The organism is Pseudomonas sp. GB2N2, from assembly GCF_054897705.1.
This window is the reverse complement of sequence record NZ_CM142701.1, coordinates 3211986-3325836: the sequence shown is the minus strand read 5'-3', so window position 1 is coordinate 3325836 and position 113851 is coordinate 3211986. Positions and strand designations below refer to the sequence as shown.

Genomic DNA, 113851 nt, shown 5'->3' with positions numbered 1-113851 from the left:
GACCGGGCAAGTGCGCATGGTCCGCGACCTCGGGCGCAGCCTCGGCAAACAGGTACGGCTGGAGATCGAGGGCGAGAAAACCCAGGTCGACCGCGACGTACTGGAGAAGCTCGAAGCACCGCTGACGCATCTGCTGCGCAACGCCGTCGATCACGGCATCGAATCCCCGGAGCAACGACTGCTGGCGGGCAAACCGGAAGAGGGCTTGATCCGCCTGCGCGCCTCCCATCAGGCCGGCCTGCTGGTACTGGAACTGAGCGATGACGGCCACGGCGTCGATCTGGAAAAGGTCCGCCGCAGCATCATCGAACGGCAGTTATCCCCCGCCGACACTGCCGCGCAGCTCAGCGAAGAAGAACTGTTGACGTTCCTGTTCCTGCCAGGTTTCAGCCTGCGGGACAAGGTCACCGAAGTGTCCGGACGCGGCGTCGGCCTGGATGCGGTCCAGCACATGGTTCGCCAATTACGCGGCGCAGTGGTGCTGGAGCAGGCGGCGGGCGAGGGCAGTCGCTTTCACCTCGAAGTGCCGCTGACGCTGTCGGTGGTGCGCAGTCTGGTGGTGGAAGTCGGCGACGAGGCGTATGCGTTTCCGCTGGCCCACATCGAACGCATGTGCGATCTGGAGCCGACGGACATCGTGCAGGTCGAAGGTCGTCAACACTTTTGGCACGAAGGCCAGCACGTCGGGCTGGTGGCGGCCAGCCAGTTGCTCCAGCGTCCGGCGAGCCAGAACAGCCAGCAAACCCTCAAGGTCGTGGTGATCCGCGAGCGCGAGGCCGTCTACGGCGTGGCGGTCGAGCGGTTTATCGGCGAGCGCACGCTGGTGGTCTTGCCGCTGGACGAGCGACTGGGCAAAGTGCAGGACATTTCCGCCGGCGCATTGCTCGATGACGGCTCGGTGGTGTTGATCGTCGACGTCGAAGACATGCTGCGTTCGGTGGACAAGTTGCTCAACACAGGGCGGCTGGAGCGGATCGCCCGTCAAGGCAATCAGGTTGTTGAAGCTGCACGCAAGCGGATTCTGGTGGTCGACGATTCGCTGACCGTGCGCGAGTTGCAGCGCAAGTTGCTGCTCAATCGTGGCTACGACGTCGCCGTGGCGGTCGATGGAATGGATGGCTGGAACGCCCTGCGTTCGGAGGATTTTGATCTGTTGATTACCGACATTGATATGCCACGCATGGACGGCATCGAACTGGTGTCGCTGTTGCGTCAGGACAGTCGATTGCAATCGCTGCCGGTGATGGTGGTGTCCTACAAGGACCGCGAAGAGGACCGTCGTCGTGGACTGGACGCCGGAGCCGACTATTATCTAGCCAAAGCCAGTTTTCATGACGACGCCCTGCTTGATGCAGTGGTCGAGCTCATCGGAGGAGCGCGGGCATGAAGATCGCAATCGTCAACGACATGCCCATGGCCGTGGAGGCGCTGCGCCGAGCCATCGCGTTCGATCCGGCGCACGAAGTGGTCTGGGTCGCCGCCAATGGGGCCGAAGCGGTGCAGCGCTGTGCGGAATATACCCCGGACCTGATCCTGATGGACCTGATCATGCCGGTGATGGATGGCGTCGAGGCAACCCGGCGAATCATGGCCGAGACGCCGTGCGCCATCGTGATCGTCACGGTCGACCGCCAGCAGAACGTGCACCGGGTATTCGAGGCCATGGGCCACGGCGCGCTGGATGTGGTGGACACGCCGGCAGTCGGTGGCGGCAATCCTCAGGAAGCGGCGGCGCCGTTACTGCGCAAGATCACGAACATCGGCTGGCTGATCGGTGACCGTGGCAATCGGGCGCGCCCGGCCCTGAGCCCGCTGCGCAGTTCCGCCTCGCGTCAGCGCCTGATCGCCATCGGTTCTTCCGCTGGCGGCCCGGCGGCGCTGGAAATATTGCTTAAAGGACTGCCCCGGGATTTCTCGGCGGCCATCGTTCTTGTTCAGCATGTGGATCAGGTGTTCGCCGCCGGCATGGCCGAATGGCTCAGCAGCGTCAGCGGCCTGAACGTGCGCCTGGCCCAGGAAGGCGAGCCGCCGCAACCGGGCACCGTGCTGCTGGCCGGCACCAACCACCATATCCGCTTGTTGAAAAACGGCACGCTGGCCTACACCGCCGAGCCGGTCAACGAAATTTATCGTCCCTCGATCGATGTGTTTTTCGAGAGCGTCGCCAGTTACTGGACCGGCGATGCCGTCGGTGTTTTGTTGACCGGTATGGGGCGCGATGGTGCGCAGGGGCTTAAACTCATGCGCCAACAGGGTTACCTGACCATTGCTCAGGACCAACAAAGCAGCGCGGTGTACGGCATGCCAAAGGCGGCCGCGGCCATCGACGCGGCCGTGGAAATTCGCCCGCTGGACAAGATCGCGCCGCGATTGCTGGAGATTCTCGCCAAATGACTACGCTTAGCAGCAATCCTGGCCCAGGCAGCACTCAGGTGACCGCACATGAATGAACTACAACTCGATGACTTCAAGACCGACGAAAACGCCGCCATGGTGTTATTGGTAGACGATCAGGCAATGATCGGCGAGGCCGTGCGCCGAGGCTTGGCGAATGAAGAAAACATCGACTTCCACTTCTGCGCCGACCCGCACCAGGCGATTGCCCAGGCGATCCGGATCAAGCCGACCGTGATCCTGCAGGATCTGGTCATGCCCGGCCTCGACGGTTTGAGCCTGGTGCGTGAATACCGCAATCACCCGGCGACCAAGGACATTCCGATCATTGTCCTGTCGACCAAGGAAGACCCGCTGATCAAAAGCGCGGCGTTTGCGGCCGGGGCCAACGATTACTTGGTCAAGCTGCCGGACAACATCGAACTGGTGGCGCGCATCCGCTATCACTCGCGCTCCTACATGACGCTGCTGCAGCGTGACGCGGCGTACCGCGCATTGCGCGTCAGTCAGCAGCAATTGCTCGACACCAACCTGGTGCTGCAACGCCTGATGAACTCGGACGGCCTGACTGGCCTGTCGAACCGTCGTCATTTCGACGAATACCTGGAGCTGGAGTGGCGACGTTCCTTGCGTGACCAGAGTCAACTGTCATTGCTGATGATCGACGTGGACTACTTCAAGTCCTACAACGACAGCTTCGGCCATCTTGAAGGCGATGAAGCTTTGCGCAAGGTCGCCACGGCCATCCGTGAAGCCAGCGCCCGACCTTCCGACCTGCCGGCCCGATATGGCGGCGAAGAATTCGCCCTGGTCCTGCCCAACACCTCGCCGGGCGGTGCGCGACTGGTCGCGGAAAAACTGCGCCAGACCGTGGCCGGTCTGAATATCCCGCACATTTCCCCGACCGAAGGCTCCCACCTGACCATCAGCATCGGCTTGTCGACCTTGACCCCGCAAGCGGGCAGTGATTGCCGGCAATTGATACTGGCGGCGGACAAGGGGCTGTATCTGGCGAAGAACAATGGGCGCAATCAGGTGGGCATCGAATAACCGGTAATGCGCACCTATGTATCATTCGGCCCTAAAGCCGCCAGGCGGGCTGCCGTGACAGCCCGATTACGTTATACTCGCCGGCTTTCAAAAGTTCGCCAACGAGTGCTGCCCGCCATGGAAATCAACCCGATCCTTAACAGTATCAAGGACCTGTCCGAGCGCTCCGAAACTATTCGGGGGTATCTTTGACTACGATCAAAAGCATGAGCGTCTGACTGAAGTCAATCGCGAGCTTGAAGATCCGAGTGTCTGGAACAACCCGTCGTACGCCCAGGAACTGGGCCGCGAGCGTTCGCTGCTGGCGCAGATCGTCGAAACCCTCGACGAAATGCATTCCGGCCTGGCTGACGCCAAAGACTTGCTGCTGATGTCCGCCGAAGAAGAAGACCAGGCCGCCGTCGATGACGTTGCCGCCGAAGTCGAGCGCCTGCGCGAGTCGCTGGAAAAACTCGAATTCCGTCGCATGTTCAGCGGTGAGATGGACGCCAACAACGCCTACCTGGACATCCAGGCCGGCTCCGGCGGCACCGAGGCCCAGGACTGGGCCAACATCCTGCTGCGCATGTACCTGCGCTGGGCTGACAAACGCGGTTTCGACGCGACCATCATGGAGCTGTCGGCCGGTGAAGTCGCCGGGATCAAGGGCGCCACCGTGCACATCAAGGGCGAATACGCCTTTGGCTGGCTGCGTACCGAAATCGGCGTGCACCGTCTGGTGCGTAAAAGCCCGTTCGACTCCGGCAACCGCCGCCACACCTCGTTCTCGGCTGTGTTCGTGTCGCCGGAAATCGATGACAACATCGAAATCGACATCAACCCGTCGGACCTGCGCATCGACACCTACCGCTCCTCCGGTGCCGGTGGTCAGCACGTAAACACCACCGACTCGGCCGTACGTATCACCCACGTACCGTCCAACACCGTGGTCAGCTGCCAGAACGAACGCTCCCAGCACGCCAACAAAGACACCGCGATGAAAATGTTGCGGGCGCGCTTGTACGAGCAGGAAGTGCAGAAACGCAACGCTGCGTCCCAGGCGCTGGAAGACACCAAGTCGGACATCGGCTGGGGTCACCAGATCCGCTCGTATGTACTCGATGCGTCGCGAATCAAGGATTTGCGCACTAACATCGAACGCAGCGATTGCGACAAGGTGCTCGACGGCGACATCGACGAATACCTGGTGGCCAGCCTGAAACAAGGCCTGTAACACCGCATCCCCCTGTAGGAGCCGGCTTGCCGGCGATCCCCGGCCCACGGCCGGGGGCAACGAACCTGATGGAATATCTAAAGACATGAGCGACCAAGAACTCGACCCGCAAGCCCTGCAACAGGAAGAAAACTCCCTGATCGCCCTGCGCAAGGAAAAGCTGGCTGCCGAGCGCGCCAAGGGCAATGCCTTCCCGAACGACTTCCGCCGTGACAACTACTGCGAAGACTTGCAGAAACAGTACGCGGACAAGACCAAGGAAGAGCTGGCAGAGGCTGCAATCCCGGTCAAGGTTGCCGGTCGCATCATGCTCAACCGTGGCTCGTTCATGGTGATCCAGGACATGTCCGGGCGCATCCAGGTTTACGTCAACCGTAAAACCCTGTCGGAAGAAACCCTGGCCTCGGTGAAAACCTGGGACCTGGGCGACATCATTGCTGCCGAAGGCACCCTGGCCCGTTCCGGCAAGGGCGACCTCTACGTTGAAATGACCCGCGTGCGCCTGCTGACCAAATCCCTGCGCCCGCTGCCGGACAAGCACCACGGCCTGTCCGACACCGAACAGCGCTATCGCCAGCGCTACGTTGACCTGATCGTCAACGAAGACGTGCGCCAGACATTCCGCGTCCGTTCGCAAGTGATTGCGCACATTCGCAGCTTCCTGATGCAGCGCGACTTCCTCGAAGTCGAAACGCCGATGCTGCAAACCATCCCGGGTGGCGCAGCGGCCAAGCCGTTCGAAACGCACCACAATGCGCTGGACATGGGCATGTTCCTGCGCATCGCACCGGAGCTGTACCTCAAGCGCCTGGTGGTCGGCGGTTTCGAGAAGGTGTTCGAGATCAACCGCAACTTCCGTAACGAAGGCGTTTCGACGCGTCACAACCCAGAATTCACCATGTTGGAGTTCTACCAGGCGTACGCCGACTACGAAGACAACATGGACCTGACCGAAGAACTGTTCCGTGAACTGGCGCAGCTGGTTCTGGGCAGCACTGACGTGCCGTACGGCGAAAAAGTGTTCCACTTCGGCGAACCGTTCGTACGTCTGTCAGTGTTCGACTCGATCCTCAAGTACAACCCTGAGCTGACCGCAGACGACCTGACCGACATCGACAAGGCCCGTGCCATCGCCAAGAAGGCCGGCGCCAAGGTGCTGGGCTTCGAAGGTTTGGGCAAATTGCAGGTGATGATTTTCGAAGAGCTGGTTGAGCACAAGCTGGAGCAGCCGCACTTCATTACCCAGTACCCGTTCGAAGTGTCGCCGCTGGCCCGTCGCAACGATGACAACCCGAACGTCACTGACCGTTTCGAGCTGTTCATCGGCGGTCGCGAAATCGCCAACGCCTATTCCGAGTTGAACGACGCGGAAGACCAGGCCGAGCGCTTCATGGCGCAGGTGGCCGACAAGGACGCCGGCGACGACGAAGCCATGCACTACGACGCCGACTTCGTTCGTGCGCTGGAGTACGGCATGCCGCCAACGGCCGGTGAAGGCATCGGCATTGACCGTCTGGTGATGCTGCTGACCAACTCCCCGTCGATCCGCGACGTGATCCTGTTCCCGCACATGCGGCCGCAAGCGTAAGTGGAAGCCGCCTCTCAGTCAGGCGGCTTTTTTTTGAATCTGGAGAGGCGGCAGTTGTAAGTTGCAAGCCGCAAGCTGCAAGCCAACTCCGTCCGCTTTTACTTGCAGCTTGGAGCTCAAAACTTGCCGCTTCTTTCCTCCAGTATTGCCACTGCAGTCGCTGAAAGTGTTCAGTACCAGGGCCGCAAGGCCAGCCGCCAAGGCAGCGAGCAGCGTCGACAGGACATTCTCGATGCGGCCATGCGCATTGTCGTGCGCGATGGCGTGCGGGCCGTGCGCCACCGTGCGGTCGCGGCTGAAGCCAATGTGCCGCTGTCGGCCACTACTTATTATTTCAAGGACATCGATGACCTGCTCACCGATACCTTCGCCCAATACGTGGAGCGCAGCGCGGCGTTCATGGGCAAGTTGTGGGTGAACAACGAAGGCCTGCTGCGCGAGATGGTGGTCAGCGGCGACGGCAGTCCCGAGTCGCGCTCGCACCTGGCGGACGATATTGCGCGGTTGATGGCGGACTATGTCCATCGGCAATTGATCAACCGCCGCGAACATTTGATGGCCGAACAAGCGTTCCGTCAGGAAGCACTGCTCAACCCGCGCCTGGCAATATTAGTGCGCTCGCATCAGCAAATTCTCCTTCAAGGCTCGTGTCAGCTTTTCCAGGTGCTGGGTTCCCGCGAACCGCAACAGGATGCCAAAGTGTTGACGGCGATTATCGGACGGATGGAATATCAGGGCCTGCTCAACGACGCCAAGCCTGACGCCGAAGCCGAAATGCTCGGTATCCTGACCCGCTACATGCATCTGGTATTGGCGTCGGTGTAGGAAACTGATCGTGTGTCCAAAGGGAGTGTTGAATGAAAGCCTGGCGCGTCGCTGTGATCGCCTTGTCGTTCCTGCTGCTCAGTGGCTGTCTGGTGACCTTCAAGGAGCCGCTGGCCACAAGCGACCCCGCACCCAAGGGATTGCTCGGCAAATGGACCAGCACCAACGCCTGGGGCGAGCCGATGAACCTGGAACTGACGCGCATCGGCGACGATCGCTATCAGGCGGTCAGCTATTTCAAGGCGAGGCCCAAGGAACGTGAAGCCTATCGTTTCACCGTCTCGCACCACGGCAGCCGCTGGTACCTCTCGGCAAAAGTCCCGGCGCAGTTTGGCGGGCATTTCACCATTGCCGGTTTCGAACTCACCGACAAGCATGAACTGGTGGTCTATAACCTCGACCTCGAGCAGATCCACCAGGCCCTGGGGCAGAACGTCCTCAGCGGCGAAGGTTTCCAGACCGACGACGGTGACGGTGTGTTGATCAACACTCGCATGGACCAAGTCTTCGCCTACCTCGACGATCCGGCCAATTCCGATGTCTTCATCGAGGCCGTGCGTTATCAGCGCCCGGCCACAGCCAAATAAACCCCACACATAACGGTTTTTCTACAGGAGTTTCGGGTGGACGATTACCAGCAGACGATACGCATGTTGTCCGATCGCATTGTGCTGGCACAGACGCCGATTCGGGTCCTGGATGCGGTGAAGTGGGACGAGAATATCCGTAAGGGTTTCCTCAAGGCCAAGGGCAAGGAAATGCCGGCGGTGGACCGCGATTATTACTTGAACCGGCCGCTGTCCTTCGATTCCAGCAAAGTGAAACTGGAATTCCAGAACATCGAGCGTGACATCACCCGCCAGCTCGGCCAGTTCAACCCGGTCGGCCAGATCATGCGGCGCATGTGCAAGGAATACCGGATGGTGGTGCGCATGCTCGAAGCGCGCGGCACCGAGGATTTCGGCCTGATTTCCCAGGAGTTGTACGGTGCGGCGTCCGACGCGTTTCACGCCGGCGACCCGACCCTCTCCGACCTCGGCCTGATGCTCTCCGATTACCTCAACAACATTGATGGCCGTGGCGACCTGAAGGACGAGCCGAAAATCCTCACCGCCAAGGACGCGGTGAATCTGTTGCAAACGCGCTTGAGCAAAGTGTTTGGCGAGGCTGAAGAAACCATTCGGGTGTTCGAGTCCGACGGGATCGTCGCCGATGCGGCCGCCGGTGCCGACTACATCAAGATCCGCACCGATGCGATGTTCAACGAGCGTGATGTGCGTGCCCTCGAAGTTCACGAAGGGCTGGTGCATGTCGGCACCACGCTCAACGGTTTGAACCAGCCGATCTGCACCTTCCTGTCCAAAGGCCCGCCGTCGTCAACGGTGACCCAGGAAGGCTTGGCGATCCTGATGGAGATCATCACGTTTGCCTCCTACCCAAGTCGCCTGCGCAAGCTGACCAACCGCACCCGCGCCATTCACATGGTTGAGGAGGGCGCGGATTTCCTTCAGGTGTTCGAGTTTTTCCGCGAGCAGGGCTTCGAGATGGCGGAAAGCTACGGCAACGCCAGTCGGGTTTTCCGTGGCTCGGTGCCGAACGGTCTGCCATTTACCAAAGACTTGTCCTACCTCAAGGGCTTTATCATGGTTTACAACTACATTCAGTTGGCCGTGCGTAAAGGCAAACTTGAGCAAGTGCCGTTGCTGTTTTGTGGCAAGACCACGCTGGAAGACATGCGGACCTTGCGCCAATTGGTCGATGAAGGGTTGGTGGTGCCGCCGAAATATCTGCCGGAACAGTTTCGCGACATGAACGCACTGTCGGCGTGGATGTGCTTCTCCAACTTCTTGAACCACCTGAGCCTGGACCGGATCGAAGCGGATTACTCGAACATTTTGTAAACGACAAATTCCCCTGTGGGAGCGAGCCTGCTCGCGAAAGCGGCTTAACATTCGCCAGTGATGTTGCCTGAAACACCGCTTTCGCGAGCAGGCTCGCTCCCACATTGGGTTCGTGTTCCAACCCTGTTTCGCGAGGTTTCAACGGATGAGAATCCTCGGCATCCTCTGCCTTCTCCTGACCCTGAGCGGTTGCAGCTCGCTGCTGTTCTACCCCGAACCGGGTCAGCTATTCACCCCGGCAAAAGCCAAGCTCGAATTCCGCGACGTCACCCTCGTCACCGCCGACGGCCTCAAGCTGCATGGCTGGTGGCTGCCGGCGAAACATGGTGTCGAGGTCAAAGGCACGGTGCTGCACCTGCACGGCAACGGCGGCAATCTGCCGATGCATCTCGGTGGCAGTTGGTGGTTGCCGGAAGAGGGTTATCAGGTCCTGCTGATCGACTATCGCGGTTACGGTCTGTCCGAGGGCGAGCCGAGTTTGCCGGCGATCTATCAGGACATCGACGCGGCGTTCAAATGGCTGGATGAGGCACCCGAGGTCAAGGGCAAACCGCTGATCCTTCTCGGTCAAAGCCTCGGCGGTTCCATGGCTGTGCACTATCTGGTTCAGCATCCCGAACGCCAGAAGCAACTCAAGGCCTTCGTCCTCGACGGCGTGCCCGCCAGTTACCGCAGCGTCGGCCAGTTTGCGCTGAGTCATTCGTGGCTGTTATGGGCGTTCCAGGTGCCGCTGTCGTGGCTGGTGCCGGACGGTGATAGCGCGATCAACTCCATGGCGCAGCTCAACGGCGTGCCGAAACTGATCTACCACAGCATCGACGATCCGATCGTGCCCCTTTCCAACGGCATCCAGCTGTATCAAGCTGCGCCGCCGCCGCGCGTGCTGCAACTGACCCGAGGCGGTCATGTGCAGACCTTCGCCGATCCGGTGTGGCGCAAAGTGATGCTGCGTTATCTCGAAGACCCGCAGCATTTCAACGGCCTGCGCCGACTGGGTGAAATCCCCAATTACCCGGCCCCCCCGAATTCAGAAGATGAACCACCAGAGAGTCCGCAATGAGTGAAGAACGTAACGCCATCCCGCTGATCATCACCGGTATCTGCACCATCCTCGGCACCGTCGGGGCCCTGTGGTTCTACGGTTACCTGCACTTCGCCAAACCTGAAGATGCGCTGTTGCTCAGTGAGTTCACCCTGCTCAAAACCGTGCCGGGCGAAGACTACAAAGTCTCCCTGGAGCCGGCGGCCCAAGTGGCGCAGTGCATCGATGGCGTGCTGGTGATGTTTGATACCGAACAGAAAGGTTTGACCGGGGTGCTAGTCAACAACAAGAAGCAGGCGGTGCGTTGCATGGGGCAGGAAACACCGAAATTAGAGCAATGAATTAAGCCGAGTATTCCCCTTTTTCTTTTAACCTGGCTGCAGAAAAAAGGAAGGGGAATCGTTAGCGAGAATGACATTATCTTGTTTTGCTAATCGCAGGACGGCATTGGTTCATTGTTAAGGGCGATCGCTAATTCTGCATACTCTTCGGAGACGCGACAAACCTTGACGTCAGTTTTGCTTTGCGAATCTCTCAGAGTTTGTCCTGGCTGTAATGTTGGGTCATCAGTCGAAGGGGTACCGGGAGAGGCGTCGAGTTGGTAGTTACTTAAGGTCCCCGTCATGTCGGTAAATCTCACCCATACACCCCTTACGCGATTATCAGAGGGTGGAAACTGCCCGTACATATGATTGGCTTGCCTAAGTTCCAGTGCTATTTGCTTAGGCGAAGTGCTACGGTTAATTAAAATGAGTTTTGGCATGAGGGTAGATAATGAACCCGACCTAGCAAGCACATACCGACCGGTTCTTTCAGCTATGTTCATTTGCGAACTGCTCAGCCAGCCCGAGTACCAAAGATTATTGGCGGGATAGACTGCTGAGCCCCCAGATAAAGGGTCCCCCGAGTCGCCATTGGCTATTGCTGTGCAAGACACGGGGGCCCACACAGTATTTTGGTATGACTGACATTTTGTGTAAGTTTGTACATGGTTGTAACCCAGATTGTGCCCGAATTCGTGTTTGAATACATGGGCGCTACCAGGCTGCCCAAAAACTACGATTATATTTCCAGGCGTGTGTGCGATCGCGCCACCACCACAACTGATCACACTAATCAGGTAGTCAAAATTATTCGGATTGATTCCTTGCGCAATTGCTATTTTTTTTCCTTCCTCAAGTGCAAATGTTACCGGTTTATCTGGCCCGCCTTTGCATGAATCCGGTCGAGGAATTGATGTGCCTTCAATTACCTGGCCGGTCAGGTTGAGTTTTCCTTGGGAAGCTACGCTGATGTAGGTTTGTAAGGAGTCTTGGTCCGTGGAGAGTGTTTGCTTCTTGATTAATTGGTGGTTCAGTTCGTCTCCATCAGACCAGTGCACCACCATTACCAGAACAGTTTTAGTCCCCACCACTGGGCGCTCATTTATTCCTGGTATGGGCAGTGGAATGTCCGTGGGTAAGGCATCTCCCTGGTCGGAGGACCAATAAGAGTGTAACGAGGGTTTTTTGGTTGGGGCGCAACCTGCCAAAATTACCGCCGCACACAGTGTCGTGAAAATGATCCGCGCTCGCATGGTTATGCTCCTTGTGCCCGCGATTTGGGGTGGAGCTTGAGTGTTACCTGCCATGCATCAAGCTGCCCACTGTCAGAAATGACAGTAGCGACAGACGGTTGACGAGCGACTTCAGTTAAAAAGCCCCGCCTGATCAAATCAGGCAGGGCTTTTTTCGTTGCGTGAAGCTCTTAGTTCGAGCTAACCGCCGAACGCGGAATCACCGGCTGGTTGTCATTGGAAATAGTCACTTCCACCCGACGGTTCATCGCCCGGCCGGAAACGCTGCCGTTTTCAGCCACCGGGTATTCCTTGCCATAACCCTGGGCCACGATGCGAGCAGGATCGACGCCCATCTTCACCAGCGCGGTGCGCACGGAATCGGCGCGACGCTCGGAGAGCGACTGGTTGTGCGAAGCCGTACCGGTGGCGTCGGTGTAGCCTTCGACGATCACTTTCCGGTCCGGGTTTTCCTGAAGGAACTGCGCCAGTTTGTTGATGTTGACCAGGCCGCTGGATTTCAGGTCGGCACGGTCGGTAGCGAACAACACATCACCAAAGGTTACCAGCGTACCGCGATCGGTCTGCTTGGCGTTTAAACTGTCCTGAAGCTGCTTGATCTGCGCATCGCGGGCATCCAGTCGCGCTTGGGCACGTTGGGCTGCAGCGTTTTTCAGGTTGGCTTCAGCGGTGCGCAGGGCGATGGTTTGCTTCGCCACTTCAACCCGCTGATTGGTCAGGTAGGCCAGCTGATCAACCTCGTTCGCGTCGCGTTTGTCCTGATAAGCCTTGTCGGCCTTGTCCAGGTAATCGCTGGCGTCTTTGGTTTCCAGCGCCGCGACTTTGCTCGCTTGCGGGTTGGCTTGCAGGCCGCTGTAGTTGGTGCGGGCCTGTTCCAGGTTCTGGTTAGGCGGCGTCGAGCAGGCGGCCAATGCAACGCTTGCGGCCAGCAGGGCAGGGATCATCAATTGATTGCGCATGTGGGTATCGTCCTTTTAAGTCGAGTAAGTCGAGAAGAAATGCGTCGCAGCGGCGCTTATTGCACGGTGCGCTGGCTTTCCTGACGCAGTTCCTGAACCCCTTTCTGAGAGTCCTTCACCGCTTGTTCGGCTTTGATCGCCTGGGCTTTGCGTTCGGCTACGCGCGCGTCCCATTCAGCTTGCTCGGCGAGCACTTTGGCTTCGGCATACTGTTTATCGTGCATGGCAATTTCGGCTTGTTTGAGCTTGTCTTGGGCCGACTTCATCTCTACCGCTGCGAACTCGGTGCCGCCAGCGCTCACGGCGCTGTTCACGGCCGATTGAGTCACGGCGTATTGCTCGGTCGGCGGATTGCCGGCGCAACCGGCCAGCACGAAGCTGCTGCCGATGGCCAGGGCGGCCAGTTTCAGGCTGCGAAAGTGACTGGACGAGGACGTGAACGAGGACTTGGCAGTGCTGATCTTCATGGTCTTCAACTCCATTGGAATAACTCCTGAAAAACTAAAAAATCCATCCTGGGCAAGGAGCCGCAACCATTAATTTTCGAGGCGTTTTTGCAACGGCCGTCCCAGGCGTGGTTACTGGGTACGACCCGAGGCATTTTTTAAAAGTTCAGAGAAGATGGCCTGGCGCCGAAAAAACTTTGACCGAATGGACAAGGCTCTAAAGCGGGAACTTTGGCGGTGGGAGGCGGTATTTCAGCAGCGGAAACACCCGATATCGGAAGAGTACGCAAGCCAAATGTTGGAGCGAGCAGGCTCACTCCTACAAGTGCGATGCCAAATTCAGTGTTTCTGCTTGTCATCGACCGACGATAAATCATGCAAATGCCGACGTGACAATGCCAGGAAACGTGGGGTCGGGCCGACGTCTTCGTACAGCGGATCACCTTCTTCGTCGGTGGCCACCACGGTCGAGCCCTTCACGTACGGGAAGCTTTTTTCCAGCTCTTCCAGCGCCGCGCCGATCAACTCGCCGAGCAACTCTTCCGGATGCCGTTTCGGGTACATGTCGATGATCGCCGCCAGTCGCGCGGCTGCTTCGACATCCAGATGAATCTTGTAGCCGGTGTCCGTCAGGCGCCCCTTGGCGTTTTCTTCCCAATGCTGGGCCAGTTCGCGGATTTTCATAAAAACCTCGTAACGCTCCTGCTTGTAGCAGGCAAGTGAGTGTCCGGTCAGCGCCGGAGAAAGCCGTTGTACGGCTCACTCTTCAGACTAGCTCGAACGCACAAGGTTTAAAGTCCCTTCGTCGTCTGCTTGTAAGAAGCGCTTCACAGCGGCACTCTCTATGGAAAAAGCACCCCCGGATTTTTCGCTGGAGAACGGCTGATGACCGATATTGATGCACGCTTGCGCGAGGACGTTCACCTGTTGGGTGAGCTGTTGGGCAACACCATTCGTGAACAGTACGGGGACGGTTTTCTCGACAAGATCGAGCAGATCCGCAAAGGCGCGAAAGCCGACCGGCGCGGTTCGATGGACGCCGAGCTGAGCGCCAGCCTCAACCAGTTGACCGAAGACGAGTTGCTGCCGGTCGCGCGGGCGTTCAACCAGTTTCTCAACCTGGCGAATATCGCCGAGCAATATCAGCTGATTCATCGCCGCGAAGAATCGCAACCTGCGCCGTTTGAAACGCGAGTGTTGCCGGAGTTGCTGGCGCGTCTTCTCGCCGCCGGCCATGGCGCTGAAGCGTTGGCCCGGCAGTTGGGACGGCTGGAAATTGACCTGGTTCTGACCGCGCACCCGACCGAAGTCGCGCGCCGCACCCTGATTCAGAAATACGATGCCATCGCTGCACAACTGGCCGCCCAGGATCACCGCGACCTGACCAGCGCCGAGCGCGAACAGATTCAAGCGAAGTTGCAGCGCCTGATCGCCGAAGCCTGGCACACCGAGGAAATCCGCCGCACCCGCCCGACGCCGGTGGACGAAGCCAAGTGGGGTTTCGCGGTGATCGAGCATTCGCTGTGGCAGGCGATCCCGAATTATTTGCGCAAGGCCGACAAAGCCCTGCACGACGCCACTGGCCTGCACTTGGCGCTGGAGGCCGCGCCGATTCGCTTTGCCTCGTGGATGGGCGGCGACCGTGACGGCAATCCCAACGTCACTGCTGCCGTGACCCGTGAGGTGTTACTGCTGGCGCGCTGGATGGCGGCGGATTTGTTCGTGCGTGATGTCGATCACCTCGCCGCCGAGCTGTCGATGCAGCAAGCCAGCGACGCGCTGAAAGCCAAGGCCGGCGACAGCGCCGAACCTTATCGCGCGGTCCTCAAACAATTGCGTGAACGTCTGCGCGCCACCCGTAGCTGGGCGCAGGCCGCCTTGACGAGCACGACCCCGGCGCCCGCCGAGGTCTTGCAAAACAACCGCGACCTGCTCGATCCGCTGGAGCTGTGCTACCAGTCGCTGCATGAATGCGGCATGGGCGTGATCGCCGATGGCCCGTTGCTCGATTGCCTGCGTCGGGCGGTGACGTTCGGCCTGTTCCTGGTGCGTCTCGACGTGCGGCAGGATTCGTCGCGCCACTCGGCGGCGATGACCGAAATCACCGATTACCTGGGCCTCGGTCGCTACGAAGACTGGAGCGAAGAGGAGCGCATCGCGTTCCTGATGCGTGAACTGAACAACCGTCGGCCGTTGCTGCCGGCGTACTTCAAACCCTCCGCCGACACCGCCGAAGTGTTGGCGACGTGCCGGGAAATCGCGGCCGCGCCGGGCGCCTCGCTTGGCTCTTACGTGATCTCCATGGCCGGCGCCGCGTCCGACGTGCTCGCCGTGCAACTACTGCTCAAAGAGTCTGGCGTGTTGCGGCCAATGCGCGTGGTGCCGCTGTTCGAAACCCTTGCCGACCTCGACAACGCTGGTCCGGTGATCGAGAAATTGCTGTTGCTGCCGGGTTATCGCGCGCGCCTGCAAGGCCCGCAGGAAGTGATGATCGGCTACTCCGACTCGGCCAAGGATGCCGGCACCACGGCGGCAGCCTGGGCGCAGTATCGGGCGCAGGAACGCCTGGTCGATATTTGCCGAGAGCAGCAAGTGGAACTGCTGTTGTTCCACGGTCGCGGTGGCACCGTTGGCCGTGGCGGCGGACCGGCGCACGCGGCGATTCTGTCGCAGCCGCCGGGTTCGGTGGCGGGGCGCTTCCGCACCACCGAACAAGGCGAAATGATTCGTTTCAAATTCGGCCTGCCAGACATCGCCGAGCAAAACCTCAATCTTTATCTAGCCGCGGTGCTGGAAGCGACCTTGCTGCCCCCGCCACCACCGGAACCCGCCTGGCGCCATTTGATGGACGAATTGGCAGCAGACGGTGTCAGCGCTTACCGCGCCGTGGTGCGCGAGAATCCGCAATTCGTCGAGTACTTCCGCCAGTCCACCCCGGAACAGGAACTTGGACGCCTGCCGCTGGGCAGCCGTCCGGCCAAGCGTCGCGCCGGCGGGATCGAGAGCTTGCGGGCAATTCCATGGATTTTCGGCTGGACCCAGACACGCTTGATGCTGCCGGCCTGGCTTGGCTGGGAAGCGGCACTGAGCAAGGCGCTGGAGCGTGGCGAGGGCGAGTTGCTGGGACAGATGCGCGAACAGTGGCCATTCTTCCGCACGCGCATCGACATGCTGGAAATGGTATTGGCCAAGGCCGATGCCGACATCGCCCTTTCCTACGATGAGCGGCTGGTCGAGCCGGATTTGTTGCCTTTGGGTGCGCATTTACGCGACCTATTGTCGCAGGCCTGTGCGGTGGTCCTGGGGTTGACTGGTCAGTCGCAGCTACTGGCACATAGCCCAGACACCCTCGAATTCATCCGCCTGCGCAACACCTACCTCGATCCGCTTCATCTATTGCAGGCCGAGTTGCTCGCACGTTCCCGGCAACAGGAAGTGGCACAGGGCAGCCCGGTAGAACAGGCGTTGCTGGTGTCTGTGGCGGGGATTGCCGCCGGTTTGCGAAATACCGGCTAAGGTTTTCGCTGTGGGGTCAGGCACCTGGCGAGTCCGTCCGGTGCCTGTTGGGGCGAGCGTCAGATGTCTGTCAGGCGGCAGTTAATGACGGGGTTAATGACGGGGTTGCGACTTGGTGTACCCCGTCGAAAGGTCACACACGTTGCGGGTTTCTCCGACTTTCGGCGGCTTGTGCGCGTAGGAGCTGCTGTGTATCTTGATCAGCCTTTGGCCGTTTGGGCGGTCACGACCCTGTTTTGAGATTGGCCCCACGAGGCGAATCCGTTGTTATCTATATAAAAATTGAGGAGCACATCGATGCGCGTCATTCTGCTGGGAGCTCCCGGGGCCGGTAAAGGTACTCAGGCAAAGTTCATCACCGAAAAGTTCGGCATCCCGCAAATCTCCACCGGCGACATGCTGCGTGCTGCGGTCAAGGCCGGCACCGAGCTGGGCCTGGTTGCCAAGAGCGTCATGGACAGCGGTGGTCTGGTATCCGATGACCTGATCATTAATCTGGTCAAGGAACGCATCAGCCAAGCGGATTGTGCCAACGGTTTCCTGTTCGACGGTTTCCCGCGCACCATTCCTCAGGCCGAAGCGCTGGTGAAGGCCGGCGTCCAGCTAGATCACGTGGTCGAAATCGACGTCAAGGACGAAGACATCGTCCAGCGTATCGCCGGTCGTCGCGTGCATGAGGCTTCCGGTCGTGTGTACCACATCGTCTACAACCCGCCGAAAGTTGCCGGCAAAGACGACATCACCGGTGAAGAGCTGGTGCAGCGCAAAGACGACACCGAAGAAACCGTGCGTCACCGTCTCTCGGTCTACCACGCTCAAACCGAGCCACTGGTGAAGTTCTACCAGGAGCTGTCCGCCGCTGAGGGCAAACCGAAGTACGCCCACATTGAAGGTGTCGGCTCGGTTGAAGCGATCACCGGCAAGGTGCTCGAAGCGCTGAAATGACAGACGCTTGATCGTCTACGGCCCGCTTGCGGGCCGTAGTTGTTTATACTGGCGCACTTTTTCTGACCCTCTCTTACGGACACATCGATGAGCACCTTGCTGGCCCTGGACACCGCGACTGAAGCTTGCTCCGTTGCCTTGCTGCATGAAGGCAAAGTCACGAGCCATTACGAGGTGATTCCGCGCCTGCATGCGCAGAAACTGTTGCCGATGATCCAGCAATTGCTCGCCGATGCCGGGACCACCCTGCAAGCGGTGGATGCCATCGCGTTTGGTCGTGGGCCGGGCGCGTTCACTGGCGTGCGCATTGCCATTGGCGTGGTGCAGGGCCTGGCGTTTGCGCTGGAACGCCCGGTGCTGCCGGTGTCGAACCTCGCGGTGCTGGCGCAACGGGCGTATCGCGAGCATGGCGTCAGTCAGGTCGCGGCGGCTATCGATGCGCGCATGGATGAGGTGTATTGGGGTTGCTATCGCGAAACGGCGGGGGAGATGCGCCTGGTCGGCAACGAAGCTGTGTTGCCACCGGAAGCCGTCGCGTTGCCGGCCGATGCCCGCGGTGATTGGTTTGGAGCGGGCACCGGTTGGGGGTATGGCGAGCGCATTGCCGTCAAACTGAGCGGTCAGGATGCGGGCATGCTGCCTCATGCCGAGGACCTGCTGACGCTGGCGCGGTTTGCCTGGGAGCGCGGTGAAGGCATTGTCGCGGATGAGGCGCAGCCGGTTTATTTGCGGGATAAAGTGGCGACGCCTAAGGCGCGCTAACTCACTCGACCGAGTTGGTCCCATCGCTGGCTTGCCAGCGATGGCGTCCTCCCAGCCACCGCCAATCGTCGTTTTATACCCGGCGCTTTTAAACCTTTTCGCTTTTCTGTGTTCTAGTTATCACTCGGCGGTTTGCGAAGTGGCTCAGGTGCCACTAGACTGCCATCATCGATACCGAGCATGAACTTATGCGTATAGACGGCCTTTCCTCACAGTCCTACCCCATCAAGCGCAAGCCTCGCAAAGAGTCTGTGGTTGAGGACGACTACGTCGATATCGACGGCGAACTTGAATTCCCTACCGAAGAGCAAATGGCTGCCCGCGCTGCCAAAGCCTCGGCGCAACGTCTGAGCAATCTGCCAGCGCGCCAACAAGACATGATTTACCACCGCGCCATGAGCAAAAGCGTGGCGATGGCTTTGGCCAGCTATCTCAGCACCGCCGGTTTTGTCGATTGGGATGCGGACGTATTGGGCCTAGACCTGTACATCTGATGCGGCTGCCTTACTACCTTGGCTGCCCGTCCTGGAGTGAAAACGCCTGGCGCGATTACCTCTATCCGCAAGACGCAAAAACTTCCGATTTTCTGAAACTCTATTCACACGTATTCAACGCCGTGGAGGGCAACACGACCTTCTACGCGAGCCCTGCTGCCAGCACCGTGCAGCGTTGGGCCGAAACCATGCCCGCCGATTTTCGCTTCACTGCCAAGTTCCCCGGCGACATCAGCCACGGTGGCGACCTGCGCGAACAATTGACCGCCACCGACACTTTCCTGCAATTGCTCAGCCCGTTAGGCGAGCGGGTGTCGCCGCTGTGGCTGCAATTGTCGAAGAGTTTCACGCCGCAACGCTTGCACGAACTGGCGGGTTTTATTGACGCTGTGGACCGGCCCATGGCGATTGAAGTGCGGCATGATGCTTTCTTCGCCAAGGGTGAAGCCGAGCGTTCGCTCAATCGACTGCTGCGGGATCGCGGCGTCGAACGCATCTGCCTTGATCCGCGTGCGTTGTTCAGTTGCACGTCCACTGAACCTTCGGTGCTTCACGCCCAAGCCAAGAAGCCCAGAGTCCCGCCCCGCCCGACGGCCTTCACGCAATGCCCGCAAGTGCGCTTCATTGGCCATCCGCAACTGCAAGCCAACGACCCGTTTCTTGTGCCTTGGGTCGAGAAAATCGCCGTGTGGATCGAAGAAGGCCGCACGCCCTATATCTTTCTGCACACCGCCGACAACTTGCTGGCGGCAAAACTCGCGCAACGTTTTCACGCACAACTGATGCTGCGTTTGCCTGGCCTGCCGCCGCTGCCTGAGCTATACAGAGAACCCGCCGCGGAGCAACTTGGTTTGCTCTGAGGCGGATTCCCTGCCTTTTTCAGGAGCCTGCCAATGGATGCGCAAACCCTTCGAGCCCAAGCGTTCAAAGCGTTGCACGAACGCGACGGGGCTTTTGTCATTCCCAACCCGTGGGACGCCGGCTCGGCGAAAATGCTCGCCAGCCTGGGCTTCGAGGCGCTGGCGACCACCAGTGCCGGTTATGCCTTCTCCCAAGGCCGTCCCGATGGCGGGCTGACGCTGGACGATACCCTGGAGAATATTCGGGCGATTGTCGCGGCCACTGACCTGCCGGTCGCGGTCGATCTGGAAAACGGTTTTGCCGACGACCCAGCCGAATGCGCCCAAAGCATTTTGCGCGCCGCTGCTGCGGGCGCTGTCGGCGGTTCGATCGAAGATGCGACCGGCCGTGCCGACGCGCCGATCTACTGTTTCGAGCATGCCGTAGCGCGGATTGAAGCCGCCGTCGCCGCCGCCCGCAGTTTGGCGTTTCCGTTCACGCTGACGGCGCGGGCGGAGAATTTCCTGCACGGTAACCTCGATCTGGACGACACCATTCGCCGCTTGCAAGCGTTCGCCGCAGCGGGCGCCGACGTACTGTATGCGCCAGGTTTGCGCAGTGCCGAGGACGTGTTGGCGGTGGTGCGCGCCGTGGCGCCGAAACCGGTCAATGTGCTGATGTCCGGCGGTTTGAAACTGACGGTCGAGCAATTGAGCGACATGGGCGTCAAGCGCATCAGTGTCGGTTCGGCGCTGGCGTTGGCGGCGCTTGGCGAGTTTTACCGTGCGGCGGAGGAGATCAAGACCTCGGGCACGTTTGGCTTCACGTCGCGGTCCATGGCGTATGCGCAGGCCAATAAGCTGTTCAAGGGCTGACGATGCGGTTTTTGCGGGTGCTGTTGTTTTTGGTGCTGATCTTCGGCGTGGCGGCGGTGAGCGTCTGGCGCGGCTGGATCTCGTTGCCGACGCAGTGGAACCCGTGGGCGCCGCTGGACGTGAAGGCCGAGCCGAATCTGTTGACCCGCTACAAGTTGATGCGGCTGCGCGATGATCCGCAATTGTGCGAACAGGCGTTGAGCAGTTCCGGATTACGGTTCGCCCCTCAGGCCGACAGCCCCGACGGCAAATGTCCCTTGACCGACATCTTGCGTGTGCAGGGTGGCGACGTGGCCCTGAGCAGCAGTTTCCTCGCCAGTTGTCGACTGGCCGTGTCGTTTGCCCTGTTCGAGCGTCACGCCCTGCAACCGGCTGCGCAGGCGGTCTACGGCCAAGCGGTCACGCGCGTCGATCATCTGGGCAGTTTTGCCTGCCGCAACGTCTATGGCCGTGAGACTGGCCGGGTCAGCCAGCATGCGACGGCGAACGCACTGGACATCGCCGGGTTTCGCCTCGCCGATGGCCGCTCGATCAGCGTGCTCAAGGACTGGCCTAAGGATAATCAGGACGCAGGGTTTTTACGCCAGGTCCGCGACGGCGCCTGCGAGATGTTCAGTGTGGTGTTGAGCCCGGACTACAACGCCGCCCATCGCAATCATTTCCACGTGGATGTCGGGCCGTGGTGGGTGTGTCGCTGAGGGCTTGTTATCGCGGATCAGGCGGCGATGCGCAGGTTCTGCAGGACGATCGGGCGAGCCCAGCCGATATCGAAATCGAAGTTCTTTTGTTGTTCCGCGAGCTCTGTGGCCGGGAACGGCGGGAAAGGCTTGTCCAGCAGGTCCAGTTCGAATTCGGCGATCGGCAGGTGCAGTGGGCGCGGTTGTGGCGCCGGGCCGGCTTCTGGCACGGGTTGGCCTGCCGTCAGCACAATCGGGCGAACCCAGCCGCTTTCGAAATTCTGCTGCTTTTGTTGAGCCGCGATTTCTGCTGGCGGGAATGGTGGGAATGGTTTGTCCGCCAGCGCCATGTCGAACTCCGCAATCGGCAGGAACAACGGCTCGGGTGGCTTGACCTGGGTTTCCTGCACGTCGCATTCGCGCTGGGAAACAATGTGCGCCAACAGCTCGCTGCCAATCGTAGGTTCGACCGGGCTGTCGAGATCGACGGGCGGGAAATCCAGAGAAGCCGGCACGACATCGCCCGACTGATCGGCTACTGCCTGGGCAAAAAAATCCTGCCACAGGTGACTGACGCCGCTCAGTGCTTGGGAGTTTCGCAGGCCAAAATCGCCGTAGGGCGAGATGTAACCTATCGATGTGCGTTGAATGTCTGACATTTCTCTCGGTCGACGCTCAGCTCTGGCAAAATGCCCGTTAGTTTTGTTATCGGCAGTTTCTGCCGATCATTAATTTTTTTGAGCGTGTTTTCCCATGATTGAGCAACCGGCGGCTTGCCGCATCCATGTCGAGGCCTTGAGCGCGGCTTTTCAGCCACAGGCCGAGCAATGGGCCGAGCGCCTGGGCCTGCCTTTGCAGGTGACTGACGGTGAGTTTGCCTTGCAGGTCGGCGAGCAGGGTTTGCAGTTGCAACAGCTGGGGCCGGACGCACCCGGCCCGGTGCGCGTGGACTTCGTCGAAGGCGGCGCGGCCCATCGTCGGTTGTTCGGCGGCGGCACCGGGCAGATGATCGCCAAAGCCGTTGGCATTGCGCAGGGCGTACGTCCGCGCGTGCTGGACGCTACGGCGGGGCTGGGCAAGGACGCGTTCGTGCTGGCGAGCCTGGGCTGCGAAATGAGCCTGATCGAACGCCAGCCGCTGATCGGAGCGTTGCTGGAGGACGGTTTGGCGCGGGGCGCAGAAGACTTCGACGTGGCGTCGATTGTGGCGCGCATGCGTTTGCTCAAGGGCAACTCGATCGAGGTCATGCGCAACTGGGAGGGCGAACCGCCGCAGGTGATCTACCTCGACCCGATGTTTCCGCACCGCGAGAAAACCGCGCTGGTGAAAAAGGAAATGCGCTTGTTCCGGCCGTTGGTGGGGGATGACGCGGATGCGCCGGCGTTGCTCGAAGCGGCATTGGCGCTGGCCAGCCATCGGGTGGTGGTCAAGCGTCCGCGCAAGGCGCCGTGTATTGCGGGGCCGAAGCCGAGTCATGCGCTAGACGGGAAATCCAGTCGGTATGACATTTATCCGAAGAAGGCGCTCAAGCCTTGAGCTTCAAGCTTCAAGCTTCAAGCGGTGCTCTAACTGGCAGCTTGAAGCTAACAACTTGAGGCTGCCCCTCTCCCATAAGCCCGCATAAACAATCCCACCACTTCCCGCACATGGTCCTCCGCCGCATCCCCGGTCAACGGCTCGCCGCAGCCATACAACAATCGAAAATTCCCCGCGCCCTTCAGCAGGCAAAAAAAGTGCTCCGCTGCGTTGCGTGGTTTTTCAATGCTCAATGCACCGCTCTGGTCCACCTTGCTCAGCAAGCGTTCCATGCCATGCAGCATGCGCTCCGGTCCTGCCTCGAAGAAGATTTGCGAGAGTCTCGGGTCCTGGCTGCCCAGCGTCATCATCAACCGGTGCAGGTTCACCGATTCATCGCTGTTGATCAGGTGATGAAAGCCGCGTGCGATGTTCAGCAGCACCGTCTCTACCGAAATTCCGTCAGGCAATTCGAAAAACAGCGTAGGCAATTGCTCTTCGCACTTGGCGACCACGGCAGCGGAGAACAGCGTCTCCTTGTCGTTGAAGTGGCTGTAGACGGTCAGCTTCGACACACCAGCCTCGGCGGCGACGGCGTCCATGCTGGTGCTCGCGTAGCCGTTACTCAGGAACAGGGTTTTCGCCGCATCAAGGATTGCCTGGCGCTTGGCCAGATCCTTGGGGCGGCCCGGACCATTGGGTGCTGAAAGATTGTTCGGCATTATTCGCTTTTAATACTGGACTGGTGAGTTTGCTATTAATAACATACTGGCCAGTATAATTATTCCAAGCACCATTAGCGAAAGGTCCTTCACCATGTTCCGCTATGCCTTGCCCCTCGCGTTGCCAGTCAGTCTGGCGTTTTTATTGTCTGCGTGTGGTCACGAGGAGGCGCCGCAAGTCACCGTTCGACCGGCCATGGTGGTTCAGCCAGAGCCTTCGGCCCAAGCGATGGAAAGCTATCCGGGTGAAGTCCGCGCCCGCTACGAACCCGAGCTGGCGTTTCGCATTGGCGGCAAAGTCAGCCGACGACTGGTCGAAGAGGGGCAGCGGGTCAAGGCCGATCAGCCGCTGGCGGAACTCGATCCCCAGGATGTACGCCTGCAACTGGAAGCCACGCGTGCCCAGGTGGCGGCTGCCGAAGCCAACCTGAGTCTGGTACGCGCCGAGCGTGACCGCTACAAAACCTTGATGGACCGTCAGATGGTCAGTCGCTCGCAGTACGACAATTCCGAAAATCTCTACAGATCCGGTGAAGCACGCCTGAAGCAAATCAAGGCCGAGTTCAACGTCTCGACCAACCAGGCCAGCTATGCGGTGCTGCGCGCACCGCAGGACGGCGTCGTCGCCAAGCGTGCGGTGGAAGTCGGGCAAGTGGTTGCCGCCGGGCAAACCGTATTCACCCTCGCCACCGAGGGCGAGCGGGAAGTGCTGATCAGCCTGCCGGAGCAGAACTTCGGCCGTTTCAAGGTCGGTCAGGCAGTTTCCGTCGAACTCTGGACGCAACCCGATCAACGTTTCGCCGGGCGCATTCGTGAGCTGTCGCCTGCCGCCGATCCGAAGTCCCGCACCTTCGCCGCGCGCATCGCCTTCACCGCCGGCAAAGTCCCGGCCGAACTCGGTCAGAGCGCCCGGGTGTTTATCCAGACTGCCAACGTGGTGGCGCTGTCCGTGCCGTTGTCGGCGCTCACCGCAGAAAACGGCGCCACTTATGTCTGGGTGCTCGGCGCCAACAACACCTTGAAGAAAGCGCCGGTCCGGGTCGGTGCATTCGGCGAGAAAAGCGTGCCGGTGCTCGAAGGGCTGAACGCCAGTGACTGGGTGGTGGCGGCCGGTGTGCACGTGCTGCACGACGGGCAGCAGGTGCGCCCGGTGGATCGCTCCAACCGCGTGGTCAATCTGGCGGACAAGGAGTAATTCCGATGGGCTTCAATCTTTCTGAATGGGCGCTGCGTAATCGTCAGATCGTACTGTTCTTGATGCTGTTGCTGGCGATTGTCGGTGCGCTTTCCTACACCAAGCTCGGGCAAAGCGAAGACCCGCCGTTCACGTTCAAGGCCATGGTCATTCGCACCAACTGGCCGGGCGCGACCGCCGAGGAAGTGTCGCGCCAGGTCAGCGAGCGCATTGAAAAGAAACTGATGGAAACCGGCGAGTACGAGCGCATCGTCTCGTTCTCGCGTCCGGGTGAATCCCAGGTGACGTTCGTCGCTCGCGACTCCATGCACTCGGCGGACATCCCCGACCTCTGGTACCAGGTCCGCAAGAAGATCAGCGATATTCGCCAGACTCTGCCACCCGGCATCCAGGGCCCTTTTTTCAACGATGAATTCGGCACCACCTTCGGCAACATCTACGCCCTGACCGGCGACGGCTTCGATTACGCGGTGCTCAAGGACTACGCCGACCGCATCCAGATCCAGCTGCAACGAGTCAAGGATGTGGGCAAGGTCGACCTGCTCGGGTTGCAGGACGAGAAGATCTGGATCGAACTCTCCAACGTCAAGCTCGCCACCCTCGGCTTGCCGTTGGCCGCTGTGCAGCAAGCGCTTGAAGAGCAGAACGCGGTGTCCACGGCCGGCTTCTTCGAAACCACCAGCGAGCGATTGCAGCTACGGGTCTCGGGGAATTTTCAGACAGTTGAAGAGATTAAAAACTTCCCGATCCGCGTTGGAGATCGCACGTTCCGGATTTCCGATGTCGCCAACGTTCGTCGCGGTTTCAACGATCCGCCGGCGCCACGCATGCGCTTCATGGCCGAAGACGCCATCGGTCTGGCGGTGGCAATGAAGGACGGCGGCGACATTCTGGTGCTGGGGAAGGCGCTGGAAATCGAGTTCGACAGAATCCAGAAAAACCTGCCGGCCGGCCTGCAACTGCGCAAGGTGTCCGATCAGCCGGCGGCGGTGAAAACCGGGGTCGGCGAGTTCGTTCAGGTGCTGGTGGAAGCGCTGGCGATTGTGTTGCTAGTGAGTTTTTTCTCCCTCGGCGTGCGCACCGGCATGGTGGTCGCCCTGGCGATTCCGCTGGTGCTGGCGATGACCTTCGCCTGCATGTATTACCTCGGCATCGGCCTGCACAAGATTTCCCTCGGCGCGCTGGTCCTGGCGCTGGGTCTGCTGGTGGACGACGCGATCATCGCCGTAGAAATGATGGCGATCAAAATGGAGCAAGGCTTCGACCGGATCAAAGCCGCGAGCTACGCCTGGACCAGCACTGCGTTCCCGATGCTTACCGGTACACTGATCACTGCCGCCGGGTTCCTGCCGATTGCCACCGCGCAATCGGGCACCGGCGAGTACACCCGGTCGATCTTTCAGGTGGTGACTATTGCGCTGCTGGCGTCGTGGATTGCCGCCGTGGTGTTCGTACCGTACCTGGGGGAAAAACTCCTGCCGGACCTGGCGAAAATTCACGCAGCCAAACATGGCACGGATCAGCCCGATCCCTACGCCACGCCGTTCTATGCGCGCGTCCGACGCCTGGTCGAGTGGTGTGTACGTTGGCGCAAAACGGTGATCACTCTGACGGTGGTGTTGTTCATTGCCTCCATCGTGTTGTTCCGTTTCGTGCCGCAGCAATTTTTCCCGGCGTCGGGACGCCTGGAATTGATGGTCGATCTGAAGCTGGCCGAAGGCGCTTCACTGAGCAACACCGCCGACGAGGTCAAACGGCTTGAAGGCCTGTTGAAGGATCACGCCGGCATCGACAATTACGTGGCCTACGTCGGCACCGGTTCCCCGCGTTTCTACCTGCCGCTGGACCAGCAACTGCCGGCGGCAAGCTTCGCCCAGTTTGTCGTTCTGGCCAAGACCATCGAGGAGCGCGAAACCCTGCGCACCTGGCTGATCGAAACCCTCAACGAACAATTTCCGGCCCTGCGCTCGCGGGTGACGCGTCTGGAAAACGGCCCGCCGGTTGGCTATCCGGTGCAGTTCCGGGTCACGGGTGAACACATCGAGGAAGTTCGCGCCCTCGCTCGTAAAGTGGCGGCCAAGGTTCGCGAAAACCCCCATGTGGTCAACGTCCACCTGGACTGGGAAGAGCCGAGCAAAGTGGTGTACCTGAACGTCGATCAGGACCGCGCCCGCGCGCTCGGCGTGAGCACCGCGGCCCTGTCGAAGTTTTTGCAGAGTTCGCTGACCGGCTCCAGCGTCAGCCAGTACCGCGAGGACAACGAATTGATCGAAATCCTCCTGCGCGGCACCTTGCATGAGCGTACCGAGCTGTCGTTGCTGCCGAGCCTGGCCGTGCCGACCGACAACGGTCGCAGCGTCGCGCTATCTCAGATCGCGACGCTGGAATACGGTTTTGAAGAAGGCATCATCTGGCACCGCAACCGCTTGCCCAACGTCACGGTCCGCGCCGACATCTACGGCAAGGAACAACCGGCGACGCTGGTGCAGCAGATCATGCCGACCCTCGATCCGATCCGCGCCGAACTGCCCGATGGCTACTTGCTGGAAGTCGGCGGTACCGTCGAAGACTCGGCCCGTGGGCAGAACTCGGTGAAGGCCGGCGTGCCGCTGTTCATCGTAGTCGTGCTGACCTTGCTGATGCTGCAACTGCGAAGTTTCTCACGCACGTTGATGGTGTTTCTGACAGCGCCTTTGGGATTGATCGGCGTGACGCTGTTCCTGATGGTGTTCCGTCAGCCGTTCGGTTTCGTCGCCATGCTCGGGACCATCGCGCTGTCCGGGATGATCATGCGTAACTCGGTGATCCTGGTGGATCAGATCGAGCAAGACATCGCCGCCGGGCTCAAGCCGTGGCACGCGATTATTGAAGCCACGGTGCGGCGCTTCCGGCCAATTGTATTGACCGCGCTCGCCGCAGTGCTGGCGATGATTCCGCTGTCGCGCAGTGTGTTCTTCGGGCCGATGGCGGTGGCGATCATGGGTGGATTGATCGTGGCGACGGCGTTGACGTTGCTGTTCTTGCCGGCGCTGTATGCGGCTTGGTTCCGCATCAAGAAAGAAACTGCCTGATACCCTGTAGGAGCTGCCGCAGGCTGCGATCTTTTGATCTTGAAAATCCCAAGCAAGGTCAAAAGATCGCAGCCTTCGGCAGCTCCTACAGATGATCGTCAGAGCGTGCCGAATACTTTCTTCGCCAGGCTGGTCGCTGCTGCCGCAGGGTTCTTGCGAATCGATTCTTCCTGCTTGCCGATCATCTCGAACAAACCGTTCAGCGCTTGCTCGGTCACATAGCTTTCGATGTTGGCGTTCTTCGTATCCACCACGCCCATGGTCGCGGCCTGGCCGGCGAAGGAGTTGTATTGCTTGGCCAGCCCGACTTGATCGGTGGCTTGCTTGACGATCGGCAGGAACTTGGCGCGGATCTGTTCGCGGCTGGTTTTGTTCAGGTATTGGGTGGCCGAATCGTTGCCGCCGCTGAGAATCCCTTTGGCGTCATCAACGGACATTTTCTTCACCGCGTCGACGAGGATCGGCTGGGCCTGGGTCACGGCAGTTTCTGCCGCTTTGTTCATGCTGGTTTCCAGCTGATCGACCTGATCGCCCATGCCAAACTGCTTCATTTTGCTGGCGACTTTGCCCAGTTTGCCCGGCAGTTCGATTTTCACGTCCGGGTTGTTGCTGAACCCGCCCGGCGTGCCGAGTTGTTTCACGGCCAATTGCGCGCCTTGGGTCAGGGCATCCTTGAGGCCGCCGGTGGCGTCTTTTTGCGACAGATCACTGAGCGACAGCGCCATGGCGCTGGCGGAGATCATCAAGCCTGCACACAGGCCGGCGAAGCGAAGGGTAGGGCGGAACATGGGGGCTTCCTTGTTCGAAAAAAGTGTTCGAAAAAAGTGTAATCAGGGGACAGCGTTGACGCGGATTTTCAGTGGTTGCGGATCGCTGCCATCCAGTTGCACGGCGTGATGTTCGGTGGTGATGAACATCAGTTGGCCATTCACTTCGATGCGCGCGCTGACGGAATACCGATGACCGGGTTTGACCTGGGCCTGATCGTAACTCAGATGAAACGGCAACGGCACCTGGCCTTTGACCGGGCCTTTCTGTTCGGCGAGGACCACGGCGGGGGCGTCGGCCAGAGATACGTCCTGAAGGCTGACGCTAAGGGTGGCGGTCGGTGGCAAAGCGATGCGTTGCAGGTAAAAGACTTCGCCGTCTAGGCTGGTTTTGGCAGCGGGTTGCATGGACTGACAGGCGCCCAGCAGAGCGGTCATGGCCAATAAAAAAAGTTTTTTCATCTGATATCTCCAATCGAAGGTTCGGGCTGGACGGTAGCCAGGTCTGCCGCATCTTCACTGCGATGCAACGCCACCTGGCGGATCGACAACCGAATCTCCGCCGGCAACACCCGTTTGGCCGCGCCCTCGGCCAGTTCACCGAGCAGTTCGTGATAGCTAAGCTTGCCGGCTTCGTCGCGCTTGAGCACGTCGAGGTCGAGCAGGGTCTGGATGAAGTGCCGGAACAGGCTCTTGTCGAAAAACTCCGGGGCGTTCAGCCCATGCAGGATCGACAGGCGCTGGGCCATCACCGTGCACAGGTCTTCGAGTTCTTCGGCGCTGATACTGTTCTGCCCGCTGTTGAGCAGCAGCGAAACCGTCATATAGAAGCGCTGCAGGGTCTGGGCGATGCTCTTGGACAGCAGCGTCAGCAGCACGAAGTGTCGCGAGCTGGGTGCCGGACGCAGGTAAATGTTGTTCTCGAAGCGCAGCAAGCCTTGCTCGACGAACGCTTCGAGCCACTGATCGATCACCGCATCCAGCTCGTCCATGGACCAGCGTATGAACAGCTCCGATTGCAGGTACGGATACAGCGCGCGGGTGTAACGCAGGATCTGTTCGCGGCTCATGCGCGAGGCGCTTTGAAAGAAGCTCGCGAGCAGCGCAGGCAGCGCAAAAATGTGCAGCACGTTGTTGCGGTAGTAAGTCATCAGGACCGCGTTTTGCTCGTCCAGGTACAGAATTTTGCCCAGCGCATCGCTCTGTTCGGACAGCAGGTCCATGTCCTTCACGTGCTTGATCAGCGCTTGGCCATCACCTTCCGGCAACGTGGTGTGCGGTGAGTACGGCACCTTGCGCAGCAGCGCCAGGTACAGATCCAGCACCCGCGCCATGGCACGATCGTCCAGCGCCAGGCGAGTGGTGGACAGTAACGCCAGGGCCACCAGATTGACCGGATTGATCGCCGCGGCTTCGTTGAGATGCTGCGCGACTTTCTCGCCGAGGCGGTTGGTGGTTTCGTTGAGCCACGCCGGCTTGAACTGCGGGCCGAGTGCCTGCTGGCGCCAGTCCGGCTGTTCGCTGTCGAGGAATTCCGCAAGTTTGATCGGCTCGCCGAAGTTCACTGCGACCTGGCCGAAGCGCTGCTTGAGGGCGCCGATGACTTTGAAGATGTCGAAGATCGATTCTTTCTTTTTGGTCGCGCCACGCAGTTCGCCGAGGTAAGTCCGGCCTTCCAGTACACGTTCGTAGCCGATGTACACCGGAATGAAGACGATCGGCATGCGCGACGAACGCAGGAAGCTGCGCAGGGTGATCGCGAGCATGCCGGTTTTCGGTTGCAGCATGCGCCCGGTGCGCGACCGGCCGCCCTCGACGAAATACTCGACCGGGAAGCCTTTGGTGAACAGGGTGTGCAGGTATTCGTTGAACACCGCGGTGTACAGCGGATTGCCCTTGAAGGTGCGGCGCATGAAAAACGCGCCGCCACGACGCAGCAGGCCGCCGATTCCCGGCATGTTCAGGTTGATCCCGGCGGCGATGTGCGGCGGGGTCAGGCCGTTGCGAAACAGCAGATAGGACAGCAGCAGGTAGTCGATGTGGCTGCGGTGGCAGGGCACGTAAATCACTTCGTAACCCGGGGCGACCTTCTGCACGCCTTCGATGTTGTTGACCTTGATCCCGTCGTAGATTTTGTTCCAGAACCAGCTCAGCACCACTTCCATGAAGCGGATCGCGGTGTAGGTGTAGTCCGAGGCGATTTCGTTGCCGTAACGCAGGGCCTGGGCCTTGGCTTTCTCCGGGGAAATGTTTTCGCGCTCGGCTTCGTCGAGGATCGCTTGCTTGACCAGCGGCTGATTGAGCAAGCCTTTGACCAGGTTGCGTCGGTGCGAAATGTCCGGGCCGATCACGGCGGCTTTGAGGTTGCGGAAGTGCACCCGCAGAATTCGCTGGGCCATGCGCACGGTGCGCTCGTGGCCCTTGTTGTGATCGATCAGTTCGCGCAAGTGGATCGGCGCGGAAAACTGCACGCGGGTCTTGCGCCCGAGGACGATGATACTGAGCAAGCGACGCAGACGCCCGGTGACCGCCCAGCTGTCGGCGAAGAGCAGTTTCCACGGGCTCGATTCGCTGTCCGGCGACTGGCCCCAGAATACGCTGACCGGAATGATCTGCGCGTCTTCGGCGGCGTTCTGGCTCAGGGCGCTGACCAGCCGGCTCAGGGTCGGCGGCGCACCGCGTTTATCCTGGCGGCCGAGCCAGTCGGGTTCCGGCGTCAGGTAGAAGAACGCGGCGGGTTCCAGCAGATCGCCAACGGCCACCGGCAGCACCGGGCGCGGCAGGCCGGCCTTGGTGCACTCGGTATCGACCACGGCGAGTTCCGTCAGCGAGGGGTTTTGCAGGACGTAGAACACCGGACGACTGCGGTCGAGGTTGAGGGTGAACGACGACTGGTTGATGGTCTCGGAGCGAACCCAGAGAAAGAGCAGTCGGCGCAGGGTGCCAAACACAAGACGGCGGAACGGGGAGCGGGTCATACGGCTTCTGCGTGAGTGAATAAAACCGAGCATTTGCTCGGGCGGTCGATAGTGTGCCGGATTCACTGAAAATCGGCAAAAAAGCGCCTGAGTAAAGTGAGTGGAGAGTTTTCACACCTGTCATATACTCGGCGAGCCCGCACTGGCCATACAGTGGCACTGTTCAGTGCAAGCAATGTTCCCGAGGCTTTCCTGTGAAGAGCCCGATCAATAATAAAAAAGGAGTATGAACAGATGGCAACACGTGAAACCGGCAGCGTGAAGTGGTTCAACGACGCCAAGGGCTATGGCTTTATTCAGCGCGAAGACGGGGTGGATGTGTTTGTGCACTACCGCGCGATTCGCGGCGAAGGGCACCGCTCGCTGGCCGAGGGACAGCAGGTTGAATATGCGGTGGTGACGGGCGACAAAGGGTTGCAGGCTGAGGATGTGGTGGGGCTTTAGAGACAGCTACAAGCTACAAGCTACAAGCTACGGAGCTTTTTAACTTGAGGCTTGTAGCTTGTAGCTTGTAGCTTATAGCTGCTTTTATGCCGTTTTCCAGTTGATCTCTTCTTCGCCATCCGCGCTTATGCGCATCCAGCGATCAGCCGTCTCTTCACCTTCTTCCTCGACCCAGCTCCCCGGTGCGCAACGCACTTCGACGTTCAGCGCGGCAAACGCGGCGCGGGCGCAGGCGATGTCGTCTTCCCACGGAGTCTGATCACTTTCCAGGTACAAGCTGTTCCACTTTCCGACAGCTTTCGGTAACCAGGTCACCGGCACATTGCCGGCCTTGCACTTGTAGGTCTGGCCTTTCTGAACCCAGTCGGTGCACGAGCCCAATGCTTCGCCGAGCCAGGCCGCAACGGCCTTGTAGTCGACGTCGGCGTCTTTCAGGTAAATCTCGATATCGGGTTGGCGCATGGATGTCCTCACTGCGGGTCTGAAAAATCCATTCGCGGATTTAGCCGGTCTCAAGCCGTTGCTCAAGACCCAAAATTAAGATTGAAGAACAAAGTAATCGTAGCGCATCGACACAGTGACCTCGAACGGTTCCACCTGCTCGATGACCGCAGCCCGGCGTTCGGCACTGGCGCGCCAGCCGTGAGGCGTCATGGCCAGCAGGTTGGCGCGATCCTGACCACTGGCCAGCGTCAGTTTGAATTCCAGGGTTTCACTGTGTTGCTGCGCCATGCCGTCCGGCACTAACGCCAGGTGCTTGTCGTCGGTGTACTCGCGCACTTCATCGTAGAGCCGCTCGCGCAGTTCCATCAGGTGGCCGCTGGTCGGTCCGACTTTCATCAGGCCGCCACCGGGGCTGAGCAGGCGTTTGGCTTCTTCCCAGTCCAGCGGGCTGAAGACGCTGGCGAGAAACTGGCAGCTACCTGACGCCAACGGCACCCGCGCCATGCTGGCGATCAACCACGTCAGCTGCGGATTGCGCTTGCAGGCGCGTTTTACCGCTTCGCGGGAGATATCCAGCGCGTAACCATCAGCGTTCGGCAAGGCTTCGGCGATTTGCGCGGTGTAATAACCCTCGCCACAACCGATGTCGAGCCAGCGCTGAGGTGCGTATTGCGCCGCCAGTTCCGCGAGTCGCTTGGCCACCGGTGCGTAATGGCCGGCGTTGAGGAAATCGCGCCGTGCCTCGACCATTGCCACGTTATCCCCAGGATCGCGGCTGTTCTTGTGCTGCACCGGCAACAGGTTCAGGTAACCCTGTCGCGCACGGTCGAAACGATGCCCGGCGGGGCAGGCCACGCCGTTGTCCACCGCGTTCAGCGGTTCGCTGCAGATCGGGCAGGCGAGCATCAGGTGAGCAACTTGATCAGGGTCTGGTAGTAGATTTCGGTCAGCACGTCGAGATCTGCCGCCAGTACCCGCTCGTTGACCTGGTGAATCGTCGCGTTGACCGGGCCGAGTTCAACCACTTGCGTACCCATGGTCGCGATGAAGCGGCCGTCGGAGGTGCCACCGCTGGTGGACGCCTTGGTCTCGCGGCCGGTGATGTCCTTGATGCTCGACGCCACGGCATCCAGCAATGCGCCCGGTTCGGTGAGGAACGGCAGGCCGGACAGCGTCCAGTCGATGTGCCAGTCCAGGCCATGTTTATCGAGGATGTCGGCGACGCGCTTTTGCAGGCCTTCGACCGTGGATTCGGTCGAGAAGCGGAAGTTGAACACCGCCACCAGATCGCCCGGGATCACGTTGGTCGCGCCGGTACCGGAATTCAGGTTGGAAATCTGGAAGCTGGTCGGCGGGAAGAAATCGTTGCCGTGGTCCCAATGCTCGGCGGCCAGTTCGGACAAGGCCGGGGCGGCAAGGTGGATCGGGTTCTTGGCCAGATGCGGATAGGCGACGTGACCTTGCACACCGTGCACAGTCAGCTTGGCGCCGAGGGAACCGCGACGGCCGTTCTTGACCACATCGCCCACCAGCGTGGTGCTCGACGGTTCGCCGACGATGCACCAGTCCAGACGTTCCTTGCGCGCAACCAGACGCTCGATCACCGCTTTGGTGCCGTGATGCGCCGGGCCTTCTTCGTCGCTGGTGATCAGGAAAGCGACTTTGCCCTTGTGGTCCGGGTAGTCGGTGACGAAGCGCTCGGCGGCCACGGTCATCGACGCGAGGCTGCCTTTCATGTCCGCTGCGCCACGGCCGCAGAGCATGCCGTGTTCGTCGATCAGCGCGTTGAACGGGTCGATCTGCCAGGCGGTGACCGGGCCGGTCGGGACCACGTCGGTGTGACCGGCGAAGCACAGCACCGGACCGTCGTGTTTGCCGTGAGTGGCCCAAAAGTTATCCACATCTTCGATGCGCATCGGTTCCAGCATGAAACCGGCATCGCCCAGGCGTTGCATCATCTGCTTCTGGCAATCGGCGTCGACCGGCGTGACGGACGGGCGGCGGATCAGGTCGATGGCCAGTTGAAGGGTCGGCGAAAGGTCGGCGTGGGCCGTCATGAAAAACTCCGGAAACAGGGGCAAGGTCAGGCAGCCTTTTGTAGGAGCGAGCTGCGGCGAGCCATAAAATGGCGGTTAGCTTAAAGCAAAACGGCGGCCATTGGCCGCCGTTTAGTGCATCGGTAAAGATTTAGACCGCCGGTGCCGGTTCAGCCTCGACCGCCGGTTTCGGCAGCGAAGACAGGAACGCCATGATCAGCGCCGCCAGATACGGCAGCGATTGCACCAGCAACATGGTCACCCAGAAACGGATGTCGTTGCTTGGCAGGCCTTGCACCAGGCAGATACCGCCGGCCGCGCCCCACAACAGCAGCATGATGAACATCTCTTCCCGGGCCTCTGAGATCGCCACCCAGAAGCCGTGGTTATCGGCGTTTTTCGGCGTACGGAAAAACGGAATGCTGCTGGTGAAGAAACCGTACAGCACCGCTTTGGCGATGGTGTGCGACAGCGCCAGACCGGCCAGGGCCGCACAGAACGCATCCTTCAGGTTCACGCCCACCGCGCGACGGTACAGGAAGATGATCTTGCCAACCTTGAACACGAACAGCGCCAACGGCGGGATGGCGAAAATCAGCAACGGCGGATCGACCCGCTGCGGCACGATGATCATCGCCGCCGACCACAACAGCGCGCCGACGGTGAAGAAGATGTTCATGCCATCCGCGACCCACGGCAACCAGCCCGCGAGGAAGTGGTAACGCTGGCCACGGGTCAGCTCGGTGTCCTTGCCGCGCAGCAAACTGGCGGTGTGGCGCTTGATGATCTGAATCGCACCGTAGGCCCAGCGGAATCGCTGTTTCTTGAAGTCGATAAAGGTATCGGGCATCAGGCCTTTGCCATAGCTGGTGTGGTAATACGCCGCCGACAGGCCTTTTTCGAATACGCGCAGGCCCAGCTCCGCATCTTCACAGATGCACCAGTCGGCCCAGCCCAGTTCTTCGAGCACTGAACGGCGGGTCATGGTCATGGTGCCGTGCTGGATGATCGCGTCACGGTCGTTGCGGGTGACCATGCCGATGTGGAAGAAGCCTTTGTATTCCGCGTAGCAGAGCTTCTTGAAGGTGCTTTCGTTCTGGTCGCGATAATCCTGCGGCGACTGCACCACGGCGATTTTCGGATCGGCGAAGTGCGGCACCATGTGCTTGAGCCAGTTCGGGTCGACGCAGTAGTCCGAGTCGATCACCGCAATCACTTCGGCGTCCTTGGCGGTGTGCGGAATCAGGTAATTCAGCGCACCACCCTTGAAGCCGGCCAGCGGTGCGACGTGGAAGAACTTGAAGCGCGGGCCGAGGGTTGCGCAGTAATCGCGTACCGGTTCCCAGACTGCCGGGTCCTTGGTGTTGTTGTCGATGATCAGGACTTCGAAGTCCGGATAGTCGAGGTTAGCGAGGGCGTTGAGGGTCTGTTTGACCATCTCCGGCGGCTCGTTGTAGCAAGGGACGTGAATCGACACTTTTGGCCTGTAGTCCGAATCGCCGACAACCGGCAGGAATTCACGCCGGCGCTTGTGGGTCCAGACTGCTTCGGCCAGTTCATGCGCCTCGGTCAGCAGTACGATAAAGACCCCGAGTGCGCCAAGGGCGAGCAGAAATCCTACGGTCAGGCTGAACCAGGTGCTGTATTGCTGGCTGTAGTCATAACCTATCCACACCAGCACCGATCCGCAGAGGAATGCGATAAAGGTCAGGAAGGTGCGGCCACGTTGACGCAGGGCCGAACCGTCGATCATCAGCAGGGTCAGCGACAGCAGCGCCAACACGACCGAGCCGATCGCCAGCACCCGCCATTGCGGGATCGCGACTACCGGGCCTTCGAAGTTGAATTTCTGCTGACGCGCGGCGTTGAACACGCCCCAGTACGCGCCCACCGAGCCTTCGTCGCTGGCCTTCCACGGCTGGTCAAACGCTTCGATCACGAAGTAGTTGAAGCCTTGGCGGTTGAGCTTGTTGACCAATGTACGCAGGTAGATCGCCTGATCGGCCGGGCTCGAATCGGTACCGCCACGCATGCGCCCGTTGCTCGGCCAGCCAACCTCCGACAGCAGCAGCGGTTTTTTCGGGAACATCTTTTTCAGGTCGCGGGCGCGGTCGAGGACGAACTGGCCAGCCTTGTCCACCGGGACGAATTCCCAGTAAGGCAGCACGTGCGCAGCAATCAGGTCGACGTGCTTGGCCAGTTCCGGGTGTTCTTCCCAGACGTGCCATTGCTCGGACGTGGTTACCGGGACCTTCACGGCGGCGCGAACGCGATCGAGGATCACGCTGAGTTCAGCCGCAGTAATTTCCTTACGGAAGATCGCCTCGTTGCCTACGACCACGCGCACTACGCTGCGCGAGGAATTGGCGATTTCGATGGCGCGGGTGATTTCGCGCTCATTGCGCTCCTGGTCCGGACTGATCCAGATACCCAGGGTAACGCGCAGGCCGAACTCTTCTGCCAGTTTGGGAATGTCTTCCAGGGTGCCATCGACCGAGTAAGTACGGATGTTGTCCGTCAGCTTGCTCATGATCTCCAGATCGCGGCGCATCTGCTCGTCGGTCGGGTACTGCTCTTTCTGCGGATACTGGCCTTGTTGAAACGGCGAGTACGAAAACCCGGAGATTTGTTCAGGCCAGTTGGGGGCGGTGACCGGGCGGTTGATCAGCGCCCAGAAGCCGGTAAACAAGGCAGCGATGGCGAGCACCACCACCAGGTTGAGTCCAAATTTACGCGATGACATAGCTATTTCGGGTTCCAAAGGCTGTGGAACGAAGGAACGGTCGGCAGTTCGCCAAGGGGCGCGCATCCTACACCGGGCCTCCCCTGACCGTACAGCAGACAGGGAAATGCCCGACATTGGGCATCCGCCGTTCACATAAGTTCTTACACTTGTCGCTTGAAGCTTAAAACTTGCCGCTGCGAAGCCCTATAATGCGCGCCGGTTTTTAGGGTAATGGTCATGAGCACAGAAGATCCGCGGTTTGCAGGCATCGCCCGTTTGTATGGCATCGAAGGGCTCGAACGCCTGCGCGCGGCCCACGTGGCGATTGTCGGCGTCGGCGGCGTCGGTTCCTGGGCGGCGGAAGCCATCGCCCGCTGTGGCGTTGGCGAGATTTCGCTGTTCGATCTGGACGACGTCTGCGTCAGCAACGCCAACCGTCAGTTGCACGCGCTGGACAGCACCGTCGGCAAACCCAAGGTCGAGGTGATGGCCGAGCGCCTGCGCGGGATAAACCCGGATTGCACGGTGCACGCGGTGGCGGATTTCGTCACCCGCGAGACCATGGCCGAGTACATCACGCCGAACATCGACTGCGTGATCGACTGCATCGACAGCGTCAACGCCAAGGCCGCGCTGATCGCCTGGTGCAAGCGCCGCAAGATCCAGATCATCACCACCGGCGGGGCGGGCGGGCAGATCGACCCGACGCTGATTCAGGTCTGCGACTTGAACCGGACCTACAACGATCCGTTGGCCTCGAAAGTGCGCTCGACCCTGCGCCGCGATTACAACTTCTCCCGCACCGTGACCCGTCACTACAGCGTGCCGTGCGTGTTTTCCACCGAGCAACTGCGGTATCCAAAACCGGATGGCAGCATTTGCTTGCAGAAGAGTTTTGTCGGGGACGGTGTGAAGCTCGACTGCGCCGGCGGGTTTGGCGCGGTGATGATGGTCACGGCGACGTTTGGCATGGTCGCGGCGACCAAGGCTGTGGATAAGATTGTGGCGGGGGTTCGGCGCCCGGCGGATCGCATTAAATCTGAAGTCTGACCCGTGCTGCTGATGGCCTCTTCGCGAGCAAGCCCGCTCCCACATTGAAATGCGTTCCCCCTGTGGGAGCGGGCTTGCTCGCGAAGGCGATTAACCCGCCAACTCATTCATTCGCTGTAACACCGCGTTGAGGCCATTGCTGCGCGATGGCGATAGTTGTCGCGATAGACCCAACTGATCAAACCACCCTGGCAGGTCAACCTGCCGCAACTCGACCGCCGATAACCCGTTAACCCGCGCCAGCAGCAACGCCACCAACCCACGAATCAACCGCGCATCACTACTCGCGGCGAACTGCCAGTGGCCGTCCTGCAACGAGGCCACCAACCACACCTGGCTTTCGCAGCCATGCACGCGGTTCGCGTCGACTTTGTCCTCTTCGCCCAACGCCGGCAGACGGTCGCCCCATTGCATCAGCAAGCGTGCCCGCTGTTCCCAGCCAGCCGCGCGGTGAAAAGTATCGAGAGCAATCACCGCATCAGCAGGCAGACTCATCGCAACAACTCCAACGCCTGATCCAGTGCCTCGAAGAAGCGCTCCAGATCCTCAGAGTCGTTGTACACCGCCAGCGACACCCGGATCGCCCCGGCCAGTTCGAAACTTTTCAGCAGCGGCATGGCGCAATGATGACCAGCACGCACGGCGATGCCCTGTTCTGTCAGCAAATGCGCCAGGTCCGAGTTATGCACACCCTCGACAACAAAACTGGCCAAGGCCAGTTGTGGCTTGCCCAACAGTCGGATGCCGTTACGTGCCTCAAGGCCCTTCAGCAAATAGTCATGCAGCGCCGATTCATGGGCGGCGACAGCCTCCTGATCGAGACCGCCGAGGTAATCCAGGGTCGCCCCCAAACCGATCACACTGGAAATCGGCGGTGTACCGGCCTCGAAACCCAAGGGCGCCGGGCGAAAGCGTGCGTGCAGGTAATCTGCGTCCAGCACCATTTCACCGCCGAACTGCCAATGACGCAGTTGCTTGAGCGCTTCATGACGCCCGAACAACACGCCCAGACCGTCAGGGCCATAGAGCTTGTGGCTGGAAAACACATAGAAGTCGCAGCCCAGCGCCTGCACATCATGCCGGCCATGGACCACGCCTTGGGCGCCATCGACTACGGTAAGCGCGTCATGTGCCTTGGCCATCGCCAGCAGCGCGGGCAGCGGTTGCCAGGCGCCGAGGACGTTGGACAGCTGGCTGACCGCCAGCAGGCGAGTCCGCGGTCCGATCATCGATGCGGCAGCCTCGAGGTCAATCAAGCCGTCGGTTTTCAACGGCAGGACACGCAGTTTCAGATCGCGACGATGGGTAAGTTGCTGCCACGGCAGCAGGTTGGCGTGATGCTCCAAAGCGCTGATGACAATTTCATCGCCCGGATTGAATAGATGTTCCAGGCCGTAGGCCAGGAGATTCAGCGCGGAAGTGGCGCCGTGGGTAAAGACGATCTGCCCGCATTCGCCGACATTCAGCCATTGCGCGACTTTGCTGCGGCTGTCCTCGAACGCCTGGGTGGCGTGGGCGCCGGGCAGGTGCTGCGCCCGATGCACGTTGGCGGCGCCATTGGCGTAGTAATGCGCCAGGGCATCCAGCAGGGCTTGGGGTTTTTGCGTGGTGGCGGCGTTGTCCAGATAGGTCTGGCCTTGGCGTTGCAGGGCGGCGATGGCCGGGAAATCGGCGCGCCAGGGAGAGAGGATCATCATGCAATTGAGCCCTGTTGAACATGGGCGGACGCACACCTGACACTGTAGGAGCGGGATTGCTCGCGATGGTCGCATTGACGACGCGTGCTATCTGATGCCGCGCGTTATCGTTAACGTCCATCGCGAGCAAGCTCGCTCCTACAGGGTGATGGTGTGACGCTCTTAGTTGTGAGCGTGCAGCGCTTCGTTCAGTTCGATCGCCGATTTATGGGTTTTGCATTCCACGGCACCGGTTTCCGAATTGCGACGGAACAACAGATCAGTCTGACCGGCCAGTTCACGAGCCTTGACCACTTTGACGAGGTTGTTGTGCTCGTCCAGCAGCGCCACTTTGGTCCCAGCGGTCACGTACAGCCCCGATTCAACGGTGTTGCGGTCGCCCAACGGAATGCCGATACCGGCGTTGGCGCCGATCAGGCAGCCTTCGCCCACCTTGATCACGATGTTGCCGCCACCCGACAGGGTGCCCATGGTCGAGCAACCGCCGCCCAGGTCCGAACCCTTGCCGACGAACACGCCAGCGGAAACGCGGCCTTCGATCATGCCCGGGCCTTCGGTGCCGGCGTTGAAGTTGATGAAGCCTTCGTGCATCACGGTGGTGCCTTCGCCCACGTACGCGCCCAGGCGCAGACGCGCAGCATCAGCGATACGCACGCCGGCCGGTACCACGTAGTCAGTCATTTTCGGGAACTTGTCCACCGAGAACACTTCCAGCAGATCGCCACGCAGACGGGCTTCGAGTTGACGCTCGGCCAGTTCGCCCAAGTCGATCGCACCCTGGCTGGTCCAGGCGACGTTCGGCAGCAGCGGGAACACGCCCGCCAGGTTCAGGCCGTGGGGCTTGACCAGGCGGTGGGACAGCAGGTGCAGTTTGAGGTAAGCCTCAGGGGTCGAAGTCAGTGGCGCATCTTCGGCCAGAATGGTCGCGACCAGCGGCTTGTGGCTTTCGGCCAGACGGGTCAACAAGGCAGCCTGGGCGGTATCGACGCCTTTGAGAGCTTCAGCCAGTTGCGAGGCCTGAGCGTTAGTGAACGCGATGGCCTGATTGCCGTCGGTGTAACTCAGAATAGGCGCGATAGCCGCGATCAGGTCGGCCGAAGGATTAAGCAATGGCTGTGCGTAAAACACTTCCAGCCAAGCGCCTTGACGGTTTTGCGTGCCGACACCGAAGGCCAGGCTGAATGGGGTAGTAGACATGTAAATACCTCTAACAAAATTGAACGGGCAGGCTTACTTGAGCGCCGCCGCGTAGATATCTGGCTTGAAGCCAATCAGGGTTCGGTCACCGAGATCGAGCACCGGGCGCTTGATCATCGAGGGTTGTGCGAGCATCAGTTCGATGGCTTTCGGCTGGTCGAGATCGGCTTTGCGTTCGTCGTCGAGCTTGCGAAAGGTCGTGCCTGCACGGTTCAACACCACTTGCCAGCCGTGCTCGTCGCACCATTGGGTCAGGTGTTCACGGTCGATTCCGGCCGTTTTGTAATCATGGAAGTCATAGCTGACAGCGTGTTCGTCGAGCCAGGTGCGCGCCTTTTTCATGGTGTCGCAAGCCTTGATGCCGAAAAGGTGCAACGTTTTACTTGAAACGGTCAAGGAATCGCCCCCCTTTACGTTGCTGGACAGGTGCTGGAAAAAAAAGGTGAAGGATTATGCCATGACCTGTCAGGTAGCGCGCAAAACCTGAGGGAGCAGCCGTTCGACGCACGATTGCCCGCGATGAGAATAGCGCGGGGTACCAGGCTCGACCCGGTATCGTTCACGTCCATCGCGAGCAAGCCTGCTCCCACCGTGTTAATTAATTGTTACGCTGGATGAAGTTGCGAATACGTTCTGCCGCCTCAACACATTCAGCCAGCGGTGCAACCAGCGCCAGGCGCACACGGCCCGCGCCAGGGTTGAAACCATCAACTTCACGGGACAGGTAGGAGCCTGGCACTACCGTTACATATTCTTCGACGAACAAATCGCGGCAAAACGCCTCGTCATCGCCTTCAACATTCGGCCACAAGTAGAAACCGCCTTCCGGACGCTGCACGTCCATCACCGGGCTGAGAATGGCCAACACGGCGTCATATTTCTCGCGGTACAAGTCACGGTTGGCGCGCACATGCGCTTCGTCATTCCACGCAGCAACGCTCGCCAACTGAGTTTGAACCGGCATCGCGCAACCGTGATAAGTGCGGTACAGCAGGAAGCCTTTGAGAATCTCGGCATCACCCGCCACAAAACCCGAACGCAAGCCCGGCAGGTTGGAGCGCTTGGACAGGCTGTGGAAGACGACGCAGCGTTTGAAATCCTTGCGGCCCAGTTGCGTGCAGGCACTGAGCAGGCCGGCCGGTGGTGTTTCTTCGTTGAAATACAGTTCGCTGTAGCACTCGTCGGCGGCGATCACGAAATCGTATTCGTCGGCGAGGGCGATCAGCTTCTTCAGGGTGTCGACAGGGATCAGCGCGCCGGTCGGGTTGCCCGGAGAGCAGAGGAACAGAATCTGGCAGCGTTTCCAGATGTCCGGGGAAACCGCATCGAAATCCGGGTTGAAGCCGTTTTCGTCCAGGCACGGCAGGTAATGCGGCTTGGCGCCGGCGAGGAACGCTGCACCTTCGTAGATCTGATAGAACGGGTTCGGGCTGACCACCAGGGCGTCGTCGCCACGGTTGACCACGGTCTGGGTGAACGCGAACAGCGCCTCGCGGGTGCCGTTGACCGGCAGCACGTTGCGCTCCGGGTCGAGCCAGCCGCTGGGCACGTTAAAGCGGCGTTCGCACCACGCGGCGATGGCTTCGCGCAGGGCCGGAATCCCGAGGGTAGTCGGGTAGACGGCCATCTGATCCAGATTGTTGGCCAGGGCCTCGGCAACAAAGCTTGGCGAGCGGTGCTTCGGTTCACCGATGGACAGGGCGATCGGGCGCTTGTCGGGGTTAGGCGTGACGCTGCCAAGCAAGGCGCGGAGTTTCTCGAACGGGTAGGGCTGGAGTTGGGACAACGCGTTGTTCATGAGGTGCCTTGTTCAATGTGGGGGCGCGCTTGCTCGCGAATGCGAGGCGTCAGTCGACATAAATGTTGAATGTTAAACCGCATTCGCGAGCAAGCCGCTCCCACAGGGAATTAGTTGAGTTAGATACTGATTCGCGACAATTTGATTCCGGGCTCGTTACTGACCGTCAGCTGTTCGACGATCGCATCCTGCAAACGGCTGCACAGCAGCGGGTCGGACAACGGCTGGTTGTGGGCGTCGGTAATGAAGAACACGTCTTCCACGCGCTCGCCGAGGGTCGCAATCTTGGCGTTCTGCAGCGACAGGTCGAACTCGAGGAAAATCGTGCCGATCCGCGCCAGCAAACCCGGCCGATCCGGGGCGCTGAGCTCCAGTACAGTGACCGGGCGCTGGGCGTCGTTATGGATCGTCACCTGGGGCGCAAATGCGAAATGTTTGAGCTGGCGCGGTACGCGACGCTGAATGATCGTCGGGTAATCGTCCGGGTTGCGCAGCGCTTCGGTGAGGCCTTCGCGAATTTGATTGACCCGCGTCGGGTTATCGCCAATCGAGTCGCCGTCGGTGTCGAGCACAATATAGGTGTCGAGGGTGAACTGACTGCTGGAGGTGATGACCCGGGCGTCGTGGATGTTCAGGTTCAACTGGTCCATCGCCGCCACTGTCACGGCGAAGAAGTCGTGCTGGTCCGGTGCATAAATGAAAATCTGCGTACCGCCCTCGAACTCGCGCTGGGTGGTTTCCTTGATCAGCACCAGCGGACCACCGTCCGCCGGCTGCTGCAGGATCGCGTCAGAGTGCCAGGCGACGTCGCCGGCGGTGTGGCGCAGGAAATAGTCATCGCCTAGCTGCGACCACAACTGTTCGACGTCGTCCGGATCGTTGCCGCCGCGCACCAGAATATCGAGCGCGGCGCTCTGGGTCTGGCGGATCTGCATTTCGCGGTCAACCGGGTTTTCCAGGCCGCGACGCAATGCGCGCTTGGTTTCGGTGTAGAGCTGGCGTAACAGGCTGGCGCGCCAGGAATTCCACAGCGTCGGGTTGGTCGCGTTGATGTCGGCGACGGTCAGCACATACAGGTAGTCGAGACGGGTTTCGTCCTCGACCGCCTGAGCAAAATCGTGGATCACCTGCGGGTCGGACAAGTCCTTGCGCTGGGCGGTGGTCGACATCACCAGGTGGTGCTGCACCAGCCAGACGATCAGGCGGCTGTCCCACGCGGGCAGTTGATGGCGCTGGCAAAAGGCCTCGGCATCCACCGCGCCGATTTCCGAGTGATCGCCATGCCGGCCCTTGCCGATGTCGTGGTACAGCCCCGCCAGGTAAATCAGCTCAGGCTTGGGCAACTTGCCCATGAGCTTGCTGGCCAGCGGGAATTTTTCCGACACTTGCGTGTACTGCAACTTACGCAGGTGCTTGATCAGGTTCAGGGTGTGCGCGTCGACTGTATAGATGTGAAACAGGTCGTGCTGCATCTGCCCGACGATGAAGCCGAACTCCGGCAAGTAGCGCCCGAGGATGCCGTAACGGTTCATTCGCCGCAGGTTGCGGTGAATGCCGATCTTGCACTTGAACAGTTCGATGAACAGGCTGGTGTTGCGAATATCGTTACGGAAATCGTCGTCGATCAGATGGCGGTTTTCCCGCAGCAGACGAATGGTATCGGCGCGCACGCCTTTGATTTCGGGCTGCTGGGCCATCAACACGAAGATTTCGAGCATCGCAAACGGCGTGCGGCGGAATACGTAGTCGTTGCGCGCCTCGATGTAACCGTCGTGCAACTGGAACCGCGAGTTGATCGGCTGCGGCGGCGCTTCATCTTCCGGCGCCAGAATGACTTCTTCGAAGTGCTGGATGATCAGGTCGCTGAGCTGGGCGATGCTCATGACCACCCGGTAATACTGCTGCATGAAGTTTTCGATGGTTTGCTTGGCGTCATCACCCTCGAAGCCCAGCAGGCCGGCGATCGAGCGCTGATGATCGAACAGCAAACGATCTTCGGAGCGACCGGCGAGCATGTGCAAGGCATACCGAACCTTCCACAGGAATTCCTGGGAGGAGGCCAGCAATGCGTTTTCACTCTCGACCAGGAAACCTTCACCCGCCAGTGCGCGCAGGTTCAGGGTGCCGTACTCGCGGCGGGCCACCCACAGAATGGTCTGAATATCCCGCAGTCCGCCGGGCGAACCTTTGACGTTGGGTTCCAGGTTGTATTCGGTGTCGTTGTACTTGTGGTGCCGGGCTTTCTGCTCGGCACGCTTGGCCAGGAAGAAGTCCTTGCTCGGCCACATGTGCGCGGTGCTGGTGACGTCCAGCATGCGTTGGCGCAGACGCTCGGGGCCGGCGATGGTGCGGCTTTCCATCAGGTTGGTGATCACCGTGAGGTCGGCACGGGCTTCCACGGCGCATTCATCCACGGAGCGAACGCTCTGACCGACTTCCAGGCCGATGTCCCACAGCAGCGTCAGAAAACGCTCGATGGAATCGCGAAAAATCTCATGGTCGGCACTGTCCAGCAGGATCAGCAAATCGATGTCGGAGTAGGGGTGCAACTCACCGCGGCCGTAACCGCCCACTGCGACCAGCGCGATGTCGGCGTCTTCGCTCCAGTTGAACTGCTCCCAGGCCTTTTGCAGGATGTTGTCGACGAACCAGGCGCGATCCTCGATCAGCCGGCGAATCTCGCGGCCGCTGCGGAAGCGCCCGTCGAGCACCTCGCGGGCCTGGCGGATGGCCTTCTTGAAAGCCGCGATCGGGCTGGCCTTCAGGGCCAGTTCAGCCTGGAACTGGCCACGGTCGAAGAGTTCGGGGTCCACCTGCGGCATCGATTGGCTTTCCTTTCTATAGGCTGGGGACAGGTTGGGAACGGCGCGGATCAGGCCGAAACGCGCGGGATGGTGTCATCGCTGCGCAGGGTGAAGATTTCGTAACCGGTGTCGGTCACCACCAGGGTGTGTTCCCACTGCGCCGACAACTTGCGGTCCTTGGTGATCGCGGTCCAGCCGTCGCCCAATACCTTAGTGTCGGCCTTGCCCTGGTTGATCATCGGCTCGATGGTGAAGGTCATGCCGGCCTTCAGTTCCATGCCGGTGCCCGCGCGACCGTAGTGCAGGATCTGCGGCTCTTCGTGGAACACCTTGCCGATGCCGTGGCCGCAGAACTCGCGAACCACCGAGAAACCGTTCTTTTCGGCGTGCTTCTGAATCACTTCGCCGATGTCACCCAGGCGGCAGCCGGGTTTAACGATTTCAATGGCCTTGTACATGCATTCCTGGGTGATTTGCGACAGGCGCTCGGCCCAGACCGGCACGGTGCCGACATGGAACATGCGGCTGGTGTCGCCGTGGAAGCCATCCTTGATCACGGTGACGTCGATGTTCAGGGTGTCGCCATCCTTCAACGGCTTCTCGTTCGGGATGCCGTGGCAGACCACGTGGTTGATCGAGGTGCAGATCGACTTCGGGTAGCCTTTGTAGTTGAGCGGGGCGGGAATGGCCTTCTGTACGTCGACGATATAGTCGTGGCAGATGCGGTCCAGCTCTTCGGTGGTGATGCCCGGCTTGACATGTTCGGCAATCATTTCCAGCACATCGGCGGCGAGTTTGCCGGCGACACGCATCTTTGCGATGTCCTCTGGGGTCTTGAGGTTGACGGTCATACAGGCTCTCTCTGCGCTCGTTGGCGCTTCACTAAATCGGAATGGGCGGTGCGCAAGCAATCTTCGCGGCCCTGAAAAACGCGATTCTAACAGACGATCAGGGCAAATCTGAGCCTCTGTGCATCGCTTCTCTCTATAGACTCTCAATAGATAAGCGCATTCTTGGGCGATTCCAAGGGCGCAGATAAAGGCGCGCGTCAGGAATTCAGAATCCGGGTTCCGTTTTTGCGAGCCTTGTGATATAAAATGCGCCGCTTTCCGGGGATACCCCGAGAGGCTTAAATCCACACACGTGTCGACACGATGACCTGGGTGCCTTCAGCTGATGCTGCTGGTTGGTCATTGGGATACGTGGAGGCCAAACCCGACTTATTAAGGAACTATCATGTCCCAAGTCAACATGCGCGATATGCTGAAGGCCGGTGTGCACTTCGGTCACCAGACCCGTTACTGGAACCCGAAAATGGGTAAGTACATTTTCGGCGCGCGTAACAAGATCCACATTATCAACCTTGAAAAAACCCTGCCAATGTTCAACGAAGCTCTGACTTTCGTAGAGCGCCTGGCCCAGGGCAAAAACAAGATTCTGTTCGTCGGCACCAAGCGTTCCGCTGGCAAGATCGTTGCTGAAGAAGCAGCACGTTGCGGTTCGCCGTACGTCGATCACCGCTGGTTGGGCGGCATGCTGACCAACTTCAAAACCATCCGTGCTTCCATCAAGCGTCTGCGTGACCTTGAAGTGCAAGCCGAAGACGGTACGTTCGCCAAGCTGACCAAGAAAGAAGCGCTGATGCGCACTCGCGATCTTGAGAAGCTCGATCGTTCCCTGGGTGGTATCAAGGACATGGGCGGTCTGCCAGACGCACTGTTCGTTATCGACGTTGATCACGAGCGCATCGCGATCACCGAAGCCAACAAGCTGGGCATCCCGGTTATCGGCGTAGTCGATACCAACAGCAGCCCGGAAGGCGTTGACTACATCATCCCAGGCAACGATGACGCAATCCGCGCTATCCAGTTGTACATGGGTTCGATGGCCGACGCAGTCATCCGCGGTCGCAACCACGTTGCTGGTGGCACCGAGCAGTTCGTCGAAGAAGCTCCGGCAGCTGCAGCTGAGTAATTGACGCCTTGGCGTTGACTCAGTAAGCAAAAAGGGGGCTTGGCCCCCTTTTTGCCACCTCGAAAACCATTTGTCCGGTGGCGCATTTACAGCGTTTGTAACTTGCAGCTGCTAACAAGGGTGGTTCGGGAAGAATTGAACGCCCGTTCGATCGGGTGGAATGGTTGAAAACCTATCCAAGAGGAATTTTGAAATGGCAGAGATTACTGCAGCGTTGGTCAAAGAACTGCGCGAGCGTACCGGCGAAGGCATGATGGATTGCAAGAAAGCCCTGACCAAGGCTGACGGCGACATCGAAAAAGCCATTGATGACATGCGTGCTTCGGGCGCCATCAAGGCTGCCAAGAAAGCAGGCAACATCGCTGCTGAAGGCGCGATCGGCATCAAGGAAGACGGCAAAGCTGCTGTCATCATTGAAGTCAATTCGCAGACCGACTTCCTGGCCCTGCAAGACGACTTCAAGAACTTCGTCGCTTCCAGCGTCGAGAAAGGCTTCGCTGACAAACTGACTGACGCCGCTCCGCTGATCGCTGCTCAAGAAGCCGATCGTCTGGTTCTGGTTGGTAAAGTCGGTGAGAACGTAAACATCCGTCGTCTGGCGCGTATCGAAGCTGACGTTGTAGGTTCTTACCTGCACGGCAACAAGATCGGCGTGGTCGTGGCCCTGAAAGGCGGCAACGTCGAGCTGGCTAAGGACATCGCGATGCACGTAGCAGCCAGCAACCCTGAGTTCCTGCTGCCAACAGAAGTTTCCGCTGAAGCCATCGAGCGCGAAAAAGGCGTTTTCCTGACGCTCAACGAAGACAAGATCAAAGGCAAGCCAGCCGAAATCGTTGAAAAAATGGTTGCCGGTCGTATCAGCAAGTTCCTGGCTGAAGCCAGCCTGGTCAACCAGCCGTTCGTGAAGAACCCTGAACTGACCGTTGGCGACCTGGCCAAGAAAGGCGGCGCTGAAATCGTTTCCTTCACCCGCTTCCAAGTGGGCGAAGGCATCGAGAAGCCAGTAGACAACTTCGCTGAAGAAGTTGCTGCCCAACTGGCTGCCAGCAAGCAATAAGACAGTTTTTTAACTGTCGCCCTGAAGAGGCTGCCCGCTTACGCGCGCAGCCTCTTTTCAAATGGGGCACCAATTTTTAATTGGTTTCCTGTTGGAACTGGCTTACAAAGCCATGTTCCGATGGCGCTGAAGCAGCGCCAAGCTAGAGTGAACGCCAGCTGTAAACAGCTCGCAAAGAATTTTTAAAATACGCCGCAGGAGAGATTCGCAATGGCTCAGCAGGGCAGTGGTTATCAGGCTCGCTATAAACGCATTCTACTCAAGCTTAGCGGCGAGGCCCTGATGGGCTCGGAAGAGTTCGGGATCGATCCGAAAGTTCTGGACCGCATGGCGCTGGAAGTTGGCCAGCTGGTCGGCATCGGTGTCCAGGTCGGTCTGGTGATCGGCGGCGGCAACCTGTTCCGCGGTGCAGCGCTGAGCGCGGCCGGCATGGATCGGGTCACCGGCGACCACATGGGCATGCTGGCCACTGTGATGAATGCCCTGGCCATGCGCGATGCTCTGGAACGTGCCAATATCTCGGCCATCGTGATGTCGGCCATTTCCATGGTTGGCGTGACTGATCACTACGACCGCCGCAAAGCCATGCGCCACCTGAACGCCAAGGAAGTCGTGATCTTCGCGGCCGGTACCGGCAATCCGTTTTTCACCACGGATTCGGCAGCCTGCTTGCGTGCGATCGAAATCGACGCCGACGTCGTGCTGAAAGCGACCAAGGTCGATGGCGTTTACACCGCTGACCCATTCAAAGACCCGCATGCCGAGAAGTTCGATCATCTGACCTACGATGAAGTCCTGGATCGCAAGCTGGGCGTGATGGATCTGACCGCTATTTGCCTGTGCCGCGACCACAAGATGCCGTTGCGCGTATTTAACATGAACAAGCCCGGCGCCCTGCTGAACATCGTGCACGGCGGCGCTGAAGGGACCCTGATCGAGGAAGGCCAACAATGATCAACGAAATCAAGAAAGACGCCCAAGAGCGCATGCAGAAATCCCTGGATTCTCTGAGCCATGCATTCGGCCAGATTCGCACTGGCAAGGCACACCCAAGCATTCTGGGTAGCGTGATGGTGCCGTACTACGGCACAGACACCTCCATCACCCAAGTTGCCAACATCACCGTAAAAGACTCCCGCACCCTGCAAGTCGTGGCTTTCGAGCGCAATATGCTCGGCGCTGTCGACAAGGCTATCCAGAGCGCCGGTCTGAACCTCAACCCAACCAACCTCGGTGAGCTGCTGCTGATCTCCATGCCGGCGCTGACCGAAGAGACCCGCAAAGGTTTTACCAAGCAGGCACGTAGCGCTGCTGAAGACGCTCGTGTGGCGGTACGCAATATCCGCCGCGATGCGTTGGGTGATCTGAAGAAGCTGGTGAAGGACAAGGAAATCAGCGAAGACGAAGAGCGTCGTGCCGCCGCCGATATCCAGAAGCTGACTGACAAGGCCGAGGCGGATATCGACTCCGCCACTAAGGCAAAAGAAGCGGACCTGATGGCCGTATAAGGGTCGCGTGTTCATGGAAAAGACCAAGCAGGTTGCGCCGTCCGCGGTGCCGCGCCATGTCGCGATCATCATGGATGGCAACAATCGCTGGGCGAAAAAACGCTTTATGCCCGGTGTTGCCGGGCATAAAGCGGGTGTGGATGCCGTTCGTGCGGTGATCGAGGTGTGTGCCGAGGCCAAGGTCGAGGTACTCACCCTGTTCGCCTTCTCCAGTGAGAACTGGCAGCGTCCGGCCGAAGAAGTCAGTGCCTTGATGGACCTGTTCTTCAAGGCATTGCGTCGAGAGGCCAAGCGCCTCAACGACAACAACATCAGTTTGCGCATTATTGGCGACCGTTCGCGCTTCCATCCTGAGCTTCAGGCTGCCATGCGCGAGGCTGAAGCCATGACGGCGGGCGCCAACCGCTTCGTCCTGCAGATCGCGGCCAATTACGGCGGGCAGTGGGACATCGCGCAAGCCGCCCAGCGCCTGGCGCGGGAAGTGCAGGCCGGTCATCTGCGTCCGGAAGACATCACCCCGGAACTGTTGCAGACCTGCCTGTCCACCGGTGACCTGCCGCTGCCGGACCTGTGCATCCGAACCGGTGGCGAGCACCGCATCAGTAACTTCCTGCTGTGGCAGCTGGCGTACGCCGAGTTGTACTTCTCCGACCTGTTCTGGCCGGACTTCAAACACGATGCCATGCGCAATGCGCTGGCCGATTTCGCTTCTCGCCAGCGTCGCTTCGGTAAAACGAGCGAGCAGGTCGAGGCTGGAGCCCGGGTTTAATGCTTAAACAACGAATCATCACTGCGCTGATCCTGTTGCCGATCGCCTTGTGCGGGTTTTTCCTGCTCGAAGGCTCTGGTTTCGCACTGTTCATCGGGCTGGTCGTGACCCTTGGCGCCTGGGAATGGGCGCGCCTGGCGGGGTTCGAGGCTCAACCGATCCGCGTCGCCTATGCGGCAGTGGTCGCGCTGATGTTATTTGTCATGTACATCATGCCGGGGCTGGCGCCCTGGGTGCTGGGCGCTTCGGTGCTGTGGTGGGCCGTGGCGACGTATCTGGTGCTGACGTACCCGCGATCCAGCGAGCGTTGGTCGAGTGCCGCAACCAAGCTGGTGATCGGTCTGCTGGTCCTGTTGCCGGCCTGGCAGGGTCTGGTTGAGATCAAACATTATCCCTTGGGCAACTTGCTCATCATGGCGGTGATGGTGCTGGTCTGGGGCGCCGACATCGGTGCCTACTTTTCCGGTCGGGCGTTCGGCAAGCGCAAACTCGCGCCGCTGGTCAGCCCCGGGAAGAGCTGGGAAGGCGTGTATGGCGGCCTCGCGCTGAGCCTCGTGATCACCGTGATGGTCGGCCTGGTTCGCGATTGGACGGTGGCCGAGCTGTTCAAAGGGTTGATCGGGGCGGCTGTGATCGTGTTCATCTCGGTGGTGGGCGATCTCACCGAAAGCATGTTCAAGCGCCAGTCGGGGATCAAGGACAGCAGTAACCTGTTGCCCGGTCACGGCGGTGTGCTCGATCGCATCGACAGCCTGACCGCCGCGATTCCGGTGTTCGCTGTGCTGCTGTGGATGGCGGCACCGTGAGCCGCCCTCAGCGGATTACCGTTCTCGGGGCGACCGGTTCGATCGGCCTGAGCACCCTCGACGTGATTGCTCGTCATCCTGAGCGTTATCAGGTTTTTGCCCTGAGCGGCTTCACGCGTCTGAGCGAGTTGCATGCGCTGTGCGTGCGCCATGCGCCGCAGTTCGCAGTTGTGCCAGAGCAGAGCGCCGCTCGGGTGTTGCAGGACGATTTGCGTGCAGCAGGCCTGTCAACTCGCGTGCTGGTGGGGGAGGAGGGCCTGTATCAGGTGGCTTCCGATCCTGAAGTCGATACGGTCATGGCGGCCATCGTCGGCGCGGCGGGCTTGCGTCCGACCCTGGCAGCGGTTGAAGCCGGGAAGAAAATTCTCCTGGCCAATAAAGAAGCACTGGTGATGTCCGGTGCGCTGTTCATGCAGGCCGTGCGCAAAAGCGGTTCGGTGCTGTTGCCGATCGACAGCGAACACAACGCGATTTTCCAGTGCATGCCGCAGGATTTTTCCCGTGGACTCGGCGTGGTGGGAGTGCGTCGGATTTTGCTGACAGCCTCTGGCGGTCCGTTCCGACAGACACCTTTGTCCGAACTGGTCGACGTTACCCCTGATCAGGCGTGTGCCCATCCGACATGGTCCATGGGGCGCAAGATCTCAGTGGATTCGGCGAGCATGATGAACAAGGGGCTCGAACTGATCGAGGCCTGCTGGCTGTTCGATGCCAAGCCATCCCAGGTGGAAGTGGTGATTCATCCCCAAAGCGTGATTCATTCGCTGGTCGACTACATCGACGGTTCGGTGCTGGCCCAGTTGGGCAATCCGGACATGCGCACGCCGATCTCCAACGCCCTGGCCTGGCCGGAACGTATCGATTCGGGTGTTGCGCCGCTGGACCTGTTCGCCATCGCGCGTCTGGACTTCCAGGCGCCCGATGAACAGCGCTTCCCGTGCCTGCGCCTGGCGCGTCAGGCTGCTGAAGCGGGCAATAGCGCGCCAGCCATGCTCAACGCTGCGAACGAAGTTGCGGTGGCGGCGTTTCTCGACGGGCGGGTTCGTTATCTGGAAATCGCGAGTATCATCGAAGAAGTCTTGAATCTCGAACCTGTGGTTGTGGTGGATGATCTCGAGGCGGTGTTCACGGCTGACGCGAAAGCGCGGGTTCTGGCCGGGCAATGGTTGAGTCGTCACGGACGTTGAGTGCTGCAATACGTTGGCCCATGCAGCACTGGATAGGATTGCGGAGAAAGTAGATGAGCGCGCTCTATATGATTGTCGGCACCCTGGTAGCCCTGGGTGTGCTGGTCACCTTCCACGAATTCGGCCATTTCTGGGTCGCACGTCGCTGTGGGGTCAAAGTGCTGCGTTTCTCCGTAGGCTTCGGGATGCCGCTGCTGCGCTGGCACGACAAGAAAGGCACCGAATTCGTCGTCGCCGCGATTCCGCTGGGTGGCTACGTGAAGATGCTCGACGAGCGCGAAGGTGAAGTGCCTGCCGATCAGCTCGATCAGTCTTTCAATCGCAAATCCGTGCGTCAGCGCATCGCTATCGTTTCCGCAGGGCCGATCGCCAACTTCTTACTGGCGATGATTTTTTTCTGGGTGCTCGCCATGCTCGGCAGCGAGCAAGTGCGCCCTGTCATTGGTGCCGTCGAATCCGGCAGCATCGCCGCGAAGGCCGGTTTGGCCGCGGGGCAAGAGATTGTCGCCATCGATGGCGAGCCGACGACTGGCTGGAGCGCAGTGAACCTGCAACTGGTCCGCCGTCTCGGCGAGAGCGGTTCCCTCCAGGTGCTGGTCCGTGAGCAGGGCTCGACGGCGGATTCGCCGCGTGAGCTGATGCTGGATAAGTGGCTCAAAGGTGCCGACGAACCTGATCCGATTCGTTCGCTGGGTATCCGCCCATGGCGTCCGGCGTTGCCACCGGTTCTGGCCGAGCTGGACTCGAAAGGCCCGGCGCAGGCGGCGGGTCTGAAAACCGGTGACCGCTTGTTGGCGCTGGATGGCAAGGCACTGGATGACTGGCAGCAGGTGGTCGACACCGTTCGTACGCGTCCGGATACCAAAATTCTGCTGCGCATCGACCGCGATGGTGCTCAAATCGACGTCCCTGTCACCCTGGCCGCACGTGGCGAGAGCAAAGCGCCTACGGGTTACCTAGGTGCCGGTGTGAAAGCGATCGACTGGCCGCCGGAGATGATTCGCGAGGTCAGTTACGGGCCTTTGGCGGCGATTGGCGAGGGTGCTCGACGCACCTGGACCATGAGCGTACTGACCCTCGATTCGCTCAAGAAAATGTTGTTCGGCGAGCTCTCGGTAAAAAACTTGAGTGGACCGATAACCATTGCTAAAGTGGCGGGCGCTTCTGCCCAGTCGGGCGTCGCTGATTTCCTGAATTTCCTTGCTTATCTGAGTATTAGCCTGGGAGTTCTGAATTTGTTGCCCATTCCTGTACTGGATGGGGGGCATTTGTTGTTTTATCTGATCGAGTGGGCGCGTGGTCGTCCCTTGTCGGATCGGGTGCAGGGTTGGGGGATACAGATCGGCATCAGTTTGGTGGTCGGGGTGATGTTGCTTGCTCTGGTCAATGATTTGGGTCGTCTGTAACACTTCGCTGAATTGCGAATCTGCCGCATTTTGCGGCAGTTTGTTTATTGCCAGTTGGAATAAGAAAGGACTTCATGAAACGTCTGCTGCTAACTGCGGTTCTCACCGTATTGATGATCGCCGAAGTTCACGCCGAGTCCTTCACTATCTCTGATATTCGCGTCAATGGCCTCCAGCGGGTCTCCGCGGGTAGCGTCTTTGGTGCCTTGCCGTTGAACGTCGGTGAACAGGCGGATGATCGTCGCCTGGTGGAATCCACTCGTGCGCTGTTCAAAACCGGGTTCTTTCAAGATATCCAGCTGGGCCGTGATGGCAACGTCCTGGTCATTACGGTAGTCGAGCGCCCCTCGGTCGCCAGTATCGAGATCGAAGGTAACAAGGCGATCTCCACTGAAGACCTGATGAAGGGCCTCAAACAATCCGGTCTGGCCGAAGGCGAAATCTTCCAGCGCGCCACCCTCGAAGGTGTCCGTAACGAACTGCAGCGCCAATACGTCGCGCAGGGTCGCTACTCGGCGACCGTCGATACCGAAGTGGTGCCGCAGCCGCGCAACCGTGTCGGCCTCAAGGTCAACATCAACGAAGGCACCGTCGCGGCTATCCAGCACATCAACGTGGTGGGTAACACGGTCTTCCCTGACGATGACCTGATCGACCTGTTCGAACTCAAGACCACCAACTGGTTGTCGTTTTTCAAGAACGACGACAAGTATGCTCGTGAGAAGCTGTCCGGTGACCTGGAGCGCCTGCGTTCCTACTACCTGGACCGTGGCTATATCAACATGGATATCGCTTCGACCCAGGTGTCCATCACCCCGGACAAGAAACACGTCTACATCACTGTCAACGTCAACGAAGGCGAGAAGTACACCGTCCGTGACGTCAAGCTCAGTGGTGACCTGAAAGTCCCTGAAGACCAGGTCAAGTCGTTGCTTCTGGTACAGAAAGGCCAGGTGTTCTCGCGCAAGCTGATGACCACCACGTCCGAACTGATCACCCGTCGCCTGGGTAACGAGGGCTACACCTTCGCCAACGTCAATGGCGTGCCTCAGCCGCACGATGACGATCACACTGTCGATATCACGTTCGCTGTCGACCCGGGCAAGCGTGCCTACGTCAACCGCATCAACTTCCGCGGCAACACAAAGTCCGAAGACGAAGTGCTGCGCCGTGAAATGCGTCAGATGGAAGGTGGCTGGGCTTCGACCTACCTGATCGACCAGTCCAAGACCCGTCTTGAACGCCTGGGCTTCTTCAAGGAAGTCAACGTCGAAACCCCGGCTGTACCGGGTGTCGATGACCAGGTTGACGTGAACTACAGCGTTGAAGAACAAGCTTCCGGTTCGATTACCGCCAGCGTCGGTTTCGCACAGAGTGCCGGCCTGATCCTCGGTGGTTCGATCACCCAGAACAACTTCCTGGGTACCGGTAACAAGGTCAGCATCGGCTTGACCCGCAGTGAATACCAGAGCCGCTATAACTTCGGTTATGTCGACCCGTACTGGACTGCTGACGGTGTGAGCCTGGGTTACAACGCGTTCTATCGCACCACTGACTACAAAGACCTCGACGTCGACGTGGCCAGCTATGCCGTAGACAGCCTGGGTGCGGGCGTGAGCGTCGGTTACCCGATCAGCGAAACCTCGCGACTGACCTTCGGCCTGACCGCGCAACAGGACAAAATCAAGACGGGTGTGTACACCGTTGACGAGATCTTCGACTTCGTTAACAAGGAAGGCGACAACTACCTGAACTTCAAGGCGTCGGCCGGTTGGTCCGAGTCGACCCTGAACAAAGGCGTGCTGGCGACCCGTGGTCACTCCCAAAGCCTCGTGCTGGAAACCACAACGCCGGGCAGCGACCTGTCGTTCTTCAAGCTCGACTACCGTGGCCAGTTGTTCCAGCCGCTGAGCGAAAACTACACCATGCGCCTGCATACCGAGCTGGGTTATGGCGACGGTTATGGTTCGACCGATGGCTTGCCATTCTATGAAAACTACTATGCTGGTGGTTTCAACTCGGTTCGTGGTTTCAAGGACAGCACCCTGGGTCCTCGCAGTACACCAAGTACAGGGCGCAACCCGGGCACCGCGGTCGATCCGGACCAGGACCCGCTGCCGTTCGGTGGCAACGTCCTGATCCAGGGTGGTGTTGAGGTTCTGTTCCCGCTGCCGTTCATCAAGGACCAACGTTCCCTGCGCACCTCGGTATTCTGGGATGTGGGTAACGTGTTCGACTCGCAGTGCAAGTCGCCGACGAATGCCGACGGTTCGAAGTCCAATACGCAGTGCAACGACATTAGCCTGAGCAACATGGCCAGTTCCGTAGGTGTTGGCGTGACATGGGTCACCGCACTCGGTCCTCTGAGTTTCGCGTTGGCCATGCCGATCAAGAAACCGGATGAAGCTGAAACCCAAGTGTTCCAATTCTCCCTCGGCCAGACGTTCTAAGTGTCTGACCCAAGATAACGACAATGGATTTTGTAGGAGTGCATCGTGCGTAAGTTGACTCAATTGGTTCTCCTGGCGACCGTTCTGGTAGCAGGTCCGGCTTTTGCCGACATGAAAATCGCCGTTCTGAACTATCAGATGGCGCTGCTCGAATCCGACGCGGCCAAGAAATACGCCGTGGATGCCGAGAAGAAGTTCGGTCCGCAATTGACCAAACTCAAGACATTGGAAAGCAGTGCCAAGGGTATCCAGGACCGTCTGATGGCCGGCGGCGACAAGATGCAGCAAGGCGAACGTGAGCGTCTGGAACTCGAATTCAAACAAAAGGCCCGCGATTTCCAGTTCCAGTCCAAGGAACTTAACGAAGCCAAAGCCGTTGCTGACCGTGAAATGCTGAAGCAGCTCAAGCCGAAACTGGACAGCGCTGTGGAAGAAGTCATCAAGAAAGGTGCTTTTGACCTGGTCTTCGAGCGTGGCGCAGTCATTGATGTCAAGCCTCAGTACGACATCACTCGCCAGGTTATCGAGCGCATGAATCAGCTGAAGTAATCCATGACAGCGACCATAAAACTCGGCCGGTTGGCCGAGTTCCTCGGCGCCACTTTACGTGGCGACCCGGAGAAGGAAATTACTGGGCTAGCCACTTTGCAAGAGGCTGGCCCAGCTCAGTTGAGCTTTCTGGCAAATCCTCAATACCGTAAATACCTGGCGGACAGCCGGGCCGCAGCCCTGTTGCTGAAGGCCGCTGACGCTGAAGGTTTTGTCGGTGATGTGCTGATCGTGCCCGACCCATACCTGGCTTATGCACGCGTATCCCACTTGTTCGATCCCAAACCCAAGGCGGCTGCCGGTATTCATCCGACAGCGGTAGTGGCGGAGGACGCGGTGGTTGACCCGGCAGCGAGCATAGGTGCTTTTGCCGTGATCGAAAGCGCAGCGCGTATCGGTGCGGGTGTGACCGTTGGCGCGCATTGCTTCGTGGGCGCCCGCAGCGAGATTGGCGAGGGTGGCTGGCTGGCCCCGAAAGTCACGCTGTATCACGACGTGCGTATCGGCAAGCGCGTGGTGATTCAATCCGGTGCCGTTCTGGGTGGCGAAGGTTTCGGTTTTGCCAACGAGAAAGGCGTATGGCAGAAAATTGCCCAGATTGGTGGTGTGCTGGTCGGTGACGATGTGGAAATTGGCGTGAACACCGCCATTGACCGCGGCGCGCTGGCCGATACCGTGATTGGCAATGGCGTCAAGCTCGACAACCAGATTCAGATTGCCCACAACGTCCAGATCGGTGACCACACCGCCATGGCGGCCTGCGTAGGTATTTCCGGTAGCACCAAGATCGGCAAGCATTGCATGCTCGCCGGTGGCGTTGGGCTGGTGGGGCATATCGAAATTTGCGACAAGGTTTTCATCACCGGGATGACCATGGTGACCCACTCGATTACCGAGCCGGGCTCTTACTCTTCCGGCACAGCCATGCAACCGGCAGCCGAATGGCGCAAAAGCGCGGCACGTATCCGTCAGCTCGATGACATCGCGCGACGACTGCGACAGCTGGAAAAGCGCGTTGGGGACGTGACCCCTGACGGTAATGCTTCATCAGATGGCTGATACCATTTCCATATCAAGTGTGCACAGCCGCTAGACTGCCTCCTTGATTTGCTAGAGGAGCGCGCGTCAGTCGCGCGTTCCCAATCTTTACATAGGCTTCCTCCCGAAATGATGGACATCAACGAGATTCGCGAATACCTGCCTCACCGTTACCCGTTCCTGCTGGTGGACCGGGTCGTGGATCTGGATGTGGAAGGCAAGCGCATTCGCGCCTACAAGAATGTCAGCATCAACGAACCGTTCTTCAATGGTCACTTTCCTGCGCATCCAATCATGCCGGGCGTGCTGATCATCGAAGCGATGGCGCAGGCTGCCGGGATCCTTGGCTTCAAGATGCTCGACGTGAAGCCGGCTGATGGCACCCTGTATTACTTCGTAGGCTCCGACAAACTGCGTTTCCGCCAGCCGGTCAAGCCAGGCGATCAGTTGATCCTTGAAGCAACCTTCATTAGCTGCAAGCGCAAGATATGGAAGTTTGAGTGCCAGGCATCGGTAGACGGCAAGCCAGTCTGCTCTGCCGAGATCATCTGCGCGGAACAAAAAGTATGAGTTTGATTGACCCTCGCGCAATCATCGATCCGACGGCCATTCTGGCCGACGGCGTTGAGGTCGGCCCTTGGTCGATCGTCGGCGCAGGTGTGGAAATCGGCGAGGGGACAGTGATCGGGCCGCATGTAATTCTCAAAGGCCCGACCCGAATCGGTAAGCACAATCGCATCTACCAGTTTTCTTCGGTAGGCGAGGACACGCCCGATCTGAAATACAAAGGTGAAGAAACCCGCCTGGTCATCGGTGACCATAACGTCATCCGTGAAGGCGTGACGATTCATCGCGGGACCATCCAGGACCGTGCGGAAACGACTTTGGGCGATCACAACCTGATCATGGCCTATGCCCACATCGGCCATGACAGCGTCATCGGCAACCACTGCATCCTGGTCAACAACACGGCGTTGGCCGGCCATGTGCACGTTGAGGACTGGGCGATCCTCTCCGGTTTTACCCTGGTTCATCAGTATTGCCACATCGGCGCCCACAGTTTTTCCGGCATGGGCACTGCCATCGGCAAGGACGTTCCCGCTTACGTCACCGTATTCGGCAACCCGGCCGAAGCGCGCAGCATGAACTTCGAAGGCATGCGCCGCCGTGGTTTCAGCGAAGACGCGATCCATGCCCTGCGTCGTGCCTACAAGGTGGTTTACCGCCAGGGCCTGACGGTTGAACAGGCACTCACCGAACTGGCCGAGCCCTCGGCGCAGTTTCCGGAAGTGGCGGTGTTCCGCGACTCCATCCAGTCTTCGACCCGCGGCATCACACGTTAATCATGGCTAATCTGCGTATTGCGCTGGTGGCGGGTGAGGCTTCCGGTGACATTCTGGGCGCCGGTCTCATGCGTGCGCTCAAGGTTCAGCACCCGGCGGTCGAGTTTATCGGCGTCGGCGGTCCGCTGATGCAGGCTGAAGGCCTGACCTCGTATTTCCCGATGGAACGCCTGTCGGTCATGGGCCTGGTCGAAGTCCTGGGTCGACTGCGCGAATTGCTCAAGCGCCGCAAGCAGCTGATCGCCGACCTGATTGCCGAGAAGCCGGATGTGTTCATTGGTATCGATGCGCCGGACTTCAACCTCAACATCGAACTCAAGCTGCGTCAGGCCGGGATCAAGACCGTGCATTACGTCAGCCCGTCGGTCTGGGCGTGGCGACAGAAGCGAGTGCTGAAGATCCGCGAAGGCTGTGACCTGATGCTGACGCTGTTCCCGTTTGAAGCAAAATTCTATGAAGAGAAGGGCGTTCCGGTGCGATTTGTCGGGCACACCCTGGCCGATGCCATTCCTCTGGAGGCTGATCGCTGCGCCGCACGCGCCGAGCTCGGTTTGCCGGATGGGCCATTGGTTGCGCTGATGCCGGGCAGTCGTGGCGGCGAAGTCGGGCGCCTGGGCGCGTTGTTCCTCGATACCGCCGAGCGTTTGCGCGCCCTGCGCCCCGGTGTGCGGTTCGTCATTCCTTGCGCCAGCCCCCAGCGCCGCGTGCAGCTTGAAGAGTTGCTCGCCGGTCGCGATCTTCCGCTGACCCTGCTGGACGGTAAATCCCACCTGGCGCTCGCCGCCTGCGACGCGGTGTTGATTGCTTCCGGAACGGCTACCCTTGAAGCGTTGCTGTACAAGCGTCCGATGGTTGTCGCCTATCGTCTGGCGCCGCTGACGTTCTGGATACTCAAGCGCATGGTCAAGAGCCCCTACGTATCGTTGCCGAACCTGTTGGCCGAACGTCTTTTGGTGCCCGAGTTGTTGCAGGACGATGCGACGGTTGAAGCGCTGGCCCAAACGTTGTCGCCCCTGATCGAAGGTGGCGAAGAGCAGACTCGCGGCTTCGACGAAATCCACCGTACCTTGCGACTGGATGCCTCCAATCAGGCAGCTGACGCGGTACTGAATCTGATCGGCAAAACACCATGACGAAAGCACAACAGATGGGCCTCGATTTCACCCTGGTCGCCGAAGTCGAAGCACTGGTGGCCGGCGTCGACGAAGTCGGTCGCGGCCCGCTGTGTGGGGCGGTGGTGACAGCGGCGGTGATTCTAGATCCCAACCGGCCGATCCTCGGTCTGGACGATTCGAAAAAACTCACCGAAGCCCGCCGCGAAAAGCTTTATGACGAAATCTGCGAGAAGGCCCTGAGCTGGTGCATCGCTCGCGCCGAAGTCGAAGAAATCGACGAACTGAACATTCTCCACGCCACCATGTTGGCGATGCAGCGCGCGATCGAAGGCCTGCACATTCAGCCAAAACTGGCGATGATCGACGGTAACCGCTGCCCGAAACTGTCGATGCGCGCCGAAGCGGTGGTGCAGGGCGACGGCAAGGTGCCGGCCATTGCTGCTGCCTCGATTCTGGCCAAGGTCAGCCGTGACCGCGAGATGGCTGCATTCGAACTGATTTACCCGGGTTATGGCATCGGTGGCCACAAAGGCTACCCGACGCGCGTTCACCTGGAAGCGCTGGCCCGCTTGGGGCCAACCCCGATTCACCGCCGCTCATTCGCCCCGGTTCGGCTGGCGTACGAGGCTCGGGAAAGTCTGATCGAGAGTTAGTCGCGAGGCTGATGTTTTTGCCAAGGCCCGGTACAATCCGGGCCTTGTTGTCTTTACGTTCACAGACAGGATCACTATGCCGGCTTCATTCGTTCATCTACGCCTGCACACTGAATATTCCCTGGTCGACGGTCTGGTGCGGATCAAGCCGCTGGTCAAGACCCTGGTCGGCATGAACATGCCTGCCGTGGCGGTCACCGACCAGAACAACATGTGTTCCCTGGTCAAATTCTATAAAGCTTCCATGGGCGCAGGCATCAAGCCGATCTGCGGCGCCGACCTGTGGCTGTCGAACAAGGACCCGGACAACGCCCTCAGCCGGATCAGCCTGTTGGCGATGAACGCGGTTGGCTATCGCAACCTGACCGAGCTGATCTCGCGCGGTTTCATCGACGGCCAGCGCAATGGCTCGGTGATCATCGAGCGTGAGTGGGTGGCCGAGGCCAGCGAAGGCTTGATCATGCTGTCGGCAGCAAAAGAGGGCGAGATCGGCCTGGCCATGCTCAGTGGTAATCCGGCTGAAGCGGAAAAACTGGCGCGTGAATGGATGGCGGTGTTCCCGGACCGTTTCTATCTGGAAATCCAGCGCACCAGCCGGCCCAACGATGAAGAACAACTGCATGGCGCTGTGGCCCTGGCCGAGAAAATCGGTGCGCCGTTGGTCGCGACCAACGATGTGCGCTTTATCAAGCAGGAAGACTTCGCCGCTCACGAAACCCGCGTCTGCATCGGCGAGGGCCGAGCCCTCGACGATCCGCGGCGCTCGAAGAATTACAGCGATCAGCAGTACCTCAAGACGGCCGAGGAAATGGCCGAGCTGTTCAGCGACATTCCTGAAGCGCTGGAAAACACCGTCGAGATCGCCAAGCGCTGCAACATTGAAGTGAAGCTGGGCACGCACTTCCTGCCCAATTTCCCGATCCCCGATGGCCTGACCATCGACGAGTATTTCCGCAAAGTCTCGTTCGACGGTCTGGAAGATCGTCTCAGCGTGTTGTTGCCCAAGGACACCACCGAAGACTACGACGCCAAGCGCCAGGTCTACGTCGACCGGTTGAATTTCGAGCTGGATATCATCATCCAGATGGGCTTTCCCGGTTACTTCCTGATCGTGATGGACTTCATTCAGTGGGCCAAGAGCAACGGCGTGCCAGTGGGCCCGGGTCGTGGATCGGGTGCCGGGTCGCTGGTGGCCTATGTGCAGAAGATCACCGACCTCGACCCGCTGGAATACGACCTGCTGTTCGAACGGTTCCTTAACCCGGAACGGGTGTCCATGCCCGACTTTGACGTCGACTTCTGCATGGACGGTCGTGACCGGGTCATCGACTACGTGGCCGAAAAATACGGTCGCAACGCGGTGAGCCAGATCATCACCTTCGGGTCCATGGCCGCCAAGGCGGTGGTCCGCGATGTGGCGCGGGTACAGGGCAAGTCCTACGGTTTGGCGGATCGTCTGTCGAAGATGATTCCGTTCGAAGTTGGCATGACCCTGGAAAAAGCCTACGAACAGGAAGAAATCCTCCGTGACTTCATCAAGGTCGATGAAGAAGCCGCGGAAATCTGGGAAATGGCCCGCAAGCTCGAAGGCGTGGTGCGTAACGTCGGCAAGCACGCCGGTGGCGTGGTCATCGCGCCGACCAAGCTGACCGACTTCTCGCCGATCTACTGCGACGAGGCCGGTGACGGTCTGGTGACCCAGTTCGACAAGGACGACGTTGAAGCCGCCGGCCTGGTGAAGTTCGACTTCCTCGGTCTGCGGACGCTGACCGTCATCGACTGGGCGCTGAAAACCATCAACCGCGACCGCGCCAAGGTTGACGAGCCGCCGCTGGATATCGCGTTCATCCCGCTGGATGACAAGCCGACTTACCAACTGCTGCAAAAAGCTGAAACCACCGCAGTGTTCCAGCTCGAGTCGCGCGGCATGAAGGAGCTGATCAAAAAGCTCAAGCCCGACTGCCTGGAAGACTTGATCGCACTGGTGGCCCTGTTCCGTCCGGGCCCACTGCAATCGGGCATGGTTGACGACTTCATCAACCGTAAACACGGGCGCGCCGAACTCGCATACCCGCACTCGGATTACCAGTACGAAGGCCTGAAGCCGGTGCTGGCACCGACTTACGGCATCATCCTGTATCAAGAACAGGTGATGCAGATTGCCCAGGTCATGGCCGGTTACACCCTCGGCGGTGCGGACATGCTGCGTCGGGCCATGGGTAAGAAAAAACCCGAGGAAATGGCCAAACAGCGTGGCGGTTTCATTGAAGGCTGCACCGCCAACAATATTGAGCCTGACCTGGCCGGTAACATTTTCGACCTGGTGGAAAAATTCGCCGGTTATGGTTTCAACAAGTCTCACTCCGCCGCGTATGGCCTGGTGTCCTACCAGACCGCGTGGCTGAAAACGCACTACCCGGCGCCGTTCATGGCGGCGGTGCTGTCGGCGGACATGCACAACACCGACAAGGTCGTGACCTTGATCGAAGAAATTCGCACCATGAAGCTGCGTCTCGACGCGCCGGATGTGAATACTTCGGAATTCAAATTCACAGTGAATGAAGAAGGCCGGATCATTTATGGCCTCGGCGCGATCAAGGGTGTCGGTGAGGGCCCGGTCGAGGCGATCACCGAAGCGCGTCAGGACGGGCCGTTCAAGGACCTGTTCGATTTCTGCGCCCGTGTCGACCTCAAACGCATCAACAAGCGCACCCTCGACGGTTTGATCCGCAGCGGCGCGCTGGATCGTCTGGGGCCGCATTTCCATGACGAACCGAAAGCCTACCAAGCGAGCATCGACCAGAACCGCGCCGTTTTGTTGAACGCGATGGAAGGGGCGATCAAGGCCGCCGAGCAAACTGCTCGCACCCATGACAGCGGCCATGCCGACCTGTTTGGCGGGTTGTTTGTCGAGGAAGACGCTGACGTTTATGCCAATCACCGCAAGGCCAAAGAGCTGACCTTGAAGGAACGCCTGAAAGGCGAGAAAGATACCCTTGGCCTGTACCTGACGGGTCACCCGATCGACGAATACGAAGGCGAGATCCGTCGTTTCGCCCGTCAGCGCATTATCGACCTGAAGCCGGCGCGGGATACGCAGACGGTGGCGGGAATGATCATCGCGCTGCGGGTGATGAAGAACAAAAAGGGCGACAAGATGGGTTTCATCACCCTTGACGACCGCTCCGGGCGGATCGAAGCTTCGTTGTTCGCCGAGGCGTTTCATTCCGCGCAGTCGCTGTTGCAGACTGACGCCATGGTGGTGGTTGAAGGCGAGGTCAGCAACGACGACTTCTCCGGCGGTCTGCGCCTGCGGGTCAAACGGGTGATGAGCATGGAAGACGCGCGCACCAACCTCGCCGAAAGCCTGCGTTTGAAGCTGCGGACCAAGGATTTGAAAGGCGATCAGCTACGCTGGCTGGGTGAGCTGTTCAAGCGCCACCGTGGCGCGTGCCCGATTACCATGGAGTACACCAGCCCCGATGCGAAGGCCTTGCTGCAGTTCGGCGAGACCTGGCGCATCGACCCGGCGGATGCATTGATTCAAGCCCTGCGTGACCAGTTCGGGCGAGACAACGTCTTCCTCCAATACCGTTGACGGTCAGGCTGTATTCAATGCGCCTGATCTCGACCTGAATTTTTAATCTCGACCTGAACGCGCCTCTCCCTTAAGGTAGGGCGCGAATAGACAACCGGCCGGCCCAAGCTCTCTTGGACGTCGACCCTAGACGGACGCCTATGAACCCGAATTTTCTAGATTTCGAACAGCCGATCGCCGACCTGCAAGCCAAGATCGAAGAGTTGCGCTTGGTCGGTAACGACAATTCGCTGAATATCGGCGATGAGATCTCCCGCCTGCAGGACAAAAGCAGCACATTGACCGAAGACATCTTCGGCAAGCTGACCAGCTGGCAGATCGCGCGTCTGGCGCGTCACCCGAAACGTCCGTACACCCTGGACTACATCGATCACATCTTCACCGAGTTCGACGAACTGCACGGCGACCGTCACTTCTCCGACGACGCTGCGATCGTTGGCGGCGTGGCCCGTCTGGATGACCAGCCGGTAATGATCATCGGTCACCAGAAAGGCCGCGAAGTGCGCGAGAAGGTTCGCCGCAACTTCGGCATGCCGCGTCCGGAAGGCTATCGCAAGGCGTGTCGTCTGATGGAAATGGCCGAGCGTTTCAAAATGCCGATCCTGACCTTCATCGACACTCCGGGTGCTTATCCTGGCATCGACGCTGAAGAGCGTAACCAGAGCGAAGCGATTGCCTGGAACCTGCGCGTCATGGCCCGCCTGAAAACCCCCATCATCGCCACCGTCATCGGTGAAGGTGGTTCCGGTGGTGCACTGGCAATCGGCGTGTGCGATCAACTGAACATGCTGCAGTACTCGACCTACGCGGTGATTTCCCCGGAAGGTTGCGCGTCAATCCTGTGGAAGACCGCAGAGAAAGCACCAGATGCTGCTGAAGCCATGGGCATCACCGCCGAGCGCCTGAAAGGCCTGGGTATCGTCGACAAAGTGATTGGCGAGCCTTTGGGCGGCGCTCATCGCGATCCAGCGGCCGCTGCTGCATCGATCCGTGCCGAGCTGAGCTCGCAACTGGCGATGCTGAGGAAGTTCGACACTGAAGCACTGCTGACCCGTCGTTACGAGCGTCTGATGAGCTACGGTCTGTAACTGTCGCCGCGATACCCCTGTAGCAGCTGCCGAAGGCCGCTGCTACAGGGAATTTTTGTGAAGTGATCGTTCTATGAATCCTTCCTGTATTGATCTGCCGGCCAGGCTACTGCTGAATCTGAAACCTTGGCGCACTGCCACAACCTGGCATATCGCATTCTCCGGCGGGCTCGACTCCACCGTCCTGCTGCACCTCCTCGTACACCTCGCAAAAACCGAATCCCTGCCGGCACTCAGTGCCCTCCATATCCACCACGGCCTTCAGGCTGCGGCCGATGCGTGGCCGGAACACTGTCAGTCGGTTTGTGATGCCTTGGGTGTACCGCTGCAGGTCGTTCGCGTTCAGGTTCAAGCCGGCGCAAGTCTCGAACGTGCTGCCCGTGATGCGCGTTATGGCGCCTTCATTGAAGCCACTCAAGCAAATGAAGTGTTGCTGACCGCGCAACACCGTGATGATCAGGCGGAAACCCTGTTGTTCCGATTGCTGCGGGGTGCCGGGGTGAGAGGGCTGTCGGGGATGCCGAGTCAGCGCCGGTTGGGGCAGGGGCATTTGCTTCGGCCTCTTTTAGCGATCTCGCGCGCAGAGCTTGAGGCCTACGCGGCCGAGCATCGATTGAGCTGGATCGAAGACCCTTCGAATCAGGATCGTCAATTTTCGCGCAACTACCTGCGCCATCAGGTGTTCCCAATCTTGACCGGACGCTGGCCGCAAGCGGTGGCGAGCATGGCCCGCAGCGCTGCGCATTTGAGCGAGGCCCGGGAGCTGCTCGATGAGCTGGCGCAGATCGATCTGGCTCAGGCGCACACCGACAGTGAGTTCGATTGGCTGGGATTGCCTTCCCTTGAACTGGCGAATCTGGCCAACCTGTCCGCCTCTCGCCAGCGAAATGCACTGAGTCACTGGCTCGCAGCGCTGACTCGGCTGCCGGACAGCGACCATTGGTCGGGTTGGGAGGATTTGCGTGATGCCTCCGGCGACGCCCGCCCGATCTGGCGATTGGCAGAAGGCGAGTTGCATCGGGCCGGCGGGCGGATCTGGTGGTTGTCGGGGCGTTGGCTCAGAACTCCACCCACCGTTGGCGTCTGGGCGGATCTCTCGGTGACGTTGCCTTTGCCGGATAACGGCGTGCTGTCGATCAATGGCCCAGCGCCCGACGGCGCGCTGCATATCCGCTATCGTGAGGGCGGCGAAGTCATGAATCTGCCTGATCGTGGGCATCGGGATCTGAAGCGTTTGCTCAATGAGCGTGGGGTTCCGGGCTTCGTCCGTGGCAGATTGCCGCTGCTGTTTCGGGGTGAGCAATTGCTGGCGGTGGCCAACCTGCGCGGGTTGGACGGCAGCGCGCAGCAGGGTTGGAATTTGCATTGGCAGCCAGCGCGCGAAGATCAAGGTTTGAGCTGAAAGGGGCTTTCCGGTAGACTACGCTCCCTTCTTGATACAACTTCTGTGGATTCGCCTGAATTGCAGGAGTTGCCGATTACCAAGCAGTCTTTGCTGGGCGATTCCAAAAAATGTGTAGCGAGCAACGCACCGGTGTTTCATCTCCCGGTCTGTCCCAACGCGGCGGTTTTTTCGAAAGGTGCACTGTGATTAATGCAGGTGATCGGGGGCTTCGGCCTTCCTTCGCTTTCCCCGGCGGCTCGTACCGCTTTAACGCAGACTTCTAGGGTTTTTCATGACGCGCTACATATTCGTCACGGGCGGTGTTGTTTCTTCATTGGGGAAAGGCATTGCATCGGCTTCATTGGCGGCCATCCTGGAGGCGCGGGGACTTAAGGTCACCATGCTGAAACTGGATCCGTACATCAACGTCGATCCGGGCACCATGAGCCCGTTCCAGCACGGTGAAGTGTTCGTCACCCACGACGGCGCCGAGACTGACCTGGACCTGGGCCACTACGAGCGGTTCATCCGCACGACCATGACCCAGAACAACAACTTCACCACCGGCCGTGTCTACGAACACGTTCTGCGCAAAGAGCGCCGTGGTGATTACCTGGGCGCGACCATCCAGGTCATTCCGCACATCACCGACGAAATCAAACGCCGGATCATCAAGGGCGCGGGCGATGCCGACGTGGCCATGGTCGAGATCGGTGGCACTGTGGGTGACATCGAATCCCAGCCGTTCCTCGAAGCCATCCGCCAGTTGCGTTTCGAAGTCGGCGCCAAGCGCGCGATGCTGATGCACCTGACGCTGGTGCCGTACATCGCCACCGCCGGCGAAACCAAAACCAAGCCAACCCAGCACTCGGTCAAGGAACTGCGTTCCATCGGCCTGCAACCTGACGTGCTGGTATGCCGCTCCGATCACCCGATCGACATCTCCTCGCGTCGCAAGATCGCGCAATTCACCAACGTTGAAGAGCGTGCGGTGATCGCGCTGGAAGACGCCGACACCATCTACAAGATCCCGGGCATCCTGCATTCGCAAGGCCTGGATGATTTTGTCGTCGAGCGTTTCGGCCTGCAATGCGGCGGCGCCGATTTGTCCGAGTGGGAAGCCGTGGTTGACGCCAAGCTCAACCCTGAGCATGAAGTCACCATCGCCATGGTCGGCAAGTACATGGAGCTGCTGGACGCCTACAAGTCGCTGATCGAAGCGATGAGTCACGCCGGCATCAGCAACCGCACCAAGGTCAACTTGCGTTACATCGATTCCGAAGACATCGAAAACCAGGGCACTGCGCTGCTGGAAGGCGTCGACGCTATCCTCGTCCCGGGCGGCTTCGGTCTGCGTGGCGTGGAAGGCAAGATCACCGCCGTCCAGTACGCTCGCGAAAACAAGGTTCCATACCTCGGCATCTGCCTGGGCATGCAAGTGGCCGTGATCGAGTTCGCTCGTAACGTCATGGGCTGGAAAGACGCCAACTCCACCGAGTTCGATCGCGCCAGCGGCCACCCTGTCGTCGGTCTGATCACAGAGTGGGAAGATGCCACCGGCGCGGTCGAAACCCGTACCGAAACGTCTGACCTGGGCGGCACCATGCGCCTTGGCGCACAGGATTGCCTGCTGGAGCCGGGTTCGCTGGTTCACGATTGCTATGGCAAGGACGTGATCGTCGAACGTCACCGTCACCGCTACGAAGTGAACAACAACCTGCTGCCGAAAATCATCGAGGCCGGCCTGAAAATCTCCGGTCGCTCCGGTAACGGTGAGTTGGTTGAAGTGGTCGAAGCCCCGGACCATCCTTGGTTCGTTGCCTGCCAGTTCCACCCCGAGTTCACTTCGACGCCACGCGACGGTCACCCGTTGTTCAGCGGTTTCGTCAAAGCAGCGTTGGCTCAACACCAGAAGAAGGCGTGAACCTTATGGCGCAGAAGATCATCCGCGTAGGCGATATCGAGATTGCCAACGACAGGCCAATGGTGCTTTTCGGTGGCATGAACGTGCTGGAAAGCCGCGACATGGCGATGCAGGTCTGCGAAGAATACGTGAAGGTCACCGAGAAACTCGGGATCCCTTATGTGTTCAAGGCCAGCTTCGACAAGGCCAACCGTTCCTCCGTGGCCTCTTACCGTGGCCCCGGCCTGGAAGAGGGCATGCGGATTTTCCAGGACATCAAGCAAGCGTTTGGCGTGCCGATCATCACCGATGTCCACGAGCCTGAACAGGCCGCGGTCGTCGCTGAAGTCTGCGACATCATCCAGCTGCCGGCCTTCCTGTCGCGCCAGACCGACCTCGTGGTCGCGATGGCCAAGACCGGCGCGGTGATCAACATCAAGAAAGCCCAGTTCCTCGCGCCTCAGGAGATGAAACATATCCTGAACAAATGCGTTGAAGCGGGTAACGATCAGTTGATCCTCTGCGAACGCGGTTCGAGCTTCGGCTACAACAACCTGGTCGTCGATATGCTCGGCTTCGGCATCATGAAGCAGTTCGAATACCCGGTGTTCTTCGACGTGACCCACGCGCTGCAAATGCCCGGCGGTCGTTCAGATTCCGCTGGCGGTCGCCGCGCCCAGGTCCTCGATCTGGCGAAAGCCGGGATCAGCCAGTCGTTGGCGGGCCTGTTCCTCGAAGCCCACCCAGACCCGGACAACGCCAAATGCGACGGCCCTTGCGCCTTGCGTCTGGACAAACTGGAGCCATTCCTGGCCCAGCTCAAATCTTTGGACGAACTGGTGAAGAGTTTTCCGACGGTAGAAACCGCGTAATCCTCATTTCTCCGGTAAAGTACCGCTCGATTTATCGCTCTGGCCTGCCGGCCGCAATGCTCTTGTAGGAGCCTGGCTTGCCAGCGATGGCGTCCTTGAAGGGCCCATCGCCGGCACGGTGTGCTCCTACAGCGTTCTAGTTAACTTTGGAGTGTTTACAACAATGGCAAAAATCGTCGACATCAAAGGTCGTGAAGTTCTCGACTCCCGCGGCAACCCTACCGTGGAAGCGGACGTGCTTCTCGATAACGGCATCATCGGTAGCGCTTGCGCGCCGTCCGGTGCTTCCACTGGCTCGCGTGAAGCGCTCGAGCTGCGTGATGGCGACAAGAGCCGTTACCTGGGCAAAGGCGTACTCAAAGCCGTCGCCAACATCAACGGTCCGATCCGCGACCTGTTGAAAGGCACCGACCCAAGCGACCAGAAAGCGCTGGATCACGCGATGATCAAGCTCGACGGTACTGAAAACAAAGGCTCCCTGGGCGCCAACGCGATCCTCGCCGTTTCTCTGGCCGCCGCCAAGGCTGCTGCCCAAGACCAGGACCTGCCGCTGTACGCCCACATCGCCAACCTGAACGGCACCCCGGGTGTTTACTCGATGCCGGTTCCGATGATGAACATCATCAACGGTGGCGAGCATGCCGATAACAACGTCGACATCCAGGAATTCATGGTTCAGCCGGTTGGCGCCAAGTCTTTCTCGGAAGGCCTGCGCATGGGTACCGAGATTTTCCATCACCTCAAAGCTGTGCTGAAGGCCCGTGGCCTGAGCACTGCGGTCGGTGATGAGGGTGGTTTCGCACCTAACCTGGCTTCCAACGAAGACGCTTTGAAAGTGATCTCCGAAGCCGTGGCCAACGCTGGTTACACGCTGGGTACCGACGTGACCCTGGCACTGGACTGCGCGGCCAGCGAATTCTACGAAGACGGCAAATACAACCTGGCCGGCGAAGGTCATGTATTCACTTCTGAAGGTTTCGCTGACTACCTCAAAGGCCTGACCGAACGTTATCCGATCATCTCCATCGAAGATGGCCTGGACGAGTCCGACTGGGCTGGCTGGAAAGTACTCACCGACAAAATCGGCGAGAAAATCCAACTGGTCGGCGACGACCTGTTCGTGACCAACACCAAGATCCTGAAAGAAGGCATCGATAAAAAGATCGCCAACTCGATCCTGATCAAGTTCAACCAGATCGGCACCCTGACCGAAACCCTGGAAGCCATCCAGATGGCCAAGGCCGCTGGTTACACCGCCGTCATCTCGCACCGCTCCGGCGAAACCGAAGATTCAACCATTGCCGACCTGGCTGTGGGCACTGCGGCTGGCCAGATCAAGACCGGCTCCCTGTGCCGTTCCGATCGCGTTTCTAAGTACAACCAACTGCTGCGTATCGAAGAGCAGTTGAACGGTAAAGCCAAGTACAACGGCCGCAGCGAATTCCGCGGCTGATAAAGTGCCCTGCCTCACCAACACTGCTCCTTTTTGACGGTGCCTGTTGCCGTCATACTGCGTTGCCGCTCCTCGCCATAGCCAGCTATGACTCGTCGCGGCGCCTTGTCTGACGACAACAGTCACTCGTCAAAAGAGGAGCGTATTGGTAAGGCAGGGCACTGCTGGGTAAAAAGTCAGCGGATTGTGTCGGAAATATCGCTACGGCGACGTTTTTGCCACTAATCTGATGCCTTACGAGCACAAGCCTGGATATTCCAGGCTTCGTGCTATAAAAAGCTTCAAAGTTTTGGCATGGCTGTCTTTTTCACTGGAAATCCGATATTCGATGCGCAGTCCCAATTGGTTGTTCCTCGTTTTGCTCTTGTTGCTGGCTGGCCTGCAATACCGCCTGTGGGTGGGTAATGGCAGTCTCGCGCAAGTGGCCGAGCTGACTCAGCAGATCGCGGATCAACACGCTGAGAACGAAGGGTTACTGGAACGCAATCGGGTCATGGACGCCGAAGTCAGCGAATTGAAAAAAGGCATGGAGACCGTTGAAGAGCGGGCTCGCCATGAGTTGGGCATGGTCAAGGACGGTGAAACCCTTTACCAGTTGGCACAATGAATTCCTCGTTACCGGCCTTCTGGGCCGTGATTCCTGCCGCGGGCGTCGGTGCCCGTATGGCCGCAGACCGTCCCAAGCAATACTTGCAACTGGGCGGGCGCACTATTCTCGAACACAGCCTCGGCTGTTTTCTTGATCATCCTGCCCTGAAGGGCCTGGTGGTCAGTCTCGCTGTTGATGATCCTTACTGGCCCAACCTGGGGTGCGCAGGCGATTCGCGTATCCAGCGCGTTGACGGCGGCGCCGAGCGTTCCGGGTCGGTGCTCAATGCCTTGCTTCATCTGCATGCACGGGGTGCTGGCAATGAGGATTGGGTGCTGGTGCACGATGCCGCGCGGCCCAATCTGAGCCGTGACGATCTGGACAAGTTGCTGATTGAACTGGCTGACGATCCAGTCGGCGGACTGCTGGCGGTTCCGGCACGGGATACGCTGAAGCGCGTCGACAAGCACGGGCGCGTGGTTGAAACCGTGGATCGCAGCGCGATCTGGCAAGCGTACACACCACAGATGTTTCGCCTTGGCGCGTTGCATCGGGCGTTGGCTGACAGTCTGGTGGCCGATGCGGTAATCACCGATGAGGCTTCGGCGATGGAGTGGGCGGGGTTGGCGCCGCGTTTGATCGAAGGGCGCGCGGACAATCTCAAGGTCACTCGCCCCGAAGACTTGGATTGGTTGCGCCAGCGCTGGGCTAATCGCCACTGAGTTGTTCGTCAACTCTTCGACCGCAATCGCGAGCAGGCTCACTCCTACATTCGACTGCATTCTTTCTGGAGTTACTCGGTCAACTGTAGGCGTGAGCCTGCTCGCGATGACGGCCACGCAGGCAATGCAAACCTTAGCTCTGGTACTCCGGCCGTTGCGCCAACCCTTCCTTCAAATAATCCACCAACTTGCGCACCTTCGGCGACAGATGCCGTTGCTGTGGATAAAGCGCCCAAACCGCCGTGTTAGGCGGCTGATGCGCCTCAAGCAACGAAATCAGATCACCGCTTTTCAAATACTCCAGCACGTAATAATCCGGCAACTGACACAGCCCAACCCCCTGTAGCGCAGCATCCAGCACCGCTTGCCCACTGTTGCAGCGCCAGTTTCCCTGGACTCGCTGGGAAAACTCCCGCCCGTTCTGTTCCAGTTGCCAGAGGTCAGAACTGCCGATGAGGCAGTTATGCCGGCTTAATTCCGACAGGCTGTGTGGGCGGCCATACCGTTCCACGTAGGACGGCGACGCACACAAATACATGCGACGCGGTGCGAGGCGCGCTGCGACCAGTCGCGAATCTTGAAGCCGGCCGAGGCGGATCGCCAGGTCCAGGCCTTCATGCACGAGATCAAGTTGGCGATTGCTCAGTTCGATATCGATCCGCAGTTGCGGATATAGCCCCATGAACCGCGTCACCAACGGCACGATGAAGCGCTCGCCGTACGCCACGGCGCACGTCATGCGCAACATGCCCTTGGGCTCGCTGGTCAAGTCACCAACCGCTCTCAACGCTTCTTCACGACCATCCTGCAAACGCTGGCAATGCTGCAAAAAGGTTTGCCCGGCTTCGGTCAGCGTGACGCGGCGGGTGCTGCGATACAGCAGTCGCGTCTGAAGGCGCTCTTCGAGGCGTACGATTTGTCGACTGATGTGCGAGGACGACACCCCGAGACGCTCAGCCGCGGCGGTGAATTGGCTGCACTCGGCCACGGCGACGAACTCATCAATTCCTTCCCAGCGATTCTCGGACATCAAAGATTATCCCTGTGCGGCAATAATGTTTTGCTTTTGGCCGGATTATTCATCGTAACGAGCTGTATTACACTCCTTGTCTCGTTTTTATTCACTGGAGAAGCCACATGATCAAGTCGCGCGCCGCCGTTGCCTTCGAGGCCAAGAAACCCCTCGAGATCGTTGAAGTCGATGTCGCCCTGCCCAAGGCCGGTGAAGTGTTGCTGCGTGTGGTGGCTTCCGGTGTCTGCCATACCGATGCCTACACCTTGTCGGGCGCTGACCCGGAAGGCATCTTCCCGTCGATCCTCGGTCACGAAGGCGGTGCAGTGGTTGAGGCGATTGGCGAAGGCGTGACCTCTGTCGCCGTCGGCGATCACGTGATCCCGCTTTACACCCCGGAATGCCGTCAGTGCAAATTCTGCCTGTCGGGCAAAACCAACCTGTGTCAGGCGATTCGCGCGACTCAGGGCAAAGGCCTGATGCCGGATGGCACATCGCGTTTTTCCTACAAAGGCCAGCCGATTTTCCACTACATGGGCACCTCGACGTTCTCCGAGTACACCGTGCTGCCCGAAATCTCCGTCGCCAAAATTCCTAAAGAAGCGCCGCTGGAAAAAGTCTGCCTGCTGGGCTGCGGTGTCACTACGGGCATCGGTGCGGTACTCAATACCGCCAAGGTGAAACCCGGTGACACCGTGGCCATTTTCGGTCTCGGCGGCATCGGCCTGTCGGCGATCATCGGTGCGGCCAAAGCCAAGGCCGGTCGCATCATCGCCATCGACATCAACCCGGGCAAATTCGAAATCGCCAAGCAGTTGGGTGCAACCGACTGTGTGAACCCGAAAGACTTCGACCGCCCAATCCAGGAAGTCATCATCGACATGACCGATGGCGGCGTCGACTTTTCCTTCGAGTGCATCGGTAATGTGCATTTGATGCGCGCGGCACTCGAGTGCTGTCACAAAGGCTGGGGTGAGTCAGTGATCATCGGCGTCGCCGGTGCCGGCCAGGAAATTGCCACCCGTCCATTCCAGTTGGTCACCGGTCGCGTCTGGCGCGGTTCGGCGTTTGGCGGCGTGCGTGGCCGTACCGAGTTGCCAACCTATGTGGAAATGGCCGAGACCGGCGAGATCCCGCTGGATACCTTCATCACCCACACCATGGGCCTGGAAGATATCAACAAAGCTTTCGACCTGATGCATGAAGGGAAAAGCATCCGTTCCGTCATCCATTTTTAAGAGCAGCGACGAGCTACAAGCTACAAGCTGCAAGAGCGCGCGCCTCTGCCTTCTCTTGCAGCTTGAAGCTTAAAACTTGAAGCTGGGAGCACTCCCATGAGCCTGGAAAATATCTCCTGCCAGAAAAGCTTCGGTGGCTGGCACAAACGCTACCGCCATCGCTCCGATGTGCTGGGTTGCGACATGGTGTTTGCCGTGTACTTGCCGCCGCAAGCGGAGCAGGGCGGCAAGTTGCCGGTACTGTACTGGCTGTCCGGCCTGACCTGCACCGACGAGAACTTCATGCACAAGGCCGGCGCCCTGCGCATGGCCGCCGAGCTGGGGTTGATCATCGTTGCGCCGGACACCAGTCCGCGCGGTCCCGATGTGCCGGGTGATCCGGATGGTGCTTGGGACTTCGGTCTCGGCGCCGGGTTTTATCTCAATGCGACGCAGGAACCGTGGTCCCGGCACTATCGGATGCATGACTATGTCGTGCAGGAATTGCCGGCATTGGTCGAAGCCCATTTCCCGGCGTCGGACAAGCGTGGCATCAGCGGTCACTCCATGGGCGGCCACGGTGCGCTGGTCTGCGCCTTGCGCAATCCGGGGCGCTTTCTGTCGGTGTCGGCGTTCTCGCCGATCAACAACCCGATGGATTGCCCGTGGGGTCAGAAAGCCTTTTCCCGTTACCTGGGCGAAGACCGCTCCAAGTGGCGTGAGTGGGACGCCTGTGCCTTGATTGCCGAAACCGGCGAAAAGCTGCCGCTGCTGGTCGATCAAGGTGATCGTGATGATTTCCTGGCCACCCAGCTCAAGCCTGAGGCCCTGCAACAGGCGGCCAAACTGGCTGGTCATCCGCTGACGTTGCGCCTGCAACCGGGCTACGACCACAGCTATTTCTTCATCGCCAGCTTCATTGATGAGCACTTGCAGCATCACGCTCGCGCCCTCAGCGAGTAATGCGGGTAGAATCACGCCCTGACAAAATTCGGGGCGTTTTTTTATGCGTATTGGCCACGGCTATGATGTGCACCGTTTCGCTGAAGGCGACTTCATTACTCTGGGCGGCGTGCGTATTGCACACGGCTTCGGGCTGCTCGCTCACTCCGACGGTGACGTCCTGCTGCACGCCTTGAGCGATGCCTTGCTCGGCGCTGCTGCGCTGGGTGATATCGGCAAGCACTTCCCGGACACTGACCCGACTTACAAGGGTGCCGACAGTCGCGTGCTGTTGCGTCACGTCGTCGCGCTGGTCTACGCCAAAGGCTGGAAAGTCGGCAACGTCGACAACACCATCGTCGCCCAGGCGCCTAAAATGGCCCCGCATATCGAATCGATGCGCGCGCTGATTGCCGCGGATCTTCAAGTTGAGTTGGATCAAGTGAACGTGAAAGCAACCACCACCGAAAAGCTCGGCTTTGTCGGTCGCGAAGAAGGCATCGCCGTGCATTCCGTTGCCTTGTTGCTGCGCGCATGAACGAACTGCAATTGCTCGGTCCACGGGCCTATGGCGACGCCCTCGGCACCGCCGTATTGAAAGCCACGGCGGAAGACTTTCAGGTCGACGAAGTCCTCAATATCCCGCTCAGCGGTGATGGCGAACACCTGTGGATCTGGGTGGAAAAACGTGGCCTGAATACCGAGGAAGCGGCACGCCGGATTGCCAAGGCCGCTGGCGTGCCATTGCGCACTGTCAGCTACGCGGGCCTGAAGGATCGTCAGGCGCTGACGCGCCAGTGGTTCAGCGTGCAACTGCCGGGCAAGGCTGATCCGGATCTGTCGGCGGCCGAGAATGACACGCTGAAAATCCTCCAGACCGGTCGGCATAAACGCAAACTGCAACGCGGTGCCCATTCGGCTAACGGTTTTACGCTGCGCCTGACGCAGTTCGCTGGTGACAAAGCCGCGATCGACGCGCGTTTGCAACTGATCGCCAAACAAGGTATTCCCAACTATTTCGGCGCCCAGCGCTTCGGTTTTGACGGCGGTAACGTGGTTGATGCCCGTGGCTGGGCCGCGCGCATGGCGTTGCCGGAGCAGCGCAATGTGCGCTCGCGCTTGCTCTCGACTGCGCGCAGTTTTCTATTCAACCAAGTGCTCGCGGCGCGCGTAGCTGATGGCACCTGGCAGCAGGCACAGGTCGGCGATCTGCTGGCCTTCACTGACAGCCGCAGTTTCTTTCCGGCCGGTGAAGCCGAGTGCAGCGACCCGCGCCTGGCGATTCTTGACCTGCACCCGACCGGCCCGCAATGGGGCGAAGGTGACTCGCCGGCGACGGGCGCTGTCCATGAACTGGAGCAGGCAATCGCCGCACGCGAAACGGACTTGCGTGATTGGTTGGTTAACGCCGGAATGAGCCACGAACGTCGCATCCTGCGGCTGCCCATTGGTGGGTTGACGTGGCATTATCCCGAGCCTGACATTCTGCAACTGGAATTCGTCCTGCCGGCCGGATGTTTCGCCACCGTACTGGTGCGTGAACTTGTCGATCTGGTGCCGGTGGGGCAGACGGACAGCCCATGCGTATTCTGATTTCTAACGACGATGGGGTAACCGCACCCGGTCTTGCCGCGCTTTATGCTGCGCTGGCGGATTACACCGAATGCGTGGTTATCGCCCCGGACCAGGACAAAAGCGGCGCCAGCAGTTCGCTGACGCTCGACCGTCCGTTGCACCCGCAGACCTTGGCCAACGGCTTTATCAGCCTCAATGGCACACCGACCGATTGCGTGCATCTGGGCCTCAATGGCTTGCTGGAGCGGCAACCGGACCTGGTGGTTTCCGGCATTAACCTGGGCGCCAACCTGGGGGACGACGTTTTGTACTCTGGCACCGTGGCCGCTGCCCTAGAGGGGCGTTTCCTCGAGCGGCCTTCGTTTGCCTTTTCGTTGGTCTCACGGCAGGTTGAGAATCTTCCTACGGCCGCCTACTTTGCGCGCAAACTGGTAGAGGCCCACGCCGACCTCAACCTGCCACCGCGCACGGTGCTCAACGTGAACATCCCCAATTTGCCACTGGACCATATTCGCGGCATCCAGCTCACGCGCCTCGGTCATCGTGCCCGCGCGGCGGCGCCGTTGAAAGTCGTCGACCCGCGCGGCAAGTCCGGTTACTGGATTGCCGCTGCCGGGGATGCCGAGGACGGCGGCCCAGGCACCGATTTCCATGCGGTGATGCAGGGCTATGTGTCTATCACGCCACTGCAACTGGATCGCACCTTCAACGATGCCTTCCGTAGCCTCGATGGCTGGCTGGAGGGACTGCGCTGATGGCTCGAGAACAAGACCCGATGCATCGCGGCATCGGGATGACGTCGCAGCGCACCCGTGAGCGTTTGATTCAGCGGTTGTACGAAGAGGGCATTTCCAACGCCAAGGTACTGGAAGTGATCCGCCGTACGCCACGACACCTGTTCGTCGACGAAGCGTTGGCGCACCGTGCCTACGAAGACACGGCGTTGCCGATCGGCAATAACCAGACGATCTCCCAGCCTTATATGGTGGCGCGCATGAGCGAGTTGCTGCTCGAGGCGGGGCCTCTGGACAAGGTAATGGAGATTGGCACCGGGTCGGGTTACCAAACCGCGATCCTGTCGCAATTGGTCGAGCGGGTATTTTCCGTAGAACGCATCAAGGTGTTGCAGGATCGCGCCAAGGAACGCTTGGTCGATCTCAACTTGCGCAATGTGGTATTCCGTTGGGGCGACGGCTGGGAAGGCTGGCCTGCGCTGGCGCCGTACAACGGCATTATCGTCACGGCGGTGGCGACCGATGTGCCTCAGGCATTGCTCGATCAGTTGGCGCCCGGGGGACGGCTGGTCATACCGGTAGGGTCGGGCGAGGTTCAGCAATTGATGCTGATCATCCGCGAAGAACACGGGTTTTCCCGCCGTGTGCTGGGTGCGGTGCGCTTCGTTCCATTGCTTAACGGGCCGCTGGCCTGAGCATTTGTTTCAACGCGCTGAATTCTCTGCGATTGCCTCTGTCTTACAGCGGCAGCCATCAGTTAAACGTAATTCATCGTCAGGCAGCAAACGTGTGCGCGAAGTGATCTTGCTTCTATAAAGGTAAAGCCTGCACGGCCCGTTATACTTGCGACACTTCATGCCGAAGCACGGCAATTCAAAACTTCAGCCACCACAAAGGGAGCGGCGGGTGAGTCTCACAGTCATTGCGCAGCGTATGGGTAACACGAGCTTTCAGCGCCTGGTGACTGGCCTTGTCTTGAGCACCTTGCTGGTCGGTTGTTCCAGCAACAAATCGAGCGACGTGCGCGTCGTCGATCGCAACAATGCCGTGGCCCAGCGTCCGGCAGTGACCACCGGCCAGTATGTGGTTCGGCCTAAAGACACCTTGTTCTCAATCGCCTTTCGCTACGGCTGGGACTACAAAGCCCTCGCGGCGCGCAACAACATTCCTACGCCCTACACGATACATCCGGGTCAGACAATTCGCTTCGACGGTCGCTCTGGTTCAACGGCGCCAGCGGAGGCCAGCGTGGCCGATACGGCACCTTCCTCGTCGAGTAAAACCACGGTAATCCGGCGTCAGCCGAATGGCGCAACGACGACGACAACGGTGGTTGCGCCGTCCGTCGCCAACAAGTCAGCACCTGCTCCATTGCCTCCCCCAGGCCCAGCCCCGACCGGCTGGGGATGGCCTTCTAATGGCATCTTGATTGGAAAATTCTCTTCAAACGGTAGTTTGAATAAAGGAATTGATATCGCCGGGGATTTGGGACAGCCTGTTTTAGCTGCGTCTGATGGGACGGTGGTATACGCCGGGAGTGGCTTAAGGGGCTACGGCGAATTGGTCATCATCAAACACAGCGATACCTACGTCAGTGCCTACGGACATAATCGCAGGCTGTTGGTTCGGGAGGGGCAGCAGGTCAAGGTCGGACAGACAATTGCCGAAATGGGGTCAACGGGTACAGACCGGGTGAAGCTGCATTTTGAGATTCGCCGACAAGGTAAACCTGTAGATCCACTGCAGTTCCTGCCACGTCGTTGATTTGTTACCAGCCTGTTCCGTCGCGTAGAGGGAACAGGCTCCAGCGTTGCCAAGGATAAAGGCGCCGCTTGAGCTTGAGGTCGAACTCACCAAAGGACTATAACAATGGCTCTCAGTAAAGAAGTGCCGGAGTTTGACATCGACGATGAGGTTCTCCTGATGGAGACCGGCATCGCCACGGATTCGATGTCGAATGATGAAGGGGCTGCTCCACCTTCCGTTCGTGCCAAATCCAAACACTCCGCTTCGCTAAAGCAACACAAGTACATCGATTACACGCGGGCGCTCGATGCCACGCAGCTGTACCTCAATGAAATCGGCTTTTCCCCTCTGCTGTCCCCCGAAGAAGAAGTTCATTTTGCGCGCTTGTCGCAAAGTGGAGATCCGGCCGGGCGCAAACGCATGATTGAAAGCAACTTGCGGCTGGTGGTGAAAATCGCCCGGCGCTACGTCAATCGTGGCTTGTCGCTGCTGGACCTGATCGAAGAGGGCAACCTCGGGCTGATCCGGGCGGTAGAGAAATTCGACCCTGAACGCGGCTTCCGCTTTTCGACTTACGCTACCTGGTGGATTCGTCAGACCATCGAGCGCGCGATCATGAATCAGACCCGGACCATCCGGTTGCCGATCCATGTGGTCAAAGAGCTCAATGTGTACCTGCGGGCCGCACGGGAGCTGACACAAAAACTCGATCACGAACCCTCACCCGAAGAAATCGCCAACCTGCTGGAAAAACCGGTGGGAGAGGTCAAGCGCATGCTTGGCTTGAACGAGCGGGTTTCTTCGGTCGACGTCTCGCTGGGTCCGGATTCGGATAAAACCCTGCTGGACACCCTTACCGACGACCGTCCCACCGATCCATGCGAACTGCTGCAGGATGACGACCTGTCGCAGAGCATCGATCAGTGGCTCTCGGAATTGACCGACAAGCAGCGCGAGGTGGTGATACGCCGCTTCGGCCTGCGCGGCCATGAGAGCAGCACGCTGGAAGACGTAGGCCTGGAGATTGGCCTGACCCGCGAGCGGGTCAGACAGATTCAGGTGGAAGGCTTGAAGCGTCTTCGCGAAATCCTGGAGAAAAACGGCCTGTCGAGTGAGTCGCTGTTTCAATAAGCCAATCGCTAGAACGGTTAACAAAAAGCCCCGACTGGTTCGGGGCTTTTTGTTACCACACAATCTTGCTCGCCACGGCTCCTGCACGTTTAGCGCTAGATAGCGGCACAGTCTCGATCTCAAGTTTGTAGCATCGCGTTGTAAGTCTTCGCTTACTCTTTCGTAAGTGTTCGTAATTTTTACACTCGGTCAGTCGCCGATTGTCGCTGTACCCTGTTTTTATCTATCTGATTCATATCAATATTTAAAAAGGCGAGGGACTTATGACAGCTGGTTTTGTCCTGCCAGCCCGATTGCGCTCGGCGGGGAACTCTCTAGTATCCAGTTTGTGCCAACGGACCGGCACGCCCTTCAAGGAAGAGGGGAAAGGACATTGCAGGACGCGATTCATCAGGACGATGAAAAGGAGCACAGGGAATAGGGAAAAAATGTGGGCGGGTCAAACCGCCCCTTTTTTTGCCTGGAGATAAGCAAAAAAGCCCGCGAGGGGCCTTTTCGGAAACGCGGGGGAAATCAGCGTTCGAGGTGTTCGATCTTGCCTGGCTTGCCATCCCAATCTGCGGAATCGGGCAAAGGGTCTTTCCGTTCAGTGATGTTCGGCCAGACTTCGGCCAGTTCAACGTTCAGCTGAATGAAGTGTTCCATGCCTGCTGGTACTTCATCTTCGGAGAAGATGGCCACGGCAGGGCATTCTGGTTCACACAGTGCGCAGTCGATGCACTCATCCGGGTGAATCACCAGGAAGTTCGGGCCTTCGTAAAAGCAGTCCACCGGACAAACTTCTACGCAGTCGGTGTACTTGCACTTGATGCAGTTGTCGGTGACGACGAAGGTCATTTCTAATTCTCTCCTCAGGCGGCGGCAGCGGAGCCCCTTCACGTTGGGGTCGCCAGGTTCGGGAGCGATAGTCTGCAGGCCAGGCTATTAGCCTGCAGCATCCCAAACCGCGCGAGATTCTAACAGCTTGCACGCAAGTGCGTTAGATCCGTGTCTTAAGTGTATAGAGCATTTCGAGCGCGCGACGCGGCGTCAGGTCATCCAGGTCCAGTTTGGCCAGCTCATCCAGCACCGGATGCGGCAGGCTGGCGAACATGTCGCTCTGCTGTGGAGCGGCCGGTTTGCCCTTGGCCGGCTTCGGCGCTTCATGGGGCAGTGCGGTGGCTTCCAGTCGGCCCAGATGCTCGCGTGCACGCACGATGACTTCGCTCGGCACACCGGCCAGTTGCGCAACCGCCAGGCCATAGCTCTGGCTGGCAGGGCCGGGCAGCACGTGGTGCAGGAACACGATGCGTTCGTTGTGCTCGGTGGCATTGAGGTGCACATTCGCCACCAGTGGCTGGGCTTCCGGCAGTACCGTCAGTTCAAAGTAGTGCGTGGCGAATAGCGTGTAAGCCCGCAAATGCGCCAAACGCTCGGCGGCGGCCCAGGCCAGGGACAATCCGTCGAAGGTGCTGGTGCCGCGACCGACTTCGTCCATCAGCACCAGGCTGCGTTCGGTGGCGTTGTGCAGAATGTTGGCGGTTTCACTCATTTCGACCATGAAGGTCGAGCGTCCGCCGGCCAAGTCATCGCTGGAACCGATCCGCGTGAAAATCCGGTCCACCAGCGACAACTCGCAACTGGCTGCCGGCACGAAACTACCGATGTGTGCCAGCAGCACGATCAATGCAGTCTGGCGCATGTAGGTGGATTTACCGCCCATGTTCGGACCGGTAATCACCAGCATGCGCGTGTTGTCGTCGAGGCTCAGGTCGTTTGCCACGAACGGCGTGGTCAGCACTTGCTCGACCACCGGGTGCCGACCCTGGCTGATGCGCATGCACGGCTCTTCAACGAACCGCGGGCAATTCAGGTCGAGGTTCAGTGCGCGCTCGGCGAGGTTGCTCAGCACATCCAGTTCGGCCAGTGCGGCGGCGGTGTCTTGCAGCGGCGGCAACTGGGCGATCAGGTCTTCGAGCAGTGCCTCGTAGAGCATCTTCTCGCGAGCCAGGGCGCGGCTCTTGGCCGACAGCGCCTTGTCTTCGAACGCCTTCAGTTCCGGCGTAATGAAACGCTCGGCGCCTTTGAGCGTCTGGCGACGGACATAGTCGGCGGGTGCGGATTCGGCCTGCTTGCTCGGCAATTCGATGAAGTAACCGTGAATGCGGTTGTAGCCGACTTTCAGGTGTGAAAGGCCGGTGCGGGCCTTCTCCCGCGTTTCCAGATCGATCAGGAACTGCCCGGCGTTTTCGCTGAGCGATTGCAGGTCGTCAAGTTCGCTGTCGAAACCGGTTTTCAACACGCCGCCGTCACGGATGACGGCCGGCGGGTTGTCGACGATGGCTTTTTCCAGAAGGGCCGCCAGTTCCGGATAGGTGCTGGTGGTCTTGGCCAGTTGCAGGATATGCGGCGCTTCCAGCTCGCTCATCGCTACTTGCAACTCCGGCAGTGCGCCGAGGGCGTCGCGCAGACGCGCCAGGTCACGAGGCCGGGCATTGCGCAGGCCGATCCGCGCCAGAATCCGCTCGATGTCGCCGATTTCCTTGAGCTGTGGTTGCAGCTTTTCGAAACGGTAGCCGTCGAGCAGGCAGGTGATCGAAGTCTGGCGCGACAGCAACACCTTGAGGTCGCGCAACGGTCGATTCAACCAGCGGGTCAACAGGCGGCTGCCCATCGCGGTCTGGCAACGGTCGACTACCGATTGCAAGGTGTTGTCGCGGCCGCCGGCCAGGTTGGTGTCCAGCTCCAGGTTGCGCCGGCTCGCGCCGTCCAGCACCACGGTGTCGTCCAGGCGCTCATGCCGCAAGCTGCGCAAATGCGGCAGGGCGGTGCGCTGGGTTTCCTTGGCATAGCTGAGCAGGCAACCGGCAGCGCCGATGGCCAGGGTCAGGTTCTCGCAACCAAAGCCTTTCAGGTCCTGGGTGGAAAATTGCTGGCAGAGACTTTTCAACGCAGAGTCACGCTCGAAATCCCACGGCGCACGGCGACGAACCCCACGACGTTTCTCCGCCGGCAAATCTTTGGGCCAGTCATCCGGGATCATCAGCTCCACTGGATTGACCCGCTCCAGTTCTGCCAGCAGGTTTTCCCAGCCCTTGATCTCCAGCACCGAGAAGTTGCCGCTGGTAATGTCCAGCACGGCCAGGCCGAACAGACGCTCGTCACCCAGTACTGCGGCGATCAGGTTATCCCGACGCTCATCCAGCAACGCTTCATCACTGACCGTGCCGGGCGTGATGATCCGCACCACTTGCCGATCCACCGGGCCTTTGCTGGTCGCCGGATCACCGACCTGCTCACAGATCACCACCGACTCGCCGAGCTTCACCAGTTTCGCCAGGTAACCTTCCGCGGCGTGGTAAGGAATCCCACACATCGGAATCGCCTGGCCGGCCGACTGCCCACGGGCGGTCAGGGTGATGTCCAGCAACTTCGCGGCCTTCTTCGCGTCTTCATAGAAGATCTCGTAAAAGTCGCCCATGCGGTAGAACATCAACTGGTCGGGGTGCTGGTTTTTCAGGCGCCAGTATTGCTGCATCATTGGCGTGTGAGAGGACAGATCGGAAAGTGGTTTATTCATCGGATAATCAGGCAAATTCGTTGAAAGGTGTAGGGCAAAGGAGGGACATCGGCCCGGCTTTTCCGCGATGGGCGCAAGGTTAACATGGGCGGTCTACCCGACGCAGGCATGAAAGCGACGCAGCAGTATCGCCGCCTGTTTCACTCACTCACATTTTGATCGAGCTTGTAACTTGCAAGCGCGATTCGCTCGTGTACGGTAGTTCCATTGCGTCCCCTCAGGAGATGACCGTGAAAGAAATCACCCAACTGGCCGCCGAGCTTGGCAGACGCCTGCAGGTTCTCAATGCTCACGTCACGGCAGCCGAGTCTTGTACGGGGGGTGGAATTTCCGAAGCGATTACCCGTATTCCGGGGAGTTCGGCGTGGTTCGAAGCCGGTTATGTCACGTACTCCAATCGGCAGAAGACCGAACAGTTGAGCGTTCCGGCTGAGTTGTTCGCGACGGTGGGGGCGGTCAGTCAGGAAGTCGTCGAGGCGATGGTCCGCGGTGCGCAGGAAAAAAGCCGGGCACATTTTGCCGTGGCGGTCAGCGGTGTGGCGGGGCCGGATGGCGGTTCGCCGAACAAGCCGGTCGGCACCGTGTGGCTGGCCTGGGGCGTCGGCGAGCGCGTGTTCAGCGAGGTGCAACACTTCCCCGGTAACCGCGACGAGGTCCGCCGACAAACGGTGAAGGCCGCGCTAGAGGGGCTGCTGCGCCATGCCGCTGGAGAAATCTCAAATCAGGGGTAGGCGATCCTCCATCGCTGTGGAATAATACTGGCTACTTATACAGGTGTTGGCCGTCAGGCCTTATTGATTACGTGAGGACTTTAATGGACGACAACAAGAAGAAAGCCTTGGCTGCGGCCCTGGGTCAGATCGAACGTCAATTCGGCAAGGGTGCCGTAATGCGTATGGGCGATCAGGACCGTCAGGCGATCCCGGCTATCTCCACTGGCTCTCTGGGTCTGGACATCGCGCTCGGCATTGGCGGCCTGCCAAAAGGCCGTATCGTTGAAATCTACGGCCCTGAGTCCTCCGGTAAAACTACGCTGACCCTGTCGGTGATCGCCCAGGCTCAAAAAGCCGGCGCGACCTGCGCATTCGTCGACGCCGAACACGCCCTTGATCCTGAATATGCCGGCAAGCTCGGCGTCAACGTCGACGACCTGCTGGTTTCCCAGCCGGACACCGGCGAGCAGGCCCTGGAAATCACCGACATGCTGGTGCGTTCCAACGCGGTCGACGTGATCATCGTCGACTCCGTCGCCGCTCTGGTTCCAAAGGCTGAAATCGAAGGCGAAATGGGTGACATGCACGTGGGCCTGCAAGCCCGTCTGATGTCCCAGGCGCTGCGTAAAATCACCGGTAACATCAAGAACGCCAACTGCCTGGTGATCTTCATCAACCAGATCCGTATGAAAATCGGCGTGATGTTTGGCAGCCCGGAAACCACCACTGGTGGTAACGCGCTGAAGTTCTACGCATCGGTTCGTCTGGACATCCGCCGTACTGGTGCGGTGAAAGAAGGTGATGAGGTCGTCGGTAGCGAAACCCGCGTCAAGGTTGTGAAGAACAAGGTCGCTTCGCCGTTCCGTCAGGCCGAGTTCCAGATTCTTTACGGCAAGGGCATCTACCTGAATGGCGAGATGATCGACCTGGGTGTTCTGCACGGTTTCGTCGAGAAGTCCGGTGCCTGGTACGCTTATGAAGGCACCAAGATCGGTCAGGGCAAGGCCAACTCGGCCAAGTTCCTGGCGGACAACCCGGAAATCGCCAAGAAACTTGAGAAGCAGTTGCGTGACAAACTGCTGACCCCAGCGCCGGACGTCAAAGCATCGCCAGTCAAAGAGACGGCGAATGACTTGGCTGACGCTGATATCTGATTGATCCGATGACCGCCGTACTCGATACACTCGTCGCGGTGCGGCGAACCGCCATGGACCTGCTCGCGCGACGCGAGCACGGTCGAGTCGAGCTGATGCGTAAACTGCGTCAGCGCGGCGCCCTCCCTGAAATGATCGATACAGCACTCGACCGTTTGACGGAAGAAGGGCTGTTGTCTGAATCCCGTTACCTTGAAAGCTTTGTTTCCTACCGTGCCCGTTCCGGCTACGGCCCTTTGCGTATTCGCGAAGAGTTGAGCCAGCGCGGCTTGCAACGCAACGACATCGAACTCGCTATACGCGAGAGCGGTATCAGTTGGCAGGAACAACTGGAAGATACCTGGCGACGCAAGTTTGCCGGACATTTACCGATAGACCTTAGGGAGCGCGCCAAGCAGGGGCGTTTCCTCAGTTATCGGGGATATTCCATGGAGATGATCAGCCGTTTGTTCAGCGGCCGGGGAATGGATGATTAAAAAAACGGCCCGCTATTTCGATAGCGGGCCGTTTTTTTTGCCTCACGTCACCTTGGACGGTTCCCGCGTGCGCTGTTGTGCCTGAGGTTTGGGCTGTGCCCAGTTTTCCGGCAAGTTGATGTAGTCCACCAATTCCCGCAGACGCCCATGATCACGAGCGTTGAAGGTGAAGGCCAGCCGGGCCAGGTGGCTGAACTGCGGCTCGTCGTGCTCCTCACCGTTGTAGGCATGCTGATGAAAGTGATCGTTCAGGCACAGGTCGGCGAACGCTTCCTGCATACGTTCCAGCGCATTGTCGCTGAGTGTGTGGTGCATGCGGATGACGAACTGCCGATTGAGCCAGCGGCTGGAGTGGAAGTTGCTGTAGAACTGATTGATCTGCTCCACCGCCTCTTCGGCGTTGTAGACCAGGCTCACCAGTTTCATGTCGGTGGGCAGGATGTAGCGGTTTTCCTCCAGTTGGTTACGGATGAAATCCAGCGCGCCTTGCCAGAACTTGCCACCGGGCGCGTCCAGCAGCACCACCGGCACCAGCGGACTTTTACCGGTCTGGATCAGCGTCAGCACTTCCAGCGCCTCATCCAGAGTACCGAAACCACCCGGGCACAGGACCAGCGCATCGGCTTCCTTGACGAAGAACAGCTTGCGGGTAAAGAAAAAATGGAAGGGCAGCAGATTGGTGGTGCCGTTCACGGTGGGATTGGCATGCTGCTCGAAGGGCAGGGTGATGTTGAATCCCAGGCTGTGCTCAAGGCCGGCGCCTTCGTGAGCGGCCGCCATGATGCCGCCGCCGGCACCGGTGATTACCATCAGGTCGGAACGTGCCAGCGCAGCGCCGAGTTCTCGGGCCAGGCCGTATAGCGGATGTTCTATCGGCGTACGCGCGGAGCCGAAAACAGTGACTTTGCGCCGCCCGCGAAATTGCTCGAGCACACGGAATGCATGTTCGAGTTCGCGCAAGGCTTGCAGGGTAATTTTCGCATTCCAGCGATTGTGATCTTCCTGGGCCATGCGCAGCACGGTCAGGATCATGTCGCGGTAGATCGGGATGTTCGGGCTATTGGGTGAAACCAGGTTGAGTTGTTCTTCGACCTTGCTGGTGAGGTCGTGGCCGCTGTCTTCAAAGTGACGGCTCAAGAGGTCATTCGGTTGGTAAGGCATCAACTTCTCCTTCCATACAGGCTCTATTTTTCCCTTGGATGAAGGAAACATTCGCATAACGGATTGAACGCCGGGCAGCCCCTTTCTGCGCTGAAAAAGTAAACGGGAACACCATGAATCTAGACCCTCGCGGTGATTTGCACTGACGTGATCATTGCGCTGCAAAGTCTTTCCTGGCAACCGCTTATTGCCGATATGCAAAGTGATTTCACCACTCGTCTGAAGGCACGCCGGGAGTCTCGTACTCTGATTTACTAATTGACAGGCGTGACACGACAACTTCGCGTCAAAGGCAGGGCGCACGGTACAAGCTGTTCAAGGATTTATCGCTCAAGCAGGGCGAGGTGCAGGGAGGCGGGATGCTATGACCAGAGTCATTCTGGAGATCGATACGCAACTGTATCGATTATTGAAGTCCTCAGCCGAGACCAATCATTTGAGCCTCGAGGAGGAATGCTGCCGGCGCTTAGAGGGAGCCGATCGGCACTCGCGCTATTTGCAGGCACTGTTGGCAGAACTGCGCGCCGAGGATGAACAGCGGCGCGCCAATGCCCATTGATTACTTTTTCTTCGCCGGTGCGGCTTTCGGGCAATCCGATTCCTGATAGCTGGCGGAGCCAACTGCGCGGTTGGTCTTCACCTCGGTGAAGTCGTAACGCATGACTGCGCCCTTGGCCATCAGTTTGCGGTACGAAGGGTTGTTGCAAACTGAAGCACCGAGCTGGAAGTACACCGCTTTCGGGTCTTCGCGCATCTTGTTGGCGTGGCTGCTTTGCACGCTCAAGTGGTTGATCAACACATTGCCTTCGACGGTGTAGCCCTGATCGAGAATGTCTTCGTTGATCGCCCGTGGCGTGCCGGCGCTGCTTTGTGCGGCGACGTTGCGCAGCTCGCGGTTGAGATTCTGCTCACTCAAGGATGCGGCCTGAGCGGTGAGGGACGACGCCAGCAGAATGGCAGCGGTGGGAACGATAAGGCGAAGCATGAAACTCTCCTGGTTCAGTGAACTGGTGGTTCGACCAGCCACATGACTGTGCGTTCAGTGGCGGAGAATTATAGGGGACGTGGTCTGGACGGTACAGGCTTGCGCCAGAGGCTCTGTTAAACTGCCGGCCTTTATTGCCCTCCCGAGTGCTGTTCGTGCCGAGTTTTCCAGTCTGCCAGTGTTGCCTACGATGAATTGCCTACGATGAATCATGCCCCCAATGCCGTTGCGCGCCTGCGCGATCAGCGCGAAGAAGAAGGCATCAAGCCGATTCAGGCCCGAGGCTGGAGGGCACCGCGCTGCCATGCCTGCCGCGTGATCGAGAGTCACTGCCTGTGCGCCTGGCGCCCGCAGGTCGATACCCGCTCCGGCGTCTGCCTGATCATGACCAATAAGGAAGTGTTCAAGCCGAGCAACACCGGCTGGCTAATTGCCGACGTAGTGCGCGACAACCATGCCTTCATCTGGTCGCGTACGGAAACCGATCCACAGCTGTTGGCATTGCTTGCCGACCCGCAATGGCAACCGTATCTGGTCTTTCCGGGCGAGTACGTCGCGCCTGAGCGTGTGACGAATACGGTCGAATTCGATAGCAGCAAGCGGCCGCTGTTTATTCTGCTGGACGCCACCTGGACCGAAGCCCGGAAGATATTCCGCAAAAGCCCGTATTTTGATGCGCTGCCGATCTTGAGCCTGCTGCCCGAAAAACTGTCGCGCTATCGGCTGCGCCGGTCGACCCGCAGCGAACATTTGTGCACTGCGGAAGTGGCGGCACTGTGCCTCGATCTGGCGGGCGATATAAAGGCCGCATCGGCGCTCGACGCTTATTTTGATGTGTTCAGCCAGCATTACCTCGATGCAAAGCACCAGTTGGAAATGAATGTTGAAACACCGGCACATGCAGAGCTGATGCCGTTCGTGCAGAAAACTGCCGCCTCCATGGCCTGATTGTCGCCCATACTGCAAAGAACTGTAGCGGCCAGGTACCTTGACCACCCCGGTTTCGCTGGGCATGCTTGGCGCCGATTGGGGCACGCCCGAAATTTGATACGCCGCTGCTTTACGTGAACAGCCACGTAATTGGCGTTGAACGTGCCCTGTTGGTGCAGCTCCGTGGCTGCACCTCGAGTTGTTAGAAGAACAGGATCATTAGAACAATGGCCACATACGAAATCCTGATTGCCGATGACCACCCTCTTTTTCGTAGTGCCCTGCACCAAGCGTTGACCCTGGGCCTTGGCCCGGACGTCCGTCTGGTGGAAGTGGCGAGCATTGCCGAACTGGAAACCCGCCTCGATGAAAAGTCCGACTGGGACCTGGTGTTGCTGGACCTGAACATGCCCGGTGCCTACGGTTTTTCCGGGCTGGTGCTGTTGCGGGGTCAGTACCCGCAGATTCCGGTGGTGATGGTGTCGGCGCAGGAAGAAGCCTCGATCATGGTCAAGTCCCGTGAGTTCGGTGCCAGCGGTTTCATTCCCAAATCCAGTGACCTCAGCGTGATCCAGAAAGCCGTACGTGCGGTGCTGGATGGCGATGTATTCTGGCCGCCCCAGGCGTTTGAAGCGGTCAGCGTGTCCGACGAAGCCAAAGCCGCCAGCGAAGGGCTCGCCAGCCTCACGCCGCAGCAGTTCCGGGTGCTGACCATGGTCTGTGAAGGTTTGCTGAACAAGCAGATTGCCTACGAACTGAGCGTGTCCGAAGCGACAATCAAAGCCCACGTCACGGCGATTTTCCGTAAGCTCAACGTGCGGACCCGAACGCAGGCGGCGTTACTCCTGCAACAACTTGAGTCAATTTCGAGCCACTAAGCATTTCCGCCTTCACGCTTTTTTGACTTTGGTTGAACTAGCTTTCCCACTTCCTTTTGGTCAGTTGCTATTTTATGTCCCCTTTCAAAGGCCAGACCGGCCTGAAACGCATCCTTAACGCCTCCGGTTACTCGCTGGACGGCCTGCGCGCAGCCTTCACCGGTGAAGCGGCTTTCCGGCAACTGGTGTTGCTCAACGTCATCCTGATTCCGATTTCGTTCTTCTTGAGCGTCAGCCGCGTCGAACAGGCGCTGCTCATTGCCGTCTGTCTGTTGGCCTTGATCGTCGAATTGCTCAACTCAGCGGTGGAAGCGGCGATCGACCGCATTTCCCTTGAGCTGCACCCGCTGTCCAAGAACGCCAAGGACATGGGCAGCGCCGCGCAATTCGTGGCGTTGACCATGATCGCGCTGGTGTGGGCGGTGATCCTGCTTTAAGCGATGGTGGGCAGCACGATCTCGTCGCTGCGCTGAACCCCGGCGGTGAAGGCGCGGCACAGGTCAAGGAATTCGCGCATCGCCGGTGTCTGAAATTTCTGTTTGTGCCAGATGAAATAGAACTGCCGCGCCAAGTCCAGGTCCGGTGTCTCCACCGGCACCAGACTGCCGCGACGGAATGCATCGCGCAGTGCCAGGCGCGAGATACAGCCAATCCCCAATCCTGACTCCACCGCGCGCTTGATCGCTTCGGTGTGCTCCAGTTCGAGGCGTATGTTCAGCGAGCTGCGATGGTGACGCATGGCCTGGTCAAAAGTCAGCCGCGTGCCAGAGCCTTGTTCGCGCAAGATCCAGGCCTCGTGGCTCAGTTCTTCCATGCTCGCCGTGCCGCGGACAGCCAGCGGATGCTGTGGCGCACAAAACACCACCAGTTCATCTTCGACCCAGCTCTGCACTTCAATGTCCGGATGACTGCAATCGCCTTCGATCAGGCCCAGATCAATTTCATAGTGAGCGACTTGTTGCACGATGTTGGCAGTGTTCTGCACGTGCAGTTTCACCTGGCTTTCCGGATGACGCTGCATGAAGCTGCCGATCAGCAAAGTCGCCAGGTAATTACCGATGGTCAGGGTCGCGCCGACCGCGAGGGAGCCGAAACCCGACTTGCCGTTGAGCAGGTCTTCAATTTCCTTGGCCTGGTCGAGCATTGCCACCGCTTGCGGCAATAGCTGCTTGCCGAGGGCGTTAAGGCTCAGCCGTTTGCCGGCGCGGTCGAAAAGCTGACAGCTCGACTGGCGTTCCAGCTCGGTGATCGAAGTGCTCGCCGCCGATTGCGAGAGGTTGAGCAGGCCTGCAGCACGGGATACGCTGTCCTGCTGGGCGACGGCGACGAATACTTGAAGTTGACGGAGAGTAAATCGCATATCTATATAACCGATAACCCTTATCTTAATAATCCATTTAACAGATATTGTCGCTGCGATTAGAATGCGATGCAATTGCGCACATGATCGGCGCAGGCAAAATCCCCAGGAGTCCCACGTACATGAGCAACATGAACCACGAGCGTGTCCTCAGTGTTCACCACTGGAACGACACTCTGTTCAGCTTCAAGTGCACCCGCGATCCGGGCCTGCGCTTCGAGAACGGTCAGTTCGTGATGATCGGCCTGCAACAGCCCAACGGCCGGCCGCTCATGCGCGCTTATTCGATTGCCAGCCCGAACTGGGAAGAGCATCTCGAGTTTTTCAGCATCAAGGTGCCTGATGGTCCGCTGACTTCCCAGTTGCAGCACCTGAAGGAAGGCGACGAGATCATCATCAGCAAAAAGCCTACGGGCACGCTGGTACTGGACGACTTGAAGCCTGGCAAACATTTGTACCTGCTGAGCACTGGTACCGGTCTGGCGCCGTTCATGAGCGTCATCCAGGACCCGGAAACCTACGAGCGTTTCGAAAAAGTGATCCTGTGCCACGGCGTACGTTACGTCAACGAAGTCGCCTACCGCGAGTTCATCACCGAGCACCTGCCGCAGAACGAGTTCTTCGGCGATGCCCTGCGTGACAAGTTGATCTACTACCCGACCGTGACCCGCGAGCCGTTCGAAAACGAAGGCCGCCTGACCGACCTGATGCGCAGCGGCAAGCTGTTCAGCGACATCAGCCTGCCGCCGATCAACCCGCAGGACGACCGCGCCATGCTGTGCGGCAGCCCGAGCATGCTCGACGAAACCAGCGAAGTGTTGAACAGCTTCGGCCTGAAAGTTTCGCCACGGATGCGCGAGCCGGGTGATTACCTGATCGAACGTGCGTTCGTCGAGAAATAAGCCAACGCATCGCCGAAAACCCCCCATTGCCTGCAGAGGCAATGGGGGTTTTTTTATGCCCGATCCAGGTTGGAGGCCGGAATGACTTCAAGGACGCTGATCACGCCTGCCTGCGGATAGTGCCACCGCACATCCACATCCCAGAACTGCGCGCCATATACCCGCTCAGGCGCAGGTGTTTGATAGGCCGGGCGGGGGTCCTGCGCCAAACATTGCTCAATCAACTCGACCAAAGGCTCTTCCAGCCGCTGAGCATGACCATGCGCCTGTTGCAGCGCCGAATCCGTCCACTGCACGGGAATCAGCTGCGGCGGCGCGCTGGCGATGCTGTTGGACGCCGTGTCAATGATGTCGGCATAAGGCACGTAGGGCTTGATGTCGAGAATCGGCGTGCCATCCAGCAAGTCGATGCCGGATATCCACAGGCGACCAGCTTCGACCTTGTCCAGCTTTACCACGGACTGGCCGATGCCATTGGGACGATGCGTCGCACGGGTGGCGAACACGCCCATGGATTTGTTGCCGCCGAGACGGGGAGGGCGGACTTTCAGCCGTGGTTTTTCCTCCAGCGCCTGGTGAAACAGGAACAGCAGCCAGACGTGGCTGACCTGCTCCAGACCTTGCACTGCATCACCCTGATCAAATGGCGCTACCAGTTCCAGCACGCCACGGGCAGCGGGCGCCAGTTGCGGCTGGCGCGGGATGGCGAACTTCTCCTTGAAGCAGGAGCGCACGAAGCCGATGGGGGAAACGCTATAGGTCATGGTTTGGGGGCGGGCGAAGTTGGGTGGGCATGATAACCCGTTCACCCGGTATTCAGTTGTGCCTTTACCGGCCCCAATCTAGAGGTTGAACCCACCATCCAGAGGAATAATATTCCCCGTCATATACGCCCCAGCCGTACTCGCCAGGCTGATCGCCAACGCCGCCATCTCTTCCTCCCGGCCCCAACGCTTCATCGGAATCAACGCCGAATCCTCCGCCAGCGCCTTCTCGTCGTTGCCGATGTGCTGGGTCATCTTGCTTGGAAAGCGTCCTGGCGCGATCACGTTGACGTTGATGTGCTCAGTCACCAGTTCCCGCGCCAGAATCCGCGACAGTTGGTGCAGGGCTGCCTTGCTCGGCCCGTAGGCATAGGCCTGCTCGCCGAAGGAAGAAATCCCCGCCACTGAGCCAATGTTGATAATCCGCGCCGGATTCGCCGCCGAACCGGCTTTCTTCAGCAGCGGCAAAAACTGCTGGATGCAGTTGAACACCGACGTCACGTTGAGCTGCATGACTTTTTCCCAGCCCTTGACCGGATAACTTTCCAGCGGCGCGCCCCAAGTGGTGCCGGCGTTGTTCACCAGAATGTCCAGGTGGGTGATCTTTTCGCCCAGTCGCGTGGCCAGTTGCAGCACACCCTCTTCAGTGGCCAGATTGGCGGCCACGCCATGGCAACGCCCGAACGCACTCAACTCGTCAGCCGTTTGCTGACAGGCCTCGGCATCGCGGGCGCAGACGTACACAGTGGCGCCGGCCTCTACGTAGGCCTTGGCAATCATTTTGCCGATACCACGGGTGCCGCCGGTCACCAGAGCGGTGCGGCCTTGCAGGGAGAAATACGGGTGCATGGCGAATCCTGAGAGCTGAGGGTCTTTACACCCTAGTCGTCAGCCGCTTGAAGCGGAGCCACTATTTTTGCGCGGAATGGGAGGCCATGCGGCCCAGCTACAAGCCACAAGCCACAAGCCACAACGGGCTTGCGGCTTGCGGCTTGCAGCTTGCAACTGCTTCAGGCTCTCACGCGCAGCGTGAGCCCCTTGAGGAAGTTGCGCAGCAACTGATCGCCGCAGGTGCGGTAGTTGGTGTGGCCGAACTTGCGGAAAAGCGCGCTTAGCTCAGGCTTGGACACCGGAAACTCGGCGGCCTTGAGGATCGCGTGCATGTCGTCTTCCTTCAGTTCAAACGCCACGCGCAGTTTCTTCAGGATGATGTTGTTGGTCACCGGCACTTCGATCGGCTGCGGCGGACGGCTTTCGTCCTTGCCGCGCTTGAAGATCACCAGGCCGTCGAGGAAATGCGCCATGACGTCGTCCGGGCAGCGCACGAAGCCTTCTTCGTCTTCCTCTTTCTTGTCGAGGTAGGTCAGCAGGTCTTCCAGGGACACGTCCATGCCACCGGTCTTGATGATCTCGATGACTTTCTTGTCGCTGATGTCGAGCATGTAGCGCACGCTGCGCAGTACGTCGTTATGAATCATGGTGTGCAATCCTGATATCGGCAGTGGGCGCCGCATAAACAGCGGCGCCGGAATGTAGGGCGGCGTGAAAAGTCTTAGAACTTCTCTTTGCCGGACAGGTAGCGCCATTGCCCCAACGGCACTTTGCCGATGGACACGCCACCGATGCGGATGCGGCGGATGGCGACGACCTTCAGGCCGACGGCCTGGCAGAACAGGGCAATCACGCCCGGTTGTGGGTTCTTCATCGCAAAGCGCAGGCGGTTTTCGTTCTGCCAGCTGGCTTTGACCGCTGGCAATTCCTTGCCCTTGTACGTCAGACCGTGGTTCAGGCGGTTGAGGCCATGAGCCACCATGTCACCTTCAACTTCGACCACATACTCTTGCTCGATCTTCGCGGAGTCGGCCGTCAGTTTGCGCAGGATCTTCCAGTCCTGGGTGAACACCAGCAGGCCGCTGGCGTTGGCCTGCAGGTCGGTGCTGGCGGTCAGGCGCAGGAAATGGCCCTTGAGCGGACGTTTGCTGAAGCGGTGTTCTTCGCTCAGGGTTTCGGCGCTGATGGTGGCCATGGCCGTTTCCGCGTCCATGCCCACCGCCACATTGAACAGGATGGTCACCGGCTCTGGCGCGGTGGCCTTGGCCTCCGGGTCGAGCTCAACTTTCTGGGTGTTGACCTTGAACTGCGGCTCGTCGATGACTTCGCCGTCCACGGTGACCCAGCCGCCCTCGATGAACAGCTCAGCCTCCCGACGGGAACAGCCGACGAGTTCGATGAGGCGTTTGGAGAGACGAATCGGGTCAGTCATGACAGGGCCGTAACAAAAAAGGGGTGGGCATTGTACCTGCTGGGCGCCGGTTAATCCCGGCTCCATTTCACCGTTGGGCTTTTTGTAGGGGTCAGCCATTGCGCGTCTGTTGCTGAGCCTGGCGCAACCGCATGTGCAGCAGGGGATAAGGCTGCCCCATCCCGTCATGTTCCGTGCGGCCGATCACCTCGAAGCCCTGCTTGAAGTAAAACCCTAATGCCTGCGGATTCTGCTCGTTGACGTCCAGTTCATCGGCGTTCAGGTGTTCCATGGCATAACGCAGCAACAATTTCCCCAAGCCTTGGCCCCGATGAGCAGGGTCGATGAAGAGCATTTCGATCTTGCCCGCCGCGACGCCGGCGAACCCGGTGATGCGCTGGCGTGAATCTTTGGTGCAGATCAGCATCACCGCGTCGAGATAGCGGGTCAGCACGAGGTTTTTCAGCAGTTCGATGTAGCTGTCCGGCAGAAAGTCGTGGGTGGCGCGCACCGATGCTTCCCAGACTTGTGTCAGTTCCGGGTAGTCACTCAGTGTCGGCGTGTGGATGACTGAACGTTGGCGCATGGCCGAATGCCCCTTTTGCAGTGGAGTGTGCGAGTCCTTTCTCACCTGAAACGATAGCCGTAAAAAAGCCCCGCATCTCGTCAAGAGCGCAGGGCTTTTTGTATTTTTTGCGTTTAGATCTGTTCAGCCCACAGGTCGTATTCGTCGGCGTCGGTCACTTTGCACCAGACCTTGTCGCCCGGCTTCAGGTTGCTGCCGTTGTCGATGAACACGTTGCCGTCGATTTCCGGCGCGTCGAAGAAGCAGCGGCCGACGGCCCCTTGCTCGTCGACTTCATCCACCAGCACTTCGATTTCACGGCCGACGCGCATTTGCAGGCGTGCCGAGCTGATGGCTTGCTGGTGCGCCATGAAGCGGTCCCAACGGTCCTGCTTGACCTCGTCCGGGACCACGTCCAGGTCGAGGTCGTTGGCCGGTGCGCCTTCGACCGGCGAATACTGGAAGCAGCCGACGCGGTCGAGCTGGGCTTCGGTCAGCCAGTTGAGCAGGTACTGGAAGTCTTCTTCGGTTTCACCGGGGAAGCCGACGATGAACGTCGAGCGGATGATCAGGTCCGGGCAGATCACGCGCCAGTTCTTGATCCGAGCCAGGGTCTTGTCTTCGAACGCCGGGCGTTTCATCGACTTCAGGACTTTCGGGCTGGCGTGCTGGAACGGGATGTCCAGGTACGGCAGGATTTTCCCGGCGGCCATCAGCGGGATCAGCTCGTCGACGTGCGGGTATGGGTAAACGTAGTGCAGGCGAACCCAGACGCCGAGGGTGCTCAGGGCTTCGCAGAGTTCGGTCATGCGGGTTTTCACCGGCATGCCGTTCCAGAACCCGGTGCGGTATTTCACGTCGACGCCATAGGCGCTGGTGTCTTGGGAAATCACCAGCAGCTCTTTGACGCCGGCCTTGACCAGACGCTGGGCCTCGTCGAGCACGTCGCCGACCGGACGGCTGACCAGTTTGCCGCGCATCGACGGGATGATGCAGAAGCTGCAGCTGTGGTTGCAGCCTTCGGAAATCTTCAGATAGGCGTAGTGGCGGGGGGTCAACTTGATGCCTTGCGGCGGCACCAGGTCGATCAGCGGGTTGTGATCCTTGCGCGGCGGCACGACGTCGTGCACGGCGTTGACCACTTGCTCGTACTGCTGCGGACCGGTTACGGCCAGCACGCTCGGGTGCACGTTGCGAATGGTGCCTTCTTCGACGCCCATGCAACCGGTGACGATGACCTTGCCGTTTTCCTTGATCGCCTCGCCAATCACTTCCAGGGATTCAGCCTTGGCCGAGTCGATGAAACCGCAGGTGTTGACCACCACGACGTCGGCGTCCTGATAAGTGGACACGACGTCATACCCTTCCATGCGCAGCTGGGTAAGGATGCGCTCGGAGTCGACCAGTGCTTTGGGGCAACCCAGGGATACGAAGCCAACCTTAGGATTGGCCGACGCGGGAGTGGTGGACATGTCTAACCTCGGTATTTGTGACGCCTCCAGCCGCAAACGGGCAAGGCGTTAATCGGGCGCTTGGCTGCGCCTCTGATCAAAAAGTGCGCAATTCTATCGATCAGTTGCGCAGATGACCAGCTTTATGGAGGGAAATACGACGAGTGCTGCGCTATGCTTCGCGCCGTTGGGCTTTACCGATTTTTTACAGTCAACGAAACGTCTGTAACGTGAAGTAAAACAGCGCATGCTGCGTGGCAAAGCATAGTGCTTCTTCAAAAGAAGCCCGGTCTGGGTAGTAGGAGTGGTGGATGGGTCAGGCAAGTAGTCAGGCAGCGAGCGCCGGGCATTCGGCGGCAAAGCCGATCGGCATGCTGGTCGCGGCAGTCGGGGTGGTTTATGGCGATATCGGCACGAGCCCGCTGTACACGCTCAAAGAGGTGTTTTCCGGTGGTTACGGTGTACCGGTCAACCATGACGGCGTGTTGGGCATTCTAGCGCTGATCTTCTGGTCGCTGATCTGGGTCGTCTCGATCAAGTACATGATGTATGTACTTCGCGCCGACAACCAAGGGGAAGGCGGGATCATGGCGTTGACCGCGCTGGCTCGGCGAGCGGCGGCAGGTTATCCGAAGCTGCGATCGCTGCTGGTGGTCTGCGGGCTGATCGGCGCGGCGCTGTTTTATGGCGACAGCATGATCACCCCGGCGATCTCCGTGCTCTCAGCGATTGAAGGCCTGGGATTGGCGTTCGATGGCATCGACCATTGGGTGGTGCCGCTGTCGCTGATCGTGCTGGTGGCGCTGTTCTTGATCCAGAGTCACGGCACCGCGAGAATCGGCATTCTGTTCGGGCCGATCATGGTCACCTGGTTTCTGGTCCTGGGCGCGTTGGGCGTCTACGGCATCCTTCAGCACCCTGAAGTGTTGCACGCGATGAACCCGGTCTGGGGCGTGCGCTTCTTCATGGATCACCCGGGCATGGGCGTGGCGATCCTCGGTGCGGTGGTGCTGGCCTTGACCGGTGCCGAAGCGCTGTACGCCGACATGGGCCACTTCGGGCGCAAGCCGATTGCCCGCGCCTGGTTCATCCTCGTGTTGCCGGCGCTGGTGCTGAACTACTTCGGTCAGGGTGCCCTGCTACTGGGTGACCCGGAAGCGGCGCGCAACCCGTTCTATCTGCTGGCGCCGAGCTGGGCATTGATCCCGCTGGTGGGGCTGTCGACCATGGCCACGGTCATTGCTTCGCAAGCGGTGATTTCCGGCGCGTTCTCCCTGACCCGTCAGGCGATCCAGCTCGGCTACATTCCGCGCATGCACATTCGTCACACCTCCAGCGCCGAGCAAGGCCAGATCTACATTGGCGCGGTGAACTGGTCGCTGATGGTCGGCGTGATCCTCTTGGTGATCGGCTTTGAATCCTCCGGCGCCCTGGCCTCCGCCTACGGTGTGGCCGTAACCGGCACGATGCTGATGACCACGATTCTGGTGTCGGCGGTGATGCTGCTGTTGTGGAAGTGGCCACCCGTATTCGCCGTGCCGCTTTTGCTCGGTTTCCTGTTGGTAGACGGCCTGTACTTTGCCGCCAACGTGCCGAAAATCGTCCAGGGCGGGGCCTTCCCGGTGATCGCCGGTATTGCGCTGTTCGTGCTGATGACCACCTGGAAACGCGGCAAGCAACTGCTGGTGGAACGCATGGACGAGGGCGGTTTGCCGCTGCCGATTTTCATCAGCAGCATCGCCGTGCAACCGCCGCATCGTGTGCAGGGCACCGCCGTGTTCCTCACCGCGCGCCCGGACGCCGTGCCCCACGCGTTATTGCACAACCTGCTGCACAACCAGGTGCTGCACGAGCAAGTGGTGCTGCTGACCGTGGTGTACGAAGACATCCCGCGGGTACCGCCGACCCGGCGCTTCGAGGTGGATTCCTACGGCGAAGGGTTCTTCCGGGTAATCCTGCACTTCGGCTTCGTTGATGAACCGGATGTGCCACAGGCGCTGAAGCTGTGTCACCTCGATGACCTGGATTTCAGCCCGATGCGTACCACCTACTTCCTCAGCCGCGAGACGGTCATCGCCTCCAAACTGGAAGGCATGGCCCGCTGGCGTGAGGCGTTGTTTGCGTTCATGTTGAAGAATGCGAATGGTAATTTGCGCTTCTTCAATCTGCCGCTGAACCGGGTGATCGAGTTGGGGACGCAGGTCGAGATGTAACCCCGCCACATCAAAAAGCCCCCGTTGCCATGAAGGCGGCGGGGGCTTTTTTGTGCCTAACACTTTATCCGAACAAACGACGATCCCCTGTAGGAGCGAGCCTGCTCGCGATGGTCGTGAACGATAACGCGTAAAACCAGATGCCCCGCGGCGTCCTCGGGTTTTTCGCGAGCAGGCTCGCTCCTACAGTGGGTTTGTGGCGTCTGTTGGGATTGCGTTCAGGCCATTATTTTTTGGCTTCGATTCTCGCCGGAGGAGGCCCCTGCAACACCTTCATCGCATCATCAATCACCGCTTTGCTCATCGCCGTCAAATAATGCGCGGCCCAGATGTGCCGGTCGGTATCGCGGTTGAAGGCCGCCTCTCGGGTCAGGTCCTTGGAGAGGAACAGGAAGTCAGAGGCCATGGCCAGCGCATCACCGAGGGGCACGTCTCGACTGACACGGAACAGCGCCTGGTTTGAGCAGTAGATGAAGGGGGTGAGGCCGATGGTTTTTAGATCTGAGAGGTCCGACGGATTTGTTTTTTGTCATGGTGAAGCTCCTTGACGTAAGAGGCTGCCACGTTCGTTTCCAATCGAATGGGTGGCAGCTGTGCGCAGGTTGGAAAACCGGAGCCAAGGAAACCGGCACGCCCAGGGGCGTCCCACGCACAGCCGCCATAACAAAGATCACAGCCGTAAAACGACTGCCGTCCTGATGGGGTTGTTGTTTCGCTTGACTTGACGGGTTTCCAAGCCCGATCGCTGAATGTTCAGCGACGACCCGAGACTATCCCGCCAAAGAAAAGCGCAACAAGGCATCAAACTGCCCAAAAAACGCGATTCGGAGTTTGCCTACAAGGTCTGCGGACGTCATCCGATATTTCGACACCTTAAGTAAACGAAACTAAACACGGCGAGCGGTTTGATGCATTGCAGGGAAGGCTGTGGAAATCCCTGTGGGAGCGGGCTTGCCCGCGATGACGGTGGCCGCTTCGACATTGATGTCACAGACATACCCCCATCGCGGGCAAGCCCGCTCCCACAGGTATCTGCGGCGTTTTGAAGATTGAGTACGCATTAAAAAGCCCCCGCAACCGTTAGGCAGCGAGGGCTTTTTTTGTCGGCGGGTTCAGTTCACTCCTGAGCCGCCGCATCCTTCGCCTGGCGCTTCTCGATCACGTCCACCAGCCGTTGGGCCAGTTTCGGGTAGTTCTCGTCGAAGTGGTGGCCGCCGGGGAGTTTGATGGCTTCGCCGACGGCAGTCTTGTCGGTGCAGCCGCTTTCGTCGATTTCTTCTTCACCGAAGATGCACACCACTTTTTCCGGTGGCAACTTGGCCATTTCCGGGCCGGTGGCGGCTTCTTTGCCGGCGTTGCCGAGCCAGCCTTCGACTTCGATTTCGAAGCTGCCGGTGCGGGCGAAGGCCAGTAGGATGATGGCGTCGACGCGTTGCTGTTCCGAGGCTTCCAGACGGTTGTAGATGGCTGGCAATACGTCGGCGCCGAACGAATAGCCGGTCAGGATGAAGCGCTTGGTGCCCCATTTCTGCCGGTAGTGCTGCATCAGTTCGGCGAGGTCCAGCGCGCTTTGTTCCGGGCTCTTGTGCTGCCAGTAGTAGCGCAGGGTGTCGATGCCGACCACCGGATAGCCGATCTTGGCCATTTCGCCTGCGACGTCGCGGTCGAGGTCGCGCCAGCCGCCGTCGCCGGAGAGGAACAGGGTGACCGTATCCTTGGCCTGGCCGGCCGGCACTTCAACCACCGGGATCTGCAGGCCACCCGCGGCCTTGTCGCCGCCGACGAGGATTTTGCGCAGTTCGTTGTTCAGCACTTGCGGCAGGTTGATGTCGTAGTCGCTGATGCTGGTTTCGGCGTTCGGTTGGTCGCGTACGAAGCCCGCGCTGGCGTCGTCCGGGTTGTCGTTCCACGCTACCAGCCAGTGGCCGTGAGCGGCGCTTTTTGGAAACAGGTGGGTGCAGCCGGGTTTTTCCAGGGCCAGGTCCACCGAAACGGCCTGGGCCTTGTCGTCTTTCTGCTCGGACAACCAGCGCCACGCCAGCACGGCACCAGGGCCGATGCCGCTGACCAGGGTCGCCGGGCCTTTGAGTTCTCTCAAGCCGGCTTGCAGGGCGCGGGCTTGCAGCAGGCATTCCTTGGGCAGGATCACCTGAACAATCTGCGCCGCGCCGGTGCGGCTCAGGGTCATCAATTGTTTGTCGCTGAGCTTCTGTTCTTCAGTGACCGCCACCAGCACTTGCGCGCGCGGGGTGGTGCCGGGAATGACGCGGGTCAGCACGGCACCGTCGGCCGGTGTCAGCCGTTGCAGGGTCGGTTCTGGCGCCGGGCGTTTGAGGTACCAGTAACCGCCACCGAGAATCAGGGCCAGCACAACCAGCGTGGCCAGGACGTAGCGCAAGGAGCGTTGAATCATCAGCGTTTCACCAATCCAGTCAAGCCGCCCGCAATCAGGGCAGCAGTGTCGGCCAGGGCAACCAGCGGATCAAGTCCGGCGGGCACGGCCATATAACGGGGTTCCCAGTCAGGCTGGAATTTGTCTTTGAAGCGGCGCAAGCCTTGGAAGTTGTAGAGCTGCTCACCACGGCGGAACACCATCGAGCCCAGACGCTGGGTCAGTGGCGCGCCACGACGGGGTTGCAACCCCGACAGCGGCACCATGCCCAGACTGAAACGCGCGTATCCCTGGTTTTTATAATGTTGAATCAGGCCGACCATCATGAACTCCATGGTCAGCTTCGGGGCCTCCGGGTGTGCGCGCATCAGGTCGAGGCTGGCCAGGTCATGGCCAAAGGTCTCGAGCAAATTGGCGAACGCCACCGGACGCCCTTCGAAACGAATCACCGCGACGCGGAAATGCTTGAGGTAGTCATCGCTGAAACGGCCCAGGGAGAAGCCTTTCTCGCGCACGTTCTTGCCCGTTAGCCAGGCATCGGAAATCACCCGTAGCTCATCCATCGGCGCATGTCCTGGCTCATGAATCTCCAGCGACAAGCCGTCGCGAGTGCCACGGTTCCACGTGTAGCGCAGGTCCTTCATCTCTTTGCCCTTGGCCTCGAGATCAAAGCGCTGCAGATCGACCCGGGCTTCTTCGCCCAGCTTGATCGCGGTCAGGCCGATGTCCATGTAGTACGGCAGATTTTCCGCGCGCACTTGGTAGAACACCGGGCGGGCGTGGTGGATGTCGCAAAGGTCGCGGAACTGCCAGATCATTTCGGCCCGCTGCTGGGTCGGCCCGATCGGGTCGTACAGTGCTACCAGGCTGCGGCCACGACGGGCATACATCAGGAACGCTTCGTCATTAGGGTGAAACAGCAGCGCCTTGTCACCGGTCAGTGCGAGGCCGCCATCCGGTTGAGCCGAGGCCATCAGAATCTTTACCGCGCGATCCAGTTCATCCGGTGTCGGCAGGTGAATGATCGGGCGCGCAGTACGCAGCAGCCAGGTCAGGGACACCACCACCAGTAGCACGGCGGCACCGAGCAGCGAGCGCAAGCCACGGGGCGCATCGGCGTCGAGGGTGAACTGCCACCAGAGCTGATGGCTGTACGGAACGTCCTGATAGGCAAACAGCAGCAGCCAGATCGAGGCGCCGAGCACGCACAGGCTCGACACCAGGTACAGCGGCGAAAACGGCAGTTCGGTCAAGCGGCTCGCGCGATAGAACGAGCGGCGGAAAACCCCCAGCAGGCTCGCGGTCAGGATCATCAGGCTGGCTTCTTCCCAGTCGAAGCCCTTGAGCACCGAGAGCACGGCCCCGACCAGCAACAGAATGGTGGTGAGCATCCACGCGGCCGACAGGCGCCGACGCAGGCCCTGAGCCAGCAGCAGGCACAGCACGCCCACCAGGCTGGCGCCAAAGTGCGAGGCGTCGACCAGTCGATGGGGAATGAGGAAACCGATGTGTTCCAGGCGGGTATCGATTTCCGGGGTCACGCCGGAAAACAGCAAGACCACGCCCGACAGGAACACCAGCACCGCCAGAATCGGTGCAGCCAGGCCGGAAGCGGCGCGCAAGGACTGGCGGGTCTGAAACAGGCGTTGACCTTCGTTGATCAACAGCAGCAAACACGCCACCAGTAACGGCAGCACCACGTAGATCAGGCGATACAGCAGCAGCGCGGCCGCCAGTGGCGCGGCGCCGAGTTTGTCGGCGAAGGCGGCCAGCAGAATTGCTTCGAACACACCAACGCCACCGGGAACATGGCTGAGCACGCCGGCGGCCAACGCCAGCAGGTACACCAGCAGGAACGCACCGAAGGGCGGCGCTTCGGGCAACAACAGATACAGCACGGTCGCGGCGGCAGCCACATCGAGAGCAGTAATGATCAGTTGCAGGAACGTCAGACGGCGGCCGGGAAGGCGCAAGGTGCGACGACCGGCCTTGACCAGCAGACTGTCCGGATACGGTTGCTCCGGCAGGCGGCGCTTATAGATGCCGACAGCCAATACGCTGAACAGCAGCAGCACAGCAACGGCAATCGCACCGAGCAGTGCCTCGGACAGACCCAGGGCGGAAGAGGCGGCGGGCAGGTTGCTGAGCGTCGCGAGGGCGGCCAGCGGGGGCAGGGCGGTGCCAAGCGAGAGGCTGGCGAACAGCGTCATGTGGGCAACGTCAGAAGCCCCCAGGCCATAACGCGCGTACAAGCGATAGCGAACCGAGCCCCCCGACAGCATCGACAGGCCGATGGCGTTGCCAATGGCGAATGCGGTGAATCCGCCCAGCGCGAGGACGCGCGGCGCCAGGTTCACGCCGGCATAGCGGCTGGCCGACCATTCGTAGCCGAGCAAAATGATGAAGCCGGCGACGGTCGCAGCCAGCGCACCGAGGAGTGCCGGTTTTGGAACATCGAGAATCGAGTCATGCAGAGCGTACAGATCGAGTTCGCTCAACAGGTGGCGACAGGCAATCAGCGCGATAGCGAACAACAGCAGCGTGACCGCCAGGCCGAGGGGCTGACGGTATTTGCTGACCAGATCAAGCAAGCGCAAACGCTCGGGCTTGATAGGTTGTGTCGCTGTGACGGTGTCTTGTGGATCAGACGAGTTGGCGCGCATCAATCACCTCTTGGATTGTGCGCGACAGGATGGAGGTATCCAGCCAAGTTACCAATCCCTGTAGAAAAAAATAATCACAAATATTAACGCCTCTCACCGGTTGTGGGTGAGGGCATGCGTTCCGTCGTGACAGGTATTGTCTGCGATTCAGCATAGTCTGATCTCAGCGCTTTGTTGATCCCTGGCGTGTCACGACAGAATGACAGGTCATTGTTGCGAAAGGACTTTTTCAGCAGATACAAAAAAGGCCACTCTTTCGAGTAGCCTTTTTTGATGTTTGGTTGCGGGAGCCGGATTTGAACCGACGACCTTCGGGTTATGAGCCCGACGAGCTACCAGACTGCTCCATCCCGCGTCTGTGTGGCGGCATTCTATAGAGATACGCCGGGCTGTCAACCGTTAATCCAGAAGCGGGTCAAATAAGCGTGAATAAGCGGCGAACGGTCGCAGGGGAGCGCTAAGTTTAGGAATCTGAACGACTTCTGGTTTCGACCTGAAACAGGCGCGCACAAAAAAGGCCACTCTTTCGAGTAGCCTTTTTTGATGTTTGGTTGCGGGAGCCGGATTTGAACCGACGACCTTCGGGTTATGAGCCCGACGAGCTACCAGACTGCTCCATCCCGCGTCTGTGTGTCGGCATTCTACAGAGGATCGCCGGGCTGTCAACCTTCAATCGGGATAAAACCTGTTCTGCTTCAACCGCTTAGCTTGAAACGAGGGCAATGTAACCGGCTGTAAGTCAGGCGCGGCAAGGCTTGCAGCTCTATCGGGAGACGGATTTCAATTGAGAAAATAAATTCATCGGTATCTTTTCCTACCATTGGTGAAGAACATTCGGACTACTGGTGCTATATACAGGTGTCAGTGAGATACTGCCGATCCTGCTTTCCCTGACTCCATTTCTTCGCCATGACCACCGCTTTTATATGACCCAGCGAAAAATCATCCACGTCGATTGTGACTGCTTTTACGCCGCCATCGAGATGCGTGACGACCCGCGCCTGGCGGGCAAGCCTCTAGCAGTCGGTGGTTCGGCGGATCGGCGCGGGGTGATTGCCACCTGCAACTATGAAGCGCGAGCGTATGGCGTGCGTTCGGCGATGTCGTCCGGGCATGCGTTGAAGTTGTGCCCCGACCTGACCATCGTCAAGCCGCGCATGGACGCCTATAGAGAAGCGTCGAAGGAAATTCATACGATCTTCAGCGATTACACTGACCTGATCGAACCGCTTTCCCTCGATGAGGCTTTCCTGGACGTATCGGATTGCGCGCATTTCGGCGGCAGCGCCACGCGCATTGCCCAGGATATCCGTCGCCGCGTGTCCAACCAGTTGCACATCACAGTCTCGGCGGGCGTGGCGCCGAACAAATTCCTGGCGAAGATCGCCAGTGACTGGAAAAAACCCAACGGCTTGTTCGTTATCACCCCGGATCAGGTCGAGGACTTTGTCAGTGGATTGCCCGTGAGCAAGCTGCACGGCGTTGGCAAAGTCACCGCCGACAAACTCGGAAGGCTCGGCGTCGTCGATTGTTCGCATTTGCGCGAGTGGGACAAGTTGGCGCTGGTGCGTGAATTTGGCAGTTTTGGTGAACGCTTATGGAGCCTGGCGCGTGGGATCGATGACCGGTTGGTGCACAACGACAGCCGGCGGCAGTCGATCAGTGTCGAAAACACCTACGACGTTGATCTGCCGGATCTGGTGAGTTGCCTGGATAAATTGCCCGAGTTGCTGGAAACCCTGGCGGGTCGGATGGCGCGGATCGACAGCAGCTATCGACCGGGCAAGCCGTTCGTCAAAGTAAAATTCCATGACTTCACCCAGACCACATTGGAGCAGGCCGGGGCAGGGCGGGATCTTCAGAGTTATAAGCTGTTGTTGACCCAGGCATTCAATCGCGGCGGGAAACCGGTGCGGTTGTTGGGGGTCGGGGTGAGGCTGGAGGATTTGCGGGGCGGGTTTGAGCAGATGGAATTGTTTGAGCGGTAGTTCAGTGGCGGTTAAAGGGCCTCATCGCGGGCTTGCCCGCGATGTTTTTCAGGCTTAATTCGGTCCTGGATCGGCTACGAGTCGCCCGGCATCCCGGGTCAACGACTTGAGAAACTCGGTCTGCAACTCAGGATCGTTACGCGTCAGCTCAATCAGGCTCTGTTCCAGCTCACTGGCTTCTTCTTCCAGACCCAACTCCGACAGGCGCTTGACCCGGTGCACCCACTGGCGCACTTCGTCGTCTTCAAGGTCGTCGTAAATCAGCTCGTGCGCTTCCAGCAGCTTGCCGCGCAGCGAACTGCTGACCGCCAGCGAGGAGTCGGTGTGCACATCGTCCTGACCGTCTTCGACCCTGATCAGCAATCGACTGAGGTGATTAATGTCGTGTTCGGCGAACGGGCTGTCCAGCAGATTGATCCGCAATACGCCGTTTTTGTCGGTGGTCAGCTCGAAGGTTTCCTTGCCGGCCTTGACCTCCACCGGACGCTCGCTCCAGGGCAGGCTCGAGTATTCGGTGCGCTTGTCGAGCTGGACTTCGTCGATGCCGGCGAGGTTCTGCTGGGCACGGCCGTGGGACGGCGCGTTCATGAACGGGTTGAGCCCGGCGACGCCGTAGCTGATCCAGTCCTTGGTCACGCTGTCCGGCAAATTGCCCAGGGCGAAAACGTTGACTACGTTCGCGCCGACGCCGGCCACCACAGCCACCGCCCCCAGCGGGATCTCGTAAATCTCCCGCCAGGGTTGGTAAGGCGTGTAGCGATCGTAATGACGAGTGACTTCGAATTCAGTGACTTCGAAAGTTTTCTGCTCGTGGATCTTCACCCGACGTTGCGGCAGCTCAAGGACCTTGGGCTCACCGACATCGATCTGCAGGCTGTGATCGAGCAATTTACGCTCGACACGTTCCTCGTGCTCGCTGCGTTGTGACATCTGATTGGCACAGCCGCTGACCAGCAGGGCGCCGCACAGGGCAGCACCACCGAGGCCTAAGGTGTTTCGCTTGAACATGACTTCTCTATCTGGTGTCAGCGGCGGATTCGGGCCTGGAGGAAAGACAGCACGTCAGCGACCGGAAGCGCTTGCGCTTCGGCCTCGGTGCGGCTCTTGTATTCCAGATTGCCTTCGGCGAGGCCGCGGTCACTGACCACGATCCGGTGAGGAATGCCGATCAGCTCCATGTCCGCGAACTTGATGCCCGGGCTGGTTTTCTTGTCGCGATCGTCCAGCAGCACTTCGAAACCGGCTGCGGTCAATTCTGCATACAGCTTGTCGGTCGCTTCGCGAACCTGCTCGTTGTCGTAGCGCAGCGGTACCAGCGCGATCTGGAAGGGGGCCAGTGTGTCGCTCCAGATGATCCCCTTGTCGTCGTTGCCCTGTTCGATGGCCGCAGCCACCACGCGGGAAACGCCGATGCCGTAGCAGCCCATTTCCAGGGTGACTGGCTTGCCGTTCTCGCCCAGCACTTCGCACTTCATCGCTTTGCTGTATTTGTTGCCCAGCTGGAAGATGTGCCCGACTTCGATGCCGCGCTTGATTTCCAGGGTGCCTTTGCCGTCAGGGCTAGGATCGCCAGCCACCACGTTGCGCAGGTCGGCCACCGTCGGAACCGGCAGATCACGCTCCCAGTTCACGCCGAAATAGTGCTTGTCGTCGATGTTCGCACCGATCCCGAAGTCACTCATCAGCTCGACGGAACGGTCGATGATGATCGGCAATGGCAGGTTCAACGGGCCCAGGGAACCGGCGCCGGCGCCAATGGCGTCGCGCAGTTCGCTTTCGGACGCCATGACCAGCGGGCTGGCAACGCCTGGCTGGTTGGCGGCCTTGATTTCGTTCAGCTCGTGGTCGCCACGGATGATCAGGGCAATCAGCTTGCCGGCTTCTTCAGCGTGGACCACCAGGGTCTTGATGGTTTTCTCGATCGGCAGGTTGAAGCCTTCGACCAGTTGCGCGATGGTCTTGGCGTTCGGGGTGTCAATCAGGCGCAGCTCTTCAGCCGGTGCAGGGCGGGAGGTTTCCCGTGGCACGGCTTCGGCTTTCTCGATGTTCGCCGCATAGTCGGAACCGTTGCTGAAGACGATATCGTCTTCGCCGGAGTCGGCCAGTACGTGGAACTCGTGGGAACCGGCGCCGCCAATGGAGCCGTTATCGGCTTCTACTGGACGGAACTTCAGGCCCAGACGGGTGAACACGTTGCAGTACGCCTGGTGCATGCGGTCGTAAGTGACCTGCAGCGAAGCCTGGTCCGCGTGGAACGAATAGGCGTCCTTCATGATGAATTCGCGGCCGCGCATCAAACCGAAGCGTGGGCGGATTTCGTCACGGAATTTGGTCTGGATCTGATACAGGTTGATCGGCAGCTGTTTGTAACTGCTCAATTCGTTGCGCATCAGGTCGGTGATCACTTCTTCGTGGGTCGGGCCGGCGCAGAAGTCGCGACCGTGGCGATCCTTGAAACGGAGCAATTCAGGGCCGTATTCTTCCCAGCGACCGGATTCCTGCCACAGCTCAGCCGGTTGCGTGCTCGGCATCAACACTTCAAGAGAGCCGGCGGCGTTCATTTCTTCACGAACGACGGCTTCGACCTTGCGCATCACTCGCAAGCCCATCGGCAGCCAAGTGTACAGGCCCGAGGCGAGTTTGCGGATCATGCCGGCGCGCAGCATCAGCTGGTGGCTGATCACGACCGCGTCGGAAGGCGTTTCTTTCTGTGTGGCGAGCAAAAATTGACTGGTGCGCATGGTTGGCCGTTGTCGGTTGCTGATGACGAGAAATGACGGAGCATTGTACGGGCGAGATCTGCTGGCGTACAGGCGCGCGGTCGGTGGTGTGGCAGGAGAGCGGGAATCTCCACGCCCTGTGCGAAGCTTCCTACGATTCTTCCACGACCTGGGTCGGCGCCGGTTCAGGTTTGGTTGTCGGGCCTTCGCGGCGACTTTCCTGGAACCAGTGCAAGGCGATCAGCAGCAGTGTCGGAACCCCGAGCAGCGCGGTGATCAGGAAGAAATTGTGATAGCCGAATTTCTCTACCATGACCCCTGAGTAGCCGCCGATCAGGCGCGGCAGCAAAAGCATGATCGAGCTGAGCAGGGCGTACTGAGTGGCGGAGAACTTGAGGTTGGTCAGGCTCGACAGATAGGCGACGAACGCCGAGGTCGCCAGGCCTGAACTGAAGTTGTCCAGGGAAATGGTCAGGATCAGCATGTTCAGGTTGGCGCCCATGTCGGCGAGCATCAGGAACAGTAAATTGGTGCCCGCTGAGGTCACGCCACCGATGAACAGAATCGGCAAGATGCCGAAACGCACGATCAGCAGGCCGCCCATGCCGGCGCCCACCAGGGTCATGATCAGGCCGAAAATCTTGCTGACGCTGGCAATCTGATCCTTGGTAAAACCCTGATCGATATAAAAGACGTTGGCCATCACGCCCATCACCGTATCCGACATCCGGTACGTGGCGATCAGCCCGAGCAGCAGAAACGCTTGCCAGCGGTAACGCAGAATGAAGTCGTTGACCGGCGTCAGTACAGGCGCGAGGCCACGTCGACCGATGGCCGACAGGCACAGGGCGGTCAGCGTGGTGTAGAGAATCGCCCGCAGGAACGCGCGGTCCTGGAGCAGCAGGTCTAGCAGGCTCACGCCGTCGAACAGCACGCTGGCGAAGTCGGTGTTATAGAGCTGGGTGAACATGGCCGGCACGGAAACCAGCAGCACGATCAGCACGAACACCGAGGCCAGTTGATGCGCAAAGCTGTAGCGCCCGGCCTGCAATTGGGTGCGCAATGGCACCGGCGGTTCGCGCATGAAGAAGGAGGTCAGCAGCGCCGGGATCATCAGGCCGGCAAACAGCAGGTAAGTGCCGGCCCATGCCGAATGCTGGTAGTTGAAACCGGTAGAGCCAAAGCCCTCCGCGAAGAACAGCGCGCCGGCGGTGGCCAGTAGCGCCGCGATCCGATAGCCGGACATGTAGCTCGCAGCGAGCGCTGCCTGACGGCTGTCTTCGGCGATTTCCAGGCGATAGGCGTCGACCGCGATGTCTTGCGTCGCCGAGGAGAAGGCCACGACGACGGCGATGGCAATCAACCAGGACAGGTGTTTTTGCGGGTCGCAAAAGCCCATCCCGATCAGGCCGAGGATGACCATTGCCTGGGAAAGTACCAGCCACGACCGTCGGCGCCCGAGCTTGCCGAGCAAAGGCAGGCGCCATTGGTCGAGCAGCGGCGACCAGACCCATTTAAAGGCGTAGGCCAGACCGATCAGGCTTGCATAGCCGATGGTTTCGCGAGCCACACCGGCTTCACGCAACCAGACCGACAGTGTCGAAAACACCAGCATGTAGGGCAAGCCGGCGGCGAAACCAAGCAGCAACAGCACAAGTGTTGAGGGGCTGGCATAGGCGGCGAGCGCGGCGCGCCAGGTTTTACGGGGCATGGGCTGGAGTCTGCCTCAAGATTACGGAAACAAAGCGCGCACTCTAACCGCTGTGCTCTACCGGGCGCCAGCCATGGCGCTGAATATCAACACGATTATTCAGGACACTGATGCCTTCGCCGCGTAAACGCGCGCGCTGCTCATCTCCGGATGCGCTGCCGACGGGCAGGCTGATCCGCCCGCCGGCGCCGAGTACGCGGTGCCAGGGCAGCTTGGTGTCTACGGGCAACTGGCTCAGGGTGCGACCGACATACCGCGCGGCGCGACCCAATCCGGCCAGTTCGGCAAGTTGTCCGTAACTCACGACTTTGCCTTCGGGCACTTGCGCCAGCGTGAGGTAGAGTGCCGTGCGTCGGATTTGCGCCGGGCTGTCGGTTTCTGTATCGGCGTTGGTCACATCCGGGATCCCTGTAGGAGCGAGCCTGCTCGCGATGGTCGTTGACGATGACTCTAGCTGCCTGGCAAAACGCGCCGATCTCGAGTTTATCGCGAGCAGGCTCGCTCCTACAGTAGGCGACCGTCTGTAGGGTAAATCGCAGATGCGCATCTGAGAAATGAACTCAATAGAATTAGCCGGGTCAGTCCTTGCTAGGGTCTTATTCCTACGGATAATGCCGTCTTTTTTTCGCAAACTTGAGCCCGTATTTGCTTATGGTGTCCAGAACCCTGCTGTGCCTCGCTGTCATGAGTGCTTCCATGCCTTTGCTCGCCGATACCGTCTGGTTGAAGAACGGTGACAAGCTGAGCGGCAAGATCACGTTGTTCGATGGCGGCAAACTGTTGATTCAGACCGACTACGCCGGCGCTGTGCCGATCGACTGGAAGCAGGTCAAAACCCTGGAAAGTGACCAGGAGTTGCTCGTCAAGCAGGACGCTTACACCGGTGAAAAAGCCAAGTCGCTGCACCCAGCGGACGATGGCAAGGTGACGCTGGAAAACGGTGAAGCGCCGAAGACGGTCGAACTGGCGAGCATCCAACAGATTCTCAAGCCCAAGCCGTTGGTCGAAGATTTGGTCTGGAAAGGCAATATCGATGCGGCGCTGGATTACCAGCGGGCGGAAAAGGACACCGACGACTACGACATCGATTTCAAGACCACGGCCCGCCATGGCAGATGGCGTCACACCGCAGAAGGTGAATACAACCGCGAGTTCCAGGATGACGTGGTCACGACGGACAATTGGCGTGGCGAATACTCCCTCGACCGCTTCCTGACCGAGAAATGGTTCTGGCAGGGGCGGGCGGTCTATAAGCGCGACAAGGTTGAAGACCTGTCCCGTCAGCGCACCCTCGGTACCGGTCCGGGTTATCAGTTCTGGGATGACGAGCTTGGCGCGTTCTCGCTGGGTTCGCTGCTCAACCGCACGGACTACCAGTTCTCCGACGGCAGCAAAGAGAACTTCTATTCACTGGCGATGAAGTGGGATTACAACCGCTACTTGATCGGCAAGAAGGTGGAGTTCTTCACCAATGGCGAAGTGGGCAAGCCGTTGTCGGGCGTGGCGGATTACGCGCTGGACGCTGAAATGGGCCTGCGCTACAAGGTGACCGAGTGGGCGTCGCTTAACCTGAAGGCCGAGCGAGACATCATCAGTGGTACTGACGATGCGGATCTGGAGAAGACCCGTTACACCGCTGGATTTGGTGTGGCCTGGT

103 protein-coding genes and 2 tRNA genes (2 of these 105 only partly in view) are annotated in these 113851 nt (G+C 59.5%); 64 read left to right on the top strand and 41 right to left on the bottom strand.

All coding sequences use genetic code 11. The features are described from left to right. The 10 genes from ACYZT4_RS15475 to ACYZT4_RS15430 form a co-directional block, all read left to right on the top strand. Positions 1-1387, top strand: partial view of a response regulator gene (locus ACYZT4_RS15475; protein ID WP_461980998.1) — the 3' portion only. Its footprint begins 926 nt before the window's first position; the window shows 1387 of its 2313 coding nt (coding positions 927-2313); the start codon falls outside the window, past its left edge; it ends in the stop codon at positions 1385-1387. Beyond that, on the top strand, positions 1384-2394 hold the full coding sequence (cheB, locus tag ACYZT4_RS15470) for a chemotaxis-specific protein-glutamate methyltransferase CheB (protein WP_461980996.1): 1011 nt from the start codon (positions 1384-1386) through the stop codon (positions 2392-2394). The genes ACYZT4_RS15475 and cheB overlap by 4 nt, the downstream gene beginning before the upstream one ends. Positions 2395-2442: 48 nt before the next feature. Next, entirely contained in the window at positions 2443-3444 is a 1002-nt protein-coding gene (locus ACYZT4_RS15465; protein WP_461980994.1) for a diguanylate cyclase domain-containing protein, read from the top strand. A 117-nt stretch (positions 3445-3561) separates the two neighbouring features. Continuing rightward, positions 3562-4657 (top strand): peptide chain release factor 2 gene (prfB, locus tag ACYZT4_RS15460; protein ID WP_150630852.1). Its coding sequence is split into 2 segments (ribosomal slippage): positions 3562-3633 and positions 3635-4657, totalling 1095 coding nucleotides; the frame shifts between segments, so codons are not numbered across the junction. An 85-nt stretch (positions 4658-4742) separates the two neighbouring features. Beyond that, a complete protein-coding gene (gene lysS, locus ACYZT4_RS15455; RefSeq protein WP_461980992.1) occupies positions 4743-6245 on the top strand; it encodes a lysine--tRNA ligase in 1503 nt (500 codons plus the stop codon). Positions 6246-6368: 123 nt separating this feature from the next. Beyond that, complete coding sequence (locus ACYZT4_RS15450; RefSeq protein WP_461980990.1) at positions 6369-7070, top strand: TetR/AcrR family transcriptional regulator; 702 nt, start codon at positions 6369-6371, stop codon at positions 7068-7070. A 32-nt stretch (positions 7071-7102) separates the two neighbouring features. Further along, positions 7103-7657 carry a hypothetical protein gene (locus ACYZT4_RS15445; RefSeq protein WP_461980988.1) on the top strand — a complete coding sequence of 185 codons (555 nt, stop codon included), beginning with the start codon at positions 7103-7105 and terminating at the stop codon, positions 7655-7657. A 63-nt stretch (positions 7658-7720) separates the two neighbouring features. Continuing rightward, entirely contained in the window at positions 7721-8971 is a 1251-nt protein-coding gene (locus ACYZT4_RS15440) for a flavohemoglobin expression-modulating QEGLA motif protein (RefSeq protein WP_461988694.1), read from the top strand. Between the two features lie 145 nt (positions 8972-9116). Further along, positions 9117-10031 (top strand): alpha/beta hydrolase, encoded by a 915-nt coding sequence (locus tag ACYZT4_RS15435; protein ID WP_461980986.1) that lies wholly within the window; start codon positions 9117-9119, stop codon positions 10029-10031. Further along, positions 10028-10354 carry a hypothetical protein gene (locus ACYZT4_RS15430; protein WP_461980984.1) on the top strand — a complete coding sequence of 109 codons (327 nt, stop codon included), beginning with the start codon at positions 10028-10030 and terminating at the stop codon, positions 10352-10354. The genes ACYZT4_RS15435 and ACYZT4_RS15430 overlap by 4 nt, the downstream gene beginning before the upstream one ends. A gap of 89 nt (positions 10355-10443) precedes the next feature. On the opposite strand, the gene ACYZT4_RS15425 is transcribed toward ACYZT4_RS15430, so the two are convergent. The 4 genes from ACYZT4_RS15425 to ACYZT4_RS15410 form a co-directional block, all read right to left on the bottom strand. Further along, positions 10444-11589 (bottom strand): transposase, encoded by a 1146-nt coding sequence (locus ACYZT4_RS15425; RefSeq protein WP_461980982.1) that lies wholly within the window; start codon positions 11587-11589, stop codon positions 10444-10446. A 170-nt stretch (positions 11590-11759) separates the two neighbouring features. Further along, positions 11760-12548, bottom strand: a complete 789-nt coding sequence (locus ACYZT4_RS15420; RefSeq protein ID WP_461980980.1) for an OmpA family protein — start codon at positions 12546-12548, stop codon at positions 11760-11762. Positions 12549-12604: 56 nt separating this feature from the next. Beyond that, complete coding sequence (locus ACYZT4_RS15415) at positions 12605-13030, bottom strand: DUF4398 domain-containing protein (protein ID WP_461980978.1); 426 nt, start codon at positions 13028-13030, stop codon at positions 12605-12607. Positions 13031-13333: 303 nt separating this feature from the next. Beyond that, positions 13334-13678: a pilin assembly protein gene (locus ACYZT4_RS15410; RefSeq protein WP_461980976.1), complete on the bottom strand. Its 345-nt coding sequence runs from the start codon at positions 13676-13678 to the stop codon at positions 13334-13336. A gap of 201 nt (positions 13679-13879) precedes the next feature. On the opposite strand from ACYZT4_RS15410, the gene ppc reads away from it, so the two are divergent. The 7 genes from ppc to ACYZT4_RS15375 all read left to right on the top strand — a co-directional run bounded on the left by ppc (position 13880) and on the right by ACYZT4_RS15375 (position 21124). Beyond that, entirely contained in the window at positions 13880-16510 is a 2631-nt protein-coding gene (gene ppc / locus ACYZT4_RS15405; RefSeq protein WP_461980974.1) for a phosphoenolpyruvate carboxylase, read from the top strand. A 297-nt stretch (positions 16511-16807) separates the two neighbouring features. Then, the gene (gene adk / locus ACYZT4_RS15400) at positions 16808-17455 is read left to right on the top strand and encodes an adenylate kinase (RefSeq protein WP_461980972.1); all 648 of its coding nucleotides are present in this window, start codon (positions 16808-16810) and stop codon (positions 17453-17455) included. Positions 17456-17542: 87 nt separating this feature from the next. Then, entirely contained in the window at positions 17543-18217 is a 675-nt protein-coding gene (gene tsaB / locus ACYZT4_RS15395; protein WP_461980970.1) for a tRNA (adenosine(37)-N6)-threonylcarbamoyltransferase complex dimerization subunit type 1 TsaB, read from the top strand. Positions 18218-18405: 188 nt separating this feature from the next. Continuing rightward, entirely contained in the window at positions 18406-18711 is a 306-nt protein-coding gene (locus tag ACYZT4_RS15390; RefSeq protein WP_461980968.1) for a hypothetical protein, read from the top strand. Then, positions 18711-19571: a DUF72 domain-containing protein gene (locus ACYZT4_RS15385; RefSeq protein ID WP_461980966.1), complete on the top strand. Its 861-nt coding sequence runs from the start codon at positions 18711-18713 to the stop codon at positions 19569-19571. Before ACYZT4_RS15390 ends, ACYZT4_RS15385 begins: the two co-directional genes overlap by 1 nt. Before the next feature lie 33 nt (positions 19572-19604). Beyond that, complete coding sequence (locus ACYZT4_RS15380) at positions 19605-20426, top strand: isocitrate lyase/PEP mutase family protein (protein WP_461980964.1); 822 nt, start codon at positions 19605-19607, stop codon at positions 20424-20426. A gap of 2 nt (positions 20427-20428) precedes the next feature. Continuing rightward, positions 20429-21124 carry an extensin-like domain-containing protein gene (locus ACYZT4_RS15375; RefSeq protein ID WP_461980963.1) on the top strand — a complete coding sequence of 232 codons (696 nt, stop codon included), beginning with the start codon at positions 20429-20431 and terminating at the stop codon, positions 21122-21124. Positions 21125-21141: 17 nt separating this feature from the next. Here the strand turns inward: ACYZT4_RS15375 and ACYZT4_RS15370 are convergent, their stop codons facing one another. Continuing rightward, the gene (locus ACYZT4_RS15370) at positions 21142-21762 is read right to left on the bottom strand and encodes an energy transducer TonB (protein WP_461980961.1); all 621 of its coding nucleotides are present in this window, start codon (positions 21760-21762) and stop codon (positions 21142-21144) included. 94 nt (positions 21763-21856) lie between these two features. On the opposite strand from ACYZT4_RS15370, the gene ACYZT4_RS15365 reads away from it, so the two are divergent. Continuing rightward, positions 21857-22639, top strand: a complete 783-nt coding sequence (locus ACYZT4_RS15365; protein ID WP_461980959.1) for a class I SAM-dependent methyltransferase — start codon at positions 21857-21859, stop codon at positions 22637-22639. A gap of 47 nt (positions 22640-22686) precedes the next feature. Here the strand turns inward: ACYZT4_RS15365 and ACYZT4_RS15360 are convergent, their stop codons facing one another. Continuing rightward, on the bottom strand, positions 22687-23340 hold the full coding sequence (locus tag ACYZT4_RS15360; protein WP_461980957.1) for a TetR/AcrR family transcriptional regulator: 654 nt from the start codon (positions 23338-23340) through the stop codon (positions 22687-22689). A gap of 94 nt (positions 23341-23434) precedes the next feature. Between ACYZT4_RS15360 and ACYZT4_RS15355 the strand changes: the two genes are divergently transcribed. After that, the gene (locus ACYZT4_RS15355; protein WP_461980955.1) at positions 23435-24535 is read left to right on the top strand and encodes an efflux RND transporter periplasmic adaptor subunit; all 1101 of its coding nucleotides are present in this window, start codon (positions 23435-23437) and stop codon (positions 24533-24535) included. A gap of 5 nt (positions 24536-24540) precedes the next feature. Next, positions 24541-27606, top strand: coding sequence for an efflux RND transporter permease subunit (locus ACYZT4_RS15350; protein WP_461980953.1), 3066 nt, complete (start codon positions 24541-24543; stop codon positions 27604-27606). A gap of 98 nt (positions 27607-27704) precedes the next feature. Here the strand turns inward: ACYZT4_RS15350 and ACYZT4_RS15345 are convergent, their stop codons facing one another. The 3 genes from ACYZT4_RS15345 to plsB are packed head-to-tail and all read right to left on the bottom strand — an operon-like array spanning position 27705 to position 31351. Further along, positions 27705-28394, bottom strand: coding sequence for a DUF4197 domain-containing protein (locus ACYZT4_RS15345; RefSeq protein WP_461980951.1), 690 nt, complete (start codon positions 28392-28394; stop codon positions 27705-27707). Between the two features lie 42 nt (positions 28395-28436). Further along, a complete protein-coding gene (locus ACYZT4_RS15340) occupies positions 28437-28835 on the bottom strand; it encodes a YbaY family lipoprotein (protein WP_461980949.1) in 399 nt (132 codons plus the stop codon). Further along, the gene (gene plsB, locus ACYZT4_RS15335) at positions 28832-31351 is read right to left on the bottom strand and encodes a glycerol-3-phosphate 1-O-acyltransferase PlsB (protein ID WP_461980947.1); all 2520 of its coding nucleotides are present in this window, start codon (positions 31349-31351) and stop codon (positions 28832-28834) included. Before plsB ends, ACYZT4_RS15340 begins: the two co-directional genes overlap by 4 nt. 234 nt (positions 31352-31585) lie before the next feature. Between plsB and ACYZT4_RS15330 the strand changes: the two genes are divergently transcribed. Next, entirely contained in the window at positions 31586-31795 is a 210-nt protein-coding gene (locus ACYZT4_RS15330; protein ID WP_461980945.1) for a cold shock domain-containing protein, read from the top strand. A gap of 84 nt (positions 31796-31879) precedes the next feature. Here the strand turns inward: ACYZT4_RS15330 and ACYZT4_RS15325 are convergent, their stop codons facing one another. The 4 genes from ACYZT4_RS15325 to ACYZT4_RS15310 form a co-directional block, all read right to left on the bottom strand. Further along, on the bottom strand, positions 31880-32257 hold the full coding sequence (locus ACYZT4_RS15325; RefSeq protein WP_461980943.1) for a hypothetical protein: 378 nt from the start codon (positions 32255-32257) through the stop codon (positions 31880-31882). 75 nt (positions 32258-32332) lie between these two features. Beyond that, positions 32333-33145, bottom strand: a complete 813-nt coding sequence (locus ACYZT4_RS15320; protein WP_461980941.1) for a putative RNA methyltransferase — start codon at positions 33143-33145, stop codon at positions 32333-32335. Beyond that, on the bottom strand, positions 33145-34296 hold the full coding sequence (gene dapE, locus ACYZT4_RS15315; RefSeq protein WP_461980939.1) for a succinyl-diaminopimelate desuccinylase: 1152 nt from the start codon (positions 34294-34296) through the stop codon (positions 33145-33147). Before dapE ends, ACYZT4_RS15320 begins: the two co-directional genes overlap by 1 nt. A 130-nt stretch (positions 34297-34426) precedes the next feature. Continuing rightward, complete coding sequence (locus tag ACYZT4_RS15310) at positions 34427-37018, bottom strand: glycosyltransferase (protein WP_461980937.1); 2592 nt, start codon at positions 37016-37018, stop codon at positions 34427-34429. A 219-nt stretch (positions 37019-37237) separates the two neighbouring features. Here ACYZT4_RS15310 and tcdA point away from each other — a divergent pair, with 219 nt between their 5' ends. Further along, entirely contained in the window at positions 37238-38050 is an 813-nt protein-coding gene (gene tcdA / locus ACYZT4_RS15305; protein ID WP_461980935.1) for a tRNA cyclic N6-threonylcarbamoyladenosine(37) synthase TcdA, read from the top strand. A gap of 90 nt (positions 38051-38140) precedes the next feature. Here the strand turns inward: tcdA and ACYZT4_RS15300 are convergent, their stop codons facing one another. The 7 genes from ACYZT4_RS15300 to map form a co-directional block, all read right to left on the bottom strand. Then, positions 38141-38545 (bottom strand): SufE family protein, encoded by a 405-nt coding sequence (locus ACYZT4_RS15300; RefSeq protein WP_461980934.1) that lies wholly within the window; start codon positions 38543-38545, stop codon positions 38141-38143. Beyond that, on the bottom strand, positions 38542-39747 hold the full coding sequence (locus ACYZT4_RS15295; RefSeq protein WP_461980932.1) for an aminotransferase class V-fold PLP-dependent enzyme: 1206 nt from the start codon (positions 39745-39747) through the stop codon (positions 38542-38544). Before ACYZT4_RS15295 ends, ACYZT4_RS15300 begins: the two co-directional genes overlap by 4 nt. A gap of 162 nt (positions 39748-39909) precedes the next feature. Next, complete coding sequence (dapD, locus tag ACYZT4_RS15290; RefSeq protein WP_461980930.1) at positions 39910-40944, bottom strand: 2,3,4,5-tetrahydropyridine-2,6-dicarboxylate N-succinyltransferase; 1035 nt, start codon at positions 40942-40944, stop codon at positions 39910-39912. A 33-nt stretch (positions 40945-40977) separates the two neighbouring features. Next, a complete protein-coding gene (locus tag ACYZT4_RS15285; protein WP_231986532.1) occupies positions 40978-41286 on the bottom strand; it encodes an arsenate reductase in 309 nt (102 codons plus the stop codon). A 256-nt stretch (positions 41287-41542) separates the two neighbouring features. Beyond that, positions 41543-42742: a succinyldiaminopimelate transaminase gene (dapC, locus tag ACYZT4_RS15280; protein ID WP_461980928.1), complete on the bottom strand. Its 1200-nt coding sequence runs from the start codon at positions 42740-42742 to the stop codon at positions 41543-41545. Positions 42743-42861: 119 nt separating this feature from the next. Next, entirely contained in the window at positions 42862-45564 is a 2703-nt protein-coding gene (locus tag ACYZT4_RS15275) for a [protein-PII] uridylyltransferase (RefSeq protein ID WP_461980926.1), read from the bottom strand. A 50-nt stretch (positions 45565-45614) separates the two neighbouring features. Then, entirely contained in the window at positions 45615-46397 is a 783-nt protein-coding gene (map, locus tag ACYZT4_RS15270; RefSeq protein WP_461980924.1) for a type I methionyl aminopeptidase, read from the bottom strand. A 385-nt stretch (positions 46398-46782) separates the two neighbouring features. Here map and rpsB point away from each other — a divergent pair, with 385 nt between their 5' ends. The 23 genes from rpsB to ispD all read left to right on the top strand — a co-directional run bounded on the left by rpsB (position 46783) and on the right by ispD (position 73010). After that, positions 46783-47520, top strand: a complete 738-nt coding sequence (rpsB, locus tag ACYZT4_RS15265; protein ID WP_007907989.1) for a 30S ribosomal protein S2 — start codon at positions 46783-46785, stop codon at positions 47518-47520. A 193-nt stretch (positions 47521-47713) separates the two neighbouring features. After that, positions 47714-48577, top strand: a complete 864-nt coding sequence (gene tsf / locus ACYZT4_RS15260; RefSeq protein ID WP_461980922.1) for a translation elongation factor Ts — start codon at positions 47714-47716, stop codon at positions 48575-48577. Positions 48578-48787: 210 nt separating this feature from the next. After that, entirely contained in the window at positions 48788-49531 is a 744-nt protein-coding gene (pyrH, locus tag ACYZT4_RS15255; protein WP_003172271.1) for a UMP kinase, read from the top strand. Further along, the gene (gene frr / locus ACYZT4_RS15250; protein ID WP_461980920.1) at positions 49528-50085 is read left to right on the top strand and encodes a ribosome recycling factor; all 558 of its coding nucleotides are present in this window, start codon (positions 49528-49530) and stop codon (positions 50083-50085) included. Before pyrH ends, frr begins: the two co-directional genes overlap by 4 nt. Positions 50086-50098: 13 nt before the next feature. Beyond that, complete coding sequence (gene uppS, locus ACYZT4_RS15245) at positions 50099-50854, top strand: polyprenyl diphosphate synthase (RefSeq protein WP_461980918.1); 756 nt, start codon at positions 50099-50101, stop codon at positions 50852-50854. Beyond that, positions 50854-51660: a phosphatidate cytidylyltransferase gene (locus tag ACYZT4_RS15240; protein ID WP_461980916.1), complete on the top strand. Its 807-nt coding sequence runs from the start codon at positions 50854-50856 to the stop codon at positions 51658-51660. Before uppS ends, ACYZT4_RS15240 begins: the two co-directional genes overlap by 1 nt. Further along, positions 51657-52847 carry a 1-deoxy-D-xylulose-5-phosphate reductoisomerase gene (gene ispC, locus ACYZT4_RS15235; RefSeq protein ID WP_461980914.1) on the top strand — a complete coding sequence of 397 codons (1191 nt, stop codon included), beginning with the start codon at positions 51657-51659 and terminating at the stop codon, positions 52845-52847. Before ACYZT4_RS15240 ends, ispC begins: the two co-directional genes overlap by 4 nt. A 53-nt stretch (positions 52848-52900) precedes the next feature. After that, positions 52901-54253 (top strand): sigma E protease regulator RseP, encoded by a 1353-nt coding sequence (rseP, locus tag ACYZT4_RS15230; protein ID WP_461980912.1) that lies wholly within the window; start codon positions 52901-52903, stop codon positions 54251-54253. A gap of 74 nt (positions 54254-54327) precedes the next feature. Next, complete coding sequence (gene bamA, locus ACYZT4_RS15225; protein ID WP_461980910.1) at positions 54328-56703, top strand: outer membrane protein assembly factor BamA; 2376 nt, start codon at positions 54328-54330, stop codon at positions 56701-56703. A 45-nt stretch (positions 56704-56748) separates the two neighbouring features. Continuing rightward, a complete protein-coding gene (locus ACYZT4_RS15220; RefSeq protein WP_008028980.1) occupies positions 56749-57252 on the top strand; it encodes an OmpH/Skp family outer membrane protein in 504 nt (167 codons plus the stop codon). Between the two features lie 3 nt (positions 57253-57255). Continuing rightward, positions 57256-58311: a UDP-3-O-(3-hydroxymyristoyl)glucosamine N-acyltransferase gene (gene lpxD / locus ACYZT4_RS15215; RefSeq protein WP_461980908.1), complete on the top strand. Its 1056-nt coding sequence runs from the start codon at positions 57256-57258 to the stop codon at positions 58309-58311. A gap of 108 nt (positions 58312-58419) precedes the next feature. Then, on the top strand, positions 58420-58860 hold the full coding sequence (fabZ, locus tag ACYZT4_RS15210; RefSeq protein WP_008028982.1) for a 3-hydroxyacyl-ACP dehydratase FabZ: 441 nt from the start codon (positions 58420-58422) through the stop codon (positions 58858-58860). Further along, positions 58857-59633, top strand: a complete 777-nt coding sequence (lpxA, locus tag ACYZT4_RS15205; RefSeq protein WP_461980906.1) for an acyl-ACP--UDP-N-acetylglucosamine O-acyltransferase — start codon at positions 58857-58859, stop codon at positions 59631-59633. Before fabZ ends, lpxA begins: the two co-directional genes overlap by 4 nt. A 2-nt stretch (positions 59634-59635) precedes the next feature. Then, on the top strand, positions 59636-60766 hold the full coding sequence (gene lpxB, locus ACYZT4_RS15200) for a lipid-A-disaccharide synthase (protein ID WP_461980904.1): 1131 nt from the start codon (positions 59636-59638) through the stop codon (positions 60764-60766). Then, positions 60763-61401, top strand: a complete 639-nt coding sequence (rnhB, locus tag ACYZT4_RS15195) for a ribonuclease HII (RefSeq protein WP_461980902.1) — start codon at positions 60763-60765, stop codon at positions 61399-61401. The genes lpxB and rnhB overlap by 4 nt, the downstream gene beginning before the upstream one ends. A gap of 76 nt (positions 61402-61477) precedes the next feature. Continuing rightward, positions 61478-64999, top strand: coding sequence for a DNA polymerase III subunit alpha (gene dnaE / locus ACYZT4_RS15190; RefSeq protein ID WP_461980900.1), 3522 nt, complete (start codon positions 61478-61480; stop codon positions 64997-64999). A 140-nt stretch (positions 65000-65139) separates the two neighbouring features. Then, positions 65140-66087, top strand: coding sequence for an acetyl-CoA carboxylase carboxyltransferase subunit alpha (locus tag ACYZT4_RS15185; RefSeq protein ID WP_461980898.1), 948 nt, complete (start codon positions 65140-65142; stop codon positions 66085-66087). Between the two features lie 73 nt (positions 66088-66160). Further along, positions 66161-67489 (top strand): tRNA lysidine(34) synthetase TilS, encoded by a 1329-nt coding sequence (gene tilS, locus ACYZT4_RS15180; RefSeq protein WP_461980896.1) that lies wholly within the window; start codon positions 66161-66163, stop codon positions 67487-67489. Positions 67490-67763: 274 nt separating this feature from the next. Continuing rightward, complete coding sequence (locus tag ACYZT4_RS15175; RefSeq protein WP_461980894.1) at positions 67764-69395, top strand: CTP synthase; 1632 nt, start codon at positions 67764-67766, stop codon at positions 69393-69395. 5 nt (positions 69396-69400) lie between these two features. Then, positions 69401-70246 (top strand): 3-deoxy-8-phosphooctulonate synthase, encoded by an 846-nt coding sequence (gene kdsA, locus ACYZT4_RS15170; RefSeq protein WP_461980892.1) that lies wholly within the window; start codon positions 69401-69403, stop codon positions 70244-70246. A 163-nt stretch (positions 70247-70409) separates the two neighbouring features. Next, positions 70410-71699 carry a phosphopyruvate hydratase gene (eno, locus tag ACYZT4_RS15165; protein WP_461980890.1) on the top strand — a complete coding sequence of 430 codons (1290 nt, stop codon included), beginning with the start codon at positions 70410-70412 and terminating at the stop codon, positions 71697-71699. Positions 71700-72027: 328 nt separating this feature from the next. Further along, the gene (gene ftsB, locus ACYZT4_RS15160; RefSeq protein WP_008028992.1) at positions 72028-72306 is read left to right on the top strand and encodes a cell division protein FtsB; all 279 of its coding nucleotides are present in this window, start codon (positions 72028-72030) and stop codon (positions 72304-72306) included. Further along, a complete protein-coding gene (ispD, locus tag ACYZT4_RS15155) occupies positions 72303-73010 on the top strand; it encodes a 2-C-methyl-D-erythritol 4-phosphate cytidylyltransferase (protein WP_461980888.1) in 708 nt (235 codons plus the stop codon). Before ftsB ends, ispD begins: the two co-directional genes overlap by 4 nt. A gap of 133 nt (positions 73011-73143) precedes the next feature. Here the strand turns inward: ispD and ACYZT4_RS15150 are convergent, their stop codons facing one another. Next, positions 73144-74040, bottom strand: coding sequence for a LysR family transcriptional regulator (locus ACYZT4_RS15150; protein WP_461980886.1), 897 nt, complete (start codon positions 74038-74040; stop codon positions 73144-73146). A 107-nt stretch (positions 74041-74147) separates the two neighbouring features. Between ACYZT4_RS15150 and ACYZT4_RS15145 the strand changes: the two genes are divergently transcribed. The 8 genes from ACYZT4_RS15145 to rpoS all read left to right on the top strand — a co-directional run bounded on the left by ACYZT4_RS15145 (position 74148) and on the right by rpoS (position 81367). Continuing rightward, positions 74148-75260: an S-(hydroxymethyl)glutathione dehydrogenase/class III alcohol dehydrogenase gene (locus ACYZT4_RS15145; protein ID WP_461980884.1), complete on the top strand. Its 1113-nt coding sequence runs from the start codon at positions 74148-74150 to the stop codon at positions 75258-75260. Between the two features lie 96 nt (positions 75261-75356). Further along, complete coding sequence (fghA, locus tag ACYZT4_RS15140; protein ID WP_461980882.1) at positions 75357-76202, top strand: S-formylglutathione hydrolase; 846 nt, start codon at positions 75357-75359, stop codon at positions 76200-76202. 43 nt (positions 76203-76245) lie between these two features. Further along, positions 76246-76719, top strand: a complete 474-nt coding sequence (gene ispF / locus ACYZT4_RS15135) for a 2-C-methyl-D-erythritol 2,4-cyclodiphosphate synthase (RefSeq protein ID WP_461980880.1) — start codon at positions 76246-76248, stop codon at positions 76717-76719. Further along, entirely contained in the window at positions 76716-77774 is a 1059-nt protein-coding gene (truD, locus tag ACYZT4_RS15130; RefSeq protein ID WP_461980878.1) for a tRNA pseudouridine(13) synthase TruD, read from the top strand. Before ispF ends, truD begins: the two co-directional genes overlap by 4 nt. Further along, positions 77762-78511, top strand: a complete 750-nt coding sequence (surE, locus tag ACYZT4_RS15125) for a 5'/3'-nucleotidase SurE (RefSeq protein WP_461980876.1) — start codon at positions 77762-77764, stop codon at positions 78509-78511. Before truD ends, surE begins: the two co-directional genes overlap by 13 nt. Positions 78512-78549: 38 nt before the next feature. Next, positions 78550-79185, top strand: a complete 636-nt coding sequence (locus tag ACYZT4_RS15120) for a protein-L-isoaspartate(D-aspartate) O-methyltransferase (protein ID WP_174602683.1) — start codon at positions 78550-78552, stop codon at positions 79183-79185. A 211-nt stretch (positions 79186-79396) separates the two neighbouring features. Continuing rightward, positions 79397-80254, top strand: a complete 858-nt coding sequence (locus tag ACYZT4_RS15115; protein ID WP_461980874.1) for a peptidoglycan DD-metalloendopeptidase family protein — start codon at positions 79397-79399, stop codon at positions 80252-80254. A 105-nt stretch (positions 80255-80359) separates the two neighbouring features. Next, complete coding sequence (gene rpoS, locus ACYZT4_RS15110; protein WP_054047143.1) at positions 80360-81367, top strand: RNA polymerase sigma factor RpoS; 1008 nt, start codon at positions 80360-80362, stop codon at positions 81365-81367. A gap of 513 nt (positions 81368-81880) precedes the next feature. Here rpoS and fdxA read toward each other — a convergent pair. Next, positions 81881-82204, bottom strand: coding sequence for a ferredoxin FdxA (gene fdxA / locus ACYZT4_RS15105; RefSeq protein WP_461980871.1), 324 nt, complete (start codon positions 82202-82204; stop codon positions 81881-81883). 142 nt (positions 82205-82346) lie between these two features. Then, the gene (mutS, locus tag ACYZT4_RS15100; protein WP_461980869.1) at positions 82347-84926 is read right to left on the bottom strand and encodes a DNA mismatch repair protein MutS; all 2580 of its coding nucleotides are present in this window, start codon (positions 84924-84926) and stop codon (positions 82347-82349) included. 230 nt (positions 84927-85156) lie between these two features. Here mutS and ACYZT4_RS15095 point away from each other — a divergent pair, with 230 nt between their 5' ends. From ACYZT4_RS15095 to recX, 3 genes are all read left to right on the top strand, one after another. Beyond that, complete coding sequence (locus ACYZT4_RS15095; protein ID WP_461980867.1) at positions 85157-85657, top strand: CinA family protein; 501 nt, start codon at positions 85157-85159, stop codon at positions 85655-85657. 83 nt (positions 85658-85740) lie between these two features. Next, complete coding sequence (gene recA / locus ACYZT4_RS15090; RefSeq protein WP_461980865.1) at positions 85741-86793, top strand: recombinase RecA; 1053 nt, start codon at positions 85741-85743, stop codon at positions 86791-86793. A gap of 8 nt (positions 86794-86801) precedes the next feature. Continuing rightward, a complete protein-coding gene (gene recX / locus ACYZT4_RS15085) occupies positions 86802-87269 on the top strand; it encodes a recombination regulator RecX (protein WP_461980863.1) in 468 nt (155 codons plus the stop codon). A gap of 42 nt (positions 87270-87311) precedes the next feature. On the opposite strand, the gene ACYZT4_RS15080 is transcribed toward recX, so the two are convergent. Further along, positions 87312-88430 carry an LOG family protein gene (locus ACYZT4_RS15080; RefSeq protein WP_461980862.1) on the bottom strand — a complete coding sequence of 373 codons (1119 nt, stop codon included), beginning with the start codon at positions 88428-88430 and terminating at the stop codon, positions 87312-87314. A gap of 364 nt (positions 88431-88794) precedes the next feature. Between ACYZT4_RS15080 and ACYZT4_RS15075 the strand changes: the two genes are divergently transcribed. After that, positions 88795-88989, top strand: coding sequence for a hypothetical protein (locus ACYZT4_RS15075; protein WP_461980860.1), 195 nt, complete (start codon positions 88795-88797; stop codon positions 88987-88989). On the opposite strand, the gene ACYZT4_RS15070 is transcribed toward ACYZT4_RS15075, so the two are convergent. Next, complete coding sequence (locus ACYZT4_RS15070) at positions 88990-89415, bottom strand: PA3611 family quorum-sensing-regulated virulence factor (RefSeq protein ID WP_461980858.1); 426 nt, start codon at positions 89413-89415, stop codon at positions 88990-88992. A 204-nt stretch (positions 89416-89619) separates the two neighbouring features. Here ACYZT4_RS15070 and ACYZT4_RS15065 point away from each other — a divergent pair, with 204 nt between their 5' ends. From ACYZT4_RS15065 to ACYZT4_RS15055, 3 genes are all read left to right on the top strand, one after another. Next, on the top strand, positions 89620-90363 hold the full coding sequence (locus tag ACYZT4_RS15065; protein ID WP_461980856.1) for a tRNA-uridine aminocarboxypropyltransferase: 744 nt from the start codon (positions 89620-89622) through the stop codon (positions 90361-90363). 209 nt (positions 90364-90572) lie between these two features. Continuing rightward, positions 90573-91223: a response regulator transcription factor ErdR gene (erdR, locus tag ACYZT4_RS15060; RefSeq protein WP_017336764.1), complete on the top strand. Its 651-nt coding sequence runs from the start codon at positions 90573-90575 to the stop codon at positions 91221-91223. Positions 91224-91297: 74 nt separating this feature from the next. Beyond that, positions 91298-91660, top strand: coding sequence for a diacylglycerol kinase (locus ACYZT4_RS15055; RefSeq protein WP_401323354.1), 363 nt, complete (start codon positions 91298-91300; stop codon positions 91658-91660). Here the strand turns inward: ACYZT4_RS15055 and ACYZT4_RS15050 are convergent. Further along, positions 91657-92583, bottom strand: coding sequence for a LysR family transcriptional regulator (locus ACYZT4_RS15050; protein WP_461980853.1), 927 nt, complete (start codon positions 92581-92583; stop codon positions 91657-91659). The genes ACYZT4_RS15055 and ACYZT4_RS15050 overlap by 4 nt on opposite strands. A 122-nt stretch (positions 92584-92705) precedes the next feature. On the opposite strand from ACYZT4_RS15050, the gene fpr reads away from it, so the two are divergent. Next, a complete protein-coding gene (gene fpr, locus ACYZT4_RS15045; RefSeq protein WP_461980851.1) occupies positions 92706-93485 on the top strand; it encodes a ferredoxin-NADP reductase in 780 nt (259 codons plus the stop codon). Positions 93486-93538: 53 nt separating this feature from the next. Here the strand turns inward: fpr and tsaA are convergent, their stop codons facing one another. The 6 genes from tsaA to rimO form a co-directional block, all read right to left on the bottom strand. Beyond that, a complete protein-coding gene (tsaA, locus tag ACYZT4_RS15040; RefSeq protein ID WP_461980849.1) occupies positions 93539-94249 on the bottom strand; it encodes a tRNA (N6-threonylcarbamoyladenosine(37)-N6)-methyltransferase TrmO in 711 nt (236 codons plus the stop codon). A 78-nt stretch (positions 94250-94327) separates the two neighbouring features. After that, positions 94328-95098, bottom strand: a complete 771-nt coding sequence (locus ACYZT4_RS15035) for an SDR family oxidoreductase (protein WP_461980847.1) — start codon at positions 95096-95098, stop codon at positions 94328-94330. A 161-nt stretch (positions 95099-95259) separates the two neighbouring features. Next, positions 95260-95727, bottom strand: coding sequence for a YehS family protein (locus ACYZT4_RS15030; protein ID WP_461980846.1), 468 nt, complete (start codon positions 95725-95727; stop codon positions 95260-95262). Between the two features lie 74 nt (positions 95728-95801). Further along, on the bottom strand, positions 95802-96512 hold the full coding sequence (locus ACYZT4_RS15025) for an rRNA pseudouridine synthase (RefSeq protein ID WP_461980844.1): 711 nt from the start codon (positions 96510-96512) through the stop codon (positions 95802-95804). A gap of 91 nt (positions 96513-96603) precedes the next feature. After that, positions 96604-97077, bottom strand: coding sequence for a GNAT family N-acetyltransferase (locus ACYZT4_RS15020; protein ID WP_461980842.1), 474 nt, complete (start codon positions 97075-97077; stop codon positions 96604-96606). A 113-nt stretch (positions 97078-97190) separates the two neighbouring features. After that, complete coding sequence (gene rimO, locus ACYZT4_RS15015) at positions 97191-98528, bottom strand: 30S ribosomal protein S12 methylthiotransferase RimO (protein ID WP_461980840.1); 1338 nt, start codon at positions 98526-98528, stop codon at positions 97191-97193. 290 nt (positions 98529-98818) lie between these two features. Here rimO and ACYZT4_RS15010 point away from each other — a divergent pair, with 290 nt between their 5' ends. Continuing rightward, a complete protein-coding gene (locus tag ACYZT4_RS15010) occupies positions 98819-100720 on the top strand; it encodes a potassium transporter Kup (protein ID WP_461980839.1) in 1902 nt (633 codons plus the stop codon). Between the two features lie 226 nt (positions 100721-100946). On the opposite strand, the gene ACYZT4_RS15005 is transcribed toward ACYZT4_RS15010, so the two are convergent. The 5 genes from ACYZT4_RS15005 to ACYZT4_RS14985 all read right to left on the bottom strand — a co-directional run bounded on the left by ACYZT4_RS15005 (position 100947) and on the right by ACYZT4_RS14985 (position 106400). After that, entirely contained in the window at positions 100947-101210 is a 264-nt protein-coding gene (locus ACYZT4_RS15005; protein WP_461988691.1) for a DUF3077 domain-containing protein, read from the bottom strand. A gap of 627 nt (positions 101211-101837) precedes the next feature. Continuing rightward, positions 101838-103133, bottom strand: a complete 1296-nt coding sequence (locus tag ACYZT4_RS15000) for a virulence factor family protein (protein ID WP_461980837.1) — start codon at positions 103131-103133, stop codon at positions 101838-101840. Further along, positions 103133-105775: a bifunctional lysylphosphatidylglycerol flippase/synthetase MprF gene (gene mprF, locus ACYZT4_RS14995; RefSeq protein ID WP_461980835.1), complete on the bottom strand. Its 2643-nt coding sequence runs from the start codon at positions 105773-105775 to the stop codon at positions 103133-103135. The genes ACYZT4_RS15000 and mprF overlap by 1 nt, the downstream gene beginning before the upstream one ends. Positions 105776-106053: 278 nt before the next feature. Then, a tRNA-Met gene (locus ACYZT4_RS14990) sits at positions 106054-106130 on the bottom strand. A 193-nt stretch (positions 106131-106323) separates the two neighbouring features. Further along, positions 106324-106400, bottom strand: a tRNA-Met gene (locus ACYZT4_RS14985). A gap of 301 nt (positions 106401-106701) precedes the next feature. Here ACYZT4_RS14985 and dinB point away from each other — a divergent pair. Further along, positions 106702-107763 carry a DNA polymerase IV gene (gene dinB, locus ACYZT4_RS14980; protein WP_461980833.1) on the top strand — a complete coding sequence of 354 codons (1062 nt, stop codon included), beginning with the start codon at positions 106702-106704 and terminating at the stop codon, positions 107761-107763. Between the two features lie 54 nt (positions 107764-107817). On the opposite strand, the gene ACYZT4_RS14975 is transcribed toward dinB, so the two are convergent. The 4 genes from ACYZT4_RS14975 to ACYZT4_RS14960 form a co-directional block, all read right to left on the bottom strand. After that, complete coding sequence (locus tag ACYZT4_RS14975; RefSeq protein ID WP_461980831.1) at positions 107818-108771, bottom strand: hypothetical protein; 954 nt, start codon at positions 108769-108771, stop codon at positions 107818-107820. Between the two features lie 17 nt (positions 108772-108788). Then, positions 108789-110504: a proline--tRNA ligase gene (locus ACYZT4_RS14970; RefSeq protein WP_461980829.1), complete on the bottom strand. Its 1716-nt coding sequence runs from the start codon at positions 110502-110504 to the stop codon at positions 108789-108791. Positions 110505-110634: 130 nt separating this feature from the next. Next, on the bottom strand, positions 110635-112194 hold the full coding sequence (locus ACYZT4_RS14965) for an AmpG family muropeptide MFS transporter (RefSeq protein ID WP_461980827.1): 1560 nt from the start codon (positions 112192-112194) through the stop codon (positions 110635-110637). A gap of 43 nt (positions 112195-112237) precedes the next feature. Continuing rightward, positions 112238-112600 (bottom strand): MGMT family protein, encoded by a 363-nt coding sequence (locus ACYZT4_RS14960; RefSeq protein WP_461988690.1) that lies wholly within the window; start codon positions 112598-112600, stop codon positions 112238-112240. A gap of 245 nt (positions 112601-112845) precedes the next feature. On the opposite strand from ACYZT4_RS14960, the gene ACYZT4_RS14955 reads away from it, so the two are divergent. Continuing rightward, positions 112846-113851: the 5' portion of a DUF481 domain-containing protein gene (locus ACYZT4_RS14955; RefSeq protein ID WP_461980825.1), read on the top strand. 2 nt of this gene lie beyond the right edge of the window; only the first 1006 of its 1008 coding nucleotides appear in the window; its start codon is at positions 112846-112848; its stop codon straddles the right edge of the window (only 1 of its three bases is visible, at position 113851).

What these genes read in the sequence shown, in the direction of transcription:
- cheB (WP_461980996.1), top strand. Translation starts at nt 1,384, where the DNA reads ATGAAGATCGCAATCGTCAACGACATGCCCATGGCCGTGGAGGCGCTG.
- ACYZT4_RS15465 (WP_461980994.1), top strand. Translation starts at nt 2,443, where the DNA reads ATGAATGAACTACAACTCGATGACTTCAAGACCGACGAAAACGCCGCC.
- lysS (WP_461980992.1), top strand. Translation starts at nt 4,743, where the DNA reads ATGAGCGACCAAGAACTCGACCCGCAAGCCCTGCAACAGGAAGAAAAC.
- ACYZT4_RS15445 (WP_461980988.1), top strand. Translation starts at nt 7,103, where the DNA reads ATGAAAGCCTGGCGCGTCGCTGTGATCGCCTTGTCGTTCCTGCTGCTC.
- ACYZT4_RS15440 (WP_461988694.1), top strand. Translation starts at nt 7,721, where the DNA reads ATGTTGTCCGATCGCATTGTGCTGGCACAGACGCCGATTCGGGTCCTG.
- ACYZT4_RS15435 (WP_461980986.1), top strand. Translation starts at nt 9,117, where the DNA reads ATGAGAATCCTCGGCATCCTCTGCCTTCTCCTGACCCTGAGCGGTTGC.
- ACYZT4_RS15430 (WP_461980984.1), top strand. Translation starts at nt 10,028, where the DNA reads ATGAGTGAAGAACGTAACGCCATCCCGCTGATCATCACCGGTATCTGC.
- ACYZT4_RS15425 (WP_461980982.1), bottom strand. Translation starts at nt 11,589, where the DNA reads ATGCGAGCGCGGATCATTTTCACGACACTGTGTGCGGCGGTAATTTTG.
- ACYZT4_RS15420 (WP_461980980.1), bottom strand. Translation starts at nt 12,548, where the DNA reads ATGCGCAATCAATTGATGATCCCTGCCCTGCTGGCCGCAAGCGTTGCA.
- ACYZT4_RS15415 (WP_461980978.1), bottom strand. Translation starts at nt 13,030, where the DNA reads ATGGAGTTGAAGACCATGAAGATCAGCACTGCCAAGTCCTCGTTCACG.
- ACYZT4_RS15410 (WP_461980976.1), bottom strand. Translation starts at nt 13,678, where the DNA reads ATGAAAATCCGCGAACTGGCCCAGCATTGGGAAGAAAACGCCAAGGGG.
- ppc (WP_461980974.1), top strand. Translation starts at nt 13,880, where the DNA reads ATGACCGATATTGATGCACGCTTGCGCGAGGACGTTCACCTGTTGGGT.
- adk (WP_461980972.1), top strand. Translation starts at nt 16,808, where the DNA reads ATGCGCGTCATTCTGCTGGGAGCTCCCGGGGCCGGTAAAGGTACTCAG.
- tsaB (WP_461980970.1), top strand. Translation starts at nt 17,543, where the DNA reads ATGAGCACCTTGCTGGCCCTGGACACCGCGACTGAAGCTTGCTCCGTT.
- ACYZT4_RS15390 (WP_461980968.1), top strand. Translation starts at nt 18,406, where the DNA reads ATGCGTATAGACGGCCTTTCCTCACAGTCCTACCCCATCAAGCGCAAG.
- ACYZT4_RS15385 (WP_461980966.1), top strand. Translation starts at nt 18,711, where the DNA reads ATGCGGCTGCCTTACTACCTTGGCTGCCCGTCCTGGAGTGAAAACGCC.
- ACYZT4_RS15380 (WP_461980964.1), top strand. Translation starts at nt 19,605, where the DNA reads ATGGATGCGCAAACCCTTCGAGCCCAAGCGTTCAAAGCGTTGCACGAA.
- ACYZT4_RS15375 (WP_461980963.1), top strand. Translation starts at nt 20,429, where the DNA reads ATGCGGTTTTTGCGGGTGCTGTTGTTTTTGGTGCTGATCTTCGGCGTG.
- ACYZT4_RS15370 (WP_461980961.1), bottom strand. Translation starts at nt 21,762, where the DNA reads ATGTCAGACATTCAACGCACATCGATAGGTTACATCTCGCCCTACGGC.
- ACYZT4_RS15365 (WP_461980959.1), top strand. Translation starts at nt 21,857, where the DNA reads ATGATTGAGCAACCGGCGGCTTGCCGCATCCATGTCGAGGCCTTGAGC.
- ACYZT4_RS15360 (WP_461980957.1), bottom strand. Translation starts at nt 23,340, where the DNA reads ATGCCGAACAATCTTTCAGCACCCAATGGTCCGGGCCGCCCCAAGGAT.
- ACYZT4_RS15355 (WP_461980955.1), top strand. Translation starts at nt 23,435, where the DNA reads ATGTTCCGCTATGCCTTGCCCCTCGCGTTGCCAGTCAGTCTGGCGTTT.
- ACYZT4_RS15350 (WP_461980953.1), top strand. Translation starts at nt 24,541, where the DNA reads ATGGGCTTCAATCTTTCTGAATGGGCGCTGCGTAATCGTCAGATCGTA.
- ACYZT4_RS15345 (WP_461980951.1), bottom strand. Translation starts at nt 28,394, where the DNA reads ATGTTCCGCCCTACCCTTCGCTTCGCCGGCCTGTGTGCAGGCTTGATG.
- ACYZT4_RS15340 (WP_461980949.1), bottom strand. Translation starts at nt 28,835, where the DNA reads ATGAAAAAACTTTTTTTATTGGCCATGACCGCTCTGCTGGGCGCCTGT.
- plsB (WP_461980947.1), bottom strand. Translation starts at nt 31,351, where the DNA reads ATGACCCGCTCCCCGTTCCGCCGTCTTGTGTTTGGCACCCTGCGCCGA.
- ACYZT4_RS15330 (WP_461980945.1), top strand. Translation starts at nt 31,586, where the DNA reads ATGGCAACACGTGAAACCGGCAGCGTGAAGTGGTTCAACGACGCCAAG.
- ACYZT4_RS15325 (WP_461980943.1), bottom strand. Translation starts at nt 32,257, where the DNA reads ATGCGCCAACCCGATATCGAGATTTACCTGAAAGACGCCGACGTCGAC.
- ACYZT4_RS15320 (WP_461980941.1), bottom strand. Translation starts at nt 33,145, where the DNA reads ATGCTCGCCTGCCCGATCTGCAGCGAACCGCTGAACGCGGTGGACAAC.
- dapE (WP_461980939.1), bottom strand. Translation starts at nt 34,296, where the DNA reads ATGACGGCCCACGCCGACCTTTCGCCGACCCTTCAACTGGCCATCGAC.
- ACYZT4_RS15310 (WP_461980937.1), bottom strand. Translation starts at nt 37,018, where the DNA reads ATGTCATCGCGTAAATTTGGACTCAACCTGGTGGTGGTGCTCGCCATC.
- tcdA (WP_461980935.1), top strand. Translation starts at nt 37,238, where the DNA reads ATGAGCACAGAAGATCCGCGGTTTGCAGGCATCGCCCGTTTGTATGGC.
- ACYZT4_RS15300 (WP_461980934.1), bottom strand. Translation starts at nt 38,545, where the DNA reads ATGAGTCTGCCTGCTGATGCGGTGATTGCTCTCGATACTTTTCACCGC.
- ACYZT4_RS15295 (WP_461980932.1), bottom strand. Translation starts at nt 39,747, where the DNA reads ATGATGATCCTCTCTCCCTGGCGCGCCGATTTCCCGGCCATCGCCGCC.
- dapD (WP_461980930.1), bottom strand. Translation starts at nt 40,944, where the DNA reads ATGTCTACTACCCCATTCAGCCTGGCCTTCGGTGTCGGCACGCAAAAC.
- ACYZT4_RS15285 (WP_231986532.1), bottom strand. Translation starts at nt 41,286, where the DNA reads ATGAAAAAGGCGCGCACCTGGCTCGACGAACACGCTGTCAGCTATGAC.
- dapC (WP_461980928.1), bottom strand. Translation starts at nt 42,742, where the DNA reads ATGAACAACGCGTTGTCCCAACTCCAGCCCTACCCGTTCGAGAAACTC.
- ACYZT4_RS15275 (WP_461980926.1), bottom strand. Translation starts at nt 45,564, where the DNA reads ATGCCGCAGGTGGACCCCGAACTCTTCGACCGTGGCCAGTTCCAGGCT.
- map (WP_461980924.1), bottom strand. Translation starts at nt 46,397, where the DNA reads ATGACCGTCAACCTCAAGACCCCAGAGGACATCGCAAAGATGCGTGTC.
- rpsB (WP_007907989.1), top strand. Translation starts at nt 46,783, where the DNA reads ATGTCCCAAGTCAACATGCGCGATATGCTGAAGGCCGGTGTGCACTTC.
- tsf (WP_461980922.1), top strand. Translation starts at nt 47,714, where the DNA reads ATGGCAGAGATTACTGCAGCGTTGGTCAAAGAACTGCGCGAGCGTACC.
- pyrH (WP_003172271.1), top strand. Translation starts at nt 48,788, where the DNA reads ATGGCTCAGCAGGGCAGTGGTTATCAGGCTCGCTATAAACGCATTCTA.
- frr (WP_461980920.1), top strand. Translation starts at nt 49,528, where the DNA reads ATGATCAACGAAATCAAGAAAGACGCCCAAGAGCGCATGCAGAAATCC.
- uppS (WP_461980918.1), top strand. Translation starts at nt 50,099, where the DNA reads ATGGAAAAGACCAAGCAGGTTGCGCCGTCCGCGGTGCCGCGCCATGTC.
- ACYZT4_RS15240 (WP_461980916.1), top strand. Translation starts at nt 50,854, where the DNA reads ATGCTTAAACAACGAATCATCACTGCGCTGATCCTGTTGCCGATCGCC.
- rseP (WP_461980912.1), top strand. Translation starts at nt 52,901, where the DNA reads ATGAGCGCGCTCTATATGATTGTCGGCACCCTGGTAGCCCTGGGTGTG.
- bamA (WP_461980910.1), top strand. Translation starts at nt 54,328, where the DNA reads ATGAAACGTCTGCTGCTAACTGCGGTTCTCACCGTATTGATGATCGCC.
- lpxD (WP_461980908.1), top strand. Translation starts at nt 57,256, where the DNA reads ATGACAGCGACCATAAAACTCGGCCGGTTGGCCGAGTTCCTCGGCGCC.
- fabZ (WP_008028982.1), top strand. Translation starts at nt 58,420, where the DNA reads ATGATGGACATCAACGAGATTCGCGAATACCTGCCTCACCGTTACCCG.
- lpxA (WP_461980906.1), top strand. Translation starts at nt 58,857, where the DNA reads ATGAGTTTGATTGACCCTCGCGCAATCATCGATCCGACGGCCATTCTG.
- lpxB (WP_461980904.1), top strand. Translation starts at nt 59,636, where the DNA reads ATGGCTAATCTGCGTATTGCGCTGGTGGCGGGTGAGGCTTCCGGTGAC.
- rnhB (WP_461980902.1), top strand. Translation starts at nt 60,763, where the DNA reads ATGACGAAAGCACAACAGATGGGCCTCGATTTCACCCTGGTCGCCGAA.
- dnaE (WP_461980900.1), top strand. Translation starts at nt 61,478, where the DNA reads ATGCCGGCTTCATTCGTTCATCTACGCCTGCACACTGAATATTCCCTG.
- ACYZT4_RS15185 (WP_461980898.1), top strand. Translation starts at nt 65,140, where the DNA reads ATGAACCCGAATTTTCTAGATTTCGAACAGCCGATCGCCGACCTGCAA.
- tilS (WP_461980896.1), top strand. Translation starts at nt 66,161, where the DNA reads ATGAATCCTTCCTGTATTGATCTGCCGGCCAGGCTACTGCTGAATCTG.
- ACYZT4_RS15175 (WP_461980894.1), top strand. Translation starts at nt 67,764, where the DNA reads ATGACGCGCTACATATTCGTCACGGGCGGTGTTGTTTCTTCATTGGGG.
- kdsA (WP_461980892.1), top strand. Translation starts at nt 69,401, where the DNA reads ATGGCGCAGAAGATCATCCGCGTAGGCGATATCGAGATTGCCAACGAC.
- eno (WP_461980890.1), top strand. Translation starts at nt 70,410, where the DNA reads ATGGCAAAAATCGTCGACATCAAAGGTCGTGAAGTTCTCGACTCCCGC.
- ftsB (WP_008028992.1), top strand. Translation starts at nt 72,028, where the DNA reads ATGCGCAGTCCCAATTGGTTGTTCCTCGTTTTGCTCTTGTTGCTGGCT.
- ispD (WP_461980888.1), top strand. Translation starts at nt 72,303, where the DNA reads ATGAATTCCTCGTTACCGGCCTTCTGGGCCGTGATTCCTGCCGCGGGC.
- ACYZT4_RS15150 (WP_461980886.1), bottom strand. Translation starts at nt 74,040, where the DNA reads ATGTCCGAGAATCGCTGGGAAGGAATTGATGAGTTCGTCGCCGTGGCC.
- ACYZT4_RS15145 (WP_461980884.1), top strand. Translation starts at nt 74,148, where the DNA reads ATGATCAAGTCGCGCGCCGCCGTTGCCTTCGAGGCCAAGAAACCCCTC.
- fghA (WP_461980882.1), top strand. Translation starts at nt 75,357, where the DNA reads ATGAGCCTGGAAAATATCTCCTGCCAGAAAAGCTTCGGTGGCTGGCAC.
- ispF (WP_461980880.1), top strand. Translation starts at nt 76,246, where the DNA reads ATGCGTATTGGCCACGGCTATGATGTGCACCGTTTCGCTGAAGGCGAC.
- truD (WP_461980878.1), top strand. Translation starts at nt 76,716, where the DNA reads ATGAACGAACTGCAATTGCTCGGTCCACGGGCCTATGGCGACGCCCTC.
- surE (WP_461980876.1), top strand. Translation starts at nt 77,762, where the DNA reads ATGCGTATTCTGATTTCTAACGACGATGGGGTAACCGCACCCGGTCTT.
- ACYZT4_RS15120 (WP_174602683.1), top strand. Translation starts at nt 78,550, where the DNA reads ATGACGTCGCAGCGCACCCGTGAGCGTTTGATTCAGCGGTTGTACGAA.
- rpoS (WP_054047143.1), top strand. Translation starts at nt 80,360, where the DNA reads ATGGCTCTCAGTAAAGAAGTGCCGGAGTTTGACATCGACGATGAGGTT.
- fdxA (WP_461980871.1), bottom strand. Translation starts at nt 82,204, where the DNA reads ATGACCTTCGTCGTCACCGACAACTGCATCAAGTGCAAGTACACCGAC.
- mutS (WP_461980869.1), bottom strand. Translation starts at nt 84,926, where the DNA reads ATGAATAAACCACTTTCCGATCTGTCCTCTCACACGCCAATGATGCAG.
- recA (WP_461980865.1), top strand. Translation starts at nt 85,741, where the DNA reads ATGGACGACAACAAGAAGAAAGCCTTGGCTGCGGCCCTGGGTCAGATC.
- recX (WP_461980863.1), top strand. Translation starts at nt 86,802, where the DNA reads ATGACCGCCGTACTCGATACACTCGTCGCGGTGCGGCGAACCGCCATG.
- ACYZT4_RS15080 (WP_461980862.1), bottom strand. Translation starts at nt 88,430, where the DNA reads ATGCCTTACCAACCGAATGACCTCTTGAGCCGTCACTTTGAAGACAGC.
- ACYZT4_RS15075 (WP_461980860.1), top strand. Translation starts at nt 88,795, where the DNA reads ATGACCAGAGTCATTCTGGAGATCGATACGCAACTGTATCGATTATTG.
- ACYZT4_RS15070 (WP_461980858.1), bottom strand. Translation starts at nt 89,415, where the DNA reads ATGCTTCGCCTTATCGTTCCCACCGCTGCCATTCTGCTGGCGTCGTCC.
- ACYZT4_RS15065 (WP_461980856.1), top strand. Translation starts at nt 89,620, where the DNA reads ATGAATCATGCCCCCAATGCCGTTGCGCGCCTGCGCGATCAGCGCGAA.
- erdR (WP_017336764.1), top strand. Translation starts at nt 90,573, where the DNA reads ATGGCCACATACGAAATCCTGATTGCCGATGACCACCCTCTTTTTCGT.
- ACYZT4_RS15055 (WP_401323354.1), top strand. Translation starts at nt 91,298, where the DNA reads ATGTCCCCTTTCAAAGGCCAGACCGGCCTGAAACGCATCCTTAACGCC.
- ACYZT4_RS15050 (WP_461980853.1), bottom strand. Translation starts at nt 92,583, where the DNA reads ATGCGATTTACTCTCCGTCAACTTCAAGTATTCGTCGCCGTCGCCCAG.
- fpr (WP_461980851.1), top strand. Translation starts at nt 92,706, where the DNA reads ATGAGCAACATGAACCACGAGCGTGTCCTCAGTGTTCACCACTGGAAC.
- tsaA (WP_461980849.1), bottom strand. Translation starts at nt 94,249, where the DNA reads ATGACCTATAGCGTTTCCCCCATCGGCTTCGTGCGCTCCTGCTTCAAG.
- ACYZT4_RS15035 (WP_461980847.1), bottom strand. Translation starts at nt 95,098, where the DNA reads ATGCACCCGTATTTCTCCCTGCAAGGCCGCACCGCTCTGGTGACCGGC.
- ACYZT4_RS15030 (WP_461980846.1), bottom strand. Translation starts at nt 95,727, where the DNA reads ATGATTCATAACGACGTACTGCGCAGCGTGCGCTACATGCTCGACATC.
- ACYZT4_RS15025 (WP_461980844.1), bottom strand. Translation starts at nt 96,512, where the DNA reads ATGACTGACCCGATTCGTCTCTCCAAACGCCTCATCGAACTCGTCGGC.
- ACYZT4_RS15020 (WP_461980842.1), bottom strand. Translation starts at nt 97,077, where the DNA reads ATGCGCCAACGTTCAGTCATCCACACGCCGACACTGAGTGACTACCCG.
- rimO (WP_461980840.1), bottom strand. Translation starts at nt 98,528, where the DNA reads ATGTCCACCACTCCCGCGTCGGCCAATCCTAAGGTTGGCTTCGTATCC.
- ACYZT4_RS15010 (WP_461980839.1), top strand. Translation starts at nt 98,819, where the DNA reads ATGGGTCAGGCAAGTAGTCAGGCAGCGAGCGCCGGGCATTCGGCGGCA.
- ACYZT4_RS15000 (WP_461980837.1), bottom strand. Translation starts at nt 103,133, where the DNA reads ATGATTCAACGCTCCTTGCGCTACGTCCTGGCCACGCTGGTTGTGCTG.
- mprF (WP_461980835.1), bottom strand. Translation starts at nt 105,775, where the DNA reads ATGCGCGCCAACTCGTCTGATCCACAAGACACCGTCACAGCGACACAA.
- dinB (WP_461980833.1), top strand. Translation starts at nt 106,702, where the DNA reads ATGACCCAGCGAAAAATCATCCACGTCGATTGTGACTGCTTTTACGCC.
- ACYZT4_RS14975 (WP_461980831.1), bottom strand. Translation starts at nt 108,771, where the DNA reads ATGTTCAAGCGAAACACCTTAGGCCTCGGTGGTGCTGCCCTGTGCGGC.
- ACYZT4_RS14970 (WP_461980829.1), bottom strand. Translation starts at nt 110,504, where the DNA reads ATGCGCACCAGTCAATTTTTGCTCGCCACACAGAAAGAAACGCCTTCC.
- ACYZT4_RS14965 (WP_461980827.1), bottom strand. Translation starts at nt 112,194, where the DNA reads ATGCCCCGTAAAACCTGGCGCGCCGCGCTCGCCGCCTATGCCAGCCCC.